Source organism: Polynucleobacter sp. JS-Safj-400b-B2 (assembly GCF_018881975.1).
Classification (GTDB): domain Bacteria; phylum Pseudomonadota; class Gammaproteobacteria; order Burkholderiales; family Burkholderiaceae; genus Polynucleobacter.
In genome coordinates, this window is record NZ_JACVPJ010000001.1 from 55262 (window position 1) to 170604 (window position 115343).

112 protein-coding genes, 1 tRNA gene and 1 pseudogene (2 of these 114 running past the window's edge) are annotated in these 115343 nt (G+C 45.3%); 70 read left to right on the forward strand and 44 right to left on the reverse strand.

Annotated features, from left to right (window positions below):
• The 6 genes from ICN48_RS00310 to dnaB all read left to right on the forward strand — a co-directional run.
• Window positions 1-165, forward strand: partial view of an asparaginase gene (locus ICN48_RS00310; RefSeq protein ID WP_216151776.1) — the end only. The gene continues 912 nt to the left of window position 1, outside the view; 165 of the gene's 1077 nt are visible here — the last part of the coding sequence; its start codon lies off the left edge, out of view; its stop codon occupies window positions 163-165.
• A gap of 134 nt (window positions 166-299) precedes the next feature.
• Complete coding sequence (gene rpsF / locus ICN48_RS00315) at window positions 300-674, forward strand: 30S ribosomal protein S6 (RefSeq protein WP_216151777.1); 375 nt, start codon at window positions 300-302, stop codon at window positions 672-674.
• Between the two features lie 53 nt (window positions 675-727).
• Window positions 728-1027 carry a primosomal replication protein N gene (priB, locus tag ICN48_RS00320; protein ID WP_370624112.1) on the forward strand — a complete coding sequence of 100 codons (300 nt, stop codon included), beginning with the start codon at window positions 728-730 and terminating at the stop codon, window positions 1025-1027.
• Window positions 1028-1040: 13 nt separating this feature from the next.
• Window positions 1041-1313, forward strand: coding sequence for a 30S ribosomal protein S18 (gene rpsR, locus ICN48_RS00325; RefSeq protein WP_011902267.1), 273 nt, complete (start codon window positions 1041-1043; stop codon window positions 1311-1313).
• 13 nt (window positions 1314-1326) lie between these two features.
• Entirely contained in the window at window positions 1327-1779 is a 453-nt protein-coding gene (gene rplI / locus ICN48_RS00330; RefSeq protein ID WP_216151779.1) for a 50S ribosomal protein L9, read from the forward strand.
• 69 nt (window positions 1780-1848) lie between these two features.
• Window positions 1849-4299: a replicative DNA helicase gene (gene dnaB, locus ICN48_RS00335; protein WP_255539414.1), complete on the forward strand. Its 2451-nt coding sequence runs from the start codon at window positions 1849-1851 to the stop codon at window positions 4297-4299.
• Between the two features lie 114 nt (window positions 4300-4413).
• Here dnaB and ICN48_RS00340 read toward each other — a convergent pair whose 3' ends face one another.
• The 12 genes from ICN48_RS00340 to ICN48_RS00395 all read right to left on the reverse strand — a co-directional run bounded on the left by ICN48_RS00340 (window position 4414) and on the right by ICN48_RS00395 (window position 15763).
• On the reverse strand, window positions 4414-4680 hold the full coding sequence (locus tag ICN48_RS00340) for a hypothetical protein (RefSeq protein ID WP_216151780.1): 267 nt from the start codon (window positions 4678-4680) through the stop codon (window positions 4414-4416).
• A 73-nt stretch (window positions 4681-4753) separates the two neighbouring features.
• The gene (locus ICN48_RS00345) at window positions 4754-5575 is read right to left on the reverse strand and encodes a mechanosensitive ion channel family protein (RefSeq protein WP_216151781.1); all 822 of its coding nucleotides are present in this window, start codon (window positions 5573-5575) and stop codon (window positions 4754-4756) included.
• Window positions 5576-5717: 142 nt separating this feature from the next.
• Complete coding sequence (locus ICN48_RS00350; protein WP_216151782.1) at window positions 5718-6254, reverse strand: C40 family peptidase; 537 nt, start codon at window positions 6252-6254, stop codon at window positions 5718-5720.
• Window positions 6235-7896, reverse strand: a complete 1662-nt coding sequence (locus tag ICN48_RS00355) for a PhoH family protein (RefSeq protein ID WP_216151783.1) — start codon at window positions 7894-7896, stop codon at window positions 6235-6237. The genes ICN48_RS00350 and ICN48_RS00355 overlap by 20 nt, the downstream gene beginning before the upstream one ends.
• Before the next feature lie 232 nt (window positions 7897-8128).
• Entirely contained in the window at window positions 8129-8596 is a 468-nt protein-coding gene (locus ICN48_RS00360) for a peroxiredoxin (RefSeq protein WP_216151784.1), read from the reverse strand.
• 32 nt (window positions 8597-8628) lie between these two features.
• Complete coding sequence (locus tag ICN48_RS00365) at window positions 8629-9546, reverse strand: polysaccharide deacetylase family protein (RefSeq protein ID WP_216151785.1); 918 nt, start codon at window positions 9544-9546, stop codon at window positions 8629-8631.
• Window positions 9547-9568: 22 nt separating this feature from the next.
• Complete coding sequence (locus ICN48_RS00370) at window positions 9569-10615, reverse strand: bifunctional UDP-4-keto-pentose/UDP-xylose synthase (RefSeq protein WP_216151786.1); 1047 nt, start codon at window positions 10613-10615, stop codon at window positions 9569-9571.
• Window positions 10616-10663: 48 nt separating this feature from the next.
• Complete coding sequence (locus ICN48_RS00375) at window positions 10664-11533, reverse strand: formyltransferase (RefSeq protein WP_216151787.1); 870 nt, start codon at window positions 11531-11533, stop codon at window positions 10664-10666.
• Complete coding sequence (locus tag ICN48_RS00380) at window positions 11534-12496, reverse strand: glycosyltransferase (RefSeq protein ID WP_216151788.1); 963 nt, start codon at window positions 12494-12496, stop codon at window positions 11534-11536. It lies immediately after the preceding gene.
• A 41-nt stretch (window positions 12497-12537) separates the two neighbouring features.
• Window positions 12538-13692, reverse strand: a complete 1155-nt coding sequence (locus ICN48_RS00385; protein WP_216151789.1) for a DegT/DnrJ/EryC1/StrS aminotransferase family protein — start codon at window positions 13690-13692, stop codon at window positions 12538-12540.
• A gap of 11 nt (window positions 13693-13703) precedes the next feature.
• On the reverse strand, window positions 13704-15386 hold the full coding sequence (locus ICN48_RS00390) for a glycosyltransferase family 39 protein (protein ID WP_216151790.1): 1683 nt from the start codon (window positions 15384-15386) through the stop codon (window positions 13704-13706).
• Window positions 15386-15763 (reverse strand): Mth938-like domain-containing protein, encoded by a 378-nt coding sequence (locus ICN48_RS00395; protein ID WP_216151791.1) that lies wholly within the window; start codon window positions 15761-15763, stop codon window positions 15386-15388. The genes ICN48_RS00390 and ICN48_RS00395 overlap by 1 nt, the downstream gene beginning before the upstream one ends.
• A gap of 79 nt (window positions 15764-15842) precedes the next feature.
• Between ICN48_RS00395 and ICN48_RS00400 the strand changes: the two genes are divergently transcribed.
• From ICN48_RS00400 to oxlT, 7 genes are all read left to right on the forward strand, one after another.
• Complete coding sequence (locus ICN48_RS00400) at window positions 15843-17099, forward strand: aminotransferase class I/II-fold pyridoxal phosphate-dependent enzyme (RefSeq protein ID WP_216151792.1); 1257 nt, start codon at window positions 15843-15845, stop codon at window positions 17097-17099.
• The gene (locus tag ICN48_RS00405; protein WP_216151793.1) at window positions 17096-18406 is read left to right on the forward strand and encodes a homoserine dehydrogenase; all 1311 of its coding nucleotides are present in this window, start codon (window positions 17096-17098) and stop codon (window positions 18404-18406) included. Before ICN48_RS00400 ends, ICN48_RS00405 begins: the two co-directional genes overlap by 4 nt.
• A gap of 19 nt (window positions 18407-18425) precedes the next feature.
• Window positions 18426-19868 (forward strand): threonine synthase, encoded by a 1443-nt coding sequence (gene thrC / locus ICN48_RS00410; RefSeq protein ID WP_216151794.1) that lies wholly within the window; start codon window positions 18426-18428, stop codon window positions 19866-19868.
• 40 nt (window positions 19869-19908) lie between these two features.
• Window positions 19909-21132 (forward strand): gephyrin-like molybdotransferase Glp, encoded by a 1224-nt coding sequence (gene glp / locus ICN48_RS00415; protein WP_216152055.1) that lies wholly within the window; start codon window positions 19909-19911, stop codon window positions 21130-21132.
• Window positions 21133-21149: 17 nt separating this feature from the next.
• Window positions 21150-21407 carry a molybdopterin converting factor subunit 1 gene (moaD, locus tag ICN48_RS00420; protein WP_216151795.1) on the forward strand — a complete coding sequence of 86 codons (258 nt, stop codon included), beginning with the start codon at window positions 21150-21152 and terminating at the stop codon, window positions 21405-21407.
• 1 nt (window position 21408) lies between these two features.
• Window positions 21409-21864 (forward strand): molybdopterin synthase catalytic subunit MoaE, encoded by a 456-nt coding sequence (moaE, locus tag ICN48_RS00425; RefSeq protein WP_216151796.1) that lies wholly within the window; start codon window positions 21409-21411, stop codon window positions 21862-21864.
• Between the two features lie 182 nt (window positions 21865-22046).
• Window positions 22047-23315, forward strand: a complete 1269-nt coding sequence (oxlT, locus tag ICN48_RS00430) for an oxalate/formate MFS antiporter (protein WP_216151797.1) — start codon at window positions 22047-22049, stop codon at window positions 23313-23315.
• A gap of 89 nt (window positions 23316-23404) precedes the next feature.
• Here oxlT and ggt read toward each other — a convergent pair whose 3' ends face one another.
• Both ggt and ICN48_RS00440 read right to left on the reverse strand, forming a co-directional pair.
• Window positions 23405-25003, reverse strand: coding sequence for a gamma-glutamyltransferase (gene ggt, locus ICN48_RS00435; protein ID WP_216151798.1), 1599 nt, complete (start codon window positions 25001-25003; stop codon window positions 23405-23407).
• Window positions 25004-25073: 70 nt separating this feature from the next.
• Window positions 25074-25343 (reverse strand): GIY-YIG nuclease family protein, encoded by a 270-nt coding sequence (locus ICN48_RS00440; RefSeq protein ID WP_216122157.1) that lies wholly within the window; start codon window positions 25341-25343, stop codon window positions 25074-25076.
• Between the two features lie 101 nt (window positions 25344-25444).
• Here ICN48_RS00440 and clpB point away from each other — a divergent pair, with 101 nt between their 5' ends.
• Both clpB and ICN48_RS00450 read left to right on the forward strand, forming a co-directional pair.
• Window positions 25445-28048: an ATP-dependent chaperone ClpB gene (clpB, locus tag ICN48_RS00445; protein ID WP_216151799.1), complete on the forward strand. Its 2604-nt coding sequence runs from the start codon at window positions 25445-25447 to the stop codon at window positions 28046-28048.
• Window positions 28049-28100: 52 nt separating this feature from the next.
• Entirely contained in the window at window positions 28101-29333 is a 1233-nt protein-coding gene (locus tag ICN48_RS00450; protein ID WP_216151800.1) for an MFS transporter, read from the forward strand.
• On the opposite strand, the gene ICN48_RS00455 is transcribed toward ICN48_RS00450, so the two are convergent.
• Together ICN48_RS00455 and ICN48_RS00460 are read right to left on the reverse strand one after the other, a co-directional pair.
• Window positions 29330-30049 (reverse strand): 5-oxoprolinase subunit PxpA, encoded by a 720-nt coding sequence (locus tag ICN48_RS00455; protein ID WP_216151801.1) that lies wholly within the window; start codon window positions 30047-30049, stop codon window positions 29330-29332. The genes ICN48_RS00450 and ICN48_RS00455 overlap by 4 nt on opposite strands.
• Window positions 30049-31791 carry a 5-oxoprolinase/urea amidolyase family protein gene (locus tag ICN48_RS00460; RefSeq protein ID WP_216151802.1) on the reverse strand — a complete coding sequence of 581 codons (1743 nt, stop codon included), beginning with the start codon at window positions 31789-31791 and terminating at the stop codon, window positions 30049-30051. Before ICN48_RS00460 ends, ICN48_RS00455 begins: the two co-directional genes overlap by 1 nt.
• A 107-nt stretch (window positions 31792-31898) precedes the next feature.
• Between ICN48_RS00460 and ICN48_RS00465 the strand changes: the two genes are divergently transcribed.
• The 8 genes from ICN48_RS00465 (at window position 31899) to ICN48_RS00500 (ending at window position 39192) form a co-directional block, all read left to right on the forward strand.
• On the forward strand, window positions 31899-33161 hold the full coding sequence (locus ICN48_RS00465) for an MFS transporter (protein ID WP_216151803.1): 1263 nt from the start codon (window positions 31899-31901) through the stop codon (window positions 33159-33161).
• Window positions 33162-33170: 9 nt separating this feature from the next.
• Window positions 33171-34037, forward strand: a complete 867-nt coding sequence (locus ICN48_RS00470) for an amidohydrolase (protein WP_370624113.1) — start codon at window positions 33171-33173, stop codon at window positions 34035-34037.
• A 260-nt stretch (window positions 34038-34297) separates the two neighbouring features.
• The gene (gene aceA / locus ICN48_RS00475; RefSeq protein ID WP_215354246.1) at window positions 34298-35596 is read left to right on the forward strand and encodes an isocitrate lyase; all 1299 of its coding nucleotides are present in this window, start codon (window positions 34298-34300) and stop codon (window positions 35594-35596) included.
• Window positions 35597-35707: 111 nt separating this feature from the next.
• Entirely contained in the window at window positions 35708-36148 is a 441-nt protein-coding gene (locus ICN48_RS00480; RefSeq protein WP_216151804.1) for an HIT family protein, read from the forward strand.
• 66 nt (window positions 36149-36214) lie between these two features.
• Window positions 36215-36886 carry a 3-oxoacid CoA-transferase subunit A gene (locus tag ICN48_RS00485; protein ID WP_216151805.1) on the forward strand — a complete coding sequence of 224 codons (672 nt, stop codon included), beginning with the start codon at window positions 36215-36217 and terminating at the stop codon, window positions 36884-36886.
• Window positions 36883-37545, forward strand: a complete 663-nt coding sequence (locus tag ICN48_RS00490) for a 3-oxoacid CoA-transferase subunit B (protein ID WP_216151806.1) — start codon at window positions 36883-36885, stop codon at window positions 37543-37545. The genes ICN48_RS00485 and ICN48_RS00490 overlap by 4 nt, the downstream gene beginning before the upstream one ends.
• A gap of 70 nt (window positions 37546-37615) precedes the next feature.
• Complete coding sequence (locus ICN48_RS00495; RefSeq protein WP_216151807.1) at window positions 37616-38785, forward strand: thiolase domain-containing protein; 1170 nt, start codon at window positions 37616-37618, stop codon at window positions 38783-38785.
• Window positions 38785-39192 carry a Zn-ribbon domain-containing OB-fold protein gene (locus tag ICN48_RS00500; RefSeq protein WP_216151808.1) on the forward strand — a complete coding sequence of 136 codons (408 nt, stop codon included), beginning with the start codon at window positions 38785-38787 and terminating at the stop codon, window positions 39190-39192. Before ICN48_RS00495 ends, ICN48_RS00500 begins: the two co-directional genes overlap by 1 nt.
• A 154-nt stretch (window positions 39193-39346) precedes the next feature.
• Here ICN48_RS00500 and ICN48_RS00505 read toward each other — a convergent pair whose 3' ends face one another.
• The 6 genes from ICN48_RS00505 to ICN48_RS00530 all read right to left on the reverse strand — a co-directional run bounded on the left by ICN48_RS00505 (window position 39347) and on the right by ICN48_RS00530 (window position 44894).
• Window positions 39347-40336 carry a tripartite tricarboxylate transporter substrate binding protein gene (locus ICN48_RS00505; RefSeq protein WP_216151809.1) on the reverse strand — a complete coding sequence of 330 codons (990 nt, stop codon included), beginning with the start codon at window positions 40334-40336 and terminating at the stop codon, window positions 39347-39349.
• Window positions 40337-40556: 220 nt separating this feature from the next.
• Window positions 40557-40982: a DUF1841 family protein gene (locus ICN48_RS00510; protein ID WP_216152058.1), complete on the reverse strand. Its 426-nt coding sequence runs from the start codon at window positions 40980-40982 to the stop codon at window positions 40557-40559.
• Complete coding sequence (gene nth, locus ICN48_RS00515) at window positions 40975-41631, reverse strand: endonuclease III (RefSeq protein WP_216152057.1); 657 nt, start codon at window positions 41629-41631, stop codon at window positions 40975-40977. The genes ICN48_RS00510 and nth overlap by 8 nt, the downstream gene beginning before the upstream one ends.
• Window positions 41631-42317: an electron transport complex subunit RsxB gene (gene rsxB, locus ICN48_RS00520; protein WP_216151810.1), complete on the reverse strand. Its 687-nt coding sequence runs from the start codon at window positions 42315-42317 to the stop codon at window positions 41631-41633. The genes nth and rsxB overlap by 1 nt, the downstream gene beginning before the upstream one ends.
• Before the next feature lie 54 nt (window positions 42318-42371).
• Window positions 42372-43652: a polyhydroxyalkanoate depolymerase gene (locus ICN48_RS00525; RefSeq protein WP_216151811.1), complete on the reverse strand. Its 1281-nt coding sequence runs from the start codon at window positions 43650-43652 to the stop codon at window positions 42372-42374.
• Window positions 43653-43694: 42 nt separating this feature from the next.
• Window positions 43695-44894, reverse strand: coding sequence for an amino acid aminotransferase (locus ICN48_RS00530; protein WP_216151812.1), 1200 nt, complete (start codon window positions 44892-44894; stop codon window positions 43695-43697).
• Between the two features lie 169 nt (window positions 44895-45063).
• Here ICN48_RS00530 and uvrB point away from each other — a divergent pair, with 169 nt between their 5' ends.
• The 9 genes from uvrB (at window position 45064) to ICN48_RS00575 (ending at window position 54117) form a co-directional block, all read left to right on the forward strand.
• Window positions 45064-47217 carry an excinuclease ABC subunit UvrB gene (gene uvrB, locus ICN48_RS00535; protein WP_255539393.1) on the forward strand — a complete coding sequence of 718 codons (2154 nt, stop codon included), beginning with the start codon at window positions 45064-45066 and terminating at the stop codon, window positions 47215-47217.
• A gap of 151 nt (window positions 47218-47368) precedes the next feature.
• Window positions 47369-47938 (forward strand): Fe-S cluster assembly transcription factor, encoded by a 570-nt coding sequence (locus ICN48_RS00540; protein WP_216151813.1) that lies wholly within the window; start codon window positions 47369-47371, stop codon window positions 47936-47938.
• 29 nt (window positions 47939-47967) lie between these two features.
• The gene (locus tag ICN48_RS00545; RefSeq protein ID WP_216151814.1) at window positions 47968-49227 is read left to right on the forward strand and encodes an IscS subfamily cysteine desulfurase; all 1260 of its coding nucleotides are present in this window, start codon (window positions 47968-47970) and stop codon (window positions 49225-49227) included.
• A gap of 38 nt (window positions 49228-49265) precedes the next feature.
• The gene (gene iscU, locus ICN48_RS00550) at window positions 49266-49652 is read left to right on the forward strand and encodes a Fe-S cluster assembly scaffold IscU (protein WP_216151815.1); all 387 of its coding nucleotides are present in this window, start codon (window positions 49266-49268) and stop codon (window positions 49650-49652) included.
• 39 nt (window positions 49653-49691) lie between these two features.
• Window positions 49692-50015 carry an iron-sulfur cluster assembly protein IscA gene (gene iscA, locus ICN48_RS00555; protein ID WP_012357505.1) on the forward strand — a complete coding sequence of 108 codons (324 nt, stop codon included), beginning with the start codon at window positions 49692-49694 and terminating at the stop codon, window positions 50013-50015.
• A complete protein-coding gene (gene hscB, locus ICN48_RS00560; protein WP_370624114.1) occupies window positions 49993-50520 on the forward strand; it encodes a Fe-S protein assembly co-chaperone HscB in 528 nt (175 codons plus the stop codon). The genes iscA and hscB overlap by 23 nt, the downstream gene beginning before the upstream one ends.
• A 27-nt stretch (window positions 50521-50547) precedes the next feature.
• On the forward strand, window positions 50548-52413 hold the full coding sequence (gene hscA, locus ICN48_RS00565) for a Fe-S protein assembly chaperone HscA (RefSeq protein WP_216151817.1): 1866 nt from the start codon (window positions 50548-50550) through the stop codon (window positions 52411-52413).
• A 51-nt stretch (window positions 52414-52464) separates the two neighbouring features.
• Window positions 52465-52803, forward strand: coding sequence for an ISC system 2Fe-2S type ferredoxin (fdx, locus tag ICN48_RS00570; protein ID WP_216151818.1), 339 nt, complete (start codon window positions 52465-52467; stop codon window positions 52801-52803).
• Window positions 52804-53046: 243 nt separating this feature from the next.
• Window positions 53047-54117 carry a YeiH family protein gene (locus ICN48_RS00575; RefSeq protein WP_216151819.1) on the forward strand — a complete coding sequence of 357 codons (1071 nt, stop codon included), beginning with the start codon at window positions 53047-53049 and terminating at the stop codon, window positions 54115-54117.
• Window positions 54118-54126: 9 nt separating this feature from the next.
• Here the strand turns inward: ICN48_RS00575 and ICN48_RS00580 are convergent, their stop codons facing one another.
• The 6 genes from ICN48_RS00580 to ICN48_RS00605 form a co-directional block, all read right to left on the reverse strand.
• Window positions 54127-55470 carry a sulfate adenylyltransferase subunit 1 gene (locus tag ICN48_RS00580; RefSeq protein ID WP_216151820.1) on the reverse strand — a complete coding sequence of 448 codons (1344 nt, stop codon included), beginning with the start codon at window positions 55468-55470 and terminating at the stop codon, window positions 54127-54129.
• Window positions 55470-56393 carry a sulfate adenylyltransferase subunit CysD gene (gene cysD, locus ICN48_RS00585; protein ID WP_215392223.1) on the reverse strand — a complete coding sequence of 308 codons (924 nt, stop codon included), beginning with the start codon at window positions 56391-56393 and terminating at the stop codon, window positions 55470-55472. The genes ICN48_RS00580 and cysD overlap by 1 nt, the downstream gene beginning before the upstream one ends.
• Before the next feature lie 35 nt (window positions 56394-56428).
• Window positions 56429-57157 (reverse strand): phosphoadenylyl-sulfate reductase, encoded by a 729-nt coding sequence (locus tag ICN48_RS00590; protein ID WP_216151821.1) that lies wholly within the window; start codon window positions 57155-57157, stop codon window positions 56429-56431.
• Window positions 57154-57948, reverse strand: a complete 795-nt coding sequence (locus ICN48_RS00595; protein WP_216151822.1) for a TSUP family transporter — start codon at window positions 57946-57948, stop codon at window positions 57154-57156. The genes ICN48_RS00590 and ICN48_RS00595 overlap by 4 nt, the downstream gene beginning before the upstream one ends.
• Window positions 57949-57966: 18 nt before the next feature.
• Complete coding sequence (locus ICN48_RS00600) at window positions 57967-58131, reverse strand: hypothetical protein (RefSeq protein ID WP_215392823.1); 165 nt, start codon at window positions 58129-58131, stop codon at window positions 57967-57969.
• A 112-nt stretch (window positions 58132-58243) separates the two neighbouring features.
• Complete coding sequence (locus ICN48_RS00605; RefSeq protein WP_215392226.1) at window positions 58244-59020, reverse strand: ferredoxin--NADP reductase; 777 nt, start codon at window positions 59018-59020, stop codon at window positions 58244-58246.
• Between the two features lie 168 nt (window positions 59021-59188).
• On the opposite strand from ICN48_RS00605, the gene ICN48_RS00610 reads away from it, so the two are divergent.
• Entirely contained in the window at window positions 59189-59671 is a 483-nt protein-coding gene (locus tag ICN48_RS00610; RefSeq protein WP_215392227.1) for a disulfide bond formation protein B, read from the forward strand.
• Window positions 59672-59778: 107 nt separating this feature from the next.
• Window positions 59779-60750, forward strand: coding sequence for a cysteine synthase A (gene cysK, locus ICN48_RS00615; protein ID WP_216151823.1), 972 nt, complete (start codon window positions 59779-59781; stop codon window positions 60748-60750).
• 67 nt (window positions 60751-60817) lie between these two features.
• On the opposite strand, the gene lysS is transcribed toward cysK, so the two are convergent.
• From lysS to ICN48_RS00635, 4 genes are all read right to left on the reverse strand, one after another.
• Window positions 60818-62362, reverse strand: a complete 1545-nt coding sequence (gene lysS, locus ICN48_RS00620) for a lysine--tRNA ligase (protein WP_216151824.1) — start codon at window positions 62360-62362, stop codon at window positions 60818-60820.
• 12 nt (window positions 62363-62374) lie between these two features.
• A protein-coding gene (gene prfB, locus ICN48_RS00625; RefSeq protein ID WP_216151825.1) for a peptide chain release factor 2 occupies window positions 62375-63479 on the reverse strand; the annotation gives its coding sequence in 2 pieces (ribosomal slippage) (window positions 62375-63406 and window positions 63408-63479; 1104 coding nt in all).
• Between the two features lie 34 nt (window positions 63480-63513).
• A complete protein-coding gene (gene recJ / locus ICN48_RS00630; RefSeq protein ID WP_216151826.1) occupies window positions 63514-65274 on the reverse strand; it encodes a single-stranded-DNA-specific exonuclease RecJ in 1761 nt (586 codons plus the stop codon).
• Between the two features lie 18 nt (window positions 65275-65292).
• Window positions 65293-66252, reverse strand: a complete 960-nt coding sequence (locus ICN48_RS00635; RefSeq protein WP_255539394.1) for a hypothetical protein — start codon at window positions 66250-66252, stop codon at window positions 65293-65295.
• Between the two features lie 67 nt (window positions 66253-66319).
• On the opposite strand from ICN48_RS00635, the gene ICN48_RS00640 reads away from it, so the two are divergent.
• Genes ICN48_RS00640 through ICN48_RS00660 form a run of 5 tightly spaced genes read left to right on the forward strand, consistent with a single transcriptional unit; the run spans window position 66320 to window position 71997 of the window.
• Window positions 66320-67582 carry a lipoprotein-releasing ABC transporter permease subunit gene (locus ICN48_RS00640; protein ID WP_216151828.1) on the forward strand — a complete coding sequence of 421 codons (1263 nt, stop codon included), beginning with the start codon at window positions 66320-66322 and terminating at the stop codon, window positions 67580-67582.
• Entirely contained in the window at window positions 67575-68270 is a 696-nt protein-coding gene (locus ICN48_RS00645) for an ABC transporter ATP-binding protein (RefSeq protein WP_216151829.1), read from the forward strand. The genes ICN48_RS00640 and ICN48_RS00645 overlap by 8 nt, the downstream gene beginning before the upstream one ends.
• Before the next feature lie 11 nt (window positions 68271-68281).
• Window positions 68282-69118, forward strand: coding sequence for a TatD family hydrolase (locus ICN48_RS00650; RefSeq protein WP_216152060.1), 837 nt, complete (start codon window positions 68282-68284; stop codon window positions 69116-69118).
• A gap of 4 nt (window positions 69119-69122) precedes the next feature.
• Window positions 69123-71603: a DNA internalization-related competence protein ComEC/Rec2 gene (locus ICN48_RS00655; protein WP_255539395.1), complete on the forward strand. Its 2481-nt coding sequence runs from the start codon at window positions 69123-69125 to the stop codon at window positions 71601-71603.
• Window positions 71604-71625: 22 nt separating this feature from the next.
• Complete coding sequence (locus tag ICN48_RS00660) at window positions 71626-71997, forward strand: glycine zipper family protein (RefSeq protein WP_216151830.1); 372 nt, start codon at window positions 71626-71628, stop codon at window positions 71995-71997.
• A 152-nt stretch (window positions 71998-72149) separates the two neighbouring features.
• Here the strand turns inward: ICN48_RS00660 and ICN48_RS00665 are convergent, their stop codons facing one another.
• Both ICN48_RS00665 and ICN48_RS00670 read right to left on the reverse strand, forming a co-directional pair.
• On the reverse strand, window positions 72150-72824 hold the full coding sequence (locus ICN48_RS00665) for a hypothetical protein (protein WP_216151831.1): 675 nt from the start codon (window positions 72822-72824) through the stop codon (window positions 72150-72152).
• Between the two features lie 42 nt (window positions 72825-72866).
• Window positions 72867-73130 carry a helix-turn-helix domain-containing protein gene (locus tag ICN48_RS00670; protein ID WP_216151832.1) on the reverse strand — a complete coding sequence of 88 codons (264 nt, stop codon included), beginning with the start codon at window positions 73128-73130 and terminating at the stop codon, window positions 72867-72869.
• A 307-nt stretch (window positions 73131-73437) separates the two neighbouring features.
• Between ICN48_RS00670 and glyA the strand changes: the two genes are divergently transcribed.
• From glyA to thrC (ICN48_RS00695), 5 genes are read left to right on the forward strand one after another with little or no spacing between them, the layout of a single operon-like run.
• A complete protein-coding gene (glyA, locus tag ICN48_RS00675) occupies window positions 73438-74679 on the forward strand; it encodes a serine hydroxymethyltransferase (RefSeq protein WP_216151833.1) in 1242 nt (413 codons plus the stop codon).
• A 9-nt stretch (window positions 74680-74688) separates the two neighbouring features.
• Window positions 74689-75909 (forward strand): benzoate/H(+) symporter BenE family transporter, encoded by a 1221-nt coding sequence (locus tag ICN48_RS00680; protein WP_216151834.1) that lies wholly within the window; start codon window positions 74689-74691, stop codon window positions 75907-75909.
• Window positions 75906-77063: an FAD-binding oxidoreductase gene (locus ICN48_RS00685; RefSeq protein ID WP_216151835.1), complete on the forward strand. Its 1158-nt coding sequence runs from the start codon at window positions 75906-75908 to the stop codon at window positions 77061-77063. The genes ICN48_RS00680 and ICN48_RS00685 overlap by 4 nt, the downstream gene beginning before the upstream one ends.
• Before the next feature lie 50 nt (window positions 77064-77113).
• Window positions 77114-77542: a Rid family detoxifying hydrolase gene (locus tag ICN48_RS00690; RefSeq protein ID WP_216151836.1), complete on the forward strand. Its 429-nt coding sequence runs from the start codon at window positions 77114-77116 to the stop codon at window positions 77540-77542.
• Window positions 77543-77586: 44 nt separating this feature from the next.
• Window positions 77587-78840, forward strand: a complete 1254-nt coding sequence (gene thrC, locus ICN48_RS00695; protein ID WP_216151837.1) for a threonine synthase — start codon at window positions 77587-77589, stop codon at window positions 78838-78840.
• A gap of 45 nt (window positions 78841-78885) precedes the next feature.
• On the opposite strand, the gene ICN48_RS00700 is transcribed toward thrC (ICN48_RS00695), so the two are convergent.
• Window positions 78886-79479 carry a site-specific integrase gene (locus ICN48_RS00700; RefSeq protein ID WP_216151838.1) on the reverse strand — a complete coding sequence of 198 codons (594 nt, stop codon included), beginning with the start codon at window positions 79477-79479 and terminating at the stop codon, window positions 78886-78888.
• 253 nt (window positions 79480-79732) lie between these two features.
• Between ICN48_RS00700 and ICN48_RS00705 the strand changes: the two genes are divergently transcribed.
• Window positions 79733-80161 (forward strand): hypothetical protein, encoded by a 429-nt coding sequence (locus ICN48_RS00705; RefSeq protein ID WP_216151839.1) that lies wholly within the window; start codon window positions 79733-79735, stop codon window positions 80159-80161.
• A 106-nt stretch (window positions 80162-80267) separates the two neighbouring features.
• Here the strand turns inward: ICN48_RS00705 and ICN48_RS00710 are convergent, their stop codons facing one another.
• Window positions 80268-81515 carry a P-loop NTPase fold protein gene (locus tag ICN48_RS00710; protein WP_216151840.1) on the reverse strand — a complete coding sequence of 416 codons (1248 nt, stop codon included), beginning with the start codon at window positions 81513-81515 and terminating at the stop codon, window positions 80268-80270.
• Between the two features lie 217 nt (window positions 81516-81732).
• The gene (locus tag ICN48_RS00715) at window positions 81733-82047 is read right to left on the reverse strand and encodes a helix-turn-helix domain-containing protein (RefSeq protein ID WP_370624115.1); all 315 of its coding nucleotides are present in this window, start codon (window positions 82045-82047) and stop codon (window positions 81733-81735) included.
• A 43-nt stretch (window positions 82048-82090) separates the two neighbouring features.
• Between ICN48_RS00715 and ICN48_RS00720 the strand changes: the two genes are divergently transcribed.
• From ICN48_RS00720 to ICN48_RS14045, 7 genes and pseudogenes are all read left to right on the forward strand, one after another.
• Window positions 82091-82525, forward strand: coding sequence for a hypothetical protein (locus tag ICN48_RS00720; protein ID WP_216151842.1), 435 nt, complete (start codon window positions 82091-82093; stop codon window positions 82523-82525).
• A 152-nt stretch (window positions 82526-82677) separates the two neighbouring features.
• On the forward strand, window positions 82678-83469 hold the full coding sequence (locus ICN48_RS00725) for a hypothetical protein (RefSeq protein WP_216151843.1): 792 nt from the start codon (window positions 82678-82680) through the stop codon (window positions 83467-83469).
• 303 nt (window positions 83470-83772) lie between these two features.
• Window positions 83773-83925, forward strand: coding sequence for a hypothetical protein (locus tag ICN48_RS00730; protein ID WP_216151844.1), 153 nt, complete (start codon window positions 83773-83775; stop codon window positions 83923-83925).
• Between the two features lie 205 nt (window positions 83926-84130).
• Window positions 84131-84775 carry a DUF3854 domain-containing protein gene (locus tag ICN48_RS00735; protein ID WP_216151845.1) on the forward strand — a complete coding sequence of 215 codons (645 nt, stop codon included), beginning with the start codon at window positions 84131-84133 and terminating at the stop codon, window positions 84773-84775.
• Entirely contained in the window at window positions 84772-86265 is a 1494-nt protein-coding gene (locus ICN48_RS00740; RefSeq protein WP_216151846.1) for a DUF5906 domain-containing protein, read from the forward strand. The genes ICN48_RS00735 and ICN48_RS00740 overlap by 4 nt, the downstream gene beginning before the upstream one ends.
• Before the next feature lie 57 nt (window positions 86266-86322).
• A complete protein-coding gene (locus ICN48_RS00745; protein WP_216151847.1) occupies window positions 86323-86637 on the forward strand; it encodes a hypothetical protein in 315 nt (104 codons plus the stop codon).
• A 32-nt stretch (window positions 86638-86669) separates the two neighbouring features.
• Window positions 86670-87038 (forward strand): annotated as a pseudogene (locus ICN48_RS14045) (recombinase family protein); the annotation flags it as partial.
• 12 nt (window positions 87039-87050) lie between these two features.
• Here the strand turns inward: ICN48_RS14045 and ICN48_RS00755 are convergent.
• A complete protein-coding gene (locus ICN48_RS00755) occupies window positions 87051-87251 on the reverse strand; it encodes a hypothetical protein (protein WP_216151848.1) in 201 nt (66 codons plus the stop codon).
• Between ICN48_RS00755 and ICN48_RS14050 the strand changes: the two genes are divergently transcribed.
• Window positions 87207-88382, forward strand: a complete 1176-nt coding sequence (locus tag ICN48_RS14050) for a recombinase family protein (RefSeq protein WP_370624121.1) — start codon at window positions 87207-87209, stop codon at window positions 88380-88382. The genes ICN48_RS00755 and ICN48_RS14050 overlap by 45 nt on opposite strands.
• On the opposite strand, the gene ICN48_RS00765 is transcribed toward ICN48_RS14050, so the two are convergent.
• A tRNA-Met gene (locus tag ICN48_RS00765) sits at window positions 88339-88415 on the reverse strand. The genes ICN48_RS14050 and ICN48_RS00765 overlap by 44 nt on opposite strands.
• 155 nt (window positions 88416-88570) lie before the next feature.
• Between ICN48_RS00765 and ICN48_RS00770 the strand changes: the two genes are divergently transcribed.
• From ICN48_RS00770 to radA, 3 genes are read left to right on the forward strand one after another with little or no spacing between them, the layout of a single operon-like run.
• Entirely contained in the window at window positions 88571-90514 is a 1944-nt protein-coding gene (locus tag ICN48_RS00770) for a potassium transporter Kup (RefSeq protein WP_216151849.1), read from the forward strand.
• Window positions 90511-91020, forward strand: a complete 510-nt coding sequence (locus ICN48_RS00775; protein WP_216151850.1) for a hypothetical protein — start codon at window positions 90511-90513, stop codon at window positions 91018-91020. Before ICN48_RS00770 ends, ICN48_RS00775 begins: the two co-directional genes overlap by 4 nt.
• Window positions 91021-91056: 36 nt before the next feature.
• On the forward strand, window positions 91057-92421 hold the full coding sequence (gene radA, locus ICN48_RS00780; protein ID WP_216151851.1) for a DNA repair protein RadA: 1365 nt from the start codon (window positions 91057-91059) through the stop codon (window positions 92419-92421).
• Window positions 92422-92432: 11 nt separating this feature from the next.
• On the opposite strand, the gene prmB is transcribed toward radA, so the two are convergent.
• Genes prmB through dapD form a run of 3 tightly spaced genes read right to left on the reverse strand, consistent with a single transcriptional unit; the run spans window position 92433 to window position 95362 of the window.
• Window positions 92433-93329, reverse strand: a complete 897-nt coding sequence (gene prmB, locus ICN48_RS00785) for a 50S ribosomal protein L3 N(5)-glutamine methyltransferase (protein WP_216151852.1) — start codon at window positions 93327-93329, stop codon at window positions 92433-92435.
• Between the two features lie 45 nt (window positions 93330-93374).
• Window positions 93375-94526 carry a succinyl-diaminopimelate desuccinylase gene (gene dapE, locus ICN48_RS00790; protein ID WP_216151853.1) on the reverse strand — a complete coding sequence of 384 codons (1152 nt, stop codon included), beginning with the start codon at window positions 94524-94526 and terminating at the stop codon, window positions 93375-93377.
• Between the two features lie 8 nt (window positions 94527-94534).
• Window positions 94535-95362 carry a 2,3,4,5-tetrahydropyridine-2,6-dicarboxylate N-succinyltransferase gene (gene dapD, locus ICN48_RS00795; RefSeq protein WP_216151854.1) on the reverse strand — a complete coding sequence of 276 codons (828 nt, stop codon included), beginning with the start codon at window positions 95360-95362 and terminating at the stop codon, window positions 94535-94537.
• Between the two features lie 174 nt (window positions 95363-95536).
• Between dapD and smc the strand changes: the two genes are divergently transcribed.
• The 6 genes from smc (at window position 95537) to ICN48_RS00825 (ending at window position 105563) form a co-directional block, all read left to right on the forward strand.
• Entirely contained in the window at window positions 95537-99058 is a 3522-nt protein-coding gene (smc, locus tag ICN48_RS00800; RefSeq protein ID WP_216151855.1) for a chromosome segregation protein SMC, read from the forward strand.
• An 18-nt stretch (window positions 99059-99076) separates the two neighbouring features.
• On the forward strand, window positions 99077-100129 hold the full coding sequence (locus tag ICN48_RS00805) for a cell division protein ZipA C-terminal FtsZ-binding domain-containing protein (RefSeq protein ID WP_216151856.1): 1053 nt from the start codon (window positions 99077-99079) through the stop codon (window positions 100127-100129).
• Between the two features lie 9 nt (window positions 100130-100138).
• On the forward strand, window positions 100139-102154 hold the full coding sequence (gene ligA / locus ICN48_RS00810; RefSeq protein WP_216151857.1) for an NAD-dependent DNA ligase LigA: 2016 nt from the start codon (window positions 100139-100141) through the stop codon (window positions 102152-102154).
• A gap of 73 nt (window positions 102155-102227) precedes the next feature.
• The gene (locus ICN48_RS00815) at window positions 102228-103886 is read left to right on the forward strand and encodes an FAD/NAD(P)-binding protein (protein ID WP_216151858.1); all 1659 of its coding nucleotides are present in this window, start codon (window positions 102228-102230) and stop codon (window positions 103884-103886) included.
• On the forward strand, window positions 103876-105096 hold the full coding sequence (locus tag ICN48_RS00820; RefSeq protein WP_255539396.1) for a multidrug effflux MFS transporter: 1221 nt from the start codon (window positions 103876-103878) through the stop codon (window positions 105094-105096). Before ICN48_RS00815 ends, ICN48_RS00820 begins: the two co-directional genes overlap by 11 nt.
• Window positions 105097-105101: 5 nt before the next feature.
• Window positions 105102-105563: an NUDIX hydrolase gene (locus ICN48_RS00825; RefSeq protein WP_216151860.1), complete on the forward strand. Its 462-nt coding sequence runs from the start codon at window positions 105102-105104 to the stop codon at window positions 105561-105563.
• Here ICN48_RS00825 and ICN48_RS00830 read toward each other — a convergent pair.
• Both ICN48_RS00830 and map read right to left on the reverse strand, forming a co-directional pair.
• Window positions 105560-108157, reverse strand: coding sequence for a [protein-PII] uridylyltransferase (locus tag ICN48_RS00830; RefSeq protein ID WP_216151861.1), 2598 nt, complete (start codon window positions 108155-108157; stop codon window positions 105560-105562). The genes ICN48_RS00825 and ICN48_RS00830 overlap by 4 nt on opposite strands.
• Before the next feature lie 4 nt (window positions 108158-108161).
• A complete protein-coding gene (map, locus tag ICN48_RS00835) occupies window positions 108162-108998 on the reverse strand; it encodes a type I methionyl aminopeptidase (protein WP_216151862.1) in 837 nt (278 codons plus the stop codon).
• A 268-nt stretch (window positions 108999-109266) separates the two neighbouring features.
• On the opposite strand from map, the gene rpsB reads away from it, so the two are divergent.
• The 8 genes from rpsB to ICN48_RS00875 form a co-directional block, all read left to right on the forward strand.
• Window positions 109267-110016 carry a 30S ribosomal protein S2 gene (gene rpsB / locus ICN48_RS00840; RefSeq protein ID WP_216151863.1) on the forward strand — a complete coding sequence of 250 codons (750 nt, stop codon included), beginning with the start codon at window positions 109267-109269 and terminating at the stop codon, window positions 110014-110016.
• Complete coding sequence (gene tsf / locus ICN48_RS00845) at window positions 110016-110900, forward strand: translation elongation factor Ts (RefSeq protein ID WP_216151864.1); 885 nt, start codon at window positions 110016-110018, stop codon at window positions 110898-110900. Before rpsB ends, tsf begins: the two co-directional genes overlap by 1 nt.
• 186 nt (window positions 110901-111086) lie before the next feature.
• Window positions 111087-111797, forward strand: a complete 711-nt coding sequence (gene pyrH / locus ICN48_RS00850; RefSeq protein ID WP_216151865.1) for a UMP kinase — start codon at window positions 111087-111089, stop codon at window positions 111795-111797.
• 11 nt (window positions 111798-111808) lie between these two features.
• A complete protein-coding gene (frr, locus tag ICN48_RS00855) occupies window positions 111809-112369 on the forward strand; it encodes a ribosome recycling factor (RefSeq protein WP_216151866.1) in 561 nt (186 codons plus the stop codon).
• Window positions 112370-112394: 25 nt separating this feature from the next.
• Window positions 112395-113168, forward strand: coding sequence for an isoprenyl transferase (locus ICN48_RS00860; protein ID WP_216151867.1), 774 nt, complete (start codon window positions 112395-112397; stop codon window positions 113166-113168).
• A 26-nt stretch (window positions 113169-113194) separates the two neighbouring features.
• A complete protein-coding gene (locus tag ICN48_RS00865; RefSeq protein ID WP_216151868.1) occupies window positions 113195-114022 on the forward strand; it encodes a phosphatidate cytidylyltransferase in 828 nt (275 codons plus the stop codon).
• The gene (ispC, locus tag ICN48_RS00870) at window positions 114022-115218 is read left to right on the forward strand and encodes a 1-deoxy-D-xylulose-5-phosphate reductoisomerase (protein ID WP_216151869.1); all 1197 of its coding nucleotides are present in this window, start codon (window positions 114022-114024) and stop codon (window positions 115216-115218) included. Before ICN48_RS00865 ends, ispC begins: the two co-directional genes overlap by 1 nt.
• Window positions 115206-115343, forward strand: the beginning of a protein-coding gene (locus ICN48_RS00875) for an RIP metalloprotease (protein WP_216151870.1). It continues 996 nt past the right edge of the window; the window shows 138 of its 1134 coding nt (coding positions 1-138); the start codon lies at window positions 115206-115208; the stop codon falls past the right edge of the window. Before ispC ends, ICN48_RS00875 begins: the two co-directional genes overlap by 13 nt.

The window sequence follows — 115343 nt, forward strand, 5'->3', positions numbered from 1 at the left end:
AAGGACATTGCCGGGTGCTTAGCCTCAGGCAGTCTTACTGCCCCCAGAGCCAGAATTGCACTCCAACTGTCTCTGAATGCAGAAAAACAGGCTCAGACTGCTGGTAAATCCCTGACTTGGCAGGATTTTTTTGCTAGAATAACGCTCTTGCCAGTAATTCGGTAAGCGCTGAAAAGCGGCTGTAAAAGTGTTGTAAGCAGTACCTACAATTTGTTACTACCTTGTCACACTGGCGCTGAGTTCACAACCATCAGAACTTAGCAAGACGCCCAGGTGACTCAATCCTTAAGGAGTGTTTGATGCGTCATTATGAAATCGTCTTTATCGTCCATCCGGACCAAAGCGAGCAAGTGCCAGCGATGATCGATCGTTACAAAGCTACATTAGCAGCTGCGGGCGGCAAAATTCATCGTATGGAAGACTGGGGTCGTCGTCAGATGGCTTACATGATCGACAAGCTTGCTAAAGCCCATTACGTTTGCATGAACATTGAGTGTGACCAGAAAACTCTGGAAGAGCTCGAGCATGCGTTCAAATTTAACGATGCTGTTTTGCGTCACCTCATCATCAAGACTAAGAAAGCTGAAACAGAGCCTTCAATCATGATGAAAGAAGTGCATCGTGAAGAAGCGCGCAAATCAGCTCAAGCCGACGCTCCTGTAGCGGCAGCCTAAGTTATAAATTTGAAGAGGAATACACAGACTAGAAAACGTATCAGAGAAGCGGAGTGGCGTTGAATCATTTCACCCTCACTGCAATCTTGGTATCTAAAGACGCGATTCGATTTACACCAGCAGGAATACCGGTGATGCATTGTCAGCTAGAACATAGTGGCCAAGCAAACGAGGTAGGAGTGGCAAGGAAAATTCACATGAACGTTGAAGCCATCACAATCGGTCCGATACAAAAGGATTTAGAACGAATGGATTTAGGAACTGAGGCAGTGTTTGAGGGATTCTTAGCACTCAAGACTCTACGTAATCAAAGACTTGTTTTCCACATTACCAATATTCAATTGAAAAATTAAAGAGGAAATCATCATGGCGTTTGGAAAGAAACCCGATTTCAAAAAGAAACCAGCTCAGAACCCATTGTTCAAGCGTAAGCGTTATTGCCGTTTCACTGTTGCTGGCGTAGAACAGATTGATTACAAAGATGTAGACACATTGAAGGACTTCATTGGCGAAAACGCCAAGATCACTCCTGCTCGTTTGACAGGCACAAAAGCTAAGTATCAGCGTCAGTTAGACACTGCTATCAAGCGTGCTCGTTACTTGGCTTTATTGCCATTCTCCGATCAACATAAGAAATAATTAGGAGCCCTCAATGCAAATCATTCTTTTAGAAAAAGTAACTAACCTGGGCAACCTTGGCGACGTAGTTCGCGTTAAAGACGGTTTCGCTCGCAACTTTTTAATCCCACAACGCAAAGCGCGTCGTGCAACTGAAGCAGCGATTGCTGACTTTGCAGTTCGCCGTGCTGAGTTGGAAAAATTAGCCGCTGAGAAATTGGCTGCTGCCGAAGTTGTTGGCGCAAAGCTTAAGGACTTAGTTCTTGAAATCGGTCAAAAAGCTGGTGTTGACGGTCGCTTGTTTGGTTCTGTAACCAACCATGACATCGCTGATGCGTTGAAAGCTAAAGGCTTCGCAATTGAGAAGTCTTCAGTTCGCATGCCTACTGGCCCATTGAAAATGGTTGGTGATCACCCTGTAGCGGTTGCTGTTCATACCGACGTAGTTGCAGACATCACTATTCGTGTAGTTGGCGAGCAAGCTTAATTTTTAGAACTGTAAATAAGCCTCATGGCTGAATCCCGTTCACGTTCCGTTACGCTGAATCCCGGCATGATGGGTTCTGGGGATGCAGTCGTGCAGGCTTTAAAAGTTCCGCCGCATTCTGTAGAAGCCGAGCAATCTTTGCTCGGCGGTCTACTGATCGATAACTCCTCTTGGGATAACCTGGGTGGAGTATTAAACGATAAAGATTTCTATCGCCCCGAACATGCTTTGATCTACAAAGCAATTGCTCGTTTGGTTGGCGACAATCATCCCGCTGACGTCATTACTGTTCATGATGCAATTAAATCTGAGCAGGGTGGTGATTTGGTTGGTATTGATTACCTTAATTCATTAGCGCAAAACACACCAAGTGCGGCAAACATTAAAGGCTATGCCGATATTGTTCGTGATCGTAGTATTTTGCGTCGCTTGATTGAAGTTTCAGACAGTATTGTCAATTCTGCATTTGTTCCTGAGGGACGTACTGTTAGAACGCTGTTGGATGAAGCTGAGTCACGCATTCTTCAGATTGGTGAAGAAGGTAGTCGCAAAGCCGACTATCTGGAGATTGAACCTTTGCTGAAGGCCGTTGTTGCGCGTATTGATGAGCTCTATAACCGCCAAGGTGGTAGTGACATCACCGGTATTGCCACAGGCTTTATTGATTTAGATAAGCAAACTAGTGGCCTGCAAAAAGGTGACCTCGTGATTGTTGCTGGTCGTCCTTCTATGGGTAAGGCGCAACCTCTAGATGCAAAAGTGAAAACGGTTGATGGCTGGAAGCTGATGGGTGAGTTGCGTTTTGGCGATCGCCTGGCTTCCGTTGATGGCCAACATTCGATGGTTACCGGTATTTATCCGCAAGGTCTTAAGCAGATATACAAAGTTACTTTTTCCGACGGCCGTCAAGCTGAGTGCTGTGATGAGCATCTCTGGCGTGTAAAGTATCGCGATTGGTCCGAGCCACGCGTTATTAATACAGCTCGCTTAATGGAAATGCTGCAGTGTGTACGGTATAAGAACAGATTATGGATTGATCCTGTCACAGGTGATTTTGGCCACTCGAATGCATTGCCAATTCATCCATGGGTTTTAGGTGCGTTGCTAGGCGATGGCACTCTAGCCTTATCTCATGGCTCAGTAATGTTTTCAACTAAGTCACCTGAGCTTGTAGAGCGCATGAATTTGCTTGCGAGCTATGAGATGGAGTTAGTGCACGCTAATGCATACGACTGGAGATTGGTTTCGAAAGAAAGAATTGCTGCCAATGGTCAAAGAGCAGCTGTAAAGACAAATTATTTTAGAGCCGCTTTAGATGAATTAGGTGTTTTAGGTTGCAGAAGTTTTGATAAATACATTCCGGCCACTTATCTTGAGGCGAATAAGAATTCTCGTCTTGCATTGTTCCAGGGTTTGATGGATACCGATGGCTGGATTGAGAAGTGGGGCTCTATTCGATTCTGTACAGTAAGCAAGAAATTATCTGAAGATGTTGCAATTTTAGCTAGGTCATTAGGAGGCTTTTGCTCAATAGCACAAAAGCAAACTAGCTATACCTACAAGGGTGAAAAGAAGCAAGGTCGCTTATCTTATGTTTTAAACATGAGTTTTGGTCCCGGTTTTCAAGCTTTTACTCTGCCCGAAAAGGCTGAAAGATTAAGGGCAAGTTGGGATCGCCAACGTAGACTTTCATTTCAAAGTATTGAGCCTTCCAGAATGTCTGAGGCGCAATGTATCTCAGTTAGCCATCCTCAAAGAACTTACGTAACGAATGATTATGTCGTTACTCACAACACTGCATTTGCCTTGAATATTGCAGAGAATGTTGCACTTGCTGAAGGCTTGCCGGTCGTTATTTTCTCGATGGAGATGTCGGGTGAACAATTGGCTGCCCGTTTATTGGGTTCTGTAGGGCGCGTAGATCAAGGTCGCATGCGTACTGGCAAGTTACAAGATGATGAGTGGCCACGCGTTACTGATGCTATTGCGCGTTTAAGCAATACCCAAATTTTGATTGATGAGACTGGTTCTTTATCAAGCCTCGAGTTGCGCGCACGCGCACGGCGTATTGCGAGAAACTTTGGTGGCACCCTTGGCCTAGTAGTAATTGACTACTTGCAATTGATGAGTGGCTCTGGTTCTGAAAACCGCGCAACCGAGATTTCTGAAATCTCACGCTCACTCAAATCACTCGCAAAAGAATTGCAGTGCCCAGTCGTTGCGCTCTCACAGTTAAATCGTGGTCTTGAGCAACGCCCTAATAAGCGTCCAATCATGTCAGACTTGCGTGAGTCAGGCGCTATTGAGCAAGATGCTGACTTAATTATGTTCATCTATCGTGATGAGGTTTATCACCCGGACACTACCACCGATAAAGGCATGGCTGAGATCATCATTGGTAAACAACGTAACGGTCCGATTGGAACTGTGCGCTTAAGCTGGCAAGGTCCATATACTAAGTTTGATAACTTAGCGATGGGCTCTGTGGGTTACTCTTCCGGTGGTTACGAGCCGTTCTAACTAATAAGAATAAAATATAAACTGTTAAAAACAGATAAAGAAATAGACATTAAAAAAGCCTCACACTGTGAGGCTTTTTTAATGCACGAAATGAATCAGATCAATAAAATCAGCTTATTTACCGCCTTCACATTTCTTGATTGAAGCAGTCTTTGCGGCCCCATAAAGTGGCTTGCCATCTTTGCTTACTGCTTTGGCTTCGCAATCATTCGGCTTGGCATCACCCATACATTTTTTAATAGAGGCATCCTTGGCTGCGCCATAGAGTGGCTTGCCATCTTTGCTAACAGCTTTAGCTTCACAAGCTGCCTGGTCAGCAAAAGCATAGGTTGGAAGTGCAAAACTCAGCGCAATACTTAAAGCAATAATAATTTTCTTCATACTCATTCTCCTGATTAATTGGATGAACCGCTGCTGCAAAAACGCCGTACAAGACTTAACTAATGTAATGGACTTAATTTTGTTTGACAATCATATTTTGTGAGGCCATTGGGGTTGGGTATCCTGCGTCGGCAAATGCTTTTGCCATAACACGATTTACCTCAAAATATACTGACCAATAATCCGCATTATTGCAATAGGGCCTAACTGCTAAAACAGGCCCAACGAGGTTAAATTCCAAAATATTGATCTCAATTGGAGGCTCACTTAAAACTTTCGGAATTTCCGAAAGTTTTACTTGTAGTAATTGGATTGCTTCCTCAGGGTTAGTGGCACTAGAGATTTGATATTTAAGGTCAACACGCCGATATTCGGAGCTACTAAAGTTTTGAATGTTATCACTCAAAATTTTATTGTTGCCAATGATGGTAACTATATGATCAGAGGTATTGATGGTTGATGAAAATATACCAATCTCTTTAACGGTTCCTGTTATGCCGCTTGCGGTGATGACATCGCCCACCTTGAATGGGCGTAATACAATCAAAAAGACACCAGCTGCAAAATTAGACAACAAGCCTGCCCAGGCGGCACCAATAGCAATGCCCGCAGTCGCTAAGAGTGCTGCAAAACTGGTTGTTTGAATACCAAAGTAACCCAAGATTCCAATAACCAAAAGCACATTTAAGGTAATCGACACAATCGAGTGAACATAGCGCAATAGGGTTGGATCAAACTGTTGCTTTTCTAGGGCAACGCGGATGAGCTTTTGAGAAACGCCAATGAGCCATCGCCCAATAACCCAAAGGGCGATTGCCGCCAAAATCTTGAGTCCAATATCGGTAGCTGCGGTTACCAATATTTCTTGAACACGGTCTAAATCGATGTCTTTCATTGCTCTTCCTCAATCTTGATGAGTATCTAACTAAGTTTGCCAGGTATTATTTCTGATGTTTAAATGATTAGATATAGACCCTAAAGCTAATAGTTTGTGGATATGTATTCTAAGGTGTTGGTCGTAGTACGTCTTTTGATGATTATTGCGTTACTAAGCGACGCGCCTCAGTAAACTTAGCCGCCCAATAGGGGGAAGTGATGTAGTCGAGGCGTACGGTTCCGCCTGCGCTAGGGGCATGTACAAATCTACCTTGGCCCACATAAATTCCGGCATGCGAATACTTTTCGCCAGTAGTATTGAAGAATACTAAATCGCCGGGGGCCGGGGGCTGTCCTTCGATGCTTATTCCCTTGGTGCTCATCAATTGAATCGTACGCGGTAGTTTTACCCCAGCCGCTTTGTTATAGACATACACAATCAATCCGCTGCAATCAAAACCACCTTTTGGGGTATTACCACCATATCGATAGGGCACGTCCACCAAGCCTACGGCTGCAATGGAGATATCTTCAGTGCCGACGCTAGTGTCTTGCTTAAATTGAGAAACTCTTGAGGGGGATCCCGATTTACCGCTGAATGTGCTGCATCCGCTTAGGGCAAATAAGCTACAAATAAAAATGCCGCACCCTAGGAGAGTGCGGCATGAGAGGGATTGCTTAGAGTGCGTCAGCAGCATGATCCGCAAGACGTGAACGCTCACCGCGAGCCAATGTCACATGTCCACCGTGACGCCAGCCTTTGAAGCGATCCACTACATAAGTTAAACCAGAAGAGCCTTCTGTTAAGTAAGGCGTATCAATCTGAGCGATATTACCCAAGCAAATAATTTTGGTTCCAGGGCCTGCACGGGTTACCAATGTCTTCATTTGTTTTGGCGTGAGGTTTTGCGCCTCATCAATGATGACGAACTTACTCACAAAAGTTCTGCCGCGCATAAAGTTCATGCTCTTGACCTTAATGCGTGAACGAATCAACTCTTGAGTTGCAGCACGACCCCATTCACCGGCACCACCATCCTCATTGCGTTGGAGTACTTCAAGGTTGTCGTCAAATGCACCCATCCAAGGCTGCATTTTCTCTTCTTCAGTACCAGGTAGGAAGCCAATATCTTCACCGACGGGTACGGTTGCACGGGTAATGATGATCTCGTTATAACGCTTGCTGTCTAGTACTTGCTCAAGACCGGCAGCTAATGCTAGCAAGGTTTTGCCAGTACCAGCTTGCCCTAGTAGAGTTACAAAATCTACGTCCGGATTCATGAGTAGGTTCATGGCAAAGTTCTGCTCACGGTTCCGCGCAGTAACGCTCCAGACATTATTTTTCTGATGAGAGAAGTCTCTCAATGTTTGCAGGAGAGCAGTCTTGCCATTAATCTCTTTCACTTGTGCGTAGAAGGGTGTAGAGCCATCCGGATTTTCTTGATAAACAAACTGATTGACCAGCATGCTTTGTACAGATGGTCCAGTTACTCTATAGAACATGGTGCCAGATTTGGAGTCAGCCCAGCTTTCCATATCCTTACCATGCTTTGGCCAAAAATCTGCTGGCAATGACATCACGCCGGCATACATCAGATCACGATCTTCTAAGACCTGATCGTTGAAGTAATCCTCAGCAGGCAATCCAAGCGCACGGGCTTTAATACGCATATTGATATCTTTGGATACCAACACCACTTCTTGACCTTTGCGAGTTTTTTGTAATTCACTGACAACTGCCAAAATCATGTTATCGCCTTTACCCTCAGGTAAGCCTTCGGGCAATGCTTGTGTAGAGAATTTGGTTTGGAAGAAGAGGCGCCCAGTCACATCTTGGTTGCCCAGCTTATTTAGGGGAATGCCGTCATCCAAAGTACCGCTAGTACCTGCGATCAACTGGTCTAAGGATCTGCTGACAGTACGAGCATTACGAGCTACCTCTGTCATGCCTTTCTTGTGGTTATCCAATTCTTCTAGAGTCGTCATCGGCAGATAGAGATCGTGCTCGGAGAAGCGGAATAGGGAACTTGGGTCATGCATCAATACGTTGGTATCGAGAACAAATAAGCTCGGCGGCCCAGTGCGAATTACGCGTTTAGGTTTTGCGGGTGTAGGTACTTTGCTTTCGTTTCGTGCATTGAAAGTGGGGCGATGATCCGCTTTGATCTTTTCAAGAGCTACTTCTGCAGCGGATAAATCTTCCTCTGCGTCATTGGTCCAGTCAACGGCTTCCACTACCACCGGTTTTGCTTGAGCAGGACGTTTCTTTAAGTCGGGAGTATCTTTGCGACTGAGTTTGACTTGATCAGCAATTTGAGTGGGGATTGGGGGTAGTGGCATGTACTCTCCTAAAAGAAAAAACCGCCAAGCGGATTGCATTGACGGTTTATTACGAAACTGGTTGTAGTGAGGACTGAAAAACGGAGGGGGTTGCTCCCCGTACCTGATCTGAGATATTCAGGTTTCTGATTCAAACGGATTGTCAGACTTTCCCGTCGTTTACGGTGCATATGAATTACTTTACCCCAAATTTTGGGGTTTGCAAGCACCTCAGATCAAATTATTATAAAAATTATTTAGTGGCTTGAGCGGCTTGTAATACCTCTGTCACATGACCGGGAACCTTCAGGCCGCGCCACTCTTTTACTAGCTTGCCAGAGGAGTCAAATAAGAAGGTGCTACGTTCTACGCCACGGACTTGCTTGCCATACATATTCTTCATCTTCATGACGCCAAAGATCTGACAAAGCGTTTCTTCGGTATCGGCAACCAACTCAAATGGGAGTTCTAGTTTGCTGCGGAAATTGTCATGTGACTTGAGGCTATCGCGGGAAACTCCCACTACAAGAGTGTTGGCTTTGGTAAAGGCTTCAATATTGTCTCTAAATTCACCTGACTCAGCAGTGCAACCTGGAGTCATGTCCTTTGGATAAAAATACAGAACCAATTTTTTGCCTTCGGCGGATGATGGTGAAAACATTAATCCGGAAGTCGCTGGAATCGCGCACTGTGGCATAGGTTGACCGATGGCTACTGTCATGATGATCCTTCGTTGGTTAATATCTCTGAGTTCTAGTTATTTTGAATGATTAAGTCGCCACTGCGATTGGGTATTTCACCCCAGGTCAGTGGTAATACCGCTATTTTATCGAGTTGCTTGGTGGCTTCCCAGGATTTGTGAAGCTCCCCCATAGTGACGAGCTCATGGCCTTGATTTAGCCATCCAGCCAATAGCTGCTCAAATGCCGGCAATAGCTTTTGACCTTCTAGTTCAGCGTGTAGCGTGAATACTTGGTCGTTTGGGTTGCTTTGGGTGATCTCTAATAACTTTTTAACTGCACCAAATTCATCTGCGCCATCGATGCCAATAAGTTCATCAAAGGTGGGGAGTGTAGTTGGGTACTGAACATGCTTTGCTTTGCCGGAAGGTAAGGCAAGACGATAAGGTATGAGATTGGGCTCAGCCCTGCCATCAGAAGAATAGGCAATGCCCCATTGATCGAGCTGCTCAAAGGCAGCTGCATTCATTTGCCACCCGGCAGCACCATAAGTGACTGGTGTATGACCAAAGATTTCTACAAAACGATCCCAACTCTTTTGCATCATCGCTTTTGTCCAAGCAGCATCTTGATTACGCACTGCATCTTGCCAGGCGACATGATCCCAAGTATGAATACCTGTCTCATGACCCGCTTTGTCAATTGCACGCATTTCTGCAGCAGCTTTTTTACCGATGTCTGGTCCAGGAAGGAGAACCCCATATAGCAAGGTCTTAATGCCATAGTGCTCTACAACGGAGGTGCGGCTGACTTTCTTCAGAAAGCCTGGGCGAAAGACACGCTTCAAAGCCCAGCCAGTATGGTCAGGTCCAAGACTAAACAGGAAGGTCGCTTTAAGACCAAGACGATCTAGAGTCCGAGCTAGGTTAGGGACGCCTTCTTTAGTACCGCGTAAGGTATCTACATCAACCTTGAGAGCTATCTTAGCCATGTACCTTTGGGTCTACTTTTGCTTATTCTTTATCAACTAAGGTACGCGCTTTTTCAACATCTTCACGATAAGCCTCGAAAATATTCTTAAGCGCATCGCTCATGGTTGTAGTTGGCTTCCAACCTAATTCACTCATCGTATTGTCAATTGCAGGGACGCGATTTTGAACGTCTTGATAGCCTTCGCCGTAGTAAGCGCCAGAAGTAGTTTCTACAATCTTTACTTCATTAGCAGTCTTTGCATACTCAGGAATACTGCGAGCAATTTCTAGCATCTGATTGGCTAGCTCACGAATAGAATGATTGTTCTTTGGATTGCCGATGTTATAGATCTTGCCATTAGCAATATCATCTTTGTTGTCGATGATACGCATTAAGGCATCAATGCCATCATCAACGTAAGTAAAGGCACGTTTCTGTGCGCCACCGTCAACCACGTTGATAGATTCGCCACGAACTATGTGACCTAGGAACTGAGTCACTACACGGGAAGAACCTTCTTTTGGTGTGTAGATACTATCTAGACCGGGGCCAATCCAGTTAAACGGGCGGAAGAGGGTAAAGCGTAAGCCTTCCATGCCATAACCCCAGATCACACGATCCATGAGTTGCTTGGAACAAGCGTAGATCCAGCGCGGCTTATTAATTGGACCGTAAACCATATTCGATTTAGCAGGATCAAATTCGCTATCTTCACACATTCCATATACTTCAGAAGTTGATGGGAACACTAAATGCTTCTTGTATTTGACTGCTGAGCGCACGATGGGGAGATTGGCTTCGAAGTCGAGCTCAAATACCTTAAGTGGTTGCTGGACATAAGTTGCAGGAGTTGCAATCGCAACTAAAGGGAGAATAACGTCGCATTTGCGGATATGGTATTCAACCCATTCTTTATTAATGGTGATATCACCTTCGAAGAAGTGCATGCGTGGATGATTGACTAAGTCACCAAGACGATCATTTTGCATATCCATGCCATAGACATCCCAGTCGGTTGTCTCGAGAATGCGCTTGGAAAGGTGGTGGCCAATAAAACCATTAACACCAAGAATGAGTACTTTTTTCATCTTTACTGCCTCGTTTTAATCTAATAAGTGTTGCTGCTCAGTTGCCATTTAATTGCTAGCTGGAAACCATTCCAGTACTTCCACTGCTTGATGGTCGCCACAAATGCCGAATACCCGATTATCAACCACTTGGATGCCACAAACCCCAAGATCGAGATTGGCTGGAAATGGCCCATTTAGGCTGGTGCGGGCCACGATCATGGTCTTGCCATCATGTGCCGTAAAGGCCCCTGGATAAGGAGGTGCAACCGCTCTAACGAGGTCATGGACCTGTTTAGCAGTCTGATTCCAATGAATTTGGCCATCTGCAGGCTTTCTACCGCCAAAATAGCTGCCTTTTTGGAGCTCGTTCGCCTTGCGGGGAACAATTCCTTTTAGAAGGCTAGGCAGGACCTGATCGATCACGTTCACGGCAGCCTGACTGACCTTAGCAAATACATTAGTAGCGGTTTCATCTGGGCCGATGCTGACGGCTGCTTGCCCAACAATATCTCCTGCGTCCGGTTTTGCTTCCATGACGTGTAAAGTTGCGCCAGTCTCAGTCTCGCCATGCAGAATGGCCCAATTAACCGGTGCACGTCCTCGGTATTTGGGAAGAAGCGAGCCATGCATATTGAGTGCGGCAATTTTTGCGCATTGCAAAATCTGCCCCGGAATCATGAAGCGATAGTAGAAAGAAAAAATGTAATCTGGTGCTATCGCTTGAAACTTCGGAAGTAAAGTAAGCAACTCATCAGCGCTGGGTGTGATGTAAGAAATAGCTTTTTCTAGACAGAGTTTTTCAACGCTTCCAAACCAAACATTCTCATTGGGGTCGTCTTGGTGGGTTACCACTAAATCGACTTTTATGCCTGCGTTGAGAAGTGCTTTGAGGCAACTGACGCCAACATCGTGATAAGCAAAGACGACTGCGTGCAATTATTTTTTCTCTAAAACGGTTTGCACAACATAGCGAGGACGCTTGCGGATTTGCTGATAGATGCGACCAATATACTCACCTAATAGACCGAGTCCAAAGAGCATCACACCAATCAAGAAGAAGGTAAGAGCAAAGAGGGTAAAAACACCCTCAACCTCAGCGCCCAGAACAAAGCGGCGCACTAGCAGGTAGATAAACAAGCTACCAGCTGCAAGAGAGAGAAGCATGCCGAGTATTGAGAAAATCTGCAAGGGCATAACAGAAAATCCAGTCACTAAATCAAAGTTCAGACGAATCAATTGATACAAACTGTATTTAGATTCACCAGCAAAACGCTCTTCATGCTTAACAGTAATCTCTACTGGATTTGCAGAAAAGGTATAAGCCAGTGCTGGAATAAAAGTATTGCTCTCATCACATTGACGAACTAGATCAACAATGCGGCGACTATAGCCACGCAACATGCAGCCTTGATCAGTCATCGTGATACGGGTAATGTTTTCACGCAAGCGATTCATGGCGCGCGAAGCAAATTTTCTAAAGAAGCTATCACGGCGATCGGCACGAATAGTGCCAACGTAATCATGACCTTTTAAGAGTTGCTCAGTGAGCGCATCAATTTCTTCAGGGGGATTTTGTAAGTCTGCATCTAAGGTGATGATGTGTTCGCCTTTGGCGTATTCAAAGCCGGCCATGATCGCCATATGTTGACCAAAGTTGCTGTGGAATAAAACAGCACGAGTCACCTCGGGACGCAATTCAACTTGCTTGGAAAGAATGCCGGCGGAACGATCTGTACTGCCGTCATTTACGAATACGATCTCGTAGCTGATATTGCGTTTGCTGGCCAGAGCATCTAATGCTGGATAGAGGCGACTAAACAGGGCCTCTAGTCCGTCCTCCTCGTTGTAAACGGGGATAACAATACTGAGTGTTGGGTTGGCAACTAAATTTGCAGTCATGGCGCAATTTTGCCTGATTCTGTAGGTTTAACCCAAGAACACTAGTTTTTTCGGTATTTCTGCAAAATTCCGACCAATCCGCTGGCTATGCGGCCAATATCCTCATCGGTCATTGCGGGAAATAAGGGGAGAGTGAGAATGGATCTGCCAATGCGTTCAGCAATTGGCGTATCCGATGTTTTGTAATCTTGATTTTTATAAAGAGTAAATCCAGTAATTGCAGGGTAATGAACGCCAGTGCCAATACCAAGATCTTTTAACTCGGTCATCACTTGGGCGCGGTCTGTATTTAATTGATCAAGCGGCAAAACAACTTGAAACATATGCCAGTTACTATCAGTGAAATTTTCTACTGGAAGTTCTAAGCGCAAACTCTTCAATCCAACAGATTTCAATTCAGTACGAATCACATCAAAGTATTGACGGGCAAGTGCAGCACGACGTGCTTGATAAGAGGGGAGCTGCTTCAGTTGCTCAAGACCAATTGCTGCGTTCACATCAGTTAAGTTATCTTTTCCACCTAATACATCAACATCCATACCGTCCATACCTTGACGGGTCAAACCTTGAAGGCGGAACTTCTCGGCAAGCTTTGCTTCATCGAGATTATTGAGAACAAGGCAGCCACCCTCAACGGTAGTGAGATTCTTGTTGGCTTGAAAGCTAAAGCTCACCAGGTCGCCAAAGCTACCAATCTTCTTACCTTGCCACTGTGACCCAAAGGCTTGCGCTGCATCTTCGATGACGCGAAGATTGTGTTGTTTTGCCAATGCGTAGAGCTGGTCCATATCCACAGGTAGACCAGCTAAATAGACTGGCATGATTGCACGAGTCTTTGAAGTGATTGCAGCAGCAACTTTATTCAGATCAATATTGCGTGTAACGGGATCAATATCCACAAATACTGGTTTGGCGCCAACGCCCAAAATCACATTAGAAGTTGCTACCCAAGAAATTGGAGTGGTAATTACTTCATCGCCATCACCAATGCCGGCAACTTGCAGAGCGATCTTCATGGTTGCGGTGCCATTGGCAAAACAGCGTACCGGACGACCGCCAAAGTATTGACTTAAAGCAGCTTCAAACTCGGCCAACTTCGGTCCGGATGTCACCCATCCTGAACGCAATACCTCTGAAACAGCATCAATGGTTTCTTGATTAAAGCTAGGGCGTGTGAAGGGGATGAAGTTTGACATGGTGTCCTATATTACTGCGAGATATCTGGATGCTTAACAATGACCCTGCGTGAATCACGATCGACTTCCTGCATTGGGAAGCCCTGAGTCTTAAGCGTATCAAATTGCTCTGGAACCATGATGGCGTAGGCTGTTTGATCTTCTTGCCAGCGGGTAATAAAGGCGTCTAATGTCGACATCCAAAGTTCTGGCTCTTGATTAACCCCAAACTCAAGCTCATCGGGTGATTCAACCATGATCATCGTTCTGCCTAAATAGAAAGGCACGGTGTGATCTAAAAGACGTACTGAATAGAAGTTCACTTTTTCAGGAATGGAGGCTTTTACTCGCTCAACTAAATCGATGCCCGAGACAGCGCGACCCAAAGTCTCATGACCCGTTCCCGCGATGATGGCGCACAGAAAAAATCCACAAGCAAAACTCACAATACTTTGAGTGCCGTTACGTTTACTTTGCCATGCAGCATATGAGCTAAAACTCACTAGTGCAACTAATGCTGCAATAACCCAATAGGTGTATTGCGCATAAGCTTCAATTTCATCAGGCCTTGCTTGCTTGCCAATGGCATCCAAAAAGAAAAATCCAACGAGACCGAGAATTGCAAATCCAAAGGTCTGTAATTTCCATGGTAATGCCATGGTGTTGGTGTGACCAAGTAAGTGATCTAAACGATTGCCAATAATCAAAGCAAGTGCGGGAAAAACGGGGATGATGTAGCCGGGTAACTTAGAGCGTGAGACGCTAAAGAATGCAAAGATCACTAAAAACCAGCAGACCAATAACCAGCTTGCAGAGAACTCGCGGCGGCGCTCACCCCAGGCTTGTGCAAGTGACCCAGGAATTTGCAGAACCCAGGGAAGTAGGTCAATTAGCAGTAATGGCACGAAGTAATAGGCAGGACCCGTTCTACTATGTGCATCTTGTGTGAAGCGTTGCAGATGCTCATGAATAAAGAAGAATTCTAGAAATTCAGGATTGCGTTGCGCAACCAATATGAACCAAGGCGCAGTGATTGCCAAGAACAAGAGGCTGCCACTAAATAAGCGTAAGCGATCCCAGATTTTCCAGTCCCATGTACTGATGGAATAGGCAATAAAAACCATGGCAGGGATCGCTGCGCCAATGACGCCCTTGGACAAAGTAGCGAGCGCCATGAAAGCCCAGCAAGCCCACATCCAATTTCGACAACTCCCTTTGTTGTGAGAGGTTTGTGCAAGCAGCAGACTGCAAAGTGCAGCAACTAAAAAAGCAGATAGGCCCATGTCTAGTGAATTAAAGTGACCGCTGATGATCCACATTGGACTTGAGGCCAATACAACAGCTGCCAGCCATCCTGCTCTGGCGTTATAAATTCGAGCGCCAGTAAATCCCACTAAAACAATTGTCAGGAAGCCAGTTAATGCGGCCCACAATCTTGCTTGCCAATCGCCAATACCAAATGCTTGAAATGCAGCGGCAGTTGCCCAAGCTTGAAGAGGGGGTTTTTCAAAATACTTGTAGCCGTTGTAACGAGGTGTAATCCAATCACCAGTGACTAGCATTTCTCGGGCAATTTCTGCGTAGCGTCCTTCATCTGAAGGAATAAGGTGACGGTAATTAAGCGTGCCAAACCAGAGTAGGGCATAAATGATTACCAACAGCAAAATCTTGCCTGGATGCAGGGCTGAAGATTGCCGAATTTGGCCAAATTGCATTAAGTGGGTTCCACTATCAGGGCAAGCACGACCTGACGACCCTCGCCGACTAGGATGTTGTAAGTTCGGCAGGCAGCCTGGGAATCCATGATTTCAAAGCCAATTTTGGCCTCAATCAAGGATTTAAGCAGTTCTGGCTTAGGAAAGCGCTGGCGGATTCCGGTCCCAACAAGGACTAATTCTGGTTTTAAATCAACCATTTGGGCGAAATGACTAGCCTCTAGGCTGTCAAAAGTCTGGGCGGACCAATCAGTGATGGCGCCATCCGAACTTAGTAGGACTGCATGGGCGTAGGGGATCTTATTGATCTCTACGTAGCCATCGCCGTAGCCGGTGATCGTATTCGCTCCGGAATGGGGGTCAGATTGAAGCTTCAAGTGGACTCTCTGTCATAATTATGTGGATTATAGCTAGCTGTTTTTTCTCATATTTCAAGAACTTACCCTTAAATTTATTGTGAAGCCAATCCGAAAGTCCCAAAAGCTCGATAACGTCTGTTATGACATACGTGGGCCGGTGCTCGAGCTTGCTCAGCGCATGGAGGAAGAAGGCCACAAAATCATCAAGTTAAACATCGGAAACGTGGGGGTTTTCGGTTTTGATCCGCCTGAAGAGATTCAGTTGGATATGATTCGCAATTTAAGCAATGCCTCAGCCTATTCTGATTCCAAAGGAATTTTTGCCGCTCGCAAAGCCATCATGCAGTATTGCCAAGAAAAAGGCATTCAAGGCGTGACCTTGGATGATGTCTATACCGGCAATGGTGTTTCTGAGCTCATTGTTCTCTCAATGAACGCTCTCTTAAATGATGGTGATGAAGTTTTAGTTCCAACACCAGACTACCCTTTATGGACAGCCGCAGTTAGTTTATCTAGCGGTACACCTGTTCACTATCTTTGTGATGAATCCAAAGAGTGGGCGCCAGACTTAAATGATCTCCGTAAAAAAATTACACCGCGTACTAAAGCGATTGTCGTGATTAACCCAAACAATCCGACCGGCGCAATCTACTCAAAAGAAGTCTTGTTGGAGATGATTCAGATTGCGCGCGAGCATGGTTTGATTTTGTTTGCTGACGAGATTTACGACAAGATGTTGTATGACGGTGAAAAGCATCTCTCATTAGCTTCTTTATCGACTGATGTGGTTACCATCACTTTTAACGGTTTATCTAAGAATTACCGTTCCTGCGGCTACCGCGCTGGCTGGATGGTGGTTTCAGGCGATAAAGAAATGGTCCGCGACTATATCGAAGGCCTCAATATGTTGGCCTCAATGCGCTTATGTGCAAACGTGCCAGGTCAGTATGCGATTCAAACAGCATTGGGTGGATACCAAAGTATCAATGATTTAGTGAGTGAGGGCGGTCGTCTTGCAAAGCAGCGTGATCTGGCTTGGAAACTCATTACGGATATTCCGGGCGTCACTTGTGTCAAACCAAAATCAGCTTTGTATTTATTTCCAAGGCTAGATCCCGAGATCTATCCTATTGAAGATGATCAACAGTTTGTTGCCGATCTCTTGAAGGAAGAAAAAGTATTGTTAGTGCAGGGCTCTGGTTTTAACTGGGGCAAGCCTGATCACTTCCGTGTAGTGTTCTTGCCTCACGAAGATGTGCTTAAGGAAGCTATCAGCCGCCTTGCCCGTTTTCTGGAGCGTTATCGTAATAAACACAGCCGCAAGGCTTCTTCAGCAGCAGCAAAGGCATCATGAAACCGATTCAAGTAGGTCTATTAGGTATTGGCACCGTTGGTGGTGGCGTATTCACTGTTCTCGAGCGAAATCAAGATGAGATTACCCGTCGTGCTGGGCGAGGCATTCGCATTAATACAGTTGCTGATTTAAATGTAGAGCGCGCTAAAGAGTTGGTTAAAGATCGCGCACAAGTAGTCAATGATGCTCGCGCAGTGATCAATAACCCAGAGATCGATATCGTTGTTGAGTTGATTGGAGGTTATGGCATTGCTAAAGAATTAGTCCTTGAAGCTATTGCTGCTGGCAAGCACGTGGTCACAGCAAATAAGGCGTTGATCGCCGTTCATGGCAATGAGATATTTAAAGCAGCACATGCTAAAGGCGTGATGGTTGCGTTTGAGGCCGCTGTTGCGGGTGGCATTCCAATCATTAAAGCCTTGCGTGAAGGTTTAACTGCAAACCGCATTGAATGGATTGCCGGCATTATTAACGGTACAACCAATTTCATCTTGTCAGAGATGCGCGATAAAGGTTTGGATTTCGGAACTGTGCTTAAAGAAGCACAACGTTTGGGTTATGCGGAAGCAGATCCAACTTTTGATATCGAAGGTGTTGATGCTGCACATAAAGCCACCATCATGAGTGCGATTGCATTTGGTATTCCAATGCAGTTTGAAAAAGCACATATTGAAGGTATTACTAAATTAGATGCGATTGATATTAAATATGCCGAGCAATTGGGTTATCGCATTAAGCTGCTTGGTATCGCAAAGAAAACTTCATCAGGCGTTGAATTGCGCGTGCACCCAACCTTAATTCCTTCCAAGCGTTTGATTGCTAACGTTGAAGGTGCCATGAATGCGGTTCAAGTATTTGGTGATGCTGTAGGTACTACTTTGTATTACGGCAAAGGTGCTGGCTCTGAGCCAACCGCTTCAGCAGTGATTGCTGACTTGGTGGATATCACTCGCTTACTAAGTGCTGATGCTGAGCATCGCGTACCTTACTTGGCCTTCCAGCCTGATGCTGTGCATGACACACCAGTATTACCAATTGGTGAGATCACTACCAGCTATTACTTGCGTTTGCGCGTAGCTGATCAGGCCGGTGTATTGGCTGACATCACGAGGATTTTGGCATCCCATAGTGTTTCTATTGATGCGCTCTTGCAAAAAGAAGCTGATGAAGGTGAAAGTCAAACCGATTTAGTCGCCTTAACTCATGAGACTAAAGAAAAGAACATGCTTGCCGCAATCAAAGAGATTCAGGCTCTCAAAACCGTTGCTGGCGAAGTCGTGAAAATCCGTTTAGAAAATCTGTCTTAAGTAAAAATTAGCAAAATACATGCGTTACCAATCTACTCGTGGCAATAGTCCGCAACAATCCTTCTTAGAAATTTTGCTAGGCGGATTGGCGCCTGATGGTGGTTTATATTTGCCTACTCAGTACCCAAAAGTCACTGCGGCACAATTAGATTCTTGGCGTGGCTTGTCATATGCTGATCTTGCTTATGAAGTATTAAGTCTGTATTGCGACGATATTCCTGAGGCAGATTTGCGTGCACTCTTGCGCAAAACCTATACAGAGCAGGTTTACTGCAATGGTCGTGCACAAGATAATGCTAAAGACATCACGCCTTTACATTGGTTGGGTGAGGAACATGGAGCGCGAATTGGTCTCTTGAGCCTTTCAAATGGACCAACGTTAGCCTTCAAAGATATGGCTATGCAATTGCTTGGCAATCTTTTTGAGTATGCTTTAAAGAAAAAAGGTCAGCATCTCAATATTTTGGGCGCCACATCTGGCGATACTGGTAGCGCTGCTGAATACGCTATGCGCGGCAAAGAAGGTGTGAAGGTGTTTATGCTTTCGCCACGCGGCAAGATGAGCGCTTTCCAGTCAGCGCAAATGTATTCATTACAAGATCCCAATATTTTTAACTTAGCAGTAGCTGGTGTCTTCGATGACTGCCAAGATATTGTTAAAGCAGTAAGCAATGATCACGCCTTCAAAGCGAAGAGCCAAATTGGCACAGTGAACTCGATTAACTGGGGTCGTGTAGTTGCTCAAGTGGTGTATTACTTCCAAGGTTATCTATTAGCCACTAAATCTAGTTCCGAAAGAGTCTCATTTACCGTACCTTCTGGTAACTTTGGCAACATCTGCGCAGGTCACGTTGCCCGTATGATGGGTCTTCCTATCGAGCATTTGATTGCTGCTACAAACGAGAATGATGTGCTTGATGAGTTTTTCCGCACTGGCGTCTATCGTGCGCGTAAGTCTGCTGAGACACTACATACGTCCAGTCCATCTATGGATATTTCTAAAGCAAGTAACTTTGAGCGTTTTGTATTTGACTTTATGGGCAAAGATGGCAAAGCTACTGCAGCCATGTTCAAGCAGGTTGATGAAGTTGGTGGTTTTGATATCTCAAAAGACACAGTCTTTAAAGAGCTTGGCAAATATGGCTTTCAGTCTGGTCGCAGCACGCATGAGAATCGCCTAGAAACTATTCGCGACATTGATAAACGCTACGGCGTCATGATTGATACGCATACTGCTGATGGCATTAAGGTAGCTCGTGATCATCTACAGGCCGGCATTCCAATGATCGTGCTCGAGACAGCGCTCCCAATTAAGTTTGAAGAAACTATCGAAGTTGCTTTAGGTCGTCCTGCGGAATGTCCGCCAGCTTTCAAAGACATTAAGTCCAAGCCGCAGCGCGTAGAGAATATCGATGCAGATGTAAATCAAGTAAAAGATTTCATCACAACGCATCTCAATTAATACTAATCAAGCAATACAAACCGCTATGACAAAGCCACCGATGTTGACTGCGCAGCAGGCTTTAGATCATTTGCTTTCTCATGCTCAAGTGGTTTCTGAGAGTGAGAAGGTTGCTATGCAAGCCGCCTTAGGTCGCGTGCTCTCTGAAAACGTGAGTAGCTTAGTTGACGTGCCGCCATTGGATAACACCTCGATGGATGGTTATGCCGTGCGCACTGCGGATACTCAAACTGCTGGAAGCATTCTTAAGATTGCTCAACGTATTCCAGCTGGATCCATGGGTGTGCAATTGGAGCCTGGTACTGTTGCCAGAATTTTTACTGGCGCTCCCGTTCCTCCTGGTGCTGATGCAGTGGTGATGCAAGAGGATTGCTTGACAGAGGGTCAAGCTGATCAAGTTACTATAAACATTGCTCCTATAGAAGGTCAGTGGATTCGTCGCAGAGGCGAGGATTTAACTGCTGGCAAAACTTGTTTGACCGCTGGTACATTCTTGCGCCCCCAAGAGTTGGGTGTTGCCGCTTCTGCCGGATTGACCCATTTAAATGTTAAGCGTCGGGTAAGGGTGGCAGCATTTTTTACTGGCGATGAGTTGGCACTTCCAGGTGAACCCTTAAAACCTGGAGGCATATATAACTCCAATCGCGATACTTTATTGGCCTGTCTCAAGTCTTTAGGTTGTGACGCAACTGATTTAGGTATTGTTCCAGATCGCTTAGACGCAACCCGTACAGCATTACGTAAAGCTAGTAAAGATCATGATTTGATCATCACTTCCGGTGGTGTTTCAGTTGGTGAAGAGGATCATATTAAGCCGGCAGTTACTGCTGAGGGTAGATTGGATCTATGGCAGATTGCCATTAAGCCTGGTAAGCCGCTGGCCTTTGGTGCGGTTCGCAAATCAGATGAACCCAAAGATGGCGAGGCTTGGTTTATTGGTTTGCCCGGCAATCCTGTATCCAGTTTTGTAACCTTCCTATTATTCGTGCGTCCTTTTATTTTGAAGCTGCAAGGGCGTGAAGCCAAGCTTCCGCAATCCTATTTCATACGCGCTGATTTTGATTGGTTAAAAGCCGATCGCCGCAATGAGTTTTTACGTGTCAAGATGAATCATCGGGGCGGCTTAGATTTATTCCCTAATCAAAGCTCTGGTGTCCTCACAAGCGTCTCTTGGGGTGATGGTTTAGTAGATTGCCCACCAAACCAGCCAATTAAAACTGGCGATCTAGTGAAGTACATCCCTTTTGATGCACTTCTTAAATAATCGGTTTACGATTACTCATGAAACTCGAATTACGATTCTTTGCCTCCTTGCGTGAGGCCCTCGGTGTCTCGCAAGAGACCATCACCATTCCTGCATCAGTCAAAACCATTGCCGATCTTAGGTCGTATCTTATCGAGCGTGGTAACCCTTGGGCTGAGGTCTTGGCTGAAGGCAGGGTATTGCGCTGCGCATTGCAGCAGCATATGGTTGATGCAAGCACTCCATTGCAAGATGGTGCTGAAGTGGCTTTCTTTCCTCCGGTAACTGGGGGCTAAAGTGGCGATCAAAATTCAAGAAGGTGATTTTGATATTAGTGCAGAAATAGCGCTATTGCGCAAAGGTGATCCACGTGTTGGCGCGGTGGTTACTTTCTTGGGTACCGTGCGAGATATGAATGATGGTAGCCAGGTAAAAGGCATGACGCTTGAGCACTACCCTGGAATGACTGAGAAGGCACTCCAAGAAATCCTGAATCAAGCTAAGTCCCACTGGGATCTTTATCAAACTCTAGTAATTCATCGTGTTGGGCCTTTGTTGCCCGAAGATCAAATTGTGCTGGTAGCGGTCACTAGTGCACATAGAGGTGAAGCTTTTGCTGCTTGCGAGTTTATTATGGATTACCTTAAAACAGCAGCACCATTCTGGAAAAAAGAAGACACCCCTGATGGTGCTCGCTGGGTTGATGCCCGTGTAACCGATGAAGCCGCAATGGCTCGTTGGAAGTCGGACTAATTTCTTTTTCTTTGCCGGATTGGTTCCTTATTTAAGGTTTTTATTGGTGCATCAAGGTGCATCAAAATAGGTTTTTCTGCACCATCCAAGGGAATTCCTTAGTAATTACCCGCAAATTTAGATCAAAATGCAGGTACAAAAGTATTTAGAAATTTTGATTAAACAATAAACGGGAGATTCATATGACTTCAGCAGTAATAGGTGCAGAAAGCACCAGTAAGAACCCCCTTAAGTCGAAGTGGGTGCAATTGGCTTTAGGCGTGATTTGTATGATGTCCATTTCTAGCCCGCAATATGTCTGGGCTTTATTTACCAAGCCGATCATGGGTCAGCTCGGCGTTACTTTGACGGAATTACAAATAACATTTTCGATTTTGATTGTGTTGCAGACTTTTTTCTCGCCATTCCAAGGTTATTTAGTAGATAAGTTTGGCCCTCGCCTTTTGTTATCTATTGGCACTATTCTGACGGGCGCAAGCTGGGTTCTTTCAGCTAACCTCACCACCGTATCTCATCTTTACCTCACCTACGGTGTCTTAGGTGGTCTGGGTACCGGTATTGTTTATATCGGCGTTGTTGGTTTGATGGTTCGTTGGTTTCCAAATAATCGTGGCTTTGCAGTAGGTATGGTTGCTGCTGGTTACGGCATCGGCGCATTACTCACTACTTTCCCAATCTCGACTAGTTTGACTGAGACGGGCATTCAGGGTACTTTGACATTCTTTGGCTACATTATTGGCGCTGTTGGACTATTGGCTGCGCAAGGCATTCGGGTTCCTCACGCTGATCGCGCGCAAACAGCAGACCAAATAGAAGCTGCTGCATCTGGAGTTGCACCAAAGGTTATGTTGAAGACACCAGTTTTTTGGCTGATGTTTTTGATGATGTCCATGATGTCTACATCGGGATTGATGGTGATCTCACAAATGGGCGCATTTGCAAAAGACTTTGGTATTACATCGGCCATGGTTTTTGGTATGGCTGCCTTACCTTTAGCCTTAACAATTGATCGCGTTACTAATGGTTTAACTCGACCAATATTCGGCTGGGTATCCGACCGCATTGGACGTGAATATACGATGACCATTGCTTTTGGTTTGGAAGCTGTTGCCATGTTTGCTTGGGTGATGACACGCTCTGATCCAGTGATGTTCGTTTTGCTCTCAGGCATTGTGTTCTTTGGTTGGGGTGAGATTTTCTCCTTGTTCCCATCTACTTTGACTGATACCTTTGGTCAAAAGCATGCCACTACAAACTACGGTTTCTTGTACATGGCTCAGGGCGTTGGTTCCATTATCGGTGCTCCAGTTGCAGCCTATATTCATGGTGTAACGGATAGCTGGCTTCCTGTATTTGCCATCATGATCGTATTGGATGCTACTGCAGCTATCCTAGCGTTCTTTGTACTGCGCCCAATGCGTGCTAAGTATATGAAAACACTTACTGCATAAGTTTTAACTAAGATGTAATTTAAAAATCTAGGATGGAAAAAAGGCTACCGATTGGTAGCCTTTTTAATATCGCAAGATAATGTTCCATGTTAGAACGAGCTTACTGCTCCATCGCTTCTTGGGTCCCATCCGCCTTGGAGTGTGCCCGATGGATCGCGAATGATACAGCCCGCATGACCAACAGTTTCATCAAAGGCGTCTAGCATTTCAATCTCATGTCCTAAAGCGTGAAGCTCTTTAGCTACCCATGGACTAAAGCGTGACTCTAATTTAAGGCTGTCACTGGTTTGCCCCCAGGTTCGACCAAGTAGCCATCGTGGACGACTGATAGCATCCTGGGGATCAAGGCCATAAGTTGCCGTACGAGTAAATACTGCGCACTGGGTTTGGGGTTGGCCATCTCCACCCATCGTTCCATAGACCATTGAGCGACCATCTTTAAATAAGGCCATCGCTGGGTTAAGAGTATGAAAAGGCTTGCGATACGGCTCAAGGTGATTGAGTGTATTTGGATCGAGAGAAAAGCTGCAACCGCGGTTTTGCCAGTTGACACCTGAGGTAGGAAGCACAATGCCTGCGCCAAACTCATGATAGATACTTTGAATGAAAGAAACGCAATTGCCGTTGCCATCAATCACACCCATCCAAATAGTATCTGCAGGACCTTTGCCCTGGCCCCAAGGGAGCGCTTTTTCTGGATCAATATTCTTGGCTAGCTTTTTCAGGAATGCGGGTGATAAGAAAGATTGCGCATTCTTAGTCATATAGGCAGGATCGGTTACAAATTGATCGCGTACTTTAAATGCTTGTTTGGTAGCCTCAACACAATGATGAATATACTCGGCGCTATCAACCTTAAAGCGTTTTAAGTTTAATTGGTCCAAGATGCCAATAATCATCAATGAGACAACACCTTGTGTAGGTGGTGTCATGTTGTAGACATTACCCATGCTATGTTTGAGCTCAAGAGGGTCTATGAGTTTTGCCTTATGACGGTGTAGATCGTCTAATCTCAGTGGGCTTCCTAACTCAGCGAGTTCTTTAGCTAATGATTCAGCTAGCTCACCGCGGTAATAGTCATCAGTTCCTTTTTTGCCAATCTGACGTAAGGTTTTAGCAAGACGTTCTTGCTTAAAGATGCTGCCAACAGTGGGTGCTTTGCCATTTACTAAAAAAGTCTCTGCAAAGCCTGGTATGGGACTCAGTTCTTGACGCTTCTTTTCTGTGAGGCTTGATTGGCTGAAAGTAACTGGTGTGCCAGCTTCTGCATAGTGAATCGCATCAGCTAACAGGCGTGAAAGGGGTAGTTTGCCGCCTAACCCTTGTTTGGAGAGTTGGTGCGCTGCGCCCCAGCCAGAGATGGTTCCAGCAACGGTATTTGCTGCTACTGCACCACGAAATGGAATGGCCTTAGTGATGCCACGTTCCGCGTACCATTGCTTTGTCGCCAAACCAGCGGCTGCGCCACAGGCATCAATTCCACCCATTGCTTTACCAGGAGAATGAACCACCCAGAAAGAGTCGCCGCCTATGGAGTTCATATGAGGGTAGACCACTGCAATAGTTGCAGCAGCGGCAACCATTGCTTCTAGGGCATTACCACCTTCTCGTAAAATAGCTAAAGCAGATTCTGATGCTAGAGAATGTGGCGCTACCGCCATTCCTCTGGTTCCCCATTTTGGTTGCATGATTGTTATCCAGTTAAATGATTGGTTTTGTTATGGCTATATTGTATTGCTGGCTCATCGATTGCTCTGACTAACTATGCCCAGTTTTGGTGGTGATCTCAGTTTCAAAAAAGGCTAGCTTTTCAGACCTCGGTAAACGCTTTAAGCGGAGCTCTGCTTTAGAGGCTTCAGAACGGTCTGGGTGCTTTTGTGTTGCCAAGAGGACAACTGGTCCGCGCGATCTTGTATAACGAGCACCTTGCCCTGAGTTATGCGCCTCTAAGCGATGCTCTAAGCGGTTGGTAATGCCAGCATAGTAGGTGCCATCTGAGCATTCAAGGAGGTAAACAAGCCAGGTCAAAATAGGGAAAATTAGGGTTAAAAGTGGGGTAGGTGCTTGAAATTATTCATATTGCCCTTATATTCTATAAATAGATATAAGTGGAGTTAATGGGGTAGAAAATGAGAATAGATAAGTTAACAACCAAATTTCAAGAGGCCTTAAGTGAGGCCCAAAGTATCGCTTTAGCTAAAGATAACCAATACATTGAGCCTGCCCACGTATTGCTGGCTATGTTGCGTGATTCCGATGGTGGTGCCAAGAGCTTATTAACTAGGGCAGGAGTCAATGTCCCTGGCCTTGAAAAAGGCCTAGAGAAAATCATTGGCAATCTCCCTGAAGTGCAGGGCACCAGCGGAGAAGTACAGGTAGGCCGTGATTTAAGTAACTGGCTCAACCTATGTGAAAAAGAAGCCAATAAACGTGATGATCAATTTATTGCAGGCGAATTGTTCTTGCTGGTAGTGGCTGATGACAAAGGCGAGCTCGGTAAAGTGGCTCGTGAGAATGGATTAAATCGTAAATCGTTAGAAGCGGCTATTGATTTAGTGCGCGGAGGAGAATCAGTGAATAGTGCGGATGCTGAAGGCCAACGTGAAGCCTTAAAGAAATACACAGTGGATTTAACTGAGCGCGCTCGTATGGGCAAGCTCGATCCAGTTATTGGGCGTGATGATGAGATTCGTCGCACCATTCAAATTTTGCAACGTCGCGGTAAGAACAACCCTGTGCTCATCGGTGAACCTGGTGTGGGCAAGACCGCGATCGTTGAGGGCTTAGCGCAGCGCATCGTTAATGGTGAAGTACCTGAAACCCTCAAGAACAAGCGCGTCCTTGTCTTGGATATGGCCTTGCTACTAGCTGGTGCCAAGTACCGCGGTGAGTTTGAAGAGCGCTTGAAGGCAGTTCTAAGTGATGTCGCTAAAGATGAAGGTCAGACCATTATCTTTATTGATGAGATTCATACGATGGTAGGCGCTGGTAAAGGTGATGGCGCCATGGATGCCGGCAATATGCTCAAGCCCGCCTTGGCCCGTGGCGAATTGCATTGCATCGGTGCAACGACTTTGGATGAGTACCGCAAGTACATCGAAAAAGATCCTGCCTTGGAGCGTCGTTTTCAAAAAGTGATGGTGGAAGAGCCTACCGTTGAGGCAACTATTGCCATCTTGCGTGGTCTTAAAGAGCGGTATGAACTGCATCATGGTATCGAAATTACTGATCCAGCGATTGTTGCGGCTGCTGAGTTATCGCATCGTTACATTACGGATCGTTTCCTACCAGATAAGGCGATTGACCTGATTGATGAAGCGGGTTCGCGTATTCGAATGGAGATCGACTCTAAGCCTGAAGTGATGGATAGACTGGAGCGTCGGTTGATTCAATTAAAGATTGAGCGTGAAGCGGTTAAGAAGGAAAAAGATGATGCTTCGCAAAAACGTCTAGGCCTGATTGAAGACGAAATTAAGCGTCTTGGTGCTGAGTATGCTGATTTAGAGGAGGTTTGGAAGGCTGAGAAAGGGGCTGTATTGGGCGCAGCTCAGCTGAAAGAGGAAATTGAAAAAGTAAGAGTAGATATTGCTAAGTTACAACGCGATGGCAAATTAGAGCAGGTTGCTCAGTTGCAATATGGCAAGTTACCTGAGCTCGAGGCTAAGTTAAAGTCTGCTGCTGCAGTGGAAGCTCAGGGCGATAAAGATGGCCTTGTGAAAAACAAATTGCTACGCACCCAAGTTGGCGCAGAAGAAATTGCCGAAGTAGTTTCTCGTGCGACGGGTATTCCGGTATCCAAGATGATGCAGGGCGAACGCGATAAATTGCTCAAGATGGAAGAGTTATTGCATAAGCGCGTGGTTGGTCAAGAAGAGGCGATTCGTGCAGTATCTGATGCAATTCGTCGCTCCCGCGCTGGTTTGGCAGAAGAGAATCGTCCTTACGGCTCATTCTTATTCCTTGGGCCAACTGGTGTTGGTAAGACTGAACTCTGCAAAGCATTGGCTGGCTTCTTGTTTGATAGTGAAGATCATTTGATTCGTATTGATATGAGTGAATTCATGGAGAAGCACAGCGTTGCCCGTTTAATCGGCGCGCCTCCTGGTTATGTAGGTTATGAAGAGGGCGGTTATTTAACTGAGCAAGTTCGTCGCCATCCTTATAGCGTGATCTTGTTCGATGAGATTGAGAAAGCGCATCCAGATGTATTTAACGTACTCTTACAAGTGCTTGATGATGGCCGCTTAACCGATGGTCAAGGCCGTACTGTGGACTTTAAAAACACCGTCATTGTGATGACCAGCAATATTGGTTCGCATTTGATTCAGTCAATGACCGATAAGAAGCAGGCAGAAATTAAAGAAGCGGTATTTGAAGAGCTGAAGAACCACTTCCGTCCTGAGTTCTTGAACCGTATTGATGAAATCGTTGTATTCCATGGCTTGGACAAAGGCAACATTGCCAATATTGCAAAGATCCTGCTTAAAAACTTGTCAGATCGTTTGACTAAGGTCGATATGCAGCTTGAGGTCAGTGACGCTGCTCTGAATAAGATTGCTGAGGTGGGCTTTGATCCAGTTTTTGGAGCAAGACCGCTTAAGCGGGCGATTCAGCAGCATATTGAAAACCCAGTCTCCAAGATGATTCTGGAGGGCAAGTTTGGACCTATGGATGTAGTGCCTGTCGATGTCGATAAGGCAGGTGACTTTAGTTTTACCCGACAGGTTCACTAAGTAGCAAAAAGGTATTTCAGCAGGAATTTTCCTGCGCCAGTAAACTCAGGACATGACTGTTACGCTTAGTAGGCGTGCCAGTGATGTTCGGGTTATTGGTCTCATTAGCCTAGCTCACGGCGGCTCTCATTTCTTTCATTTAGTGCTTCCTCCCATGTTCCCATGGTTGAAGGGCGCTTTTGCATTGAGTTATGCCGAACTCGGCTTGCTCATGTCAGTCTTCTTTGTTGTGTCTTGTATTGCTCAGGCAGCATCTGGTTTTTTAGTGGACCGTATTGGGGCTAGACCAGTTCTCTTCGGTGGTGTTGGTTTGCTTGTACTTGCAGCACTGGTGTATTCACAAAGCAATGGTTACGCCATGCTGTTACTGGGCGCAGTCATTGCTGGTTGCGGTAATGGTATTTTTCATCCTGTTGATTACACGCTTATCAATCACAAGGTGTCGTCACCCAATCTTCCATACGCCTATTCGATGCATGGTGTCACCGGATATTTAGGTTGGGCAGCTGCGCCAGCCTTCATGGTGGCAATTGCTCAATTTGCTGATTGGCGTATTGCATTCTTATCTGCAGCTCTATTAGAAGCTTGTGTCTTGGTGTTACTTTGGATCAATAGAAAATACCTCTTAGATAATGTCAAAGAGCGTCATGAGAATACGCATGTAAGTACTCAGGCGGCCAATCCTGGCATTGCTCAGGAGAGTCCATTTGCATTCTTGCGGTTGCCAGCAGTTTGGTTATGTTGGGTCTTCTTTTTCTTTAGTATGGCGTCTACATCTAGTCTGCAATCTTTTGCGCCAAGCGCACTCTTTAGTATTTATGAGGTTCCTTTAAATATAGGCAGTTACTACATCACGCTTTTGGCATTAGGGAGTGCTGGAGGGGTTTTATTTGGGGGCTACTTGGCGGCAAAGTTGCAGGCACCAGAAAGAATTGTCTCCACATGCCTCTCAATTACGGTAGTGATGTGCTTGCTGTTATCTACAGGATTTATTTCAATTGATCTCATTCCCATCATTTTCTTTGCTCTGGGATTCGGGTATGGGGTGGTGGCGCCTTCGCGAGATCTATTGGTGAAAAAGGCAACCCCACAAGGCGTAGCTGGACGTGTTTACGGAATTGTCTATTCGGGGATTGATTTAGGCGCGGCAGTTGGCCCATTTATTTTTGGCTTCTTTATGGATGCTGGTTTACCTAAAGCCTTGTTCCTTGGAATCGTCGTATTCCAGCTCATGATTATTCCAACCGTTTTTCAGGTGAAATCAAAAGGTCGGCAAGCAGCCTAAAGTAATGCGGCTTTAATCTTTTTCGCAAATTCAACCGCATGCGGATTATCGCCATGAATGCACAGGGTATCGGCCTGGATTTTGATCTCACTACCATCAATTGCAGTCACTTTCCCATTCATTGACATACCAATCGCTTGATTGAGTGCTTCCGATTCATCCTCAATAACAGCGCCTGCCTGACTTCGCGGAACCAGAAAACCTTCTTTAGTGTATTTGCGATCTGCGAATACCTCTTGCCATACCAGTACATTCAATTCTTTTGCAGCATCAATCATGCAGCTTCCTGCTAAACCATACAAAATGACTTCAGGACCTAAATCTTTTACTGCCCGCACTATTCCTCTAGCAAGCTTCATGTCCTTGGCTGCTTGGTTATATAGGGCACCATGAGGTTTGACATGATGTAATGCATTTCCGGCAGCCTTAACAAAAGCTTTTAAGGCGCCAGCCTGGTAGAGGACATAGTTATATGCATCTTCCTCAGATATAGCCATCTCTCGCCTTCCAAATCCCTCTAGATCTGGAAGCCCAGGGTGCGCTCCAATAAGCACGCTCTTTTGGGTTGCCATTTCAACCAACTTCTTCATGCGAGATGGATCACCGGCATGCCATCCACAGGCGATGTTGGTAGATGTAATGTAGTTAAGTAATAGAGCATCGTCTCCCATTTCCCAGGCACCAAAGCCTTCGCCCATATCGCTATTAATATCCATTATGTATTTCCACTAGTTTGAATAATTGTTTGAATCGAGTTAATGGTTGATTGTTGTAACTTTAACGCTTCCGTATTCAAAAGATCTGCCTCCTGAATATCGACAGGAATAAATTGTATTTTTTCACCCGGCCTAACTTGTGCTAGCTTCACCATATCAGAGCGAATAATTTCAGCTAAGCGTGGATACCCACCGGTGGTTTGGTGCTCTGCAAGCATCACAATAGGTTCATGTGATGGGGGGAGCTGTACGGTTCCAAACGTAATTGCTTGTGATGGGATGTTGGGCAAATCCTTTTTTACATTGAACTCACCTTGAAGGCGCAGACCCATACGATTGCTTTGATTGCTCACAGTCCAAATGGTGGACCAAAATAGTTCTCCTTCTTTGATCGAGAGGGAGGATAAATGCGGACCTGCTAAACAGTGGACTTGAGTAATTGCTTTTAAAGGCACAAAAGGGGAGCTCACATGCCATTTTGTATAGCATGGCAATTGATCGTCTTTGAATAAGGACTTCAAGAAGATGGATTTGAGTGGCGCATGAGGATTCTTGAGCGATAAGACTTGACCCTTTTCTATACGCTTTGGTCCGATATCTGCGCTAATGTGTGATCCTGAGCGACCCAAAATCTCTGGTAGCTGTAACCCACCACCGATCGCTAATAGCGCTCGAAATCCTGAATTGAACGGTAAGAATTTAAGCGTACTTCCCTTTTCTAACCAGACGGGTCTATTCCCGGGGATGCGTTGACCATTCACAATGCCATCGCAATCGGCCCCAACCCAGGCGATACAAGTTGCTTGATGAAATAGAAGGGTTGGACCGCTAGATGTCATTTCTATAGCAGCCATTCCTATTGAATTGCCCACTAAAGCATTGGCAAGATGTAATGAGGATAAATCACAAGCACCTCCAGGGCCCACTGCCCAATGTGAAAATCCTAATCTTGGTTCATCTTGAATGCTCGTAAAAGTTCCCGACTGTAATACTTCAATAGCTCCTTGGGCATTATTTTTATCTAATGCGCGGATAATTTCTTGATGTTTATTTTTCTGATCTAATTTTTGAAACTCATCTAATGTAATTTCTTCAATTTGCATTTGGTCGCCCGCTATAAATAATCCTGGCGGATCATTTTGAATGTCAAACATTTGATTAGGAGATCTGCCAATCAGATTCCATCCCCCAGGTGTAGTTCGTGGATAAATTGCGGTTTGTAGCTCTGCAATTGCCACACTGCCTTTGGGTACTGCTGGCCGCGGAGAGGGTAGACGAGGTAAAAGCAATTTGGGGTTAAGGCCGCTAAAGTACGCAAACCCAGGCATAAAGCCTAGAATATCTGCCGTATAGAGGTTGTTCTTGTGAAGGTAGATTATCTCTTCAATGGATAGTTTGCAGGCCTTAGCAATGGCGTGTATATCTAATGCAACATCTGGGTGATAGCAAACTTGAATGCGATGAATCTTAGTCGGATAAGTTGAATACCTCTTTTGCTTTTCTTGTTGCTTGCTGATTTTTTCTAGGTCTGCGAAAGCTTGCTGGCGCGTTAAGCTTGGCTCCTTAATGCCACTCTGCAATTGAATAACCAATGAATCAAGCCCGGGCACGATTTCAGCGGCCCATATGGGTTTGTTGGCTAAGAGTAGTTTGCTAAGTTCGTGAATATCTTTTAAAGCTTGCTTTGATTTTGAGAAATCAATCGATATGCTGTGGTCGCCAATTAGTGTGCAATGCATCATGATGGAGTGTTAAGGGTTTTCTCTAGTTTGCCCTGCAGCAGGAGTAATTAGGTTATAAAGATGGTACTCATTCATTAATTTAAAGCCAAAAAAATAAAGGAGACAAAATGAGTCAACAACCGGATACCAGTCTGACTGGTTTTTACAAAGTCATGAGTCCCAAGGAGAAGAAAACCTTTTGGGGTTGCTTCTTAGGCTGGGCATTAGACGGCATGGACTTCATGATTTACCCTTTAGTAATTGGAACCATTATTGCAGTATGGCAGGTTGATCGGGGTATGGCCGGTCTTGCAGTAACCGGAACTCTTTTGGCCTCTGCTTTTGGTGGATGGTTTGCGGGTTATTTGGCTGATCGAATCGGTCGTGTCCGCACTCTTCAGTTCACGATTCTTTGGTTCTCTAGTTTTAGTTTGATTTGTGCATTCACACAAGACTTTAATCAGCTCATGATTGCTCGCGCACTCTTGGGTTTTGGTTTCGGTGGTGAGTGGGCAGCTGGTGCAGTATTGATGGGCGAGACTATTCGTGCTGAATATCGTGGTCGCGCTGTAGGTACTGTGCAATCCGCGTGGGCAGTAGGTTGGGGCGCTGCAGTTCTCTTGCAAGCCATTATGTTTAGCTTGCTTCCTGCTGATATGGCATGGCGCGCAATGTTTGTTGTGGGCTTCTTCCCCGCATTACTTTTGCTCTATATCCGACGTAATGTAGAGGAGCCTGAGATTGCGAAGATTGCTCGTGAAAAAGTAGAGGCGGCGGGTGATTCACCATCTATTTTTGAAATCTTTAAGCCTGGTATTTTAAAAACAACCATCCTTGCTTCTTTGTTGACCATGGGTGCACAAGGTGGTTACTACGCCATTACCACTTGGGTGCCAACCTTCCTCAAGGCTGAGCGCAAGTTGACAGTGGTTGGTTCCACTGGTTACTTGGCATTCTTAATTGTTGGTAGTTTTGTTGGTTATTTAGTTGGCGCTTGGATGGCTGATCGTTTTGGTCGCCGGAAACTCTTTATGACTTTCTCATTGGGCGCAATTGTTTTAGTATTGGCTTATACCCAATTAGAAATCACGAATGAAATGATGATGTGGCTTGGTTTTCCTCTAGGATTTTTTGCCAGCGGTTATTTCTCAGGTATGGGTGCATTTTTAACTGAGCTATTCCCAACACGTTTGCGTGGGTCTGGTCAGGGCTTTTGCTACAACTTTGGTCGTGGTATCGGCGCCTTATTCCCGGCTTTAGTTGGTTACTTCTCAGCTCAATATGGATTGGCCATGGCGATTGCGATCTTTGCAGTCATTGCTTACGGTGTTTTCTTTATAGCTGCAGTAATTCTTCCCGAAACTAAGGGGCGCGAATTGCAGGCCAACTAACGGTTATCTGTGACAAAAAAAGATATTCCGTTTTGCCCAGGACCGCCCGATCATCAGAGTGGTCCTTTTTCTTTTAAGATGCCTTTTGGTGCCGTAGACACGCATGCACACGTCATTAGTGCTGCTAGTTTTGTGTCTGATCGTTCTTACACCTCTCCTGAGGCAACAGAGGAGCAATACATCCGAATGCTTGATGAGGTTGGGATGACCTATGGCGTGCTAATTCAAGTCAGTGTGAATGGTCAAGATAACGAGCCAATGCTGATGTCGTTGAAAAATCATCTCAATCGCTTGCGTGGAGTTGCTGTACCGTTGCTTGGTCAAGCCGATTCTTATTACCAGCGAATGAAAGATGCCGGCGTAGTGGGTATTCGTATGAATCTCATGTTTTCCGGTGGTGGTTTAGATATCTCCAGCCTTGAAGAATGTGATGCACTAGCAAGAGACTGGGGATGGCATATTCAATTTTTGTTAGATGCAAATGGTCTTCCAGCGTTAATGCCGCGCATGCAAAAGCTAAAGTCCACGCTAGTGGTTGATCACATGGGCTACTTAAGAACTTCTGTTGGTCTGGATTCACCTGGTTTTAAAGCACTCGTTGATTTGGTACGAGAGAGGGCATGGGTCAAGGTGTCAGGTGCATACCGATTAACTGATCAAGCGCCCCCTTATCCAGATGTGGCCCCTTATGCAATGGCATTAATTGACGCTGCACCAGATCGTTGCGTTTGGGGTTCTGATTGGCCGCATGTAGCCAATTGGGGCGTTATGCCAACGGTGGCGCAGATGCTTGAAAGCCTTGCTTTGTATGCGCCAGAGGAGTCCATGCGCAATCGCATCCTCTGCGCTAATCCGCAGAAGCTTTATTTTTCATAATGTGAAATTCCATTACGCTTCGTAAAATTCAGCCTAGTATGTATTCCCCCGCTTCATTCCAATCAGTGAATACTGATTCCACATAGTAAAAATAAGAATATAAGTTATTGAATTTAAATAACTAAATATTTTTAAAAATATCTCAGATTTCTCTTGCGTGCCTTATCGAACTGTCTAAACTCTTATATAAGACATAAGACTTGAATGGGTCTTAAAGATTTTTAATTTTTGAAGTACTTGTTTAACTTAGGGAGAAAAACATGGCAGATCGCAAAGCAGAAATCGCAGCATTACAAAAAGACTGGGATACCAATCCACGCTGGAAAGGCATTACTCGTGGCTATACAGCTGAGGACGTAGTGCGTCTTCGTGGTTCATTAAAGATTGAGCACACATTAGCTAAGCATGGCGCTGAGCGTCTTTGGGAATTGGTAAATAACGAAGCTTACGTTAACTGTTTAGGTGCTTTGACTGGTGGTCAAGCAATGCAGCAAGTTAAAGCTGGCGTACAAGCAATTTACTTATCTGGTTGGCAGGTTGCTGCTGACGGTAACTCATACGCAGCGATGTATCCAGACCAATCTTTGTATCCAGTAGATTCAGTTCCTAAAATGGTTGAGCGTATTAATAACTCATTCCAACGTGCTGATGAAATCCAAACAGCTAAAGGTATCTACAAAGGTGACGCTGGCTATATTGAATATTTTGCTCCTATCGTTGCTGACGCCGAAGCTGGTTTCGGTGGTGTATTGAATGCATTTGAATTAAGTAAAGCATTGATTAAGCAGGGTGCAGCTGGCGTTCACTTCGAAGACCAATTGTCTTCTGTTAAGAAGTGCGGTCACTTGGGCGGTAAAGTATTGTTACCTACTGCTGAATCTGTTCAGAAATTGATCTCTGCGCGTTTAGCTGCTGACGTTATGGGCGTTTCCACCATCATTTTGGCTCGTACTGATGCAGAAGCCGCTGATTTGTTGACATCTGATTACGATGCAAACGACAAGCCATTCTTGACGGGTGAGCGCACTCCAGAAGGATTCTACAAAACACGTAAGGGCTTGGATCAAGCGATCTCACGTGGTTTAGCTTACGCTGCTTATGCTGATATGGTTTGGTGTGAAACTGGTACTCCTGACCTTGAGTTTGCTCGTCAGTTTGCCGAGGCAATTCGTGCGAAGTTCCCAGGCAAGATGTTGGCTTACAACTGCTCACCTTCCTTCAACTGGAAGAAAAACTTGGACGACGCAACCATTGCTAAATTCCAGCGTGAATTAGGCGCAATGGGTTACAAGTATCAGTTCATCACATTAGCCGGCATCCACTCTATGTGGTACAACATGTTCGACTTAGCGCAAGACTACATGCAACGCGGTATGACTGCATATATCGAGAAAGTACAAGAGCCAGAATTTGCTGCTCGTGATCGTGGTTACACATTCGTTTCACATCAGCAAGAAGTTGGAACTGGTTACTTCGACGATGTAACTACCGTGATTCAAGGTGGTAAGTCTTCTGTAACAGCACTGACTGGTTCTACTGAAGAAGAGCAGTTCCATTAATCTTTAATAGATCCCTAAGTAGTACGTTGTAAGCAGTAGCACCATACTGCCGCGGCACCTAAATGACCCCACAAGGGTGACTTAGGTGCCGTTTTCGTTTACATTCTTCCCATGACCAATTGCGTACTCTGTAAAGATGATCTTGAGCCCGAAGAGGGGCAACTGATTTGGCGGGGAGATGACTGCCGTGTCATTCTGGTAAACGACCCTGATCTACCTGGTTTCTGTAGGGTGATTTGGAATCGCCATGTGGCCGAGATGACTGATCTGAGCTACGGAGAGCGCGACCATTTAATGACTTTGGTATTTGCCGTTGAAGAGGCAATTCGATTTGTAATGCATCCTGACAAAGTCAATATTGCCGCCTTAGGTAACATGGTTCCCCACATACATTGGCATGTCATTCCACGCTACAAGGACGATGCCTACTTTCCTGGTTCTGTGTGGTCCTCGAGAACTCAGCAGCCTTCTAAGGCGGCATTAGAAGGCAGGAGGGCTCTAGCTGCAAAACTCCCTGATGCAATTCGCTCAGCAATCTCTCAAATGTATTAAATTAGTGGTAAATCAGCAAAAAGCTGAACAGCAGTGCCCATAATAAAAAATAGACGGAGACTTGTAGTGATACAAAAAATGATTCACAGCGTGGCTGATGCTGTGCGAGATATTGCCAGTGGTTCAACCATTTTGGTTTCGGGTTTTGGTGGTGCTGGCTCACCGATGTTCTTATTGGATGCACTGGCAGAGCAAGGCGCTAAAGATCTGACCATTATTAGCAACAATGCGGGTAACTCAGGCATAGGTATATCTAAATTGATCGCCAGAGGACAAGTCAAGAAGATGGTCTGCTCTTTTCCGCGTCAACCAGAATCTGGTGCATTTGATGACTTGTATCGCGCAGGAAAAATAGAATTAGAGCTAGTGCCGCAAGGAACGCTTGCTGAGCGTATTCGGGCGGGTGGTGCCGGTATCGGTGGTTTTTATACCCCTACTGGATTTGGTACGGAGCTTGCCTTGGGAAAAGACACTCGAGTGATTGATGGCGTTAATCATATTTTTGAATTCGCTATCAAAGCTGACTACGCACTCATTAAGGCAGATAAAGGCGATCGATGGGGTAACCTGACCTATCACCGCACAGGTCGTAACTTTGGCCCTATTATGGCTACCGCTGCGCGTTGCACCATTGCACAAGTTAATCAAGTAGTTGAGTTGGGTGATTTGGATCCAGAGGTCATTGTTACCCCAGGAATTTTTGTAAAACGGGTTGTACTTGCTGGGAAAAAATCATGATTGATCTCTCTAAGGTGCAAAAGCGATCTACAGCAGATATTGCTAAGCGGATTGTTCAAGATATTCCAGATGGTGCTCATGTGAATTTAGGGATTGGGCAGCCCATGACTATTTCTAACTATCTCCCATCGGATAAAGAGATTCTGCTGCATTCAGAAAACGGCCTTCTTGGAATGGGTCCTTTAGCTCAAGGTGATGAAATTGATGAGGAGCTGGTAAATGCGGGTAAGCAGCCTGTCACTATGCTCCCTGGTGCATCACTGTGTCATCATGCAGACTCGTTTGTGATGATCCGAGGCGGACATATTGATATCTGCGTTTTAGGTGCTTTTCAGGTTTCCGTAAAAGGGGATATCGCAAATTGGCGCACTGGTGACCCTAAAGCGATTCTGGCTGTTGGTGGTGCAATGGATCTCGCCCTTGGTGCTAAAAAATTATTCGTGATGATGGAGCATTTAACAAAGTCAGGTGAATCTAAGTTGGTGTCTGAATGCACTTATCCATTAACAGCCTTAGCTGCGGTCGATTCTATCTATACAGATCTGGCAACAATTGAAGTTACTCCAGAAGGATTGCTCGCTGTCGATTGGGTGAATGAATTGAGTTTTGAAGAGTTGCAAGAAATCAGTGGGGTCCCACTGATAAATGCAAGGCAATGAGCCAAATCTTTATTGTTCTGATTTTGCAGTCTCTACCATTGGGTAGTATTTTTATTCCTTAGGAGGGTCTATGTCTTTTTCTAAAAATGCCTGTATCGCTGGAATTTATGAGCATCCCCTTCGAGTTGCTCCCAATCATACGGTTGCTCAATTGCATGCTGAAGTTGCCTACGGCGCCCTGCAAGATGCTGGTTTGACATTGAATGATGTTGATGGCTATTTTTGTGCGGGCGACGCTCCAGGAATGGGTCCTGTTTCAATGGCTGATTACTTAGGATTAAAGAACTTAAGTTACCTGGACTCAACTGATACTGGTGGATCGTCTTATTTAACCCATGTAAATCATGCAGCTCGAGCTATCCATGCTGGGCAATGCCGTGTAGCCTTAATTACTTTGGCTGGCCGACCAAAGTCAGAGGGCTCTAGTGGCACCCAAGTGCGTAGCCAATATGCTAGCGCTCCCGATTTTGCTTTTGAAAAACCGTATTCCCCCGCGCCATTAAATACTTATGCCATGTGTGCCATGCGCCATATGTATGAATTCGGAACTACTAGTGAGCAACTAGCTTGGATTAAAGTGGCTGCCTCGCATCATGCGCAGCACAATCCTAATGCGTTATTAAAAGATGTTTTAACTGTTGAAGATGTTTTGAATTCTCCAATGATTGCAGATCCATTGCATCGTGCAGATTGTTGTGTGGTTACCGATAGTGGCGGTGCGCTGGTAGTGGTGCATCCAGACATTGCTAAGACATTGAAGAGGCCTGTGATTACGATGATGGGTGCTGGCGAGTCCACTAAAGGCCAAATGGGCGGCAAGGTTGATTTAACCTATTCTGGTTTAGCATGGGCTGCCCCGCGCGCGTTTGAGGAGGCGAAGTTAACGCCTGAGCAGATTCGATATGCATCAATTTACGATAGCTTCACTATTACCGTTCTGATTCAACTTGAGGATCTGGGATTTTGTAAAAAAGGCGAGGGTGGTCGGTTTGTTGAGGATGGGCAGTTGATTTCCGGGAGGGGGAGGCTAGCTTTTAATACCGATGGCGGTGGTCTTTGCAATAACCACCCTGCAAATCGTGGCGGCATGACAAAGGTCATCGAGGCAGTAAGACAGCTCCGAGGCGAGGCTCATCCCGCGGTGCAGGTACCCAATCTTGAATTTGCTTTAGCGTCCGGTATTGGCGGCGCCTTAGGGACACGCCATGGTGCCGCAACTCTTATTATGGGGAGGTTGTAATGTCAGAAGTAAATCAAGTAGCGCATCATCTGCCTAGTCCAATCATTAATCCAGAAAATCAGGTTTTTTGGCAAGCCGCCCAAAAAGGAAGGCTGGTATTAAAAGTATGCAACTCCTGCAAGGAAGTTCACTACTATCCCCGAACAATTTGTCCTCACTGTGGTGGTAATGACACCGTATGGCTTGATTCTGAAGGGCTTGGTGAAATTTATTCATACACGGTCATGAGGCGTGGAGTAGAGATTCCTTTTGCAATGGCCTATGTTCTTCTTAAAGAAGGCATCTCTTTGCTGACGCACATATGCAATTGCGATTTTGATGCTATTCGTATTGGGCAAAAGGTTCGGGTAGTATTTCAAGAAACTCAGGACGGTCAGAAGACGCATCTATTTGAGCCCTTGGCCTAACTCAAGAATGTATTGCCTACAAGTGTAGCCACCTTCTTGATTGACCTGATCCGATATAGCAAGTAAGGAAGCTAACTGCATCCCCTCAAAAACCAATAGGGAGACCCTTATGAGTCTCCCTATTGGTTTTTACCGCGGCTAAGTACAGTTCAAATTATTCAACTTCAATTTTTGCCTGTTGAGCAACTAACTCCCACTTCTTCTTTTCTGCGGCAATAAAAATTTTGGTATTGGCTGGCGTATCACCCACAGCCCAGCCACCAAGATCTTTCCAACGTTGCTTGATTTCTGGGGTTTCTAGTGCCTTCTTAACCGCTAAGTACAGCTTATCAATGATAGGTTTGGGGGTGCCGGCAGGCACGAATAGGCCAAACCAAGCGGTCACCTCAAAGTTAGGATAACCCGATTGAATCATTGTGGGGACATCAGGCAACTCCGCAACACGATTTTTGCTGGTAACTGCTAAAGCGCGTAATTTTCCAGATTTAATATATTGCATAGAGCTGGGTAGATTGTCTACCATCATGCTAGTTTGGCCAGCAAGAAGATCTGCCAATGCGGGACCAGCCCCCTTATAGGGCACATGAATAATGTCAATGCCAGCCTGAGTTCTGAACAATTCCCCGGACATATGGATTGACTGACCACGGCCGGATGATGCAAACGAATATTTGCCGGGATTGGCTTTGGCTAATGCCACAAGCTCGGCTACCGTTTTAGCAGGAACCTCTGGATTTACTACCAATACATTTGGATTGGCAATCACAATCGTTATCGGCTCCATATCTTCCATTTTGTATGGAAGATTTTTATAGAGACTGTAGTTGATTGCATTTGGGCCAATATTGCCCATCGCCATCGTATAACCATCTGCTGGTGCGGCAAGTAGTGCTTGAATGCCAATGATGCCTGCTCCACCTGCTTTATTTTCCACAATCACGGTCTGACCGAGCTCTTTACCTAGCAAATCAGACAACGCGCGCGAGGCAATATCGGTGGTTCCACCTGGAGCCGCAGTCACAATAATTTTGATCGGCTTATTAGGAAAGGGTTGAGCTAAGGCTGACTGACTCGCTAATATGGGCGCTACGAATAAGAAAGTACTAAATAAACATGCACGTCTAACAAAATTCAGTCTAAACATAGGTGTCTCCAACGCGGGTCGGTGTAATAGTGATAAGGGGATCTTGAAAGCCCGCTTGCTAAATACTAAACACATATTGCTATTCATTCAATCCTCCGATAATAAATTTCTGGGTACGGCGGTAGGATGATTACCCTAAGTACTAGTAAGTCAGAGCCCCTCAGGCTGTATCAGTCCTAGCTGAAATACATCATTACCTAAAGATAATTTTGCTCTGTTGTTAGGTTAGCTTTTTTAGAGCCTCTAGATATTTCTCTGGGTTAAGTGACTGCCCTTCACGCTGTGCTTCCCACATCACTTGCCCTAAGCATTCCATCATGACGTGTTGTGCTTCATGCATTGAACCTAGTTTTTGTGACAGCTTATCTGCAATCTCTTTAATGCCTGGCGGCTGATTGATTGAGATCTGCTCACTAATCGAAAGGTGCATCGACAAATGCAAGAAGGGGTTGGTTTCGCCACGTTCCGGAGTGTAGTCCTGAGCAAGAGCACCCTCTGGATCCTTGAGTAAGTCGTGGTATTCGGGATGCTCAACCATCCAATCACTTGCGAGCGTCTCCATTGGATCGAGAATATGATTCTCGATCTTCTTTTTCCAGGTATCACAGAAAAAGCGCCGCACTTCTTCACGAGTTGGATTAAATATCGCCACGCACTTTTCCTTTACCAGTTTTTTGTTTGAAGCCGCATAGAGGCTCTACGATGCATTCCGCACAATCCGGATTGCGCGCTTTACAAGTATATCTACCATGCAAAATTAGCCAATGATGAGCGTCTAATAGGTATTCCTTTGGTACGCGCTTGAGCAATTGCTCTTCCACTTTGACTACATCTTTGCCTGGTGCTAGGCCTGTTCGGTTTGATACTCTAAAGATATGCGTATCAACTGCAATAGTAGGTTGCCCAAAAGCAGTATTCAAAATGACGTTCGCAGTCTTTCTGCCAACACCTGGAAGAGCTTCTAATTCTTCACGGGTTTGAGGAACTTCACCACCATGTTTTTCCAGGAGCAGTCGACAGGTCTCCTGAATATGTTTGCCTTTGGAGTTGAATAAGCCGATATGTTGAATATAGGGTCTAACACCTTCTTCACCAAGGTCTAATAGGGCTTGTGGCGTATTGGCGACTTTATAGAGTTTGCGTGTTCCCTTATTTACAGACACGTCAGTCGCTTGCGCGGATAGCAGCACTGCAATTAATAACTCAAATGGCGAGCTATATTCTAGTTCGGTTTCCGGCTTAGGATTATTGGCTTTTAGCTGCTCAAAAAAAGCACGACGCTTTTCTAGATTCATCATTTCTTTTGTTGGGCTCTTGCGATAGCTGCAGCAATGATGGCGCGTTTGCGCTCTTGTTCTTTTAATTCATTATCAGAGGTAGGAATTTCTGCATTAACCGCAGATAATTTTGCAGCAGCCTTTTTGGCTAAGCGATCATCATTATCCTTTTGCTCTCTATCAAGACGATGTTCGCGATCGTGATAACGCTTACGAGAGGCATCAGCTAAATCCTGAGACCAGGCCTCCCAGCCAGTTTTATTTTCAGTGACATCAATCATGCTGATGCAATCGACTGGGCAGGGCGGAATGCAAAGATCGCAACCAGTGCACCACTCAGTCAGAACCACATGCATCTGTTTGGACGCCCCAACGATCGCATCAACAGGACACGCCTGAATACATAGAGTGCAGCCAATACACTTTTGAGGATCAATGAAAGCAACCGGTCTAGGACGCTCAATCCCGCACTCTGGATCAATGGTTGGATGAAGATCGAAAGCATCTTGTGGGTAAATAGATATCAGCACCTTACTCAGGCGCTGAATACCTTCAATGCCGCCAGGAGGACATCGATTGGGTAGTGCATTTCCAGAGGCCATCGCTTCTGCATAGCCGCGGCAATCCGGATAGCCACACTTAGTGCACTGCGTTTGCGGAAGAATGTCCTCAAGCTGATCAATGAGCTTATTCGTCTGACTCATAAAAATTACTTCTGGAGATCTCCTTAAAATTAAAGGCCCCGAAGAGCCCTTAATTTATGCAGACTTAGTGGTCCGAGTAGCTGTTTTTTTCGTATTTTGATGTTCACGAATAAACGTTTTGATTTTCGGATATACCTTTTCGCGCCAACGACGACCAGCGAAGATGCCATAGTGACCAGCACCAGCAACTTCATAGTGATCTTTGTTCTCTTTTGAGATGCCGGTACACAAACCATGTGCAGAACGTGTTTGACCGCTTCCAGAGATGTCGTCTAATTCACCTTCAATAGTGAGCAGAGCAGTCTTATTAATGTCTTCTGGCTTTACGAGTTCACCAGCAACTTTCCAAGTGCCATTAGGTAATGAATAGTCTTGGAAAACAGTCTTGATGGTGTCTAAGTAGAATTTAGAATCTAAATCTAATACCGCGTTGTACTCGTCGTAGAAGCGGATATGAGATTCAGCATCCTGTTCGTCACCACGTACTAAATTTTGGAAGAAATCCCAATGGGATTGCAGATGGTTTTGCGGGTTCATGGCGATAAAGCCGGTATGTTGCAAGAATCCTGGGTAAACACGACGACCAGCGCCGGGGTAGTTAGGCGGCACGTTATAAATTACGTGACTCTTGAACCACTCATATGATTTCTGATCTGCTAAGTTATTAACAGCAGTCGGTGACTTGCGTGCATCAATTGGGCCGCCCATCATGATCATAGAACTGGGGGTTTCTTCACCAGCAGAAGCCATCAGTGAGATTGCTCCTAAAGTTGGAACAGTGGGCTGACAAACAGATATCACATGTAGATCTTTTGCGCCGATAGTGCGAATAAATTCTTGTACATAATGAACGTAGTCATCCAGACCAAATTCTCCATCTTCTACAGGCACTAATCGAGCATCGATCCAATCGGTGATGTAAACCTTGTGGTCTTGCAAGAGGGTGCGTACGGTGTCGCGCAATAAAGTGGCATGGTGACCAGACATTGGAGCAACAACTAGTACGGTTGGATCTTCTTTGAGGCTCTTGATGGTTTCCACATCATCAGAAAATCGCTTAAAGCGAATCAGGTTACAGAAAGGTTTTGAGATGACCGTTCTTTCATGAATTGCAACTTCATGACCATATGCCTTAACAGAGCGAATACCAAATTCCGGTTTTTTGTAATCCTTGCCCAAGCGATAGAGGAGTTCGTAGCTGGCAGCCAATCGATCTGATCCCGGAATCTTGGACGCAGGATTGGAAGCATTGATAAAAGCTTCTGAAGCAGCGCGTGCCCATGAACTAACTGGTTGAAGTAAGGCTTTTTGAAATTCGTGTAACTGATATAGCATGCTACCTCCGGTAATTCAGTGTATCCGCTTATTTCGCTTTAATTAAGCCAATACGCGGGCGATTGCTTTAGCCACTTTATCAATATTTTTGGTATTAAGGGCTGCAACACAAATGCGTCCAGTCGAAAGGGCATAAATGCCATCCTCTTTCTGTAAGCGCTCAACTTGCTCAGCCGTTAAGCCTGAGTAAGAAAACATGCCACGTTGCTTCTCGATAAAAGCGAAATCTTGCTTTACACCAGCAGCAGCGAGTTTTTCGACGAGACCTTGACGCATCGCTTTAATACGGTCACGCATTTCAGCCAACTCATCTTCCCAGAGCTTGCGTAATTCTGGCGAATTCAAAACAGCAGCCGCAATTGCAGCGCCATGAGTTGGAGGGTTGGAATAGTTTGTACGAATCACGCGCTTTAATTGTGAAAGCACGCGAGTAGATTCATCTTTGTCTTGTGTAACGATAGACAAGGCGCCAACACGCTCACCATAGAGTGAGAATGATTTGGAGAAAGAACTAGAAACAAAGAAAGACATGCCTGATGCAGCAAAGAGACGAACTGCAATACCGTCTTGCTCAATGCCATCAGCAAAGCCTTGGTAAGCCATATCTAAGAAGGGGATCAGACCTTTGTTCTTACAGATGTCAATTACTTGGCGCCATTGCGCTTCGGTAATATCTGCACCAGTTGGGTTGTGGCAGCAAGCATGCAACAAGACAGTCGTGTCCTTTGGGAAAGACTCTAAAGATTTCACCATGCCATCAAAATCTACGCCACGTGTTTTGCCGTCGAAGTAGGTGTATTCAACCACTGCAAAGCCGGCGGATTCAAAAATGCCGCGGTGGTTTTCCCAGGTGGGATTGCTAATGGCGCATGGTGCGTTTAAGTTCAGGCGTTTAATAAAGTCAGCACCAACACGTAATGCACCTGTTCCACCAAGGCATTCAGCTGTTACAACGCGGCCATCTTTAATGAGTGCGGAGTCGGCGCCAAACAATAAATTTTGCACTGCACTGTTGTATGGGTTTGGACCTTCAATTGGGATGTAGCTACGAGGGGAGTGCTTCGCAACAATTGCCTCTTCCGCTTTCATGACTGCCTTGAGAAGTGGTACCTTGCCTTCGTCTGTGTAGTACACGCCAACACCTAAATTCACTTTGTCAGCACGCTGGTCTGCAACGTAGGCTTCTGTGAGGCCGAAAATAGGATCTTTAGGGGCTAATTGAACTGAGGCAAACAGGGTCATTTGAGGTCGAAATTGGTAGTTAGGGGTTGATTGGGGGTGGTTTAGCTTGTCGTTGACGTTAAATTCAGTTTAATTGTCGGTTTTTGAGGCCAGAATCAACTATTTCCTAAGAAAAACGGCAAAATCATTGTTTGTACAAAATTCTCTGTGAAGAAGTCTCACAGGTGAAATGATAGCCGAGATGCCCCCTAAGTTGCCTAAAACTGGTCCAAATTCTGAAGTAAAAGTGGTAAATAAAAGCCCTGCGGCAGATCCGTTGGGTGAGGTTGGTCACGACCTCGATCCGGCTAAGTTTGTGACCTTCCCGGACTCCCCTTATTTCCTCTATCAGCCATTTGCCCCCGCTGGAGACCAGCCCCAGGCGATAGATGCCCTGGTTGAAGGTATTGAGGATGGATTGACCTTTCAGACCCTTCTAGGGGTTACTGGGTCTGGAAAGACCTTCACGATGGCCAATGTCATTGCTAGAACAGGTCGTCCAGCCATCATTTTTGCCCCCAATAAGACCTTAGCGGCCCAGCTTTATAGCGAATTTAGGGAGTTTTTCCCGAAAAACGCAGTTGAGTACTTTGTTAGTTATTACGACTATTACCAGCCTGAGGCCTATGTTCCTCAGCGTGACCTCTTTATTGAAAAAGACTCCTCCATTAACGAACACATCGAACAGATGCGTTTATCGGCAACAAAGAGTTTATTGGAGCGTCGTGACGTCATCATTGTTGCAACCGTATCGGCAATTTACGGTATTGGTAACCCTGGCGACTATCACAGCATGGTGATGACATTACGTCCGGGTGACAAGATGAGTCAGCGCGATATTTTGATGCGCCTCATTGCGATGCAGTATGACCGTAATGAGATAGATTTCAAGCGCGGTGTATTTAGAGTGCGCGGTGACACAATTGATATTTTCCCTGCTGAGCATAATGAGTTAGCAGTGCGCGTTGAACTCTTTGATGATGTGATTGAGAGCTTGCAGTTCTTTGATCCGCTGACTGGAAAGATTCGTCAAAAAATTCCACGCTTTACTGTGTACCCGAGTTCGCATTACGTAACGCCACGTGATACTGTTTTGAAAGCAATTGAAACTATTAAAACAGAGTTGCGTACTCGCTTAGATGAGTTTGTTAAAGACGGCAAACTAGTTGAAGCCCAACGCCTCGAGCAACGCACGCGTTTTGATTTAGAGATGCTCAATGAGTTAGGTTTTTGCAAAGGGATTGAGAATTATTCCCGTCACCTATCTGGCGCCGCGCCAGGCGAAGCGCCGCCGACGCTGGTGGACTACCTGCCCAATGATGCTCTGATGTTCTTAGACGAGAGCCATGTACTAATTGGACAGCTCAATGCCATGTACAACGGGGATAAATCTCGAAAACATACATTGGTGGAGTTCGGTTTTAGGTTGCCTTCGGCAATGGATAATCGTCCACTCAAATTTACTGAGTTTGAAACCAAGATGCGTCAAACCATTTTTGTTTCAGCAACTCCTGCTGATTACGAGAAAGAGCATCAAGGACAAGTGGTTGAGCAGGTTGCAAGACCAACGGGATTAGTGGATCCTGAGATTGAAGTTCTACCAGCAAGTACACAGGTAGACGATTTGTTAGATCAAATTCATGCGCGCGTCAAAGTACATGAGCGAGTTCTAGTAACTGTATTGACCAAGCGAATGGCTGAGCAATTAACAGACTATCTTTCCGATAATGGTGTCAAGGTACGTTATGTTCACTCAGATATCGATACAGTGGAGCGTGTAGAAATACTGCGTGACTTGCGTTTAGGCGTCTTCGATGTATTGGTTGGCATTAATTTATTGCGCGAAGGTTTGGATATTCCCGAGGTATCCCTGGTCGCAATCCTGGATGCTGATAAAGAAGGCTTCTTGCGTTCAGAACGTAGCTTGATTCAAACCATTGGTCGTGCTGCACGTAACGTGCGCGGCAAAGCGATTTTGTATGCTGATCGAATCACAGACTCTATGAAGCGCGCAATGGGGGAGACCGAAAGACGGCGAACCAAGCAAATAGCATTCAATAAGCTTCATGGGATTGAGCCTAAGGGCGTCAAAAAGCGCATTAAGGACATTATTGATGGCGTCTATGACGTCAAAGAGAAGCGTCAGGAGATGCAGGTTGAGCAAGAGCGGGCTCACTATGAAGATATGGGCGAGAAGGACCTAGCATCTGAAATCAAGCGTCTAGAGAAGCAAATGAACGCTGAAGCCAAGAATTTGGAGTTTGAAAAGGCTGCCAGCACCCGGGATAGGCTTACTAAGGTGAAAGAAATGGCTTTTGGGGCTAGGTCTAGGGACTCCGTTTAACAATTGATTGGCTAATTCCTGGCTTGTACTGAGGTTTTTTGGGGTAATTCCCGAGCAATTTGCTGGGGAATATGATAAAGTTGAGTGGAATGGTCGGGTATTACCCGCCCGACTGTTAGCTGTCCATAACAATCCATTACCAAGGTGACATATGAGACTTACAACCAAAGGCCGTTTTGCAGTAACCGCAATGATCGATTTAGCCCTGCGTGAAACGCATGGTCCTGTAACTTTGGCCGGAATTAGCCAAAGACAAAAAATTTCCCTCTCTTACCTCGAGCAATTGTTTGGCAAATTACGCCGTTTCAATATCGTGGAAAGTACTCGTGGTCCTGGCGGTGGATACACCCTGGCTAGACCATCCTCTGAAGTGAGTGTTGCTGACATCATTGTTGCAGTCGATGAGCCTCTTGATGCAACCCAATGTGGTGGTAAAGGCAACTGCCACACCGATGAAGAGAATCATGGTCGCTGTATGACACACGATCTATGGAGTAATCTCAACTCTAAAATGGTTGAGTACCTCAGCTCTGTGAGTTTGAAAGATTTGGTTCAGCAACAAGAAGGGCGCGGCATTGTCATTCAAGATATGCGCCAAAAGAAAATTAAAGTTGAAAGTACTAAAGCAAATAAACCTGCTCCAGCGCTTGCAGCTAAGAAAGAAGCAGTACCTAAGGCGCCATTAATTAATTCAGTATTCAATTTGGCGCGACAAAGTTAATAACAGTCTTACCTACTAATAAGTAAATCATGAACGCACCACAAGCTTTGCCGCAACAACCGGTTCCTATGTTTAGTCCTGAACACTTTCCTGTGTATATGGACTATTCGGCCACTACGCCTATTGACCCTCGCGTGGTTGACAAAATGTTGCCTTATTTGCGCGAGCAGTTTGGCAATGCCGCTTCCCGTAGCCATGCTTATGGCTGGGCTGCAGAAGAGGCGGTTGAGTGGGCGCGTTCTGAGGTTGCTCAATTAGTGCATGCTGATCCAAGAGAGATTGTATTTACTAGCGGTGCTACTGAAAGTATTAACTTAGCCTTGAAAGGTGCTGCACATTTCTACAAAGATCGTGGCAATCACATCATCACCGTGAAGACAGAGCACAAAGCTACTTTGGATACTTGTCGTGAGCTCGAGCGCGAAGGTTATGAGGTCACTTATTTAGATGTGTTGCCGAACGGCTTGATTGACTTTGCACAGCTTGAGGCTGCAATGAAGCCTGGCACGATTTTGGCTTCAGTCATGTATGTCAATAATGAAATCGGCGTAGTACAAGACATTCCTGCAATTGGCGACTTGTGCCGTTCACGTGGTGTGATTTTGCATGTGGATGCAGCCCAGGCAACTGGTAAGGTAGAAATTGATCTCGAAAAGATCAAAGTCGATTTAATGAGTTTTTCTGCGCACAAGAGTTATGGCCCAAAAGGTATTGGTGCTTTGTTTGTCCGTCGTAAGCCTCGTATTCGTATTGAGGCTCAGATTCATGGCGGCGGTCATGAGCGCGGTATGCGTTCTGGAACTCTTGCTGTTCACCAGATCGTCGGTTTGGGCGAGGCATTCCGTATTGCCCGCATCGAGATGGCGGAAGAAAACAAGCGTATTCGGGCTTTGCGTGATCGCTTGCTAAATGGCTTGAAAGATATTGAAGAGGTTTATGTCAACGGGGATATGGATAATCGCGTTCCTCACAACCTGAATATTAGCTTTAACTATGTTGAAGGCGAATCGATGTTGATGGCCCTCAAAGATTTGGCGATCTCCTCTGGTTCAGCTTGTACCTCTGCATCTTTAGAGCCTTCTTATGTTTTGCGTGCCCTAGGCCGCAATGATGAGTTAGCGCATAGTTCGATTCGTTTTACCTTGGGTCGCTTCACGACTGAAGAAGAAGTAGATTTCACTATCAAGTTAGTGAAAGAAAAGATTGCTAAGTTGCGTGAGTTATCTCCGCTTTGGGAGATGTACAAGGATGGAATTGATATCAGCACGATTCAATGGGCTGCACACTAAAACAAATATAAATACATAGAAATTAAAGAGGAAATACCATGGCATATAGCGAAAAGGTCATTGACCACTACGAAAATCCCCGTAACGTTGGTTCATTTGAAAAGGGTGATGACACTGTAGGTACTGGTATGGTTGGCGCACCTGCTTGTGGCGACGTCATGAAATTGCAAATTCGCGTGAACGATCAAGGTGTAATCGAAGATGCCAAGTTTAAGACTTATGGTTGTGGTTCTGCGATCGCTTCATCTTCTCTTGTAACTGAGTGGGTTAAGGGCAAGACTTTGGACCAGGCGCTTGAGATTAAGAATTCGCTCATCGCTGAAGAGTTGGCTTTGCCACCAGTAAAAATTCATTGCTCCATCTTGGCTGAAGATGCCATCAAAGCTGCAGTGGCGGATTACAAAGAGAAGCATCCAGCGAAATAAAAGTTGCAATAAAGAACGAAAAAATACGAAGTCAAAACTATGGCAATTACCTTAACCGACAAAGCAGCTGCACACGTAAACCGCAACTTAGAAAAGCGCGGTAAAGGTTGTGGCTTGCGCTTGGGCGTACGCACAACCGGTTGTTCTGGCTTAGCGTATCAGCTGGAGTATGTTGATGAGCCTGCAGCCGAAGATCAAGTATTTGAGTCCAATGGCATTAAGGTATTTGTAGATCCAAAAAGTTTGGCTTACTTAGACGGTACGGAGCTAGACTTTGTGCGTGAGGGTTTGAACGAAGGGTTTAAGTTCCAAAATCCAAACGTAAAAGATGAGTGTGGTTGTGGCGAATCCTTCCGCGTCTGACGATTACTTTCGCTTCTTTGGACTAAATCAGCAATTCAACATCGATTTGCCTGCTCTAGATCAGGCATACCTTGCGATTCAGAAGGAAGTGCATCCTGATCGCCATGCACGAGGCAGTGATGCAGACCAACGCTTGGCGATGCAAATGGCTACCTTGGCAAACACTGCATTTCAGACCCTAAAGAACCCTATTCAGCGCGGCCTCTATATCTGCCATCTTCATGGCGTTGATGCCAAGTTGGAAACGAATACCTCGATGCCTGCTGCCTTTCTCATGAAGCAGATGGAATGGCGTGAAAGCCTGGATGAGCAAGCAGAAGATTTGCCTGCATTAGATGCTTTGATGACTGAAGTGCAAGAATCTAAGCGAGATACGCTTGCAGAAATTGCTCAAGCCATTGATGGCGCAAAGAACTATGCGCGCGCCGCAGAACTACTTCGCGGTTTACTGTTTATCGATAAGTTTGCCGTTGAGCTTGATGACACTATTGCAGCCTTAATATAGCCCCTACTCAAGCTAAACTCATTACTTATGGCCTTATTACAAATTTCTGAACCCGGCAAGTCGCTTGCGCCCCATCAACGCCGAATTGCTGTCGGTATTGATTTGGGCACTACGAATTCATTGGTAGCAATTGTGCGCGATGCCTTGCCCAAGGTTTTACCTGATTCACAAGGCCGTGAGTTGCTTCCGTCCGTTATTCGCTATTTGCCAAATGGCAGAACACAAGCCGGCTTTGAGGCGCTTGAGAGCGCCGTAATTGACCCAAAGAACACCATTGTTTCCGTTAAGCGTTTTATGGGTCGTGGCTTGCTAGATGTAGAGAATATTGAAAGCGCTCCCTATGACTTTGTTGATCAGCCCGGCATGCTCAAGCTGAGAACAGTTGCCGGTGATAAGAGTCCAATCGAAGTCTCCGCAGAAATCTTGGCGCGTTTACGTCAACTGGCTGAAGATTCTGTGTCTGATGACATTGTTGGCGCTGTAATTACCGTCCCCGCATACTTTGATGATGCACAACGTCAGGCAACGAAAGATGCCGCTAAGTTGGCAGGCATTGAAGTGCTACGTTTATTGAATGAGCCCACTGCTGCTGCAATTGCATATGGATTGGATAATGCCACTGAAGGTATCTACGCAGTCTATGACTTAGGCGGCGGTACTTTTGATATCTCCATACTTCGTATGAGTCGCGGTGTCTTTGAGGTGCTTTCTACGGGTGGCGATTCTGCCTTGGGTGGCGATGACTTTGATCATCGTTTGTATTGCTGGGTGATTGAACAAGCAAAGCTTCCTCCACTATCCATTCATGATCATCGAACGCTCCTGCAGGCGTGTAAACATGCTAAAGAGTTGTTAAGTCATAATCCGCTGGCGCGAGTACATGAGACTCTTGCGGACGGCACGGTAGTGAATGTTGGAGTGAGTCAGGCGCAGTTATTTGAGATTACTCAGAATTTAGTAGCCAAGACTTTGATGGCTTGTAAAAAAGCCCTACGTGACGCCGGCCTCAAGGCTGACGACGTTAAAGGTGTTGTCATGGTGGGTGGCTCAACTCGCATGCCTAATGTGCAACGTGCCGTTGGAGACCTCTTTGGTACTCAGCCATTAAACAATCTCAATCCAGATCAAGTGGTTGCGCTAGGTGCAGCGATGCAGGCTGACTTATTGGCAGGTAATCAAAGCAAAGATGATGAGTGGCTCTTATTGGATGTCATTCCGTTATCGCTTGGTATTGAAACCATGGGTGGTTTGGTGGAAAAAATCATTCCGCGTAATACACCCATCCCAGTCGCTAGAGCGCAGGACTTTACAACCTTTAAGGATGGTCAGACTGCCTTGGCGATTCAGGTAGTTCAGGGTGAGCGTGAGCTTGCACAAGACTGTCGCTCATTAGGTAAGTTTGAGTTGCGTGGTATCCCGGCTATGGCTGCAGGCGCAGCACGTATTAGAGTCACTTTTCAGGTCGATGCCGATGGATTGCTCTCTGTCAGCGCCACCGAGCAAGGCTCTGGTGTAAAAGCGTCGATTGATATCAAGCCTTCTTATGGTTTAACTGATGCAGAGATTACACGCATGCTGCAAGATGGATTCTCATCTGCAAAAGAAGATTTGCTTTCTAGATCATTGCGCGAAGAGCAGGTTAATGCGCAACGTCTACTCGATGCAGTACAAACCGCTCTCGATAGCGATCGTAATCTTCTAAATAAGGAAGAGCAGGCGGTGATCGATCAAGAAATGGCTGAATTACAAAAGATTTTGAATGAAGAAACAGACAGTGCAACAGTTCGCAAAGCCGTTGACCATGCAGCAAAAGCAACCGATGATTTTGCGCAAAAACGCATGAATGCCAGTATTCAGAAGGCTCTGTCCGGTAAAAATGTTGCCGAGATTTAAGAGCAGATAATTTAAAAACGAATTCAAACCATACACAAACAGAAAAGAATCATGACTCAAATCGTTGTCCTACCGCATAGTGAATATTGCCCAGAAGGTGCAGTTGTTGAAGTGGCGCCAGGTACTTCGATTTGTGAGGCCTTACTTGAGAATGACATTCCGATTGAGCATGCTTGCGATATGGTGTGCGCCTGCACTACTTGCCACGTGATTGTGAAAGAGGGCTCTCAAAGCCTCAATCCTCCTGATGAAAACGAAGAAGACATGCTTGATCGCGCTTGGGGTTTGAACCCCCAATCCCGCTTGTCTTGCCAGGCGATTGTGGCAAAACAGGATTTAGTGATTGAAATCCCCAAATATTCAATCAATCATGCCAAAGAGAATCATTAATGCACCAAATTAATGCATTTATGCCTACAATCATGCAAACCTAATAAAGTGAGATTTCTGGTGGGGCTAAGATGAAGTTGTTGTTCATTCTTTAGGTAGTACCTCCAAAAAAATCTTTTAAGCCATCCTTCGGGGTGGCTTTTCTTTTGGGGCTTATGTTTTTCCGTCCCCAATAAACATTGCTGTTTATACTGTCCGGCTCGAGTATTCCTGCGAGTTGATTGTCTTAATGCGCCCCAAATAATGTCATTTATTAAAAATATCCCAGGAATATTATTCGCAACGATAGTTGCTTTGGTAGCTATAGAAATGTCTAGTAGGTACCCTTCATTGGGGAAAAATGGCTTAAGCATTCTTACTCTAGCCATTTTGATTGGCATTGCGATTGGCAACATGCCAATTTATAAATTTTTGATTTCTTATTGCGGTTCTGGGATCAACTTTTCCAAGCAAAAAGTGCTGCGCTTAGGGATTATTTTGCATGGTTTCAGGCTAACATTCCAAGATATTGGCGATGTCGGTATTGGCGGCATTGTGATTGATGCGGTCATGCTGATATCTACATTTATCTTGGCGGTATATCTAGGTATGAGATATTTCAAACTAGACCGAGATACTTCAGTTTTAATTGGTGCGGGCAGTTCAATTTGTGGTGCGGCGGCAATCTTAGCGACTCAACCTATTCTGAAGGCGAGCAATGAACGTGTTGCCGTTGCTATCTCTACTATCGTGATTTTTGGAACTGTTGCGATTTTTATTTATCCAATTATCCATTCTTATGCCTTGCTTCATTACGTCGAGTATTGCAGTCCAGAAAAATTTGGTATCTATATTGGCTCGACTATTCATGAAGTTGCTCAAGTGGTCGCAACTGCAGACGCGATTAGTGATGATGTTACTAATACCGCTGTGATTGCTAAAATGGTGCGCGTCATGATGTTAGCGCCATTTTTAATTGGTGTTTCAGTCTTAGTATCCCTGTCAGAAAAGGCAGACAAAACCTCTGCGAACCGAAATGCGACTAGTGGCGGTATAAGAAAGTCTATCGGTAAATTTTTTCCAGTATTTGCAGTCTTATTTTTGATTGCTATTGGAATTAATTCAACAGGCTACATTAGCCAGCCTGTTCGTACTGGCCTTGTCTATCTAGATAATTTTTTATTAGCCTTAGCTATGGGTGCCCTTGGGTTGACTACCCATATTTCTGCTATAGCCAAAGCAGGAACAGGACCATTGAAGCTGGCGGCTATTCTATTTCTGTGGCTTGTGCTTGGTGGGGTTGTGATCAATATTGCTGTGGGTCAGTTCGTCTAAATCCATCGACTACTTCGCTACTGCCTCACGAATCATGCCTGCAGCGACCGTATGATTGGTGGCTTCATCGATCAAGATAAAGGCTCCAGTGCGCTGAGATTGATCAAACAAGTCAGCAACGATTGGCTTTTGCAAGATGAAATCAACCCGACCGATTTCATTGGTGGATAGGGCACGTACATCACTTGCTTGAGACAATGTTTGTACATCCAGTACTTGTTGAATGCTCTTCACTTTCGCGCCAACAGTGTTGGTGGTGTGACGCAAGGCATATTTACGACTCAATGAGAGTGGTTCACTATCTAGCCAGCATAGATCTACAGAAAGTTGCTTGCTTAGTACTGGAGGGCGACTATCTTCAGCGCTAATAAATAAAGAGCCGCGTGAGATGTCAATATCCTCAGATAGTTGGATGGCAACAGCTTGCCCAGTTTGCGCCGACTCAACAGCATTATTGCCATTGGTTTGCTTGTTACTGGAGCGATTGCCCAGATAAATCTCAGCAACCGTTGCCTCAGAGCCACCTGGCAATACTTTAATCTTTTGTCCCTTGCGAATGCTTCCCGACTCAATTTCTCCAAGGTAGCCGCGAAAGTCATCAGAAGCGCTGCCATCTTGGCGGGCCACGTATTGAACAGGAAAGCGCAGTGACAGTTTTTCAGACTCAGGGCTAGTATCTAAACTTTCTAGCCATTCAAGCAGGGTAGGGCCTTTGTACCAAGGGGTATTTTTACTTGCAGTAACTACGTTAGCACCAAGCAATGCAGAGATTGGAATCAAAGTTGGCTTAGGTAGACCAATCTTCTGGGTGAGATCTTCAATGGAAGTCTTGATGGTATTAAATACTTTTTCATCAAACTCATATAGATCCATCTTATTAACGGCAAACACTACATGACGCAAGCCTAATAAATGCACAATAGCGGCATGACGTTTCGTTTGCGCTAGCAAGGTTGCGGGAGTGGTGTTGAGATCAACGCGGGTTGCATCCACTAAGATCACTGCCACATCCGATTGAGAGGCGCCAGTCACCAAGTTGCGGGTGTACTGCTCATGACCCGGGGCATCAGCTACGATGAACTTGCGTTTTGGGGTAGAGAAGTAGCGATAAGCCACATCAATGGTGATGCCTTGCTCACGCTCAGCCTCTAGCCCGTCGGTAAGGAGGGCCAAGTCGACGCCTGCATCAGAGGAGGTAACTCGAGCGTGCTTAGTCTTTGAGAGGGACTCTAATTGATCTACCAAAATAGATTTTGTGTCATAGAGCAAGCGCCCAATTAAAGTACTCTTGCCATCATCTACGCTACCAGCGGTAATGAAGCGAACGACGTTTTGATTTTGATTGGTAGTCATCAGAAGTAACCTTCTTTCTTACGGCGCTCCATAGAGGCTTCATTAGTTTGATCGTCCATGCGAGTGGCGCCACGTTCAGTAATCTCAGAAATAGCGGTTTCAGCAATGATCTCTAGTGGAGTTGATGCAGTGCTAAGTACTGGGCAGGTACAGCTGATATCGCCTACAGTGCGGAAACGTACGCTCAGGACCTCGCTAATATCATCAGCCGCTTTTGGCGTAACGTTAGTTACTGGAACCAATAAATTATTTTTCTTTACCACTTCGCGTTGGTGTGTGTAGTAAATGCTTGGGAGTTCTAGTTTCTCGCGAGCAATGTATTGCCAAATATCGAGCTCCGTCCAGTTCGAGATTGGGAATACACGCATATTTTCGCCTTTGGCAATACGTGCGTTGTAGAGCTTCCAGAGCTCAGGGCGCTGAGCTTTAGGGTCCCATTGCCCAAATTCATCACGGAAAGAGAAGATGCGCTCCTTAGCACGTGCTTTTTCTTCGTCACGACGGGCGCCCCCCATGAGGGCATCGAATTCATGCTCAGCAATCGCCTCGAGCAAAGTCACAGCTTGAGCAGCATTGCGCGAATCCGTTTCCTTACGCAAACGTACAGTGCCTTTTTTAATGGAGTCTTCAACGTGACCCACAATCAGCTTCACGCCGGTCTTTTCCACTACAGCATCACGATAGGCGATCACTTCTGGATAGTTATGACCGGTATCAATATGCAAAATAGGGAAAGGTAATTTCACTGGACGATCGCCAAACTGGAAAGCCTTACGCGCTAAGTGAAACATCACGATGGAGTCTTTGCCGCCGGAGAACAGCATGGCTGGGTTGGAGCACTGTGCTACTACTTCGCGGATGATGTAGATCGATTCAGCTTCAAGCCAATCGAGGTGATCATCAAGCAATTTTTGTTCTGACATTCTGTAAGTTATTTCTACTAAGTTTTTACAATTGTTTATTTATTGACGTGCAAGCCACATTCTTTGCTATCGCTTTGAAGCCACCACCAGCGACCAGCACGGATATCTTCACCCTTTTTCACCTGACGGGTGCAGGGCTCGCAGCCAATGCTGGGGTAGCCCTTGAGATGTAATGGATGAATAGGAACATTTTCTTGTTTGATGTAAGCCCAAATATCCGATTCACTCCAATCAAGCAAAGGATTGAACTTTGCGATGCCTCGTGCATCATCGAGTTCTTCAAAATTAAGCTCAGTACGAGTGGTAGATTGCTCACGTCGCTGGCCGGTAATCCAGGCATCGGCGCCAAGAAGTGCAGCATTGAGTGGTTTAATCTTGCGCGCTCCACAACAAGCTTTTTTAGGCTCTTCACCATCGTAAAAACCATTCATGCCATATTGATCAATAAAGACTTGAACATCACTATCTTGTGGATAAACTTTTTCAATGGATACGCCGTAATGATCTTCAGTAGTTTTGACCATATCTACGGTTTCTTGATGCAGGCGACCCGTAGCCAAAGTAAATAGCTTGATATTCGCTTTTGCCTTGTTGATGGCATCAGTTACCACCATATCTTCCGCTGCTAAGCTAGTTGCAAAGCGAATATCTGAAAAACGCCCTGAAATATCTATTAAGCGTTGCTTCAGGATGGCAGATTTCTCAGCAAGCTCTGTGGCGGAAAGGGTGCTTGGCGGAATCGACCAAAATTCTGGAGCAATCATGAGGTAACTAATTTAATTCCGACTAAAAATAAGGTTGCCGCAAGAGTGGTCCTAGTTGCACGTTCTGATAAGGTGCTGGATAACTTGGCGCCGAGCCAAATTGCAGGTACTGAACCTAGTAAAAGACCGAATAACAAGTCAAAGTGCACGTTACCAAGCCACCAGTGACCCACACCAGCCAGAGCTGTAAGTGGTACTGCATAGGCTATATCGGTACCAGCAACTTGGGCAGGCTTAAGGTATGGATACAGAACCAAAATAAGCGTTGCACCAATTGCACCCGCCCCGATTGATGAAACAGTTACAAGTACACCAATCACAGCACCAACAGTAATGGTCGCGATTTTTAAATTGGTGCCGCTAGGTAAAAAGTTGGGGTTGTCTTGCACCCATTTCAAAATCTTAGCCCTAAACAAAAGTGATGCCGCTGTTAGCAAGACAGAAATGCCAATCGAAATGCTAATCAAATGATTAAAGTCCTTTGAAACTGGACCAACATACTTGAGAACAAGAATGGAGAATATTGCAGTGGTAAGGCTACCAATACAAAGAAGGCGAACAATATCCCAGCGAACATTGCCATGAAGTCTGTGAGCAGCAGTACCAAAGCCTTTAGTGATGGCGGCAAAAGCTAAATCAGTTCCAACTGCAGTAGTTGGTGCTACGCCAAAGATGATTGTGAGCAAAGGGGTCATTAATGAGCCACCACCAACGCCGGTCATGCCTACAAGTAGACCAACCAGTGCACCAGAAATGATAAATTGCGAAGAGTCTATAAAAAATTGGATCACGATATTTGCTTCCCCTGCTTAAGCAAATGATTGCTCGAATTCTTCGAGCTTGATTGTGTTCATGAGAAACAAAATTTGACGCTGAAAGCTTTTACGTTCTTCAACCTGATCATGGGGTAAGCGATCATGCTGACGCAGTAAATTGGTGATAACTGGATTGAAGTGCTCTCTGACTGGTGACATTGCAATTCCTTGGTAAATAGCTCGTTAAGGAGAATTTACCAAGGCATCTATATATCCACAAGGAATATATAGCGATATCTAAATGACTTTTAGATATATAGGGATAAACCGATTACTTCTCTACGAAAGCACGTTCAAAGACGTAGTCACCCAATTGACCAAGGCTTGGCGAGACTTTGAAGCCTTTGGCATCGAGCATTTCAGAGGTTTCTTTGAGCATGGATGGGCTGCCGCAAATCATGGCGCGATCGACTGCTGGATCGAGTGGTGGCAAGCCAATATCTTTGAAAAGTTGACCTGTTTCAATTGCAGTAGTGAGGCGTCCAGTGTGCTTAAATGCTTCGCGTGTCACTGTTGGGTAATAGATGAGTTTTTCGCGAATGAGTTCGCCCAAGTATTCATCTTGAGTGAGTTCATTTTTAATGTAGTTCTCATAAGCTAACTCGCTTACTAAACGCACGCCATGAATGAGAACAACTTTTTCAAACTTCTCATAGGTTTCTGGATCGCGGATGATGCTCATGAATGGAGCAAGGCCGGTACCAGTACTAAACAGGTAGAGATGCTTGCCTGGATTTAAATCATCTAGTACTAATGTGCCTACAGACTTCTCGCTGACAAGAATCGGATCGCCGACTTGAATCTTCTGTAAACGTGAAGTCAAAGGACCGTCTTGAACTTTAATACTCAGGAACTCAAGATGCTCTTCATAGTTCGGGCTAGCAACGCTATAAGCGCGCACCAATGGTTTACCTTCAACCTCAAGCCCGATCATCAAGAAGTGGCCACTGCGAAAGCGCAAGCCCTTATTGCGGGTGGTAGTAAAGCTGAAAAGAGTGTCATTCCAGTGGTGAACTGACAAAACGGTTTCGGTGTTGTATGCGGCCATAAATGCGTATTAATTAGGTGATAGCAAAACGATAATTATCCCATTCTTGGGGGTCTAAATAGGGGCTAATCCCCCAAAAAATAGGACTCTGTAGTGATATAGATCAGACTTTTAGTAATAAGGCGGTGGTTTATGGTGGATTCTGAACCCATTGGCTATCATCTATAGATGAAAAGAACTCAGTACCTCTTCCTATCAACCCTCAGTCTGAGTTTGGTGATTTTTGCCGTAATCTTGCAGCAGACTGGCTACCAAGGTGTGAGCTTCTTGCCTTGTCCTTTATGTATTTTGCAAAGGGTTGGCTATCTTGGCATCGCTATTTCCTGTTTGTTGGCTGCTGGTCTTGCACCATTGAGAAGGTTATTTCATGGCTTGGCGCTGTTGGCTGCTGGATATGGAGTTGCGGTGGCCGGGCACCATGTTTGGCTTTTATTTCATCCAAGTGAATCTTGTGGAATAGATCCTTTGGAGACTTGGATTAATCAGTTTCAGTTAGCGAATTATCTTCCCTGGCTATTCAAAGCAGATGGATTGTGTTCTGCAAAGCTCCCAGCCATTTTGGGTCTGCAAGTTCCGGAGTGGTCCTTGTTATGGTTTTCGGCTCTCTGCTTGATATTGCTAATTACCTTTTTTAGAAAATCTAAGTCCTAATCCTTAGAAGCTTTAATTGTGAGCAAATAACAATTACATCTTTTACAAGTTTTGTCTTAAATCATATGATCTTTACTAAACCTATTTTTTTGCACTAAGGAATATTCATGGCTTATTTTTCTGACAACTCACAAACCATTGGTAGGACACCATTGGTTCGACTCAACCGTGTGACTGATGGTGCAAAGGCGACCGTTCTGGCTAAGATTGAAGGTCGTAATCCTGCTTACTCTGTTAAGTGTCGTATTGGCGTTGCAATGATTAATGACGCTCAAGAAAAAGGCTTACTAGGCCCAGGTAAGGAGCTCGTGGAACCTACTAGCGGGAATACCGGTATCGCTTTAGCCTTCGTAGCGGCTGCTCGTGGAATTCCGTTGACGCTGACGATGCCAGAGACTATGAGTATTGAGCGTCGTAAATTGCTTACTGCTTTGGGTGCGAAGATTGTTTTAACTGAAGGTCCCAAAGGTATGAATGGCGCTGTAGCTAAAGCAAAAGAGATTGCCGGGTCTGATTCTAAATATGTGCTGCTCCAGCAATTTAGCAATCCATCCAATCCTGCAATTCATGAAAAGACTACCGGCCCGGAAATATTGGAAGACACTGAAGGCAAGATTGATGTGTTTGTAGCGGGCGTTGGTACCGGCGGAACAATCTCTGGCGTGGGGCGCTATATCAAGAATGTTCAGAAAAAGAATATTGAAGTGGTTGCTGTTGAGCCAACTACAAGTCCAGTCATAACCCAAAAGCTTAATGGCGAAGAAATCAAGCCTGCACCGCATAAGATTCAAGGTATTGGTGCTGGATTTATCCCGGACAACTTAGATTTATCAGTGGTGGATAAGGTTGAGCAAGTTTCCAATGAAGAGGCTATTGAGTTTGCCCGCCGTATCGCCAAAGAAGAGGGTATTTTGGTCGGAATCTCCTGTGGTGCGGCTGCTGCTGTAGCAGTTCGTTTAGCCAAGAAGCCTGAATACGCTGGTAAAACCATCGTGGTAGTTCTGCCAGATGCCGCTGAGCGTTACTTAAGCTCTGCCTTATTCGAAGGCGTGTTCGATGAAAAAGGTTTGCCAGCATAAGAAATCTTTAATGAAGTTGGCAATAAAAAAGGCACCCTAGGGTGCCTTTTGTTTATTTCAAGAATGATTACTCTTCTTCGCGACGCAAGTGCGGGAACAAAATCACGTCACGAATGTTAGGTGCATCTGTCAGCAGCATCACTAAACGATCGATACCGATACCGCAGCCGCCAGTTGGGGGCATCCCGTATTCGAGAGCGCGGATAAAGTCATGATCAAAGTACATCGCTTCTTCATCGCCCGCTTCTTTTTGTTCTACTTGCTTGCGGAAGCGATTAGCTTGATCTTCGGCATCGTTTAACTCGGAGAATCCGTTAGCAATTTCACGACCAGTAATAAAGAGTTCGAAGCGCTCGGTAATACCTGGGCGGGTATCGGATTCTCTAGCGAGTGGACTGACTTCAATTGGGTAATCGATGATGTACGTTGGCTCCCAAAGGTGTTCTTCGGCCACTAATTCAAAGAGTGCGAGTTGAAGTGCGCCAATACCTGCATTCTTGAGGGTGGGGGCATCTGGATTCTCGCCACCTTTTTTCAATTCTGAGCGAATGAAGTTGATGTCATCCAATTGAGAAGCTTCATAACTCTTGCCAGACTGACTGCAGTACTTAAGGATAGCTTCGGTAATCGTCAAGCGTTGGAATGGCTTGCTCAAATCAAGCTCACGACCTTGGTGAGTTAAAACAGCAGTACCTTGTGCATCCATTGCCGCCGCACGAATCAAGCCTTCCGTGAAATCCATTAACCAACGATAGTCTGTATAGGCCGCATAGAACTCCATCATGGTGAATTCAGGGTTATGACGTGGGCTTACGCCCTCGTTGCGGAAGTTGCGATTGATTTCAAAGACACGCTCAAAACCGCCAACTACCAAACGCTTGAGGTAGAGCTCAGGAGCAATACGCAAGAACATTTGCATGTCGAGTGCGTTGTGATGGGTAATAAATGGTTTAGCTGCTGCACCACCTGGGATTGGGTGGAGCATCGGCGTCTCTACTTCCATAAAGTCAGCATCCAACATATGGCGGCGTAATGAAGCAATAGCATTGCTGCGTGCCTTGAAAGTATTGCGACTTTCTGGATTAACAATGAGGTCTACATACCGTTGGCGGTATTTAGTCTCTAGATCTGATAAGCCGTGGAACTTGTCTGGCAATGGACGTAATGATTTGCTGAGCAGGCGTAAATTACTGCACTCAACAGACAATTCACCTTTATTGGTCTTAAAGAGGTTGCCTTCAGCAGAAATGAAGTCACCCATATCCCAATGTTTAAAGGCGCCATGAACATCCGCTCCGCTAAGCTCATCATTGATATAGAACTGAATCTGACCGCTGCGATCTTGAATAGTGGCGAAGCTCGCTTTACCCATGACACGCTTGAGAACCATACGTCCCGCTACTTTGACGTGAACCTTCTTCTCAGCCAATTCTTCTTTAGTTAAGCTGTCATAGTGGGTATGCAGGTCAGCGGCTAAATGAGTGGGAACAAAGTCATTTGGAAAGGCAATGCCACCAGCGCGAAGTTTGGCAAGTTTTTCACGGCGCTCTGCAATGATGTGATTTTCATCAACTGCTTCGGCAACAGGGGGTAAATTCGTTTTATCGTTCATATTCGTGATTAATTAAACGCCTTGCTTCAGGCTGGCTTCAATAAAGGCATCCAAATCTCCATCCAATACTTTTTGGGTATTAGAGATTTCGACGTTAGTTCGTAAGTCTTTAATGCGGCTTTGATCCAAAACATAGGAGCGAATCTGATGACCCCAGCCTACATCAGTTTTACTAGCCTCTAATTTGTCTTGCTCAGCGCGGCGCTTTTGCATCTCGTGCTCGTAAAGGCGGGACTTAAGCATGCTCATCGCTTCAGCGCGGTTACGGTGTTGGCTACGGTCGTTCTGACATTGCACCACTATCCCAGTTGGGATATGGGTTAAACGGACAGCTGAGTCGGTTTTATTGATGTGCTGACCTCCGGCACCGGAAGCGCGATAGGTATCTGTTCGAATGTCGGCAGGATTGACGTCGATCTCAATAGAGTCATCAATCTCTGGATAAACATAAATAGAGGCAAACGAAGTATGGCGACCATTGGAGGAGTCAAAAGGAGATTTGCGCACTAAGCGATGCACCCCTGTTTCTGAACGCAGGTGACCGTAGGCATATTCACCATCGACCTTAATGGTCGCGCTCTTAATACCAGCAACGTCACCATCGGATTCTTCGAGAATTTCTGTTTTGTAACCTTTGCGCTCGCAATACTTGAGGTATTGGCGATAGAGCATGCTAGCCCAGTCACAGGCTTCCGTACCACCAGCACCAGCTTGAATATCGATAAAACAATTACATGAATCCATCTCGTTATGGAACATGCGGCGGAACTCTAGGTCGCCAATAATCTTGCTATAACTTTCAACATCTTGCTCAATCGCGCCGATAGTTTCAAAATCACTTTCTTCTTTAGCCATGTCAAACAGCTCAAGTGCGCTAGTAATATTGGTATTGAGATCAGTAAGAGTAGCTACTACGCCATCGAGCAATTTCTTTTCTTTGCCCAGCGCCTGCGCTTTCTTTTGATCATCCCAAATAGTGGGATCTTCCAGAATTGAATTTACTTCGGTAAGGCGACGTGACTTTACGTCGAAGTCAAAGATACCCCCGAAGAGCTTGCTCACGGGTGAGCAGATCAGACAAGGTATTCGAAATAGTATTTAGTTGTTCAGCTTCCATCCCCTAATTATAAGGGGGTTATTGCACCCTACCCTCAGGGGGTGTCTGTCTCATCATGGGCTTCAATCATGAGCTGTACTCTGGCTTGGCCCTGATAGCGGTCGGTAACTAGGCGGTAGGCTAATTTAGCTTTAGCCGGCAGGCTTTGCGTGCGGTTGAACCAAACAGCGGTAATTGGTTTGTCAGTTGCCTTGATTTCAGAACTTCCAACGGGGCGAACCATCAGTCGTAAATGCTTCTCTTTCATGAGGCTTTGCTGGGCAATCTCAAATTCTCCGTAGAAAACCGGCTGAGGGAAGCCTTGGCCCCAAATCTCTTCAGCGAGCAAGTCGCCGATTTCGGGGGTGAATTCCGACAGATCCAAAGCACCATCATGAGCATGGCGCCGCTCTAGCAACTCGTCAGTCAGCAAGTCAGATGCCACCTTCTGAAAGCAGGTATCAAACTTCTCAAAATCACTTTTCCGAATGGTTAAGCCTGCAGCCATTGCATGACCACCAAATTTCAGAATCAGTCCAGGCTCACGTTTTGAAACTAGATCTAGAGCATCCCTTAGATGAAAGCCCGTAAGTGAGCGACCTGAACCACGCAACTCTTCGCCGGTACTGCCATCGGCAGGAGCAAACACAATTGCCGGTCGATTAAATCGTTCTTTCAGTCGGGAGGCAACAATACCAACAACACCTTGATGCCACTCTGGGTTCCACATACAAATGCTATTGCGCTCAGACATGGTGCCATCAAGTTGATCTTCGGCAAGATGGGAGAGAGCAGTTTCCTGCATCCCTGTTTCAATCACACGTCTTTCACGATTAATGCGATCAAGTTCATGGGCCAAAGTTATCGCTTCGTCGACGTTATCCGAAATGAGTAAGCGAATGCCTAAGGTCATATCTGCTAGACGACCAGCAGCATTGAGTCTGGGACCGATAGCAAAGCCCAGATCGAAGGTGTTGGCTTTGCGCGGGTCGCGGTTTGCAGCCTGAAACAGTGCCTGAATGCCTGGTTGTGATATCCCAGCGCGAATACGCTTTAGGCCATTAAAAACTAATACTCGATTATTGCGATCGAGTTGCGCTACGTCAGCAACAGTTCCTAAAGCGACTAGGTCGAGGAGATTCTCTACTTTAGGCTGAGTCTCATTGGTAAATTTTCCACGTTTACGAAGTTCTGCACGCAATGCAACCAGCATATAAAACATCACACCAACACCAGCAAGTGCTTTGCTCGGAAAACCGCAACCGGGTTGATTGGGATTTACGATAGCAAGCGCTTTAGGTAAACGGTCTCCAGGAAGATGGTGGTCAGTCACAATAACTTCCATGCCTAGCTCACGGGCACGATCAACACCAGCTTCGCTTGCAATGCCGTTGTCCACGGTGATGAGGTATTTAGGTTTCGGATTTTGTTGTGCGGCTAAATCCACAACTTCAGGCGTAAGACCATATCCCATCGTGAAGCGATTGGGAACCAGAAACTGAACCCGAGTTTGCGGGCCACCTAGCATTCGTAAGCCTCGAAGTCCTACAGCGCAAGCGGTGGCGCCGTCGCAGTCATAGTCTGCAACGATCAGCATCGGCTCATTTTTCTCAAGAATATCTGCAAGTAAACAGGCGGTACTGATGCAATTCTTTAGTTCAACTGGTGAAAGCAGTTGCTTTAAATCAAGAGAAAGCTCTTCAGGGGATTGCAGACCTCGAGCGGCATAGAGTCTAGCTAGTAGCGGATGTAAGCCGCTCTGCGCCAACCAGGTGGCTGTACGTTCTGAAAAAGGGCGCTGGGAAAATAGGCTCATACAAAACTCATGCGTAACTCATGTCTGACTAATTTCTTTCCAAGTCAGCGGCTCTGACTTTTTCCAGAATGCCCATGATTTTTTATTGAGGTCTTTAGCAGCGAAGACGCGTTCACGAACTTTTCCTTTGGGAAAGTCAATGATGACTACTTCATCCAATTGCTTGTCGCGTAGTGCTGCACTTAATTGTTGCCATGCTAACTGAGGTTGTTCAAGCCAAGCAAAAGCGCCGGTTAGATTTTGATCATCTAAAGTAATTTCATGCGGAATGCTGAATAGCTTCGCTAGGCCAGCCAGTATGGGGTGCGGACCTATTAGGTGCTGTGATTGTTTTAGTAACGTAGGTATTTGTACATCCTCAAGCCTGCCAATTCCGCTAACCCAGATTGAGTTGATGCTAGGCATGCCACGTTGTTCACGCTCTTCATTAACTGGGCCAATATGCCAGAGCATCTGAATTTCATTCTGGAGTTTTCGCCAAAGTTTAGCAATACCTTCTTTGTCAGTATCTCTAGGCATCCACCAATCAATATTGCGTCCATGTGCTTGGTCTACGCTGTAGGTTGCTAAGCTTGAAAATGGACCGGCAGGAACAAACCAATAATGCCGATCATGAAAAAGTACAGGGCCTTGAAAATCTTCTTCAATAAAAGGTAGTGCTGCTTTGAGTAGCCGATCAGATTCTTCTGCTGTCAGATCGATCTGGTTTTGCCCCATCAAAATAAGGTGATCTCGCGTAGCATGCAGATGAACTGGTTGAAGGCAGGCAATAACTTGGGTAGGATCAACGAATTGATTGGATTGCCCAAGTAGTAAAACGGGAGCTAGGGGGACTAATTTCCCAAGCAAAAAGCGCTCATGAGGTAGTCCTTGGCTTGGACCAACCCTGCTATCGAGCTCATCCAAGACATCTTCCCCAGAAAGCATCAGGGTAAAGCGTCTCAGTGCAGCTTTGGAGGGGGTGGAATTTGCAGTCATTCCCCTGATTTTAGGTGGCATTTAGATATTCCATCAGTTTGTCCGCGCTATTCACTAAACTGTGACTATGTTGAGACTTCCTATAGAGCTAGAAATTGGCCTGCGCTACACCCGATCCAAGCGTCGCAAGACGGTAGGAAGGCGTGATGGCTTCCTATCCTTTATTTCTGGGATTTCCACCGCCGGCATCGCCTTAGGGGTTGCTTCACTGATTGTGGTTTTGTCGGTGATGAATGGTTTCCAGAAAGAAGTACGCGACCGCATGTTGTCGGTGTTGTCCCATGTGGAAATCACTGCACCTGATGGTTTGGCAAATTGGGAGCCTCTAGCTCTGAAGATTGCATCTCAACCTCACGTTGTTGGGGTAGCGCCGATGGTGAGTTCACAAGGATTATTAAGTCGTGAAGGCATGATGCGTGGCGTAGCCATTCGGGGAATCTTGCCGAGCGAAGAAGGTAAGGTTTCGGATTTACCAAAACAATTTGTTGCGGGCAATATTGATGATCTCAAGCCAGGGAATTTTGGGGTTGCTCTAGGCGCACAACTTGCAGCGATGGTTGGCGCACATGTTGGGGATCGCATTAATTTAATTGTTCCTGAAAGTGATTTAACTCCGGCTGGTGCAATGCCACGGATGCGAACTCTGCAGGTGGTGGGCATTGTTGATAGCGGCCACTATGAGTACGACAGCTCATTGGCCATCATGCACTGGCAAGACGCTGCTGCCTTATTGCGCTTGCGTGATCCATCTGGCCTACGCGTTAAAGTAGATGATATGCAACGGGCTCCTGAGATCGCTAATGAGTTAGCAGGCATTGTTCCACAGGCACTTTGGGTTACTGACTGGTCAAGATCAAACCGCAATTGGTTTGCAGCAGTTCAGACCGAAAGAAAAATGATGTTCATCATCCTAACTTTGATTATTGCCGTGGCTGCATTTAACTTAGTGTCTACGCTCGTAATGACGGTCAATGAGAAGCAGGCAGATATTGCGATACTGAGAACCATGGGCGCAAGCCCTGGATTAATACAGAGAATATTTTTAATTCAAGGATTGGCAATTGGACTTCTTGGTTCTTTGGTTGGTGTTGCCTTAGGTTTATTGATTGCGCTAAACATTGATGTCATCGTGCCGGTAATTGAGGCTATCTTCAGGGTGCAGTTCTTGCCGCGTGAAGTGTATTTCATTAGCGAGTTACCATCAGATGTGAGGGCAAGTGATGTGCTGACGGTGGGTTTAATGGCTTTTGGCCTCTCGGTCTTGGCTACGCTTTACCCAAGTCGTCGTGCTGCAAAAGTTCAGCCTGCGGAGGCTCTGCGTTATGAGTAATTTAGATCAGTTAGTACTCAAGGCGAGAGGTTTAGCTAAGACCTATGGTCAAGGCCCTACTGCAGTTGAGGTTCTTAAAGATATCGATTTAGATGTTTCTCCATCAGAGAAAGTCGCTATTGTTGGCTCTTCGGGGTCTGGTAAGAGTACTTTGCTGCACTTATTAGGTGGTTTAGATAGCCCAAGTGCTGGTTCTGTCATTTTGGCGGGCGCTCATTTGAGCAACTTATCAGTCAAGCAACTAGATCAGCTTCGTAACCATAGCCTCGGGTTTATTTATCAGTTCCATCATCTCTTAGATGAATTTAGTGCTGCAGAAAACGTGGCATTACCTTTGCGTATTCGTGGCTTGGGCAATGATGAATCTATGGATCGTGCCAGCAAGATGCTTAAAGCAGTTGGCTTGGCTGCGCGTGAACTTCATACTCCTGGAGAGCTATCCGGTGGAGAGCGTCAGCGTGTTGCTGTAGCTCGAGCCTTGGTGGGTAATCCGGCCTGTGTTCTAGCGGATGAGCCAACGGGTAATTTGGATACCGAGACTGCTGATGGAGTTTTTGATTTGATGCTAGATATTGCTCGTGATCAAGGAACGGCCTTTGTGATCGTGACTCATGATCCAGTACGCGCTAAACGTTGCGATCGTATTTTGCATTTAGAGCGTGGAGTACTAAAGACGTTTTCAGTGTGAGTGGGCATCCCATGTGGATCGATACCCATTGCCATCTAGATGCTCCTGAGTTTGCAGACATACTCAATGCAATTATTCAGAGAGCTACCCAGCACAAGGTCAAAGCAATTCTGTTGCCAGCGGTAAAGGCGGCTGACTGTACTAGCGTAAAAGCACTCACTCATCAATTCAGTCAAATAATTCCTGGACTAGTTTATACGCTTGGGATACATCCCTTGTACACGAATCAATCCCAAGAGAGCGACATCGAAATTCTTGAGAAACACATTATTCAATCACTTTCCGACCCTCGATTTGTTGGTGTTGGTGAAATTGGCTTGGATTATTTTGTAGAAAATTTGGATCCACATAAGCAAGAATTCTTTTTTAATGCGCAATTAGACTTGGCCCAGAAATATCAATTACCAGTGATCATGCATGTCCGGCGCTCGCAAGATGCCATTCTGAAGTCCTTACGTCGTCGCAATATTCCTGGCGGTATCGCGCATGCTTTTAATGGTAGTTTTCAGCAGGCGGATCAATTTATCGAACTTGGATTTAAGTTAGGCTTTGGTGGTGCGGCTACTTATGAGCGAGCCCTTCAAATCCGTAGGCTCTTAAAAGAGCTGCCGCTAGATAGTATTGTTACTGAAACCGATGCTCCCGATATTCCACCTGCATGGCTCAGGGAAGAGGGTATTGCTTTTAATGAGCCCGCTTTTCTGCCGAGAATTGCAAAAGAACTTGCCTTGGTTAGGGGTATCAGCGAGGCTGAATTTGCTTCTGCTGTTTGGCGTAATGCTATGCAGGCATTGCCTCGCTGGTCTGCATTATGTGCAGATATTCCAAGCTTTAATTTAGCCTCTTAAATCTTTGCGCTTAGCTATTACGGCGTTTATCGCCGGGGGATCACTCCTTCTCTTTTTGCCGCAAGTGCCAGAGTATTGGTTGTTTGTATGCATCGCAGTCGCCACCCCTTGTTTATTAGCATCCTATTTAATTGCTCAAGAATCTCACTTCAAAAAGTTTGCGGTACTTGGTTTGCTATTTACCATAGGGTTTGCATGGAACGCTCGATATGCAGAATATCGCTTGAACAATATTCTTTCCGTAGAGTTAGAGGGAAAGGATTTAATTCTTGAGGGAAGGGTAGCAGCGCTTCCACAAAGTAGTTCATCCGGCGCCAAGTTTGCTTTTGAGATAGATAAAGCGAGCATAGGAAATGAGTGCCTCAACAATTCACCAAAAAGAATTTACTTAAGTTGGCAGCCCGCCTGGAGAAATCCCCAAGCAATTCCCGATGTTATTCCTGGACAACGCTGGAAATTCAAAGCAAAGCTAAAGCGCACTTATGGATCTCTAAATCCCTATACCTTTGATTTTGAACTCTGGTCCTTTCATCAGGACTTTGGCGCTAGCGGCTCAATCAGGACAGGAGAGTTGCTACTAGATAAAGATATTGCCTGGACAGAGTTTGAGTTGCGTATGGAGCTTGCCCGCTGGCATTTACGTCAAAAGATTCAAGCAATGCTACCAAGCGATGCGCGGTATGTAGGGGTTTTAGTTGCGCTAGTAATGGGTGATCAAAATGCTATTAATCAAGATGATTGGCAAGTATTTAATGCAACAGGTATTGGGCACCTTATTTCAATATCAGGACTTCATGTCACCATGTTGGCGGGTATTGGTGCTTCTCTCGCTGCGTTTATCTGGCGTCGACGTACATGGCCTCTAATTGCTCCGGTAGGTAAGGTTGCAGCAGCCTCTGGATTTTTGACTGCATTCATCTATGCCTGGTTGGCAGGCTTTCAGATTCCAGCGCAAAGAACCATGTATATGGTTGGAGTCGTAGCATTTGCTTTATGGACCGGCAGAAATCCCCGATCATTTGATATTTGGTGGTGGGCACTTGCTTTTGTATTGCTGCTTGATCCTATGGCTGCCTATACCCCTGGCTTTTGGCTATCTTTTGGGGCGGTAGCTGCCATTCTGTATGCCATGGGTAACTCGTCTGATTTGTTAGGCATCCCTACCGGGAAAGAACTAGAAGTGCATTGGATGCTACGCATGTTCCAAGCGTTGCGTGAAGCGTGTCGCGTGCAAGCTGTGGTCACACTAGCATTACTACCATTTACTTTGTATTGGTTTTATCAAGTTTCTGTTGTTTCGCCATTGGCTAATGCATTTGCCATTCCACTGGTTAGTTATGTTGTGACACCGCTGGCAATCGCTGGGGCATTGCTCCCGGAATTTATTGGCAGATGGCTTTTATGGCCAGCCCATGCATCTATGGAATATTTAGGAATTGCACTTGAGTGGATGGCTGGTTGGAGTTGGGCTGTTATTTGGTCAAAGCAGCCAGAGTGGTGGATGCTCGTTCTTTCTGGGGCTGGAATTGTGTATGCCATTCGTCCGGGGGAGATTGGCGAATCGTGGAAGCGAAGGTTGCTTGCTATTGCTCTATCTGCCCCCTTATTTATTTGGCCAACTACATTAATTAGTAGCGCCGAACTCTCTCAAGGAGAATTTAGGGTGAGCGTTTTAGATATTGGCCAAGGTACTGCAGTTCTCATTGAGACTGCCAATAGAAGATTGCTATATGACACTGGACCCATTCAAGGCAAGAAAGATGATGCAGGGCAGAGAGTCATTCTTCCTTATCTACGCGGCAGAGGAATTGATCAGGTTGATCGGATGATTATTAGTCATAGTGATAGCGATCATGTAGGAGGGGCGGCAACACTTTTAAAGCACATTCGATTTGATTCAATGATGGGGTCCTTGCCCAGCCACAATCCATTACTACAAAATTTGCGAGCAAGAAAGATTCCTGCTATCCCCTGTCGCTTTGGTCAGCGCTGGACGTGGGATGGGGTGGATTTTGTAATTTGGCACCCTAATTCAGAGTCGGTATTTTCAGATCAATACCCTGGAAAACCCAATGAAATGAGCTGTGTGCTTGAGGTCAGAAATCAACAGAGTTCGGTATGGTTGACGGGCGATGTTGAGAAGCAAGGTGAGGCTGAAATTACTGAGCGCTTAGATGAGTTAATGCTGAGAGAAATTGGTGATAGGGAATTGCTATTTATGGCCCCGCACCATGGCAGCAAAACATCCTCATCTTTAGCGCTCCTAAAAAGATTAGAGCCTCATCAGGCTTTCGCACAAAATGGTTATCGAAATCGATATGGTCATCCACACCCAGATGTGACTGCACGATATAAAAATTTGGATATTCCTTTTTATCAAACCCCTCAAACGGGAGCGCAGACTTGGTTATTTAAAAATAATGCAAAGTCTTCGACACAATTTTGGAGGCATGATATAAAACGAATATGGCATCGAATGATGTGAACTCAAATAAAAGGATTTGCATATGAATAAGCTGCTCGCCCTTTGCTCTCTGGTTATCGTCGTAACAGTCGGATGCGCTGGAGCAAATGTGCGCCCCTTGGTCGATATGAAGGGTGTAAATGAGGCTAGCTATGAGAGTGATCTCAAAGATTGCCAAAACTATGCCCAACAACAATCGGGCATGGGCTCTACAGCCGCGAAAGGGGCAGGTGCTGGCGCAGTGGTGGGCGGTTTGTTGGGGCTGGTAACTGGCGGTAACGGGTCAGGAATTGCACAGGCTGCTGGAGCAGGCGCTGTCATTGGCGGAGCTGGCGGTGCATTTACTGGGAATCAAGCCCAAGAGGCAGTTGTTAAGAGGTGTTTAAGTGGGCGCGGCTATAAGGTGTTGAACTAAAACTACCCTGATATAGCTCAAAAGCCTGAGAAATCAGGCTTTTTTAACGCCCCAGAAAAGCAAAAAGCCCTTAAAAATTAAGGGCTTAGTACGTAATTCTTGGTTGCGGGGGAGCGATTTGTACATTGCTTTAAGTTTTGCATACGCCCATCCTAATCTTGTTTAGAGCTGGTTTTGATCATAATGGCATGGTCGTAAATCTCGGAGATCGATTCCATCCATTGGGCTGTTGAAACCATCCTGATGGCGAATAGATAGAGTAAGACTAATGCGATGGAGATCCACTCTACTGGCCCAAAAGCGATGCCTTCCTTGATCGCTTTCGCGTATGAAAGATAGGCGGTTAAAAAGATGGGAATAAGACCAACTTTGTCCAGTGAGCCAACAAGTAGACCAATTCTCTCACGCATCTGGCGAGCCATATTGGCGTACATGACCTTGGCATAACTCAAATGATGGGTTTCAAATGATTTTGCGAGGCCGTTAATTAAATCCATATCATCATTAAAATCTTTAAGTAGCGGGCTTGAAGCCTCTTTTTCTGGATTTTTTAACTTGGCAACGTCTGGTATCAGTTGGGAAATGTTGTAAGCCATTGCGGCAATGGATGATAGCGAGATTAATATTAATGCGACCCATCCCAGCGGCTTGCAGGACGGTATGTTGCGGAAAATGACACCCACAATCGAACCAAGACTCAATAAACCAATAGCCCCAATAAAACATACCATCTGAAATGTGGTCTCGTAAAGCTTGAGTCGAAAATCCTTTGATTTCGCTGTGAGAACTAGTGTTATCGCGTTTCTTGGAGTAATAATTTGTTGCATTTTGACATCCGTTGGCCTGCTTAAAAGAAATCCATTTTAGACTTAGAAAGTAGTAAGAAGCTCTGAAACCCCTACGCCTAGAGCATCGGCAATCTTCTCGACATTGTCTAAAGAGATGTTGCGTACTTGCCGCTCCACATGGGCAATAAAGGTTCGGTGTAAGTCTGCCTCAAACGCCAAGTCTTCTTGGGACCACTCTAGCTCATGGCGCAACCTCACCATATTGGTAGCCAATACCTCGCGGATAGAGCGCCGCTTGCGGGGGCGTCCAACAGGGCGAGAGGTTTTGGCAATACGTCTTGGCATGTCGATGTCAGTTCTGCATGTCCTCGTTTTGAGCCAGTGGTGATTAAGCTGCAAAATTATCAAAAAGCCCCATAAATGAGGGATATAGAAAATTGGGGTAAATCATTGCCAGAAGAGTGTGAGCAATATTGCGATCTGGCCGCAAGGGTTGACAGATGTCCTTGTGAGCTTTTGGATTGAATATTGCGACTGAGGGCTGATGCGACAACTTTATTATTAAACTAAATTTTATTTAGTTGACAAAGATCATTGACATAGTAAATAATCCAACCTCTATTTAACAAATGTAACTATCAAGGGGCATTAAATGTTTAAGCAGGGGCGTGAATACATTGAAGCAATCGACGGTGAGATTGCGGCCTTAATCGAGCTGGAAAATCGTCGACAAGAGGAGCATATTGAATTAATTGCATCTGAAAATTACACTTCACGCGCAGTGATGCAGGCTGTTGGGTCGCAACTAACCAATAAATATGCAGAGGGCTATCCAGGAAAAAGGTATTACGGCGGTTGTGAAATAGTTGATGAGGTGGAGAAATTAGCCATTTCTCGATTAAAAGATATTTTCGGCTCAGAAGCAGCCAATGTGCAACCCCACTCTGGGTCACAAGCAAATCAAGCCGTATTTTTTTCGGCCCTAAATCCTGGCGATGAAATTTTGGGGATGAGTCTAAATGAAGGTGGTCATTTAACGCATGGCATGCCTTTAAACATTAGCGGGAAGTGGTTCAAGGTATCTAGTTACGGCCTAAATGCACAAGAAGAAATTGATTATGAGGCCATGGAAATGTTGGCAAGAGCAAGAAGGCCGAAACTAATTATTGCTGGAGCATCTGCATATTCATTGAGAATCGATTTTGAGCGGTTTTCAAAAATTTCCAAAGAAGTTGGCGCCTATTTATTGGTTGATATGGCGCATTATTCCGGGCTTATAGCAGCCGGACTATATCCAAATCCAGTTCCTTATGCAGACTTTGTCACATCTACAACCCATAAAGGGTTAAGGGGGCCAAGAGGCGGCTTCATTTTGATGAAATCTGAATTTGAGAAAAAAGTAAATTCAGCAATTTTTCCTGGCATGCAAGGTGGACCACTGATGCATGTAATTGCAGGCAAGGCGGTAGCCTTCAAGGAAGTGCTGCAGCCAAGTTTTAAGGGGTATCAAGCGCAGATTCTTAAGAATGCTGAGGCGATGGCTACCACCTTAATTGAGAGAGGCTTGCGAATCGTATCGGGAAGAACGGAAAGTCACATGATGCTTGTAGATCTTCGTTCGAAAAATACCACAGGATTGGCGGCCGAGCAACTTTTGGGATCGGTTGGAATTACTTGTAATAAAAACTCTATTCCAAATGATCCAGAGCGACCAATGATAACCAGTGGAATTAGGTTTGGGACTCCTGCAATTACGACTCGAGGGTTTAGGGAGGCTGAGTCTGAGCGGGTGGCGCATCTAGTTGCGGATTTGCTTGGCGATCCCGCTGGTGCAATTAATGCAGTGCGTGAAGAAGTCAGGGCGCTCTGTGCCACCCATCCCGTTTATTTATAAGGCCTAATAATGCAAAAACAGTTACGACAGTTGCGACAGTTTCGACATGATGTATCTATTTCCGCATTCATAGCAGGCTTGCTGGCAGTATTAATTTCATACGCAGGACCATTGGTTATTGTGTTTCAAGCGGCAAAATTATCCGGCCTATCAACACAAATGACATCTTCATGGATATGGGCTATTTCAATTGGGAGCGGTCTAACAGGCTTGATATTGAGTTGGAGATTAAAGGTGCCAGTAATTACTGCATGGTCTACTCCAGGCGCAGCTTTGTTAATTGGCTTATTGCCGCATACACCTTATCCGCAGGCAATCGGCGCGTATTTAGCAAGCGCCTTGGTGATTGTAATTATTGGGTTTAGTGGTGCATTTGATCGTGTAATGGAGCGTATGCCAAAGGGAATTGCAGCAGCGCTTTTGGCGGGGATCTTATTGCGCTTTGGGATGGAAGTATTTTCTTCGATATCAATAAACCCAATCTTGGTTTTGGTGATGATAGGTGCATATATTGCAGTAAAACGAGCAAGCCCAAGGTATGCAATAGCTGGGGTAATGATTGTCGGTATAGTGGCTGCAATGCTTGCCGACAAGACGCATATATCTGAGGTGACACTAGATCTTGTGACACCAATATTTGTGATCCCTGAGTGGTCATGGACTGCAGTGCTCAATATGGGATTGCCGCTTGCAATAGTTTCCCTGACGGGGCAATTTGTGCCTGGCATGGCGGTAATGAGGGCATCGGGCTATAAAGTACGAGCCAAAGAAATCATCACAACCACTGGTATTGCATCCTTTTTATTGGCCCCATTTGGGTCGCATGGCGTAAATTTGGCTGCCATTACCGCCGCGATTTGTACTGGGAAAGAGGCAAATGAAGATCCGGCAAAACGCTACGTTGCAGGCATATTTTGTGGGCTGATTTATATCCTCATAGGTTTGTTTGGTGGCGCTATAGCACTTTTATTCTCTGCATTACCAAAGGAGTTAATAGCAACTTTGGCGGGCTTAGCTCTGATTGGTGCGATTACTTCGGGAATAGTTGGAATGGTGGCCGATGAAGGCCATCGAGATGCGAGTGTGATTACATTTCTAGCTACAGCATCAGGAATGCACTTTCTAGGCATGGGTTCTGCGTTTTGGGGATTGGGTATTGGTTGCTTGGCTTACTTTATTTTGCATAAAAATTGGTCAAGCAGCAAAAAATCTCCTCAGGAGATCGCATGAACAATGTATATGACTTTGTAGTTGTGGGTGGCGGAATTGCTGGAGCGTCAACAGCAAGCGAACTTGCAAAAATAGGCTCAGTGCTTCTTTTGGAGCGTGAATCAAGTTTGGCGTATCACACCACGGGAAGGTCAGCGGCCATTTCGATGGAGAGCTATGGGAATGAATTAATACGCAAGCTAACTTGCGCTTCTCGGGAATTCTTTGAGAACCCACCTTCAGATATAACGGCAGATCCTCTATGTTCTCCGCGTGGGGCATTAATTTTGTCCGATGAAAAAAGTTTTGCGAAATTAAAACTTCGACATGAAGTCGTAAAGCAAATTGTTCCCAGTGTTGAAATATTAGATCGCAATCAATTTATGGAGATGGCGCCATTTGTATCTGATAAATGGATTGCGGGAATGTATGAAAAAAGTGCTTTTGATTTGGATGTGCATGCAATTCATACGGCATTTTGTCGCAATATTCGAAAACATGGTGGCGTAATCAAGACGCAGGCTGAGGTCATTGAGGCAATTAGAGTCTCGACATCTTGGTCAATTGCATTGAGTAATGGTGAAAAAATTCAAGCTGGTGTAATTATTAATGCTGCTGGAGCATGGGCAGATGTATTGGCGCAGAGGTGCCACACAAAACCCCTTGGTATTCAGCCTTTGCAGCGCACGGTTGTTGTGATAGATCCCGAGTTTAACGTTGACGCCTGTCCATATATTGGAACGGTCGATGAACAAATCTTTTTAAAGCCAGATGTTGGGCGTCTTATGGTGTCCCCATGTGACGAAACATTAGTTGAGCCAAGTGATGCAATTGCCGATGAGATGGGCGTTGCAATCACTATGGATCGACTGGAGTCATCGACTATGTTGCGCCCTAAAAAAATTATGAATCGGTGGGCTGGATTGAGGGTTTTTGTTCCAGACAGATCGCCATTGTTAGGTGCCGATTCCAATGTTGAGGGGTTTATTTGGTGCGCCGCTCTTGGCGGTTATGGCATTCAAACGGCGCCAATGGTTGGAAAATTGTGCGCATCATATGCTGCTAACTCTTCCATCCCAACAGAGTTGTTGGAAATCAATTTGGCGGTTGCCACACCATCCAGAAGCATCACATCAGGATATGGAAAGACAATTTCAGTTGAGGACCTGAAATAGTTTGATCTTATGTAACAACTAATTTTTTAATTAACAAAAAGGGAAAAGCTATGAATGCAGATGTGAAAAATATTGTTGGGCAAAGCTCAGAATCAAAAGAAGTAATTTTTGTGGATAAAGCACCTGAACCGCTGGGAACATATTCTCAGGGAATAAAGGTAGGTAACATGATTTTCCTGGCAGCCCAAACACCCGTGGTTCCTGAAACGGGGGAAGTTGCTTTAGGTGGTTTTGAGGGGCAGGTTCGCCAAACTTTTAGCAATTTAGAAGTAATGGCAAAAGGTTGTGGTGGCAGTTTAGCGGATATCGTTCAGGTCACCGTTTATATAACGGACATCTCCAAGTTTCAGACAATGAACTCAATAATGGCCGAGTATTTTTCCAAGCCATATCCAGCTAGGACAACAGTAGGAGCAGCCAATCTTGCTCGAAATACTTTGGTCGCCATTGACGCAATTATGGTTATGGAGAAAATTTAGAAAGCTACTTTGATAGGGGATTCAATGAATAAGGAAAGATATTGATGCAAACCATCTTAGCACGCAAGAACTTCAATGGAAATCTTCAGACAGGCAATAACATAAGTCGAGTTATGGCCTTGAGGTGTCTTAATTGTCTTCGCGAATATGAGCCCTTAAGCATTAGTTATTGCTGCCCCGTATGTGAATTAAGCGGTTCTTTTGATGTGATCTATAACTATGACGTTTTAGGCGCTACATTTATGAACTCCCTAAAGGAGTGCGATAGATTTGATATGTGGAGGTATCAAATTCTTTTGCCTGTGCAGCGCCCTCTTAGGTTAAATTTGCATACTGGGGGCTCTCCGTTATATGAGTTTGAGCATTCAGGATGCGGTCAGGTATTAATTAAGGATGACAGTAGAAACCCAAGCGGCTCTTTAAAGGATCGCGCGAGTGCTTTAGCGGTAGCTATGGCTGTTAACCAAGGGTTTAGTACGGTTAGTGCTGCCAGTACAGGTAATGCCGCAGCTGCTTTGGCGTGCATGTGCGCAACCCAAAATCTTGAGTGCATAATTTTTGCGCCATCTAAGGCCCCTCGAGAAAAATTAGCTCAGATTAAAGCCTATGGTGCGACAGTAATTGAAGTCAGCGGGGGTTATGACGAAGCATTTGATGAGTGTCATCGAAGGTCGAATGAGAATGGTTGGTACAACAGAAGCACGGGATTTAATTCATATATGTCGGAGGGAAAAAAGACGGTTGCGTTTGAAATTTGCGAGCAAATGGGGTGGCGGGCGCCCGATAAGGTATTTGTCCCGGTTGGAAATGGCTGTATCGTAGGATCAGTTTATAAGGGCTTTCAAGAGCTTTTTCTAATGAACTGCATTGACCGCATGCCTAAAATTATTGGAGTGCAAGCGCAGGGTAGTGATTACATGTGCCGGGTTTGGGAGGCGGAAATTGGCCCTCATACCGGGAAAATCATTGAATCAAAAACTGGCGCCAGTAGCATTAGCGTGGCTTTGCCCCGAGACCGTATTAAAGCATTGCGTGCAATTAAAGATAGCGGAGGTCAATTTATTCGAGTTTCTGATGCCGAGATATACGAAGGCGTTGTTCATTTGGCATGTGGTAGTGGAGTATTTGCAGAGCCGGGGGCTGCAGCTGCTTTTGCTGGAGCGAAAAAATTAGGCGCGTTCAGCGCTGAGGAAACTTCGGTGGTATTAATTACAGGTAGTGGCCTTAAAGATATTTCTGGGCTTGTGAATAGTGGTGCCCTAGGAATTGATCCGGGTTCATTTCGCTTAAAACCTTGAAGACCTAGTTTGACGCCCGTCAAATTCAACTATCTTATGCCTCTTCTAAAACAAATCTTTGCACATCTGCTTAAGCCGCAATGGGTTGTCCTCAACATATTGAGCCGTCATCGAAATAGACGAGTGCCCCATCAACCTTGAAACAGCCTTAATGTCAGCGCCTTTTTCAATAAGGGTGGTTGCAAAGGTTCTGCGACCTGAGTGGCTTGATGCGCCATGAATTTTTGCTTCGGCATACATCCTATGAAATAGCTGCTGCAAGGTATTGGGCGTAAAAGCTCCGCCTTTTTGCGATGTGAAAAGCGCTGCTTGGCGGCTAAACAAGATGCCTTCTTGGTCCTGCCGCTCAACAAGGTAGCTATTAAGAGCCTCTATTAGGCTGGAGTTGGTCAAATAAACAAAGCGCTGCTTTGATCCTTTGGTCATGGCAGAGCTTAAATTGACCTCCTCCAATAGGCGGTCATCTGCGCCCAGAATATGCTCTACGCGAAGACTCACCAATTCTTTTGCTCTCAGGCCAAGGCCAAATGAGCACCAGAGCAAAGCAGTATTGCGTTTGGCATGCGGTTTCTTGCTAATGACTCTGAGGGTGCGCCGTAGTTCTTGTTCAGTGAGTACCTTTGCCTTGCCTTCTTTCATCCAAATTCCCAAAATGTTTATAAAGTGCCTGTAAATAGCGGTTTATAAACATAATAGGGCGCGGAATTTTCCTTGTACACCGCCAGAGCCTTATGGCTATTAGTAATGTTTACAAATTGAAGTTAGTAAACATTTTGGGGTGGAGATTTCGCAATGCGGCATGAGTTATATCCCTAGATGTTGGGCTTTACCGCTTTGGAATTTTGTGCGACATTAAATGATTGCTTTCAATGGGTCTGCGATTAATAGGCATATGGAAACTAGCGATAAAAATTCAGCAATATTTGTGCTCACTGGAAGAGGATTCGACACCATATTAAATGAGGGTGGGTCGCAAGCTTGGCGCATCAATACCAAGCGCGCCAGTACTTTTAAGTATGTTGTATGCATACAGAATCACAATCAAAATCTTTTTGACCCTAAACAGCTTACTGCGCGACACCATGCTGCTTTTATGGTGGGTAAGTTGAAGGAAGTTGTCGATTGTGATGAGGTGATCAAGAATAGCCCATACAAGCGGAAATTATTGGTTTTTAGTGAATACGCCAAAGTTGATGCCCCAAATCAATGGCCGGGCAATCGAAATCCGGTTACCTATAAAAGATTGGAAGATTTGGATATTGACATAGAGGGCTTAGAATTTAAACCAATGCCTTTTGCCTCCGACCCAACCAGAAAATGATTTCATTTTAATTTCAAGGCTCACTTTCATGGAGGCGGTCACATCAATTAGCTTTCAATATTTTGCACTGGACTAATTAATTCGTATACAAGTATTTATGCGGTGATTATTGAGGTCTTGGAGCATAGGAAATAAATAATGCCCTCAAGGTATTTTCATAGAAGACGATAAATTCAGAAATAGGTTTGCCTTCAAACATATTTTTAAGTGAAGTTGACTTCATGTCCTGCACAGTTGGATTGCTATTAGGTGGGGCTGAAAGTATTTTTCGAATATCTTGAAAGTATGCAAATAACTCAGCATTTTCTATTTTATGAAAATTCAAATTTATAAGAGTTTGTGAAATCTGCTTTAGAGCTTCGCTGTCGCCAGTAGAGGCATCTTTAACCAACTTTAATTTCTTAGCTTTCAATGCTGCAAGAAGAAGGAATAAGGGGTTGTCAGCCTCGCTGGGCGGCGCATACTGAATCATTTCAATATACCGTTCGCACTCCCTCGCCGTTAAAAATAAGACATCCGTGTAATTTGCGTAATATGGCGCCTCATTTGCCTTGAGTTTGAATGCGCTCAATAGTGGGGTGATGAATTTGTTCATGCTAACTGGTGAGCCACCCGAGCTGACCAGTCCAGTGCTGACATTAAACAGCGTGTGATTCCAATTAACGAATTTCTGGAAATACTCTGCGTTTATATTGCCATAGAATTTGGATAGGCTTGATGCCAGTTGGTCCGCGTTCCATAACAAAACTATTATCACCCCATCGGCATTAAACAGATGTTTGATGCGTTCCAAAAACTTTACCGCATAAGATGGTGAGCATCGATCCAGCTCGTCCACAAAGATAATGATTTTATTGTCTTTTGCGATTTCAGATAGAGCTTTGCGAATTTGTTCTAATGCCTCCTTCTCTGTCTTAATGGATTCCAGTTTTTTGTCGATGTAATTACCCAACGCCTCTTGTGAAAAATTTTCCAACGCTTCAGCGTCCCCAAGGAATTTCTTGCTGGCTGCTTGCAAAATAAGTTTGCCTGCTAAGCCCGTGCATTTAACTAAGCCCTCTTTAATGGTGGCGATACTCGTTGCTCTATTTTTGATTGCTTGAAGTTTGGGCGAAGAGAAGAGAGCTGAAAATATTGCCATTTCAGGGTCGTCATCCCAGTCGGCTTGAAAAGTATCTATCCATATTGGCACTATCGTTTCATCACTTTGATAATGTTGGTATAGGCTGCTTCCTAACCAAGATTTTCCAGAGCCCCACGCTCCATCAATTGCCATGACCCCGCGCGAATTATTCTGTATCCAGTACTTAATACAATGTTCATCCGCTTTTCGGCCTAACAGATCTTCTGTCATGTGATTTTCCATGGTTGTATGATTGGTTTTACCCTTCGTCGCTGTTGTCAGTATTTTACTTTCAGCTTTGGTGTTTACCTATCATCACAAAGCGGTGGCGTGAATTTAACTTTGATTTTTTGGGTTGCGGTGCAGGGCCAATTCACGAGTTAACGCCCGGAGAAATTGAGTGGCTTGATGATGGGCAATGGCTATTTGTCTTTAGGTGACAAAATGGTCAGAGCCATTTCTTCTTGGCGGCGTCCGAAAGTAGTTGGCCTAAGAATTTAACGGGGTCGATGGATAGGGCTTCACAAACATCAACGTATTCCATGACATCTAAGCGGCGTTCGCCGATCTCGAATTTTGAAACAAAGGACTGAGGGCGATCTAGTTTATTGGCTAGTTCCTGTTGGGTAATATTCAAGCGCTCCCTAGCATCTCGTAGATGCTGTCTTAGCTTTTGGTTGCGGGGCGCGTATAAACGTTCCAAAGTGAGGATGAATTTTGATGATAGACATCTCAGTTTGAATCCCGTTTTCGGATAACCCAAAATAGGATATTATGGCCTTTCTATGCGTTTAGAAAGGGTGTATATGAAGACATGGAAATGGGTGGTTGGTGGGCTGGTGGCAACTGGAATTGTGCTACCTTTGATTGCGGGATTGGGCGGTGATGGTAAGTCAGGACAGAAGACGGAGGCAATTAAAAATGCAACTCCAGCCGATGCGGAAAAGCAGTTGGCTGAGATGCGCTATTACCAAGGAGTTATCTTGGCAAAAACAATCAAAAATTCCCTAAAAAATCCATCGTCCATGCAGTTGGAGCGCGTCAGCGTGAATGAGGACGGCTCATTAGTATGCATGGCTTACCGCGCCCAAAACGGATTTGGTGGCATGGATTTAGCTCCAGCAGTAATGATTCGAGGAAAGATTAGTAATGATGGGAATGTATGGGATAAAAATTGCAAAGGCAAATCTATGTACAACCTTAAGGAAGAGGTTGAAATCGCATTGGCAGGATCGCGTTAGCGGTTGGCTGGTTGATGTATGGGAAATGCCAAGTTTTTAGGTTCCTTAAAGCCGTTATTTGGCGATCTATTTAACCTAGCTAACGTTTCATATAAGGGGCTGGATTGGTGAATATATACTAATCCCAATGACCAACTCAATTGGGGGTGACAATGGATGAAGCAACTTTACTAAAGAAATACCGTAAAAAGTGGAATGTTCCGGACTGGCGGTTTGAAGGCGATTATCAATATATTGAGGGTTTAAATCCCAAACAAAGGCGTTGGGAATGTTTGCGGCGCCAGTCCTCGTACCGCCAGGAATGGCTTGTTCACAAGTCCGAGAAAATTGAGTTTATAAATAGCTTTAGCCTTACTGAGTTCATTGATCCCTCAAGGCAGGGGGATGATTTGGGAATTAACTTTGATCAACTTTACTTTGATCCTCTTGTGGGAAAGCTCATTGATCCCGAAGACTTTGAGGATCTCAATAGTGAAAAGCCTATCCCATACTTTCTTCGAAACTTCATAATTGATTACCAAGCCACTGCTACCAACCAAAGCTTAGCGGAGCGCATTGGCGATGCAGTCATGATATTGGCGGACTTGGAGCATCATTTTTTTGTATTTGATCCTAAGGCTGGAGCTGTTGAACAAAAAAATACATTAGGTCGCCACATTAAAGAGTTGCTAGAGCTAAGAAGCCAAGATGAATATTACTCAAGGAATCGCAATTCTACACCCAAGGTAATTGACAATATAGTAAAGCTATTAAGGGTTCAGGATTGCTACAACGAGTTCGTTGAAGTTCACGGATCGGATGCCAAATTAAAGCAGGCCCATTTTGGCTATGAGATCTTTAAAGATGAAATTGATGAAGGCGAACAAGATGTCGATGATTGCTCTCGTAAAAAATTTTCGAGGGCATTAGGTCACGTTCGAAAGCTAGTCTATTGTAAAACCTAATACTTTCAATTTCAACAGGGCATTTCTCGTTGCTCTGATTGTTTGATCCCCTAGTTTGGACAGAATAATTTAAATAGTTTTGTCCGTGACCGATTGGGTCGATCTTGTTCAAAATACGGTTGCTATGAGCAAACGTAACCATTCCTCTATTCAGCAAATTTGCATATTTGCAGATCCATCGACTCTTCTGAGTGGATGTCTAGCGTATGCCTATTTTGTATTGATATGGCTTTGCGCCAAGGAAATCATTGTTTTGTTGTTGAGTTTTGGGGGCGTCTGTTTGTGGGGCTTGAAGGCCATGTTATGAGCGCGGCGCTTCAAGAATTACTCCGCCTGATCGCTGCCGATGTAGTAGAGCAGCTTATTTCTGGACAGCAAGAAGGCAATTCACAAACTGGGCTCGCAGACGCACTCAAATTATCGTCGTGCAGCCCACAATTCGAAAGAAAAACATGAAAAGAACGCAATTAATTTTTGGGAAACCTCCTTCAAATTATCCCAAATCCACAGTCAGCAGGAAATATCCACACCCTTATGGAGGGGATCACGTGGAAATTTTCATGGATGTTAATGATCCTAATGAAGTATTGGTCTGGCCTACTACGGAGCAAGTTAAAGAATTGTTGTTCATACAGCACTTTATTCGGAATCGGAGCAAGAAATGACAACACTCACTCCTAAATTAAGGCGACCTAAGCTATCCCAAGCCATTCGTGATGATCTTGGCAATAGCGATCTAGTAGAGCAAGATGCGCTTGAGCTGGGTTGGTATCAAGATGCAAAGGGTAATCTTGCTATGCCGTACAACAATGGTTCGGGGCTGGTGCGAACGCGCTTTACCGTGCCCCAATTAATCGAGAGAAACGGCAAGCAGAGTTTTTTGCGCTATTTGCAACCACGGGGCACGCCGCCAGAGTTGTACTTGCCGACGATAGGCGATTTTGATTGGGGCGAAGTAAAGGTGGATGCCTCAATCCGGCTCTATATCACGGAAGGGGAGAAGAAAAGCGCGATTGCTTGCAAGCGTGGCCTTCCTTGCATTGGTCTTTCTGGAGTCGATAGTTGGTCACGAAAAGGCGGTATTCCATTGCCCCAATGGGATGAGTTTGACTTTAACGACCGTGAGGTTGTTATTGCTTTTGATTCTGATATTGCGGATAAGCCAGCCGTTAAATCTGCCGAACGTCGTTTGGCGCAAATGCTCAACTCACGCAAGGCCAAGGTGTATCGACTACGCATGTCCGAAGAGATCATTACTGGCTTTGATGATTTTATGAATAGCACTCACTCGAAAGGTTCAAAATGAGTCAATCTATTGCAACTAAAAATAGTACCGTAGTCACTTCTCCTAAAGTAGCGCTAGATGATGTGCTGCGCGAATTACATCACCGCGACCCAAGCTTGCGCCACATTAAGCCATATATCGAGTCTTTGCCGCTTGAGCGCATTTCTATTATTCCGCCTATCGATCAGGTTATGCCTGATTTAAATCGATCATTTGCTGTGGTTTCATTGGATAGCCAAGCGGTGATCTTGCAAGAGCTTCCTACCCAGGATGGGCGCGTTGAGGTGGTCTTTCGTAAACAGGCAGATTTTAATTTATTGCTAAGAAACTACCATGTACTTGATCACAGCGGCATGATTACCACTGCTGCCCATGCGTGGCTTAATCATCCTGAGCGGCGGCAGTTTGATCGTGTGGTATTTGAGCCAAGCGGTGCGCAGGAGGGCGATTACAACCTATACCAAGGTCTTGGAGTTATTCCCCAAAAGGGCAATTGCTCGCTATTGCGTAATCACATCCTGGAAATAATTTGCAATGGCGATAAGCCCATCTTTGATTATCTAGAGAGGTGGGTTGCTGACATTTTGCAAAAACCATCAAACCTGCCGGGTATCGCAGTGGTCCTTCGGGGCGCTGAAGGTGTTGGCAAGGGTATTTTTGGCAACGCCATCTTGCGTTTAACTGCGCCTCATTCGGTCCATGTGATTCAAGCCAATCAAATTCTTGGCCGCTTTAATGGTTTGCTATTGGGGGTTTTATATGCCTTTTTAGATGAATCGTTCTGGGCAGGAGATAAGCAGTTTGAAAGCTCGCTCAAGGGCTTAATTACCGAACGGGAGTTAACTGTTGAGCATAAAGGCAAGGAAGCAATCAAGGTATCGAACTATGCGCGCTTTTTGATGGCATCAAACTCAGATTGGGTGGTTCCTGCTGGTCATGGTGCACGGCGGTTTTTGGTCTTAGATGTTAGTGATAAGCGTAAAGAAGATTTTGCTTATTTTAAAGAGCTTAAGAAGCAAATCGATCATGGCGGTCTTGAGGCTTGGGCGCACCACCTGCTAAAACTTGATCTCACTGACTTCGAGCTTCGCAATGTTCCTAAAACCAAGGCGCTATTTGAGCAAAAAGTTGAGTCATTCAATTCCATGCAACGATTTATTTATGAAATCCTTTTGGAGGCTTCAAACTGCGCGGGAGCCAATGGAATTGACTGGGCTCGTGAAGTTCCTAAAGGGGCCTTCTATCAATCCTATTTGATAAAGGCCGGAGAGATTGGCGAGCGCAGGCGTGGCGATCAAATCAAATTTAGCAACACACTAAAGCTCATTCTTGGCATTCATGAAGACCGCACTTCGATCAAAGGGCAACGTGAACGCGTTTGGGTTTTTCCAAGTGTAGATATATGCCGCGAACGCTTCGCTAAATACATGGATGCAGATATTGCATGGCCTCAGATTAAAGATCTCAAGCTTTCGGACAAAATTCCGCACAAGCTAACCAAGCGGTACTAAGGCATGCTGATATCTCTTATCCAAGGATTGTCGGGGGCACTCACATCTACGCCCAATATGGACAAGCTGGCCAAGCTGACTGGTATTTTTAAATTGCTTATAGGGGGAGGTTTGGCTACTGTATTACCGCTTACCACCAAGTTAAATTTATTGGAAAACTTGGCCAGCTTGGCCAAAAGTTCAGCGGCGTTAACACGGCAAGACTTTTTGGGTGGGATGCTTATCAAAGCTCACCTTCTCATGCCGCCGCTGTTAATCAGGTTGTACCGTCTCACCGCAATGCGAAATGCCTTTGATTATCTTCATCCGCCTGTGTACGAAGCGCACAAAACGCCATACATTCAAGCATCACACTTTCATGCATTTACCTAAAGCTCTACAACACAAAATTTTGTATTCACATCATGACTCGCATCGCTACCTACGCTCGGTTTTCCACCGACAAACAAAGAGATTCCTCAATTGAGGATCAAGTGCGCAATTGCACGAACTATGCCAATCGGCATCAATGGGCCGTAGCGCATCGCTTTGAAGATCGCGGCATTAGTGGCGCGTCTAAAGACCGTCCGGGGTATTGCGCCATGCTCAAGGCGGCGCAAGCTGGCGAGTTTGATATTTTGTTAGTGGATGACTTATCGCGCCTGAGCCGTGATGATATTGAAACCAAGCAGGTGATCCGCCGCTTTAAGTACCAAGGCTTAAGAATCGTGGGCGTGAGCGATGGTTACGATAGCTCGGCCAAAGGTGAAAAAATCCAAGCCTCCATGCGTGGCCTGATGAACGAGTTATACCTTGATGATCTGCGTGAGAAAACCCATCGCGGCATGACGGGCCAAGCCATTTGTGGAAACAATACTGGAGGGCGCTGTTATGGTTATGTGCACCGCGCCATCGAAGATCCTCGCAAAATCGATGCACATGGCCGCCCAGTCGTGACTGCCGTGCGCCGTGAAATTGATCCAGAGCAAGCCAAAATCATTAACCATATTTATGAGCGTTTTGCTTGCGGCCAGTCGCCTAGAGCCATTGCCAGAGAGTTAAATGAAATGGGCATTCCATCGCCACGCGGCGGTAAGTGGCTGCAATCGGCTATTTACGGTGATCAAGATGAAGGTACGGGCATTTTGAATAACTGGTTATATAGCGGTCGTTATATTTGGAATCGGCGCGAGTGGCGTAAAAATCCAGATACGGGTAAGCGCACCTACGTCAAGCGACCTGAAAGTGAGTGGGTCATTACGGAGATGCCAGAGCTGCGCATTATTAATTCTGAGTTATGGGATAAGGTCAAAGCGCGTCAATTGCGTTTAAGTAGCGAGCAAGGCGAAAGGGTGAAATTAGGACTTCGCGCAGCGAGCGCAAGTGCTTCTGGTTGCTCAACGGGGCGCGGATTTAAATACCTGTTTTCTGGCTTACTCAAATGCGCTCAATGTGGAGCCAACTTTGTGATGCACAGTACGACCTCCTATGCGTGCGCCAAAAATATCAATGGCGGTCATGCTGCTTGTTCTAACTTTTATCGGCTGCCAAGACGCAAGGTTGAAAAGCGCTTATTAGACGTTCTGCGCCAAGAGCTATTAACGCCACAGGCGTGTGAGCAGTTTGCAATTGAGGTAAAAAATGAGTTGATGAGTAGGGCTAAAGAGTTTCAAGGCGATGTTAAGACTGCTGAGCGCTTAGTAGCAAGCTCGCAGCGCGAAATTGACAATATATTGAGCGCCATTAAGGCCGGAATTGTGACGGCATCGACTAAAGAGGTGTTAGAGAGTGCCGAAGCTCAAAAATTGAGGGCGCAAGAGCGTCTAAATACTGCCTCTTTAATGGACGAAAGGACTATTGGGCGCATGGCTGACCTGCTGCCAAAGGCGCTAGAGCGCTACCGGACGGCAATCGATGGCATAGAAACAGTCCTAGGATCAAATCTAGAACACTCTAGGACCATTTTGAAAGAATTATTAGGGGATATTCATTTAAGACCAGAGAAACACGGCCTAGAAGCCGTGCTTAACGTAGATTGGACTAAAAGCTTAAGTCTTAACACCTCCGAAGAGGTGGAAAAACTTAAAGTATTGATGGTTGCGGGGGCAGGATTTGAACCTACGACCTTCGGGTTATGAGCCCGACGAGCTGCCAGACTGCTCCACCCCGCGTCTGAAGCTGAAATTCTACCATTTTTTGAGGGTCTCTGTCGAGGCATTCCTGTAAATAACGCATTAATAACGCGTTTTATCGTAGAAATTCTCGATTTAGTGGTTACCTTTAAGGAGTAACATATTGCCACGCAACATCATTCTGAGGTTTATTAATGTCAGTTAGCAATCCCGAGTTTTCAGAATCGTCCTTACTTAGGCCCGTGGAAATTTCCCGAGAGGATCACCCTCATAAGAAGGGCGCCTCCATATCCCTCATGTTTGCCGCTATCGGTGTGGTGTTTGGCGATATTGGTACGAGCCCTCTGTACGCGCTTAAAGAATGTTTTAGTCCTGACCACGGCATTCCATTTTCGACTGACGCTGTATATGGTGTGATCTCGATGGTATTTTGGGCTTTCGCGATTGTGGTTTCGCTAAAGTACGTCTTATTCGTTATGCGTGCAAACAACCATGGTGAGGGCGGTATTTTGGCTCTCATGGCACTGGCTTTAAGAACGGCGCCTGCAAATTCAAAGCGCTCACTACTCATCGTTATGGCTGGCGTGTTTGGAGCATGCATGTTCTATGGCGATGCAATTATTACGCCAGCGATTTCAGTACTCTCGGCGGTTGAGGGTCTAGAGGTGATCTCCCCTGATCTCACTCGATATGTCATACCAATCACAATTTTTATATTAGTAATCCTCTTTTTTATTCAGAAGACAGGAACTGATCTAGTTGGAAAGCTTTTTGGACCAATCATGATGCTCTGGTTTGTAGCTATTGGATTAATGGGCTTACATCAAGTTATTCAGAATCCAGCTATTTTTGCCGCTATTAACCCGCTATTTGCTATTCGCTTTTTAGTGGAGCACTCATTACAAGGCTTTATTGTTCTGGGGGCGGTATTTTTGGTCTTAACAGGCGCTGAAGCTTTGTATGCTGATATGGGTCACTTTGGCCTCAAGCCTATTCGTATGGGCTGGTTTTTTATTGTTATGCCTTGTCTGTTGTTGAATTACTTTGGGCAGGGTGCGATGTTCTTGAATAATCCAGAGACGATCTCTAATCCTTTTTTCTTAATGGTGCCAGAAGTATGGGTATTCCCATTAGTAATTTTAGCCACCATGGCAACAGTGATCGCCTCTCAGGCTGTCATCTCCGGTGCTTTTTCAATGACCAGCCAAGCAATTTTGCTGGGATTTTTGCCCCGCATGAAAGTGCGCCACACCTCTGATAGAGAAATTGGTCAGATCTATATGCCTTTGGTGAATTGGGCTCTTTTGATTCTAGTAATCGCCGTGGTCTTAGCTTTTAAGAAATCTGAAAATTTAGCGGCTGCATACGGTATCGCCGTTACAACTACCATGATCGTAACGACCTTCTTGGCCGCTATTGTGATGCGCGTGGTGTGGCGTTGGAATACGCTCCTGGTAACTTTGGTTATCAGTGCCTTTTTGGTAGTGGATTTAGCTTTCTTAACTGCTAATCTTTTAAAGATTATGGAAGGAGGCTGGTTCCCTTTATTGCTTGGAGCAATTTGCTTCCTATTTTTAATAACTTGGTATCAGGGCCGTAAGATTTTGCGACAGAATGCAATCAATAACGGTTTTGAATTAAAGAGCTTTATCGATTCGTTAATGACTCATCCTCCGCACCGGGTAGAAGGTACGGCCGTCTTCTTAACGGCGCATGTGGATTATTTGCCCGTCTCTTTCCTGCATAACTTGAAACACAACCATGTATTGCATGAGAGAGTCTTTTTCCTAAAAGTGAGTATCTGGGATGTGCCATACGTTAAAGATAGTGAACGCATTACCTTGCGTGATCTTGGAAATGGCATTTACGTAGTGCGTGCGGTTTATGGTTTTAATGAAACACCGGACATGGGTCAAATTATTGAGTTGATTGAAAAATCCTCCGATTTGAAATTTGATGCAATGAACACTTCATTCTTTTTGTCCCGTGACACTATTGTTTCCACTGAGATTCCAGGAATGGTTATATGGCGCGAAAAATTATTCTGCTGGATGTATCAAAATGCTGGACGCCAATCCGACTTCTTTAAGATTCCCGCAAACCGCTTAGTTGAGTTGGGTGCAAAGGTCGAGATTTGAGAAAGAGCCTTCTGCTTCAATCGAAAATATTTATTTCAATATTTTTATTAGCTTCTGCATTGAGCGGCGTTGTACTTGCCACTCCTGCAGAAGAGGCAGAGCTAGAGCAATTAGATAAGATTGAGCAAGAGTTGGAGCTTCAGCGTGAATGGTCTAAGTACCGTTGGGGTAAAGCATCTGCCGAGTGTTATCAGAAGTATTGGGTTAACTCTTGCTTGAGGGATGCTCGCGCAGATTATCGCAAGGAAATCGATCCCATTCGCGAGCAAGAGGTAGCTTTGCATGAAGTTCAGCGCAAGCTTCGTGAAAGCTTAAAGAATCAAGAGGATATTAAGCGTGCGGCTGAGCGTGCTTCTCCAGAAAAAGCTGCCGAACGAGCCGCTAATCAGAGCGAGTTTGATCAGAAGCAAAAAGATGCTGCAGCAAGAGCAGCCGATCTAGAGCAACGTCGTAAGGATGCCCCTAAGCGAGCTCAAGAAAATAAAGCGGGCACTCAGCTCGATTAATTTTTCCAATTTAATTTTTACTTATTTAGGCAATCCTTGGCTAAAGTCAAATCGATTTATATCTGTCAGTCTTGTGGTGGAACCTCTGCTAAGTGGCAGGGCCAATGTCCATCATGTCAGGCTTGGAATACCTTGGAAGAGGGCTTGCCTGAGACAACACAAAACGCTCGTTTTCAGGGTTTGGCACAATCATTGCCAAGACAAAAGCTATCCGCTATCAGCGCTGAAGATCTGCCAAGATTTAGTACGGGTGTAGAGGAGTTTGATCGCGTACTGGGAGGCGGCTTAGTTCCAGGTGGTGTAGTCCTATTGGGCGGTGATCCAGGTATAGGTAAATCCACTTTGTTACTGCAAGCATTGGCGGAGATGAGCTCAGCTGGTATGAATGTGCTCTATAGCAGTGGTGAAGAATCCGCTGCGCAGATTGCTTTGCGTGCAAAACGTATTGCATTGGATGCGCCGCAACTTGAAGTGTTGGCAGAGATTCAGTTGGAAAAACTCATTTCTATTATGGATACTGTTAAGCCACAAGTATTGGTGGTGGACTCTATACAGACTTTATATTCAGAAGTATTGAGTTCTGCTCCTGGCTCTGTAGCCCAAGTGCGAGAGTGTGCAGCCCAGTTAACTCGCGCTGCTAAATCAAGCGGTATCTGTGTGCTAATGGTGGGTCACGTTACGAAAGATGGTCACCTTGCTGGACCTCGGGTTCTTGAACATATCGTAGATACAGTCTTGTATTTTGAGGGTGATACTCACTCTTCTTTCCGCTTAGTGCGCTCTATTAAGAATCGTTTTGGCGCAGTTAATGAGTTGGGAGTCTTTGCGATGACCGAAAAAGGTCTGCGTGGCGTTACCAACCCATCAGCTATTTTCTTATCGCAACATGAGCAAATGGTTCCAGGTGCCTGCGTATTGGTAACGCAAGAAGGTAGTAGACCTCTGCTAGTGGAGATTCAAGCTTTGGTAGATACAGCGCATGTTCCTAATCCTCGCCGCTTAGCTGTTGGCTTAGAGCAAGCTCGGTTAGCAATGCTCTTGGCGGTGTTACATCGTCATGCCGGTATTGCCTGTTTTGATCAAGATGTTTTCTTAAATGCGGTAGGTGGCGTTAAGATTTCTGAGCCGGCCGCTGACTTAGCCGTTCTTCTGGCTATTCAGTCTTCGATTCGCAATCGCGCATTACCAAAAGAGTTGATTGTCTTTGGTGAAGTTGGCTTGGCGGGTGAGATTCGTCCCTGCCCACGCGGTCAGGAGCGCTTGAAAGAGGCGGCGAAGTTAGGTTTCACTGTGGCCATCATCCCCAAAGCGAATATGCCGAAGATCAAGATTCCAGGATTAAAGGTAATTCCAGTTGAGCGTATTGATCAGGCAATTGCCGCTGCTGCAGAGTTAAGTTAACTCTTCTTTGCTTAGCGCAAATCTTCTGCTTGAATCAGTAAGACTTGCTCTTCCCCAGCAGAGACTTCCATCCAGATTGCCGGAATTTGTGGGAAAGCTTTTTTGAAGTTCTCATATTCATTGCCAATCTCAAGCAGAAGGGCTCCGCGCTCAGATAAGTAATCGGACGCTGAAGCAATAATGCGCCTGATTAAATCCATGCCATCTTCTCCACCAGCTAAAGCTAATTCTGGTTCGGCATGATATTCCGCGGGAAGCGCATTCATTGAGGCGGCATTGACATAAGGTGGATTGCAAATAATGAGATCGAAGAGGTTATCTTCATTGGGTTCTGGCAAAGCATCCCAGAGATCTCCATTTAACAAATCGATTTGAGAACCTAGGCTGTGACGGTCGACGTTACGTGCCGCTACCGAGAGTGCGGGCATACTGATATCGCAGGCACTCACATGAATATCTGGGCATGATAAAGCCAATAGGGCTGCCAGTGAACCATTGCCCGTGCAAAGATCAAGCGCTTTGCCATCGGCAGGCAACCAGGGCTCTAGCGAGCCATCAACAATGAGTTCTGCAATCCAAGAACGTGGAACAATACTTTGCTCACTGCTGAAAAAAGGTACGCCCATGAGCCAGGCTTCACCCAAGATGTAAGCAAGTGGTTTGCGTGTAGAGATTCTGGTGTCAGCGATAGCTGATGCTTTTTGCTGTTGCTCTTTGGTGATTGCATCATCCAAATGATCTAGAGCTTCTGCTGGGCTAAGGTCGAGTTGTTTGCTGATAATCCACAAGGCTTCGCTTTTTGCATCAATTGCCCCGTGGCCGTAATGCAACTTTGCTGCTTCAAGTTTTTGTGCGATCTGATCGATGCACTGATTTACCGTAAGGTGTTGCTGAGACTCAGGGTCCATGATGGAGAATTTTTTTAAGGGAAAGGGCGCGCGACGAAGCAGTGCTTAAGCAATTAATTGCTCGAGTGTCTTGCGGTAGATATTTTTAAGGGGCACCACATCATCAACAATGACGCACTCGTCGATTTTGTGGCTAGTAGCATTGAGGGGGCCAAATTCCACCACCTCTTTGCAAATCTTAGCGATAAAGCGACCATCACTTGTGCCGCCAGTAGTGGACAGTTCTGTATCAATATTGGTTTCTGCTTTGATGGCTTTGCGTAATGCTCCAGCCAAATCGCCGTCACCAGTGATGAATGGACTGCCGCCCAATACCCAATCAATCTCAAAATCCAGACCCACGTCTTTCAGAATCTTTTCTAGACGCTCACGCAATTGCTCTGGCTTACTCTCTGTGGAGAAGCGGAAATTAAAGTCGATAACCAGTTCGCCGGGTATGACGTTATTTGCACCTGTACCCGCATGTACATTGGATATCTGAAAACTGGTAGGCTGGAAATATTCATTGCCTTTATCCCACTCAGTTTCTACTAATGCAGAAATTGCTGGTGCAGACAGATGAATGGGATTCTTGCCTAAGTGGGGATAGGCAATGTGCGCCTGAATACCTTTTACTTTTAGCTTGCCGGATAAAGAACCACGGCGACCATTCTTGATCATGTCACCAAGTTGATCAACTGAAGTTGGTTCGCCAATCACACAATAATCCAAACGCTGCCCCTGTTTTTGCAAGCGCTCACACATGATGAAAGTGCCATCATTAGCGGGGCCTTCTTCGTCACTAGTGATTAAGAAGGCAATAGAGCCTTCATGATCTGGGTGTGCAGTGACAAATTCTTCTGTAGCAACAACAAAACCTGCAAGGGAAGTTTTCATATCCGCTGCGCCACGCCCATAGAGCATGCCGTCACGAATAGTTGGGGTAAAGGGATTGTTAGTCCATTTCTCCAGTGGGCCTGTAGGCACCACATCGGTATGGCCTGCAAAGACCAAGACTTTGCCTTGGTCCCCAGCCTGACCTTTTTTAATTGCCCACAAGTTAGTGACCTGAAAACTTTCAGGACCGCTCACCACACTCTCAGTATGAAAACCAATCGCCTGCAATCTTTTTGTGATTAAATCTTGGCAGCCACCATCAGCCGGTGTTACGGAATGGCAGGAGATGAGAGCTTCTGTAAGCTCAAGTGTGGCGCTCATGGATTTAATTAGTCGCGAAGTAATTCGTTGATGGCAGTCTTTGCTCTAGTTTGAGCATCAACTTTTTTAACGATGATTGCTGCATACAGACTGTACTTGCCGCATGCGGAGGGAAGGGAGCCTGGCACAACGACTGAGCCAGCCGGAACGCGACCATAGTGCACTTCACCAGTTTCGCGGTCGTAGATCTTGGTGCTCTGACCAATGTAGACGCCCATAGATAAAACAGCGTTTTCTTCGATAACTACGCCTTCAACTACCTCGGAGCGCGCACCAATGAAGCAGTTATCTTCAATAATGACTGGGCCGGCTTGGATTGGCTCCAAAACGCCGCCAATACCAACACCGCCGGAAAGATGTACGTTTTTGCCGATCTGGGCACAAGAGCCTACAGTTGCCCAAGTGTCGACCATTGTGCCTTCACCTACGTAAGCGCCAATATTCACGTAAGAAGGCATTAAAACAGCGTTTTTGCCGATAAATGAGCCGCGGCGAGCTACTGCAGGGGGTACCACGCGGAAACCACCGGCGGCAAAGTCCGCTTCTGTGTAGTTCTCAAACTTACTAGGAACCTTATCGTAGAACTGGGTATATCCCCCAGCGCCCATTGGTTTATTGTCTTCTAGGCGGAAAGAGAGCAGAACGGCCTTCTTAACCCATTGATTTACTTCCCACTTGCCAACATCGCGGCGCTCTGCCACACGAATGGTGCCGGCATTAAGGCCTTCTAAAACGGCATTTACGGCATTACGGACATCCCCAGGGGCGCTATCTGGAGACAGGTTTGCGCGGTTTTCCCAGGCTTGTTCAATGATGTTTTGTGGTGATTGGCTCATGCTTTTTAGTTAACTATCAGATTGTTAAGGGATTTTGTCCCTGAAGGTGGATTTATCATTATATAGATGGGGGGAAAACGCGTCCAAGCAGGCAAGAGCTTGCTATCATCTTCCCACTTTAGCTTTAATCTTTACCCCTTTATTTGAACCTCTTTTTCCCCTGCAAAGTACGCCGTGCAACTGAAATCCATCAAACTTTCCGGCTTTAAGTCTTTCGTAGACCCAACCCATTTTGAAATGCCTGGCCAGCTTATTGGCGTTGTGGGTCCTAACGGTTGCGGAAAGTCGAATATTATTGACGCCGTACGTTGGGTTTTGGGTGAATCCCGCGCTAGCGAATTGCGTGGCGAATCTATGCAGGACGTTATTTTTAATGGCTCTGGTTTACGTAAACCATCTGGCCGAGCAAGTGTTGAGCTCATTTTTGATAACACTGAAGGTCGTGCTCAAGGTCAGTGGGGTGCTTTTACAGAATTAGGTATTAAACGTGTTTTGACACGTGATGGAAATTCTAGCTACTACGTGAATAACCAAGTAGTTCGTCGTAAGGACATTCAAGATATTTTCTTGGGTACTGGTATGGGTCCAAGGGGTTACGCCATTATTGGTCAAGGTACGATCAACCGAATTTTGGAATCAAAACCAGAAGAGTTGCGCGTATTCTTGGAGGAGGCTGCCGGCGTTTCAAAATATAAAGAGCGTCGCAAAGAAACTGCTTCACGCTTAGAGGACACTGTAGAAAATTTAACTCGCGTTGAAGATATCTTGCGCGAACTCGATCAACAGTTAACCCGTTTGGAAAAACAAGCTACTGTAGCTGAGCGGCACGCAGAACTTTCTGCGCAGATGAAATCACAGCAGCAACTATTGTGGTTTGTGCGTCAGACTGAGGCTGGTAAAGAACAAGAGCGTCATGCGAATGGTATCCGTGACACACAAGTTGGTTTAGAAGAACAGACCGCCAAGCTCCGTCATGCCGAGGCGGAGCTAGAAACAATGCGTACACAACAGTACGCATTACAAGATAAAGTTTCACAAGCGCAAGGCGACTTGTATCAAACTAATTCTGACGTTAGTCAGGTTGAAGCGCAGATTCATTATGTGCAAGAAGCACGTCAACGTTTGCAACAACAAACCCAAGACTTACAAGCTCAGCTACAACGTTGGACTGTGCAAGAAACGGATGCAGCACAAGCGCAGCGTACTACTGAGCATGAGTTGTCTTTGGCTTCTGAAAAAGAACAAACACTCTTGTCAGATTTAAATGGTTTGCAAGAGCAAATGCCAAGTCGTGAAGAGACTTATCAAATTGCCTCACGTGAGTTAAATGGCGCACGTGATGCATTAGCTTCAATTGAGCAACGCTTAGCAAGTTTGGGTGAGCGTCTTCGCTCAATGTCTGCTCAGTCAGATGAATTGAAGGGGCGCGAGACTCGTCTAACTGGTGAATTTGATGGCTTACGTCGCCCTGATGCTGAAGCATTGCAGACGGCAATTGATCGTCAAGTAATGGCTACCCGTAAGGTTGAGGAAGCTAAGCAGCGCGCTTCTGAAACCCAACAGCGCGTTCCTGCTGCTGATGAAGCTCGCAATACTGCGCAACAACAAATTCAAGTAGCAAATCAAGATCTTGCTCAAACTGAAGCCAAATTGACGGCATTGACCGCCTTGCAAGCAAGCGTACAAGCCCAAGGCAAGATTGGTCCTTGGTTAGAGAGTAAGGGTCTTAAAGAGAGTAAGCGCCTCTGGCAAGAACTCAAAGTAGAGAGTGGCTGGGAAACTGCGCTGGAATCAGTACTGCGCGAGCGTTTGGCTGCGGTGACCGCAAAGAGTGTGCAAGAGACATTGGCCTTGGCTAATGATGCACCTCCAAGTCGTTTAGCTATTTTGCTTACAGAGGAAATCACTCCGGCACATACTTCTGCTCCAGCCGACTTCACACCATTGTTGAGCCGCGTGCAAAGTGCGGGTGTTGCAAGGCTCACAGCCGTTTTGCAGGAGTGGCTGGACAATATCTATATTGCTAGCAGCCTTGAAGATGCTTTACATCGCCGTGAAAAATTACCCGCTGGTGGCGCATTTGTTACTCAACAAGGTCACCTAGTAAGCCGTGTTGGTGTGCAGCTATATGCGGCTGATTCTGAGCAAGCCGGTATGTTGGCTCGCGCTCAAGAGATGGAAAGTCTCGAAAAGCAATTGCGTGCACAACAACTCATGCAAAGTGAACTCAAAGGCGAGCTAGATCAGTGTGTTGCAAATTATCAAGCGGCACATCAAGCTGCCGAGCAAGCTCGTGAAAATGCAGAGCATGCCGTTCAAGAGGCGCATGGTTTTGAAGTGGAAAGAATGCAGTTGACTCAAGCTGAAGAGCAATACAGTCAACGAGCAGCACAGATTCAGGGTGAGTTAAGCGAGTTGCGCCAGCAAATGGAGCAATTGGCTCAAACTCAAGAGCAATCTGCTACCGAGTTACTTGAGTCTGAAGAATCTAAGCAAGCCTTGCAAGAAGCCTTGCAGGTAGCACAAGAAAAGTTAGAGCGTTCTACTGAAGAGCGCGATCGTTTGCGTGAGTCGCTTCGTGCGGCTGAGATGTCTGCTCAAGAGGCTGCATTTGCAACTCGGTCCTTGCAGCAGCGTATTGCCGATCTACAGCGTGATCAAAGTACTGCTCGTACTCAGATCATGGAGATTCAGGATAAGCATGATGCCGCTGCTCAAGAATTAGAAACTTTGAGTGACGAAGAAGCTCAAGACAAGTTACAAGGATTATTACTTGCTCGTAGCGCACGTGAAGCTGCTTTAGCAAATGCGCGTACCGAGCAAGATGCTTTATTGCATCAGTTGCGCGAAGCGGATGAGTCACGTATGCAGGTAGAGCGTAGCCTCCAGCCTATGCGTGACAAAGTCGTTGATCTGCAATTACGTGAACAAGCGGCTCGTTTGAACTTTGAACAATTTGCCACATTGCTGTCTGATGCAGAGGCAGATCTCATTGCGCTTGAGGCGAACTTCAGTGCGGATTTGAAAGTTGGTGCGCTCCAGAGTGAAGTCAATCGCTTGAATACCGAAATTCAGTCTTTAGGTCCAGTCAATATGGCTGCTTTGGATGAGCTATCAAGCTCTCGTGAGCGTAAGCAGTTCTTGGATGCGCAATCAGCTGACTTGAACGAAGCGATGCAGACTCTGACGGATGCAATTGCGAAGATCGATGCGGAAACTCGTGATCTATTGCAGGGTACTTTTGATCAGGTTAATAGTCACTTTGGAAAACTCTTCCCTGAATTGTTCGGTGGCGGTCATGCTGAATTGGTAATGACTGGTGAGGAGATTTTGGACTCTGGCGTTCAGGTAATGGCTCAGCCTCCTGGTAAGAAAAACAGCTCTATTTATCTCCTGTCTGGTGGTGAAAAGGCTTTAACTGCAATTGCCTTGGTGTTCTCGCTCTTCCTGTTGAACCCAGCCCCATTCTGCTTATTGGATGAGGTTGACGCTCCCTTGGATGATGCAAATACCTTGCGTTATGCCCAGCTAGTTGCCAAAATGTCTGATAAGACACAGTTTTTGTTTATTTCACATAACAAGATCACTATGGAAATCGCACATCAATTGATTGGTGTCACGATGCAAGAGCAGGGCGTATCCCGTATTGTTGCGGTGGATATTTCTTCTGCCGTTTCAATGGTGGAGGCTGCCTAAGTGTACGTAGAACAAATCATGACGATGTTAGGATTGTCTGATTTGCAATTGGCGCTGGCTGTTATTGGCCTATTGATTCTGATAGCAGTCGCTATTCTGAATATTAAGTACGCTCGTGCTCGCCGTAAAGCAAAAGAGCAAAGTGAATATTCTTTGGATGATCGCTTTGGAAAAGAGCCGAGTTTTGCTCAGGGTTTTGCAGATGGTAATACAGGTCGTACCGAACCCAGTTTCGGTGAAGCGATCACAACAATAACGGCGCCAGAAAAGTTTGCCATTGATCCTCGGATTGATTGTGTCATCACACTTCGTTTTGATGAGGGCATTAGTGGTGCAGAAATCCTGGCAGAAATTAATGCTTGGACTGATCTTGAGGCTCAATCGACTGCCCGCTGGATGTGTGAAGGCTTAAATGCCAACCTAGACGTTGCTGAAGACTGGGAAGAGTTACATTCTGACTCGACGTATTCTGATCTACAGTTGGCTATTCAGTTGGCCAGCCGTAAAGGTCCTATTGGCGTTCTAGAGTTATCTGACTTTTGCTCTCGCGCACAAGCGCTTGCAGAAACCTTGGGTTCGCAAATTGATATGCCGAGCGTGAGTACGATGTTAGATGGCGCTAAAGAATTGGATGTCATGGCAGCAGAAAGTGACATTCAATTGAGTATTAATGTACTGTTTGATGAGCCATGTCCTTGGGGTAACTTTGACGCCCTCATGCGTCAACGTGGTTTTAAACTAGCGCGTAACGGACGCCACTACGAATACCTCAGCAAAGGTTTAGTACTTTTTAGTAGTGCTGATTTAGATCCAAATAGATCAGTAAGCCAAGCTACCCTATTGCTTGAAGTTCCCTTAGTGCCACAAGAAGAGCGTGCATTTGAAAGAATGCTTGCTGAAGGTATTGAGATCGCACAAGCTGCTCACGGTCGCTTAGTAGATGACAACAACATCAATCTGAGTGAAGCTGCTGTAATTAGTATTCGCCAGCACCTCGATATTCTCTATGCCAATCTTGAGAAATCTGGCGTTCCTGCTGGATCTTCTACAGCTAGCAGACTATTTAGCTAGGAAATCACTTTGTCGTCCACTAGTCCGACAAATTTAGCGGAGCGTTACGCATTCTTGCAAGCAGAGCTTGCTCGTCTGGAGCACGCTTATTACGTTTTGGATAATCCGCTTCTTCCTGATATTGAATATGACCGCCTTTATCGGGAGTTAATCGATATTGAAGCTGCTCACCCCGAATGGATTACGCCAGAATCCTTATCTCAGCGCGTAGGTGGTACGGCTTTAAAAGAGTTTGATTCGGTTACTCACGCATTTCCAATGCTTTCTTTAAATAATGCGTTTGAAGATGTGGAACTAATTGCTTTTGATCGTCGTTGCAGAGAGGCTCTCCATGTTGATCAAGTGACCTATGCAGGTGAATTGAAGTTCGATGGCCTAGCGATTTCCCTTCGTTATGAAAATGGCTTGCTCGTAACTGCTGCCACTCGTGGCGACGGCGCTAGCGGTGAAGATGTCACGGCCAACATTAAAACGATCCGTGCTATTCCTCTCAAGCTCACTGGAAAAAATATTCCGAGTGTTTTAGAGGTGCGTGGCGAAGTCTTTATGTATCTCAAAGACTTTGAGAAAATGAATAGACAGGCTGCAGAGTTAGGCGAGAAAGAATTTGCCAATCCTCGCAATGCTGCAGCAGGCAGTCTCCGTCAACTAGACTCGAAAATCACTGCTAAACGGCCACTTTCTTTCTTTGCTTATGGCTTAGGTGCGCTAGAGCCTCAATCTTGGTTGCCTCAAACCCATGAAGAATTACTCAACGCTTATGCAGAGCTGGGTTTACCGGTATGCTCAGAGCGCAAGGTCTTGCATTCTGTAGAAGAGATTCTGGCTTTTTATAATGAGATTGGTGTTAAACGGGACTCACTGCCTTATGACATTGATGGCGTGGTCTACAAAGTTAATTCTTTTGCCGAGCAAGCCAAGTTAGGATTTGTTTCAAGAGCCCCTAGATTTGCACTCGCCCATAAGTACCCAGCGCAAGAAGCGCTTACAACTGTTTTAGGTATTGATGTGCAAGTAGGTCGTACAGGGGCAATTACTCCAGTGGCACGACTTGCTCCAGTAGAGGTTGGCGGTGTAACTGTTACCAATGCAACCTTACACAATGAAGATGAAGTCAAACGCAAGGACGTGCGCATTGGCGATACCGTATCAGTGCGTAGGGCGGGCGATGTCATTCCAGAGGTTGTATCTGTGATTAAGGATCGACGCCCAGCCGATGCAGCAGAATTTCTAATGCCAACGAACTGTCCAGTATGCGATTCGCATATCGAGCGTTTGGCGGATGAGGCGGTGGCACGCTGTAGTGGCGGATTATTCTGTGGCGCGCAGCGCAAGCAGGCCTTAATACACTTTGCCCATAGAAGAGCATTGGATATTGAAGGCCTAGGCGAGAAGATCGTTGATCAATTGGTGGATCACAACCTTGTTAGAACTCCGGCCGATCTCTATAGATTGGGTTTCACAGCACTAGCTAATCTAGAGCGCATGGGTGAGAAGTCTGCAGACAATCTCATTCAGGCCATTAACCAATCCAGAAATACTACCTTAGCTAGATTTATTTTTGCCCTAGGGATTCGTCATGTGGGCGAGACCACCGCCAAGGATTTAGCAAATCATTACCAGTCGATGCATGCCTTAATGGATGCAGGCATGGAAGATCTGCTCACAGTAAAAGATGTGGGCCCAGTTGTTGCAGACTCCATCACAAGCTTTATGCAAGAAGTGCATAACCGAGAGGTCATCGAGCAACTCCTAGCCTCCGGAATGCAACTTGCCGTAGAAGAAAAAGTCATTAGTGCTGCCGTAGCGGGTAAAACTTTTGTACTTACTGGTACTTTCCCGACGATGACAAGAGATGAAGCAAAAGACCTGCTTGAAAAAGCGGGTGCAAAAGTAGCTGGATCAGTTTCTAAGAAAACAGACTATGTGGTTGCCGGTACAGATGCCGGTAGCAAACTCACCAAAGCGGAAGAATTGGGCGTGCCAGTAATTGATGAAGCGAGTATGCTGGATTTACTGAAGTAGTCTATTTCCTACAGAAATATCAGGTAGTCATTTTTCCATCCCCTAGATAAGCTCGAAGCTTTGAAAGGGGAACATGAGTAGTAAGTTTACAGAAAAATCTCTAAATCATCACGATGGATCAAGTGATGACACAGTTTCTTCCGAGACTCAGACAATCTTTCGCATTGCAATTATTGGTTCTGGTGCTGCAGCTGTTGCGACGCTATTTGGATTGCTGGAGTATCTCCCTTCTAATTTCAATAAAAAATTCCAAATAACTATATTTGAGAAAAGTTTTGGTTTCGGTCCAGGCTATGCATATCAGTGTGATAGCAATGAGTTGTTGATGAATATGACAAGTTCAACAACATCAATTTTTGCTCATCATGCAGAGGATTTTTGGGAGTGGACCCTTAAGGGTGGATGCGGGATCAGTAGCGATCATGTTATGTCTCGATCGGGGGTGGCTCCATACGGCTATATCTCTCGTCAATTCTTTGGTATGTATCTAAAAAGTCGTTTAGAAGACGCAATCCTTGCCCTTGAGGAGTTAGGTGTTGAAGTCATATTAGTTAATGTAGAGGTGGTCGATATTGCGGTGCTAAGTGATAATAAATTCAATGTAATAGCCTCTGGAGGGAAGTCCACAGAATTTAATTGTGCAATTTTATGCACAGGTAATAACTCCCCGCAGGACATCTTTAGGTTGGTTGGTAAAAGCCAATATGTCAACAACCCTTATCCAGTAAACAATTATTTAAAGCTTATAAAAAGGACGGCTAGCGTTGGCATCATTGGTGGCCAGCTTACTGCAGCTGATATCGCAGTTGTACTGGCCAACCATGGTCATCAAGGGCCAATCAATTTCTTTACAAGAGACTCAAATTTTCCATTGGCAAGGTGTCAGCAGAGAAAATATGCTTTGAAGTATTTGACTTTAGATAATCTTGAGATTTTAAAGAGTAAAAACAACAAAGGGATATCTGTGCGTCAGGTATTGAGGCTAGCAAGGAAGGAGTTTTTACGGGCGGGAATTGCTTGGAATACATTCTTTAGCCCCTCAAATATTGAATATAGCCGTTGGATCCAGTCTTTATTAGATGGGGGCAGGGATTTTTCTTCTTGGCAAAACTTAGCAATCAAAACCGATGCCGTTATTGGTGATTATTGGAACGCGCTATCCAGCTCAGATAAAGAGCTATTTATGAATAAATTTCATAGATTATGGGCCGCCAAAAGAGTCCCTCTGCCAATGCATACTGCGCTCAAGCTACATTCATTATTTCAGGCGGGAATTCTTACGCATCACCCATACTTAAGGGTGATTCATGCTTCTGGGAGAAATAGGTTCACAGCCTTCGTTGGGGAATCTGGAGAATCTCAATCAAGTATCGAAGTTGATTGCGATTGGATAATTAATGCAACGGGTCCGGCTAAGGATATTGGTGGTAGCACAGAGATGCCGCTGATAAAAAACTTGCTTAAATCAGGGGCAATTATCAAAAATCCACATGGTGGAATTATGTTGGATTATGAGACTTCAATTGTCAAAAGCGCAAGTCATCGGAGTCTTAATTATTTTTATGCAATAGGACAGCTAACTTCTGGAACTTACTATTTCGTAAGTTCGCTAGATATGGTTTCCATGAGGGCAAAAAATGTTGCTAGACATATAGTTGAGTCACTTGGGTTGCGACAAGACCAGAAGGAAATATACAAGCAAACTCAAGACGAGTCTTTATATGCCTCATAAAAGCAAATTTCTAATACCAATTCTTATGGCCTTAGTAATTTTGCCAATGATTGCTACAGATATCTATCTTCCAGTAATGCCTGCCATGGGCTCACAACTAGGTGCAATAAGCTCGGATATCACAAATACATTAACTTCATACATGCTTGGTTATTCTCTAAGTCTGCTGCTTGCGGGCATGTTGGCCGATATATATGGCCGTCGAATTATTTGTATCGTTGTCTTATCGATTTTTTGTGTTTCAAGTATTGGATGTTATTTTGCTTCAACGATTGAGCAATTAACTACTTTTCGTTTTTTTCAGGCGCTCGGAGGGGGTTGTGGCACGCTAATTGCAAGGGTTATTGTTAGAGATGTATATGACCAGGAATCCCAGGTTAGGGTATTGAGTTACTTGGCTACGGGAATGGTGATTTCTCCAATTTTTGGACCAGTCCTAGGGGCTTACATCGCAAATTACTTTGACTGGCGATCAATATTTCTTGCATTGACATCTATATCTTTCTTGGTATTTATTTTTTTGTGTGCTTTTATGAGAGAGAGTCTTGTGAATCGTGGGGATAGGGAATCTTTTTGGGTCAGGTCAGTTATTTCCCACTACTGTCGCCTACTGGGGCACCGAGAATTTGTGTTTTATACCCTTGCAATTAGTCTTGCCTGGACGGTCTATTTTGCGTTTCTTTCTTCATCGCCAGTGCTAATTCAAGATATTTACCAAGCGACACCTATTGAATATAGCTATATTTTTTCGGCAACTATTAGCGGCTTCATTCTTGGGACAATTTTTATTCGCTGGAAATTGGCGAGCTTAAATTTAAGGCGCCTAGTTTTTTTGGCTGGAGCTATTATTTTTATCGCTACTTTAATTGTCTATACATTAGCTACGCTTGAGATTAAGTTCCTTCGTGTTCAGCTGATATTTGTCTTTTTTGCATTATTCGGTATTGGTATTATTTTTCCTGCCGCTCAAGCTGGCGTTACTAGACCCTTTAAAAATAATATAGGGCTCATTTCAGGCCTTTTCTACTCAATTGAGATGTTCTTTGGCGCCGTTTGCGGGTATATCCTTTCTTCTATCGGAGATGTGACCTGGAGCTCTACGTCACTAATAATGCTAGCCGCAGCTACTGGAATTGTTCTGCTTTGTATTTGGGACGGGTGGCATAAGATTGGCAAACAAATTATTGGCTTTAATCCCTTGATTAAATAAATAACATGTTCAAGCTTGAAAAAAATTTTCGTATTAAAACGATTTTGAATTCTGATAATCCTTGTTCAAGGAAAAATCACGAGGGACATATTACCGCTAGTGGCTTAGTCATCAGGGATGGCAAGGTTCTACTAATTTTTCATCCGTATATCAAGCGTTGGTTTCAGCCGGGCGGGCACATTGATGAGGGTGATTCGCCGATTGAGACTGCAATTAGAGAGGTTTATGAAGAAACTGGTTACGTTTGCGAAATAGACCCCGATAATCAAGAGCCTCTTGATATTGATATTCACGAGATTCCTGAGAATCCCAAAAAGGGTGAGGGCGCTCATTTGCACATAGATTTACTTTATCAGTTACGAGTCCTGCGACAAGAGCAACCTAAAGAAGATATTGAATGTAGGTGGGTTGCTTTTAAGGATATCGAAAGCATTCGCATACAGCGAGCTTTAGCAAAATTGCCTTAAGCCCCTAATGCCTCAAGCAATTCTGTCTCCAGCTGAATCTGTAGCTTAGGGTTTTTTCCCAAGTTTGCGGCGTCCAAGAGCAGGATATCTTCCACTCGCTCTCCCAGGGTATTGATTCTGGCGGTATGAATGGATACTTGATGTTTCGCCAACACTCTAGAGATGGTGTAGAGCAGTCCGGTACGGTCACTTGCTGATAATGCCAGTGTGTAATATCTGCCCCGATCATCCGGAACCATGTGAACGCGCGGCTGAATTGGGAATGTGCGAGATTGTCTTGAGAGGCGACCCATACTTGGATTGGGTAGAGGCTCTACATTCGTTAGAGCCTCTGTTAATTCAAACTCTACCAATTGAATAATGTCACGATAGCTACCGCCCTCATCCACCAGGTTACTACCAGAGATTTGGAACGTATCAAGGGCATAACCATGACGTGTCGTATGAATGCGAGCATCCCAAATGGAGAAGCCATGCCTTTCAAAGTAGGCACATATTCTGGCAAACAGATCTTCTTGGTCTTTAACATAAACAGCAACTTGCAAGCCTTCGCCAATAGGGGACAGTCTTGCCCTCACAATAGGTTGATCGCTATTTACCTTGTTATATAGATGGCGTGTAAGCCAGGCAATATCCGATGAGTCCTGTCTTAAGAAGAAAGCTACATCTAGTTGCTTCCATAGATCCTCATATGATTCATCATTAATACCATATAGGCGTAATTTAGCCTTGGACTCTTCTTGGTGTTGTGCCAATTCTGATGAAGCGTCTGGTTTAGCTCCGCCCAATACTCTGAGTGTTGCGCGATAAAGATCTTCTAAGAGTTTGCCTTTCCAGGCATTCCAAACTTTAGGGCTAGTGCCGCGTACGTCAGCCACAGTTAATAGATAGAGTGCAGTGAGGTGACGCTCATCACCTACCTTTTTGGCAAATGCCTTCACGACATCAGGGTCGGTGATATCTTGCTTCTGAGCTGTCTGACTCATATTGAGGTGCTCAGCGACTAACCAAACTAATAGCTCAGTATCTTTTTTATCTAAGCCATGATCCTTGGCGAACTTGCGCATATCAGCTCTGCCCAATTGCGAGTGATCACCACCACGTCCTTTGGCAATATCGTGGAAGAGCGCGGCAATGACCAGTAACCAAGGTTTCTCAAAGTGAGCAATGAGGCTGCTGCAGAAGGGAAATTCATGGGTATGCTCTACAACCATGAAGCGACGTACATTACGCAACACCATCAAGATATGTTGATCAACGGTGTACACGTGAAATAAGTCATGCTGCATCTGCCCAACAATCTTGCGAAAGGCTGGCAGGTAGCGACCTAAAACGCTGCTACGATTCATGAGATGGAAGGCGCGGCTTACACCTTCGGGTTGCTTCAAAAGCTCGATAAAGAGCGCCCTATTAATTGGGTCAGCACGCCACTTGCTATCCATCTTGGTGCGGGCGTTATACAGAGCTCTAAAAATAGTTGCTGACAGACTCTTTACATTTGATGCTTGAGCAAATACAAGGAAAGTTCTTAGGATCTGCTCTGGATGATTCTGAAAGAGTTGGGGATCGGTAATATCCAATACCCCTTGGCGCTCAATAAAATGTTCGTTACCTTCACCCGGAATAGCAAGAATCGTCTTAGACTCCTGTGGAAAGAGTAAGGCTTCAATATTTTGTAGGAGCACATCATTTAGCTGTGTAACTGCCTTAGCCGCCCAGTAGTAGCGACGCATAATGGCTTCACTCGCTTGACGAGAGGATTCCTCTGTAATTCCCATTGATGCTGCCAGTGCTGTCTGTAAGTCAAAAGCGAGGACATCTTGTCTGCGTCCTGCAAGCAAATGCAAGTTAGCACGCAAGGTTTCTAGGAAGCGTTGATTGCGATTAAGTTCTGTTAGTTCACGCTGTGTGATAAGGCCAGCTTCATTAAGATCCTTAAAAGTGTTACCCAATAACGCTGCTTTACTTACCCAAGAAATCACCTGTATATCCCTTAAGCCGCCAGGACTTTCTTTGCAATTAGGCTCTAAAGAGTAGGGAGTGTTCTGATATTTGTAATGACGTTGAATTTGTTCAGCTTGCTTGGCTTGAAAGAAAGCTTTTGGATCCATGGCAGATTCAAAAGCTTTAGCGAAGTCATTGAAGAGTTGCTTTTTGCCGCAAATCAGTCGCGCCTCTAATAGGGAGGTGCGTACAGTAATATCCTGCTCGGATTCTGACATGCATTCAGCAATATTTCTGACTGATGAACCAATTTCTAATCCTGTATCCCAGCAGCTTGCAACAAATTGCTCGACTTGCTTTGATAAGGCCCTAGCCCTTCTCTCATCAGCTGGCAGCAGAATTAATATATCAATATCAGAATATGGAAATAAAGCGCCTCTACCAAAGCCACCAACCGCTACTAATGCGGCCTCACTATTTAAGCCGCAGCTATTCCATAAATGGCTGAGGAGTTGATCGCTCAGTTTAGTAAGTTGCTTTGTGAGTTTGCCTACCGACTGCGTTTTTTTAAATTCTGCATATGCAATTTCTCGAGCGGCACGCAGGCTAGCTGCATCAACAATGTTGCCGGCTTCCTGAGGCTTACTCATCGTATTAAGCGCTTACTGATGAAGGTCTGAATGAAAGACCTTTAACGCAATCAGGAGGTGGGTTGCTACCTTCTGACCAGGTAAGCACTTCAACACCAGTCTGAGTCACGAGCAAGGTATGTTCCCACTGAGCCGACAAGCTACGATCTTTTGTTTTCACAGTCCACTGATCAGGCATGGTGCGAATATCTCGCTTGCCAGCGTTAATCATGGGCTCGATTGTGAAAGTCATGCCAGTTTCTAGTTTCTCGCCGGTACCTGGGCGACCATAGTGAAGCATTTGTGGATCTTGATGGAATACTTTGCCGATACCGTGACCACAGTATTCACGCACTACTGAATAACCCGCTTTTTCTGCATGGGTCTGAATCACGTGACCGATGTCACCAAGTGATGCACCTGGTTTAACTTGAGCAATTCCTAGCCACATACATTCAAACGTAATTTGAGTGAGGCGTTTTGCCATGACGGAAACTTCACCCACCATAAACATACGACTGGTGTCGCCGTAGTAGCCGTCAGGAGTTATGACTGTGATGTCTAAGTTCACAACATCACCAGTCTTAAGAACTTTGTCGCCAGGAATTCCATGACAAATCACATCATTTACTGAGGTGCAGATGGATGCTGGAAATGGAGGGTAGCCAGGTGGCTGATAGTTCAATGGGGCTGGAATCGTTTTTTGGACGTCGCGCATGTATTCATGGCAAATCCGATCGAGTTCGCCCGTAGTTACCCCGGCTTTAACGTGGGGTGCCACATGATCAATCACTTCGCTAGCTAAGCGGCCAGCTTCACGCATCCCTAGGATGTCTTTTTCTTCGGTAAATACACTATTCATGCCTTGATTATCAACGACTTGGAGGCTTTTAGCTTGCAAGTAATGCCTAAAAATTAAGCATTCATAGCCTTTTTTGGGCTTCTAGGGGCTGTTTTGAAGCTTAGACCTCCGGTTGGGGCGTCCGTGGCGCTGCCTAGAGCGTTGATATTTAAGCTATAATTTCGGTCTCAGGTCTATTTTGGACTTGAAATCGCGAGTTGAGCCCTCCAGGGTGGCGTTTTTTAGCGCAGCTAGGACTCAACTTTAGAAACAACCCTTAGGAGAAGTTATGTCAGTAACTATGCGTCAAATGCTGGAAGCCGGTTGCCATTTTGGTCACCAAACCCGTTTCTGGTCCCCAAAGATGGCCCCATTCATTTTCGGTCATCGCAACAAAATCCACATCATCAACTTGGAAAAAACATTGCCAATGTTTCAGGACGCCCTGAAATTTGCAAAACAAGTTGCTTCTAATCGTGGCACTATTTTATTTGTTGGTACTAAGCGTCAATCACGCGAGATCATTGCTGAAGAAGCTGCTCGTGCTGGTATGCCTTACATCGACAGCCGTTGGTTGGGTGGCACACTCACCAACTTCAAAACTGTTAAAGGTTCCCTCAAGCGTTTGAAAGACATGGCAGTTGCTAAAGAAGCTGGCGACTGGGAAAAGCTTTCTAAAAAAGAAGCTTTGACTAACGACCGTGATCTCGACAAGTTGCAAAAAGCGCTTGGCGGTATTCAAGATTTGAACGGTGTTCCTGATGCGATTTTCGTAGTGGACGTTGGCTATCACAAGATTGCTATTACTGAAGCCAACAAGCTTGGCATTCCAGTAATCGCTGTTGTAGATACTAACCACTCACCAGAAGGTGTTGATTACATTATTCCTGGTAACGATGACTCCAGCAAAGCTGTTCTCCTTTATGCGCGTGGCATTGCTGACGCAATCCTCGAGGGCAAAGCTAACTCTGTTCAAGAAATTTTGACGGCAGTTAAAGAAGGTGAAGAAGAATTTGTTGAAGAAGGGGAGGCTGAATAATGGCCGCTATTACCGCTGCAATGGTTGGCGAGTTACGCGCCAAAACTGATGCTCCGATGATGGAGTGTAAAAAGGCTTTGACCGAGGCTGATGGTGATATGGCTCGTGCAGAAGAAATTCTGCGCGTTAAGCTGGGTAGCAAGGCTGGTAAAGCAGCTTCTCGTGTAACGGCTGAAGGTATCGTTGCTACTTCTATCAATGACACTACTGGTGCTTTGTTAGAAGTGAACTGCGAAACTGACTTCGTTTCTAAGAATGATGATTTCTTGGCGTTCGTAAATGACTGCGTGAAGTTGGTTGCTGAAAAGAACCCAGCTGACGTTGCTGCATTGTTAGCATTGCCATTGAATGGTCAAACTGTTGATGAAGTTCGTAGCGCATTGATCGGTAAGATCGGCGAGAACATCATGCCACGTCGTTTTAAGCGTTTTGCTGGAAGCAACAAGTTGGTTTCTTACCTCCATGGCACTCGTATTGGTGTAATGGTTGAGTTCGAAGGTGACGACACTGCTGCTAAAGATGTAGCAATGCATATTGCTGCAATGAAGCCAGTAGCTTTGTCTATGGCTGACGTTCCTGCTGAAGCAATTGCTGTTGAGCGTAGCGTAGCTGTTCAAAAAGCTGCCGAATCTGGCAAACCACCAGAAATCGTTGAAAAGATGGTTGAAGGTTCTATTCAGAAGTACCTCAAAGAGGTTTCTTTGTTGAACCAGACTTTCGTTAAAAACGACAAGCAATCTGTAGAGCAAATGCTCAAGGCTGCAAACACAACAATCAAGGGCTTCACCATGTTTGTTGTAGGCGAGGGCATTGAGAAGCGTCAAGACGACTTTGCGGCTGAAGTAGCTGCACAAGTGGCTGCCGCTTCAAAAGCAACCGCTTAAATTGCCAGTTTGGGGCTTGCCCCATTGGTTGGTAATACCCAAAAGGGCATGGAAACCTTAGTTTCTGTGCCCTTTTGTTTGATCCCTCCCAAGCCCTTTATAATTTGGCGTAGATATTAAAAAAGTGCTTAAAGATCAATAAGCTAAGTAAGTAAATTACTTGGCAAATTACGGAAAATAAAAAACATGCCAGCCTACAAACGAGTCCTCCTAAAACTATCTGGTGAAGCCCTTATGGGTGATGATGCTTTTGGCATCAATCCAGTCACTATCGATTCCATGGTTAAGGAAATTGCCGATGTTGTGAATATCGGAGTGGAACTCGCGATTGTGATTGGTGGCGGCAACATTTTCCGTGGTGTGGCCGGAGGTGCTGCTGGCATGGATCGTGCAACTGCCGATTACATGGGTATGTTGGCAACTATGATGAATTCCTTGGCATTGCAAGATGCATTGCGTCAAAAAGGTGTTGAGGCACGCGTACAATCTGCTCTTCGCATGGATCAAGTGGTTGAGCCTTATATTCGTCCCCGCGCCATTCGTGCGATGGGCGAGGGCAAAGTAGTCATCTTCGCTGCTGGAACTGGAAACCCATTCTTTACTACCGACACCGCAGCTGCTCTGCGTGGGGCTGAGATGGGCGTTGAGATCATGCTTAAGGCAACCAAGGTAGACGGTATCTATAGCGCGGATCCAGTCAAGGATCCCGCAGCAACTTTATATAAAACTATTACGTTTGACGAAGCTTTAATCAAGAATCTACAGGTTATGGACGCAACAGCATTTGCATTGTGTCGTGATCGCAAATTACCAATCAAAGTATTTTCAATTCTCAAGCCAGGCGCATTGATGCGTGTAGTGCAAGGTGAACCTGAAGGTACTTTGGTACACGTTTAATAGGAGGCCAGATGTCAGCAGCAGAAATTAAAACCAATACCGATCAAAAGATGCAAAAGTCTCTCGAGGCTTTGAAGACCAATTTGGCCAAGATTCGTTCTGGCCGTGCTAACCCAGGAATTTTGGAGCACATTCAGGTGGACTATTACGGTAATCCCACCCCATTAAGTCAGGTTGCGAGCCTGGGTTTAGCGGATGCGCGCACCATTAATGTTCAGCCATTTGAAAAGACGATGGTTGCAGTGATTGAAAAAGCAATTCGTGATTCTGATTTAGGTTTAAACCCAGCATCACAGGGCACAGTAATTCGCGTACCAATGCCTGCTTTGACCGAAGAGCGCCGCCGTGACCTCACCAAGGTTGTGAAGAATGAAGGTGAAGAAACTAAGATTGCTGTTCGTAATTTGCGCCGTGACGCGAATGAGCATTTAAAACGTCTTACTAAGGATAAAGAAATCTCCGAGGATGAAGAGCGTCGCGCTACAGATGAAATTCAGAAGATGACGGATAAAGCAGTGATTGATGTCGATAAAATCATTACTGAAAAAGAAAAAGAGATCATGACGGTTTAAAACCGTCCTGAATTTTTGGCTTTTCATGACTCAACATTTCAGTTCAACTCTAGCCATACCAGAGGTATCTGCTATACCTCGCCATGTGGCGATCATCATGGATGGCAATGGGCGTTGGGCGAGCAAGCGCATGATGCCGCGCGTTGCTGGGCACTCCGAAGGATTGAGTGCGGTTCGCAAGATTGTTGAAGAATGTCGCAAGCTGGGCGTTGAGTACTTAACGGTATTTGCCTTCAGTTCAGAAAACTGGCGCCGCCCACCGGAAGAGGTGGGTTTCCTCATGAAGCTTTTTCTAAAGTCACTCAAAGGCGAAGTCTCGCGTTTGGCTGAGAACGATATTGCTTTGCGATTGATTGGCGACTTGAGTCGTTTTGATTCTGCGATTCAAGAAATGGTGGAGTTTTCTGAGAAAAAGACGGTCGACTGTAAAGGGCTGACTTTTACGATTGCCGCAAACTATGGTGGTCGTTGGGATATTTTGCAGGCCATGCGTCAATGCCTTACTGCCAATCCGAATCTGAAGCCGCAACAAGTCACTGAAGAATTACTTCAGCCCCATCTTTCGATGTCTTATGCTCCAGAGCCTGATTTGTTTATTCGTACTGGCGGCGAGCAGCGTGTGAGCAATTTCTTGCTGTGGCAATTGGCTTATACCGAGTTGTATTTCACAGATATCTTGTGGCCTGACTTTGACGAGAAAGAGCTACACAAGGCGTTTGACTGGTTTAGCCAGCGTGAGCGCCGCTTTGGTCGTACTAGTGCTCAGCTTGCATCGCAAGCTATGAGCGATGCAGTTTGACGTAGTTCATTACTAAGTTCACCCCCATGCTAAAAACCAGAGTCATTACCGCCCTTGTCTTATTGGCGGTATTGCTGCCTATCTTGTTTCTCCTTCCCCAAATTTATATCGGAGCTTTCTTCTTAGTAGGCTTGTTGGCTGCCGCTTGGGAGTGGAGTCGCTTGCTGACTCCTGGCGCGGGCCGTGCCGCTTGGATATACGTATTATTTTGTCTAGCCATTATTTTGCTTTTACTAGGCATGCAAAATGCCTCATGGCAATTTGCCCTATTGCTTCTAGCTGTTATTTTCTGGTTCTTTATTGCCCCCTTTATATTGGCCAAAGGTATGAATCTGTCCATTGAAAAGATAAGACCTTTTTATGTGGTGCTTGGTTTAATTGTGCTTCCAGCGACTTGGTTTGCATTGGTGTTCTTGCGTGAGTTGGGTCTCATCTTTTTGCTCAGTACCATGGCTTTGGTATGGATTGCAGATATTGGTGCTTATTTTGTTGGTAAAGCATTTGGCAAGCACAAGCTTGCAGTACAAATTAGCCCCGGGAAATCTATCGAGGGTGCTATTGGTGGCTTAATACTTTGTTATATATATGCGTTCTTGTGCGTGTATTTTTTGTCTTTTGAATCGACTTTATTTGGTGCATGGGCTATTCGCTTTGGCTGGGTTCCTATGTTCTTGATGGTTACGGTATTGACTGCATTCAGTATTTTTGGAGACTTATTTGAGTCCCAGTTAAAACGATTGGCCGGTGTTAAGGATTCCAGTCATTTGTTACCTGGTCACGGTGGAGTATTGGATCGTGTAGACGCTTTGATTCCGGCAATGCCAATCGCAGCACTTTTGGCAGGACTGGTGTGATGTCAATCAAGCGGGTTGGTATTCTAGGTTCTACTGGATCTATCGGCGTCAATACGCTAGATGTCATTCGTGCGCACCCAGATCGCTTTAAAGTAGTAGCACTTACTGCGGCAAAACAGGTTGATCTACTTGCGCAGCAGTGTATTGAATTTAAACCTGCGATTGCCGTAGTGGCAGATGCAGATGGTGCTGCTCGCTTAAGCAAGCTTTTGCTGGAGAAGCAAATCGGCACTCAAGTTTTGTATGGGCCACAAGCTTTAGTTACTGCCATTACTGAATCTCATTGCGATACTGTGATGGCTGCTATTGTTGGTGCTGCGGGATTGGTTCCGGCATTGGCTGCTGCGAAAGCAGGCAAAAGAGTATTACTTGCTAACAAAGAAGCATTAGTGATGTCTGGTGATTTGTTCATGCAGGCAATTAAGCAGGGCGGAGGGCAACTCCTTCCTATTGATAGTGAACATAATGCAATCTTTCAATGTCTACCAAGTCAATTTTCTAAAGAGCATCATTCTGCATTAGGTGTTGAGGAGCTTTGGTTAACTGCATCGGGTGGGCCCTTCAGAAATACACCTCTTGATCAGTTAGCAAGCATCACTCCGGAGCAAGCTTGTGCACATCCCAATTGGGTGATGGGCAGAAAGATTTCTGTGGATTCTGCAACGATGATGAATAAAGGTCTTGAGGTCATCGAGGCTTTTTGGTTATTTGGTTTGCCTTTAGCAAAAATTAAGGTATTGATTCATCCGCAAAGTGTCGTGCATTCAATGGTGCGTTATCGCGATGGATCAGTATTGGCTCAGCTAGGTCAGCCAGATATGCGGACTCCTATCGCTTATGGCCTTGCATGGCCTGAACGCATTGATGCTGGTGTAGCGCCATTGAGTTTGACGCAGTTAGCGAATTTGAGTTTTTCTGAACCAGAGTTAGAGCGTTTCCCATGCCTGTCTTTGGCATTTGCTGCTGCTATTGCCGGTGGTACTGCGCCCACTGTTCTGAATGCTGCTAATGAAATTGCAGTTGCAGCATTCTTAGATGAGGGCTTGCCTTATTTGCAGATACCAGCTGTAGTGGAGAATGTGTTGAACATGATCCCCTCAGTCAATGCAGAATCACTTGAATTGATTTTGGACATCGATGCACGAGCTCGTCATTCTGCACAGTCAGTAGTGAGGAATATTCTTTGCAAGCATTAATTACTCTTGCTGCATTTTTATTGACTCTTGGAGTGTTGGTCAGCTTCCATGAGTTCGGGCATTTTTTTGCAGCTCGGTGTTGTGGTGTTCGCGTGCTGCGCTTTGCAGTTGGTTTTGGTAAACCT

Bases quoted from the DNA above. Each gene is read 5' to 3' on its own strand.
- ICN48_RS00755 (WP_216151848.1), bottom strand. From the start codon at position 87,251: ATGGTTAATGATTTTGGCTTGCTCTGGATCAATTTCACGGCGCACGGC.
- ICN48_RS00700 (WP_216151838.1), bottom strand. From the start codon at position 79,479: ATGAAAGAAGGCAAGGCAAAGGTACTCACTGAACAAGAACTACGGCGC.
- ICN48_RS00740 (WP_216151846.1), top strand. From the start codon at position 84,772: ATGAGTCAATCTATTGCAACTAAAAATAGTACCGTAGTCACTTCTCCT.
- ICN48_RS00865 (WP_216151868.1), top strand. From the start codon at position 113,195: ATGCTAAAAACCAGAGTCATTACCGCCCTTGTCTTATTGGCGGTATTG.
- ICN48_RS00825 (WP_216151860.1), top strand. From the start codon at position 105,102: ATGTTCAAGCTTGAAAAAAATTTTCGTATTAAAACGATTTTGAATTCT.
- ICN48_RS00725 (WP_216151843.1), top strand. From the start codon at position 82,678: ATGGATGAAGCAACTTTACTAAAGAAATACCGTAAAAAGTGGAATGTT.
- ICN48_RS00495 (WP_216151807.1), top strand. From the start codon at position 37,616: ATGTCTTTTTCTAAAAATGCCTGTATCGCTGGAATTTATGAGCATCCC.
- clpB (WP_216151799.1), top strand. From the start codon at position 25,445: ATGAGAATAGATAAGTTAACAACCAAATTTCAAGAGGCCTTAAGTGAG.
- oxlT (WP_216151797.1), top strand. From the start codon at position 22,047: ATGACTTCAGCAGTAATAGGTGCAGAAAGCACCAGTAAGAACCCCCTT.
- ICN48_RS00685 (WP_216151835.1), top strand. From the start codon at position 75,906: ATGAACAATGTATATGACTTTGTAGTTGTGGGTGGCGGAATTGCTGGA.
- dnaB (WP_255539414.1), top strand. From the start codon at position 1,849: ATGGGTTCTGGGGATGCAGTCGTGCAGGCTTTAAAAGTTCCGCCGCAT.
- dapD (WP_216151854.1), bottom strand. From the start codon at position 95,362: ATGAGCCAATCACCACAAAACATCATTGAACAAGCCTGGGAAAACCGC.
- ICN48_RS00690 (WP_216151836.1), top strand. From the start codon at position 77,114: ATGAATGCAGATGTGAAAAATATTGTTGGGCAAAGCTCAGAATCAAAA.
- ICN48_RS00385 (WP_216151789.1), bottom strand. From the start codon at position 13,692: ATGTCAAACTTCATCCCCTTCACACGCCCTAGCTTTAATCAAGAAACC.
- rsxB (WP_216151810.1), bottom strand. From the start codon at position 42,317: ATGAGTCAGACGAATAAGCTCATTGATCAGCTTGAGGACATTCTTCCG.
- ispC (WP_216151869.1), top strand. From the start codon at position 114,022: ATGTCAATCAAGCGGGTTGGTATTCTAGGTTCTACTGGATCTATCGGC.
- ICN48_RS00365 (WP_216151785.1), bottom strand. From the start codon at position 9,546: ATGGCTAAGATAGCTCTCAAGGTTGATGTAGATACCTTACGCGGTACT.
- prmB (WP_216151852.1), bottom strand. From the start codon at position 93,329: ATGGACCCTGAGTCTCAGCAACACCTTACGGTAAATCAGTGCATCGAT.
- ICN48_RS00860 (WP_216151867.1), top strand. From the start codon at position 112,395: ATGACTCAACATTTCAGTTCAACTCTAGCCATACCAGAGGTATCTGCT.
- ICN48_RS00465 (WP_216151803.1), top strand. From the start codon at position 31,899: ATGAGTCAACAACCGGATACCAGTCTGACTGGTTTTTACAAAGTCATG.
- ICN48_RS00735 (WP_216151845.1), top strand. From the start codon at position 84,131: ATGACAACACTCACTCCTAAATTAAGGCGACCTAAGCTATCCCAAGCC.
- iscU (WP_216151815.1), top strand. From the start codon at position 49,266: ATGGCATATAGCGAAAAGGTCATTGACCACTACGAAAATCCCCGTAAC.
- ICN48_RS00660 (WP_216151830.1), top strand. From the start codon at position 71,626: ATGAATAAGCTGCTCGCCCTTTGCTCTCTGGTTATCGTCGTAACAGTC.
- ICN48_RS00350 (WP_216151782.1), bottom strand. From the start codon at position 6,254: ATGCTGCTGACGCACTCTAAGCAATCCCTCTCATGCCGCACTCTCCTA.
- ICN48_RS00345 (WP_216151781.1), bottom strand. From the start codon at position 5,575: ATGAAAGACATCGATTTAGACCGTGTTCAAGAAATATTGGTAACCGCA.
- recJ (WP_216151826.1), bottom strand. From the start codon at position 65,274: ATGAGCCTATTTTCCCAGCGCCCTTTTTCAGAACGTACAGCCACCTGG.
- ICN48_RS00545 (WP_216151814.1), top strand. From the start codon at position 47,968: ATGAACGCACCACAAGCTTTGCCGCAACAACCGGTTCCTATGTTTAGT.
- ICN48_RS00480 (WP_216151804.1), top strand. From the start codon at position 35,708: ATGACCAATTGCGTACTCTGTAAAGATGATCTTGAGCCCGAAGAGGGG.
- ICN48_RS00355 (WP_216151783.1), bottom strand. From the start codon at position 7,896: ATGCCACTACCCCCAATCCCCACTCAAATTGCTGATCAAGTCAAACTC.
- ICN48_RS00505 (WP_216151809.1), bottom strand. From the start codon at position 40,336: ATGTTTAGACTGAATTTTGTTAGACGTGCATGTTTATTTAGTACTTTC.
- ICN48_RS00710 (WP_216151840.1), bottom strand. From the start codon at position 81,515: ATGACAGAAGATCTGTTAGGCCGAAAAGCGGATGAACATTGTATTAAG.
- moaD (WP_216151795.1), top strand. From the start codon at position 21,150: ATGAAACTCGAATTACGATTCTTTGCCTCCTTGCGTGAGGCCCTCGGT.
- ICN48_RS00370 (WP_216151786.1), bottom strand. From the start codon at position 10,615: ATGAAAAAAGTACTCATTCTTGGTGTTAATGGTTTTATTGGCCACCAC.
- ICN48_RS00720 (WP_216151842.1), top strand. From the start codon at position 82,091: ATGAAGACATGGAAATGGGTGGTTGGTGGGCTGGTGGCAACTGGAATT.
- ICN48_RS00680 (WP_216151834.1), top strand. From the start codon at position 74,689: ATGCAAAAACAGTTACGACAGTTGCGACAGTTTCGACATGATGTATCT.
- fdx (WP_216151818.1), top strand. From the start codon at position 52,465: ATGACTCAAATCGTTGTCCTACCGCATAGTGAATATTGCCCAGAAGGT.
- ICN48_RS00450 (WP_216151800.1), top strand. From the start codon at position 28,101: ATGACTGTTACGCTTAGTAGGCGTGCCAGTGATGTTCGGGTTATTGGT.
- ICN48_RS00635 (WP_255539394.1), bottom strand. From the start codon at position 66,252: ATGACTGCAAATTCCACCCCCTCCAAAGCTGCACTGAGACGCTTTACC.
- ICN48_RS00830 (WP_216151861.1), bottom strand. From the start codon at position 108,157: ATGAGTAAGCCTCAGGAAGCCGGCAACATTGTTGATGCAGCTAGCCTG.
- ICN48_RS00360 (WP_216151784.1), bottom strand. From the start codon at position 8,596: ATGACAGTAGCCATCGGTCAACCTATGCCACAGTGCGCGATTCCAGCG.
- ICN48_RS00460 (WP_216151802.1), bottom strand. From the start codon at position 31,791: ATGATGCATTGCACACTAATTGGCGACCACAGCATATCGATTGATTTC.
- ICN48_RS00380 (WP_216151788.1), bottom strand. From the start codon at position 12,496: ATGACTGCAAATTTAGTTGCCAACCCAACACTCAGTATTGTTATCCCC.
- ICN48_RS00575 (WP_216151819.1), top strand. From the start codon at position 53,047: ATGTCATTTATTAAAAATATCCCAGGAATATTATTCGCAACGATAGTT.
- ICN48_RS00670 (WP_216151832.1), bottom strand. From the start codon at position 73,130: ATGCCAAGACGTATTGCCAAAACCTCTCGCCCTGTTGGACGCCCCCGC.
- ICN48_RS00340 (WP_216151780.1), bottom strand. From the start codon at position 4,680: ATGAAGAAAATTATTATTGCTTTAAGTATTGCGCTGAGTTTTGCACTT.
- ICN48_RS00490 (WP_216151806.1), top strand. From the start codon at position 36,883: ATGATTGATCTCTCTAAGGTGCAAAAGCGATCTACAGCAGATATTGCT.
- ICN48_RS00500 (WP_216151808.1), top strand. From the start codon at position 38,785: ATGTCAGAAGTAAATCAAGTAGCGCATCATCTGCCTAGTCCAATCATT.
- ICN48_RS00770 (WP_216151849.1), top strand. From the start codon at position 88,571: ATGTCAGTTAGCAATCCCGAGTTTTCAGAATCGTCCTTACTTAGGCCC.
- ICN48_RS00640 (WP_216151828.1), top strand. From the start codon at position 66,320: ATGTTGAGACTTCCTATAGAGCTAGAAATTGGCCTGCGCTACACCCGA.
- ICN48_RS00815 (WP_216151858.1), top strand. From the start codon at position 102,228: ATGAGTAGTAAGTTTACAGAAAAATCTCTAAATCATCACGATGGATCA.
- dapE (WP_216151853.1), bottom strand. From the start codon at position 94,526: ATGAGCGCCACACTTGAGCTTACAGAAGCTCTCATCTCCTGCCATTCC.
- ICN48_RS00730 (WP_216151844.1), top strand. From the start codon at position 83,773: ATGAGCGCGGCGCTTCAAGAATTACTCCGCCTGATCGCTGCCGATGTA.
- ICN48_RS00600 (WP_215392823.1), bottom strand. From the start codon at position 58,131: ATGTCACCAGTCAGAGAGCACTTCAATCCAGTTATCACCAATTTACTG.
- ICN48_RS00405 (WP_216151793.1), top strand. From the start codon at position 17,096: ATGAAACCGATTCAAGTAGGTCTATTAGGTATTGGCACCGTTGGTGGT.
- ICN48_RS00455 (WP_216151801.1), bottom strand. From the start codon at position 30,049: ATGGATATTAATAGCGATATGGGCGAAGGCTTTGGTGCCTGGGAAATG.
- rpsR (WP_011902267.1), top strand. From the start codon at position 1,041: ATGGCGTTTGGAAAGAAACCCGATTTCAAAAAGAAACCAGCTCAGAAC.
- ICN48_RS00530 (WP_216151812.1), bottom strand. From the start codon at position 44,894: ATGACCCTGTTTGCCTCAGTTCAATTAGCCCCTAAAGATCCTATTTTC.
- frr (WP_216151866.1), top strand. From the start codon at position 111,809: ATGTCAGCAGCAGAAATTAAAACCAATACCGATCAAAAGATGCAAAAG.
- map (WP_216151862.1), bottom strand. From the start codon at position 108,998: ATGAATAGTGTATTTACCGAAGAAAAAGACATCCTAGGGATGCGTGAA.
- ICN48_RS00805 (WP_216151856.1), top strand. From the start codon at position 99,077: ATGACGATGTTAGGATTGTCTGATTTGCAATTGGCGCTGGCTGTTATT.
- ICN48_RS00580 (WP_216151820.1), bottom strand. From the start codon at position 55,470: ATGACTACCAATCAAAATCAAAACGTCGTTCGCTTCATTACCGCTGGT.
- cysK (WP_216151823.1), top strand. From the start codon at position 59,779: ATGGCTTATTTTTCTGACAACTCACAAACCATTGGTAGGACACCATTG.
- pyrH (WP_216151865.1), top strand. From the start codon at position 111,087: ATGCCAGCCTACAAACGAGTCCTCCTAAAACTATCTGGTGAAGCCCTT.
- ICN48_RS00390 (WP_216151790.1), bottom strand. From the start codon at position 15,386: ATGCAATTTGGCCAAATTCGGCAATCTTCAGCCCTGCATCCAGGCAAG.
- lysS (WP_216151824.1), bottom strand. From the start codon at position 62,362: ATGAACGATAAAACGAATTTACCCCCTGTTGCCGAAGCAGTTGATGAA.
- iscA (WP_012357505.1), top strand. From the start codon at position 49,692: ATGGCAATTACCTTAACCGACAAAGCAGCTGCACACGTAAACCGCAAC.
- rpsF (WP_216151777.1), top strand. From the start codon at position 300: ATGCGTCATTATGAAATCGTCTTTATCGTCCATCCGGACCAAAGCGAG.
- ICN48_RS00745 (WP_216151847.1), top strand. From the start codon at position 86,323: ATGGACAAGCTGGCCAAGCTGACTGGTATTTTTAAATTGCTTATAGGG.
- ICN48_RS00650 (WP_216152060.1), top strand. From the start codon at position 68,282: ATGTGGATCGATACCCATTGCCATCTAGATGCTCCTGAGTTTGCAGAC.
- ICN48_RS00705 (WP_216151839.1), top strand. From the start codon at position 79,733: ATGGAAACTAGCGATAAAAATTCAGCAATATTTGTGCTCACTGGAAGA.
- ggt (WP_216151798.1), bottom strand. From the start codon at position 25,003: ATGCAACCAAAATGGGGAACCAGAGGAATGGCGGTAGCGCCACATTCT.
- hscA (WP_216151817.1), top strand. From the start codon at position 50,548: ATGGCCTTATTACAAATTTCTGAACCCGGCAAGTCGCTTGCGCCCCAT.
- ICN48_RS00540 (WP_216151813.1), top strand. From the start codon at position 47,369: ATGAGACTTACAACCAAAGGCCGTTTTGCAGTAACCGCAATGATCGAT.
- nth (WP_216152057.1), bottom strand. From the start codon at position 41,631: ATGAATCTAGAAAAGCGTCGTGCTTTTTTTGAGCAGCTAAAAGCCAAT.
- ICN48_RS00820 (WP_255539396.1), top strand. From the start codon at position 103,876: ATGCCTCATAAAAGCAAATTTCTAATACCAATTCTTATGGCCTTAGTA.
- ICN48_RS00605 (WP_215392226.1), bottom strand. From the start codon at position 59,020: ATGGCCGCATACAACACCGAAACCGTTTTGTCAGTTCACCACTGGAAT.
- glp (WP_216152055.1), top strand. From the start codon at position 19,909: ATGTTGACTGCGCAGCAGGCTTTAGATCATTTGCTTTCTCATGCTCAA.
- rplI (WP_216151779.1), top strand. From the start codon at position 1,327: ATGCAAATCATTCTTTTAGAAAAAGTAACTAACCTGGGCAACCTTGGC.
- ICN48_RS00590 (WP_216151821.1), bottom strand. From the start codon at position 57,157: ATGATTGCTCCAGAATTTTGGTCGATTCCGCCAAGCACCCTTTCCGCC.
- ICN48_RS00610 (WP_215392227.1), top strand. From the start codon at position 59,189: ATGAAAAGAACTCAGTACCTCTTCCTATCAACCCTCAGTCTGAGTTTG.
- aceA (WP_215354246.1), top strand. From the start codon at position 34,298: ATGGCAGATCGCAAAGCAGAAATCGCAGCATTACAAAAAGACTGGGAT.
- glyA (WP_216151833.1), top strand. From the start codon at position 73,438: ATGTTTAAGCAGGGGCGTGAATACATTGAAGCAATCGACGGTGAGATT.
- thrC (WP_216151837.1), top strand. From the start codon at position 77,587: ATGCAAACCATCTTAGCACGCAAGAACTTCAATGGAAATCTTCAGACA.
- rpsB (WP_216151863.1), top strand. From the start codon at position 109,267: ATGTCAGTAACTATGCGTCAAATGCTGGAAGCCGGTTGCCATTTTGGT.
- tsf (WP_216151864.1), top strand. From the start codon at position 110,016: ATGGCCGCTATTACCGCTGCAATGGTTGGCGAGTTACGCGCCAAAACT.
- cysD (WP_215392223.1), bottom strand. From the start codon at position 56,393: ATGTCAGAACAAAAATTGCTTGATGATCACCTCGATTGGCTTGAAGCT.
- ICN48_RS00665 (WP_216151831.1), bottom strand. From the start codon at position 72,824: ATGCAACAAATTATTACTCCAAGAAACGCGATAACACTAGTTCTCACA.
- ICN48_RS00645 (WP_216151829.1), top strand. From the start codon at position 67,575: ATGAGTAATTTAGATCAGTTAGTACTCAAGGCGAGAGGTTTAGCTAAG.
- uvrB (WP_255539393.1), top strand. From the start codon at position 45,064: ATGATAGCCGAGATGCCCCCTAAGTTGCCTAAAACTGGTCCAAATTCT.
- thrC (WP_216151794.1), top strand. From the start codon at position 18,426: ATGCGTTACCAATCTACTCGTGGCAATAGTCCGCAACAATCCTTCTTA.
- ICN48_RS00525 (WP_216151811.1), bottom strand. From the start codon at position 43,652: ATGCTATATCAGTTACACGAATTTCAAAAAGCCTTACTTCAACCAGTT.